Source organism: Variovorax atrisoli (genome assembly GCF_014195185.1).
GTDB lineage: Bacteria > Pseudomonadota > Gammaproteobacteria > Burkholderiales > Burkholderiaceae_C > Variovorax > Variovorax atrisoli.
In genome coordinates, this window is sequence record NZ_JACIBG010000001.1 from 1 (window position 1) to 111,562 (window position 111,562).

105 protein-coding genes and 1 riboswitch (1 of these 106 cut by a window edge) are annotated in these 111,562 nt (G+C 69.1%); of the genes, 51 read left to right on the plus strand and 54 right to left on the minus strand.

Going from position 1 to position 111,562, the window contains the following annotated elements:
• Window positions 1–282: 282 nt before the first annotated feature.
• The 6 genes from FHY06_RS00005 to FHY06_RS00030 form a co-directional block, all read right to left on the minus strand.
• Window positions 283–858 (minus strand): thioredoxin family protein, encoded by a 576-nt coding sequence (locus FHY06_RS00005; protein WP_184602694.1) that lies wholly within the window; start codon window positions 856–858, stop codon window positions 283–285.
• Window positions 859–1,008: 150 nt separating this feature from the next.
• On the minus strand, window positions 1,009–1,974 hold the full coding sequence (locus FHY06_RS00010) for a Bug family tripartite tricarboxylate transporter substrate binding protein (protein ID WP_026346252.1): 966 nt from the start codon (window positions 1,972–1,974) through the stop codon (window positions 1,009–1,011).
• A gap of 23 nt (window positions 1,975–1,997) precedes the next feature.
• Window positions 1,998–2,873 carry an amidohydrolase family protein gene (locus FHY06_RS00015; RefSeq protein ID WP_184602701.1) on the minus strand — a complete coding sequence of 292 codons (876 nt, stop codon included), beginning with the start codon at window positions 2,871–2,873 and terminating at the stop codon, window positions 1,998–2,000.
• A 3-nt stretch (window positions 2,874–2,876) separates the two neighbouring features.
• Window positions 2,877–4,058 (minus strand): CoA transferase, encoded by a 1,182-nt coding sequence (locus FHY06_RS00020; protein ID WP_126184431.1) that lies wholly within the window; start codon window positions 4,056–4,058, stop codon window positions 2,877–2,879.
• Window positions 4,059–4,096: 38 nt separating this feature from the next.
• Window positions 4,097–5,077: a tripartite tricarboxylate transporter substrate binding protein gene (locus tag FHY06_RS00025; RefSeq protein ID WP_019653296.1), complete on the minus strand. Its 981-nt coding sequence runs from the start codon at window positions 5,075–5,077 to the stop codon at window positions 4,097–4,099.
• Between the two features lie 84 nt (window positions 5,078–5,161).
• Complete coding sequence (locus FHY06_RS00030) at window positions 5,162–6,031, minus strand: HpcH/HpaI aldolase/citrate lyase family protein (RefSeq protein ID WP_184602703.1); 870 nt, start codon at window positions 6,029–6,031, stop codon at window positions 5,162–5,164.
• 75 nt (window positions 6,032–6,106) lie between these two features.
• Between FHY06_RS00030 and FHY06_RS00035 the strand changes: the two genes are divergently transcribed.
• The gene (locus FHY06_RS00035) at window positions 6,107–7,009 is read left to right on the plus strand and encodes a LysR family transcriptional regulator (RefSeq protein WP_184602705.1); all 903 of its coding nucleotides are present in this window, start codon (window positions 6,107–6,109) and stop codon (window positions 7,007–7,009) included.
• Here FHY06_RS00035 and FHY06_RS00040 read toward each other — a convergent pair.
• From FHY06_RS00040 to FHY06_RS00055, 4 genes are read right to left on the minus strand one after another with little or no spacing between them, the layout of a single operon-like run.
• The gene (locus tag FHY06_RS00040; RefSeq protein WP_184602707.1) at window positions 6,966–7,592 is read right to left on the minus strand and encodes a hypothetical protein; all 627 of its coding nucleotides are present in this window, start codon (window positions 7,590–7,592) and stop codon (window positions 6,966–6,968) included. The two genes, FHY06_RS00035 and FHY06_RS00040, sit on opposite strands and share 44 nt — an antisense overlap.
• Window positions 7,593–7,634: 42 nt before the next feature.
• Window positions 7,635–8,420, minus strand: coding sequence for a DUF899 domain-containing protein (locus tag FHY06_RS00045; protein WP_184602709.1), 786 nt, complete (start codon window positions 8,418–8,420; stop codon window positions 7,635–7,637).
• A 21-nt stretch (window positions 8,421–8,441) separates the two neighbouring features.
• The gene (locus FHY06_RS00050; RefSeq protein ID WP_019653291.1) at window positions 8,442–9,116 is read right to left on the minus strand and encodes a Vgb family protein; all 675 of its coding nucleotides are present in this window, start codon (window positions 9,114–9,116) and stop codon (window positions 8,442–8,444) included.
• 49 nt (window positions 9,117–9,165) lie between these two features.
• Window positions 9,166–10,386 carry a helix-turn-helix domain-containing protein gene (locus FHY06_RS00055; protein WP_184602711.1) on the minus strand — a complete coding sequence of 407 codons (1,221 nt, stop codon included), beginning with the start codon at window positions 10,384–10,386 and terminating at the stop codon, window positions 9,166–9,168.
• A gap of 205 nt (window positions 10,387–10,591) precedes the next feature.
• On the opposite strand from FHY06_RS00055, the gene FHY06_RS00060 reads away from it, so the two are divergent.
• The gene (locus FHY06_RS00060; RefSeq protein WP_184604051.1) at window positions 10,592–11,275 is read left to right on the plus strand and encodes an isochorismatase family protein; all 684 of its coding nucleotides are present in this window, start codon (window positions 10,592–10,594) and stop codon (window positions 11,273–11,275) included.
• Between the two features lie 42 nt (window positions 11,276–11,317).
• Window positions 11,318–12,205 (plus strand): LysR family transcriptional regulator, encoded by an 888-nt coding sequence (locus tag FHY06_RS00065; RefSeq protein WP_184602714.1) that lies wholly within the window; start codon window positions 11,318–11,320, stop codon window positions 12,203–12,205.
• 15 nt (window positions 12,206–12,220) lie between these two features.
• Here the strand turns inward: FHY06_RS00065 and FHY06_RS00070 are convergent, their stop codons facing one another.
• From FHY06_RS00070 to FHY06_RS00085, 4 genes are all read right to left on the minus strand, one after another.
• On the minus strand, window positions 12,221–13,054 hold the full coding sequence (locus FHY06_RS00070; protein ID WP_019653287.1) for an alpha/beta hydrolase: 834 nt from the start codon (window positions 13,052–13,054) through the stop codon (window positions 12,221–12,223).
• Between the two features lie 94 nt (window positions 13,055–13,148).
• Window positions 13,149–14,771, minus strand: coding sequence for a methyl-accepting chemotaxis protein (locus tag FHY06_RS00075; protein WP_184602716.1), 1,623 nt, complete (start codon window positions 14,769–14,771; stop codon window positions 13,149–13,151).
• Window positions 14,772–14,898: 127 nt separating this feature from the next.
• Window positions 14,899–15,744 carry a 3-deoxy-8-phosphooctulonate synthase gene (gene kdsA / locus FHY06_RS00080; RefSeq protein ID WP_184602718.1) on the minus strand — a complete coding sequence of 282 codons (846 nt, stop codon included), beginning with the start codon at window positions 15,742–15,744 and terminating at the stop codon, window positions 14,899–14,901.
• A gap of 65 nt (window positions 15,745–15,809) precedes the next feature.
• Window positions 15,810–16,769 carry a S1C family serine protease gene (locus FHY06_RS00085; protein WP_019653284.1) on the minus strand — a complete coding sequence of 320 codons (960 nt, stop codon included), beginning with the start codon at window positions 16,767–16,769 and terminating at the stop codon, window positions 15,810–15,812.
• Window positions 16,770–16,942: 173 nt separating this feature from the next.
• Between FHY06_RS00085 and FHY06_RS00090 the strand changes: the two genes are divergently transcribed.
• On the plus strand, window positions 16,943–17,131 hold the full coding sequence (locus tag FHY06_RS00090; protein ID WP_132750662.1) for a hypothetical protein: 189 nt from the start codon (window positions 16,943–16,945) through the stop codon (window positions 17,129–17,131).
• 13 nt (window positions 17,132–17,144) lie between these two features.
• On the opposite strand, the gene FHY06_RS00095 is transcribed toward FHY06_RS00090, so the two are convergent.
• Window positions 17,145–18,701, minus strand: a complete 1,557-nt coding sequence (locus FHY06_RS00095; protein WP_311733656.1) for an alpha/beta fold hydrolase — start codon at window positions 18,699–18,701, stop codon at window positions 17,145–17,147.
• A gap of 398 nt (window positions 18,702–19,099) precedes the next feature.
• Here FHY06_RS00095 and FHY06_RS00100 point away from each other — a divergent pair, with 398 nt between their 5' ends.
• The gene (locus FHY06_RS00100) at window positions 19,100–19,369 is read left to right on the plus strand and encodes a hypothetical protein (RefSeq protein WP_019653281.1); all 270 of its coding nucleotides are present in this window, start codon (window positions 19,100–19,102) and stop codon (window positions 19,367–19,369) included.
• A gap of 202 nt (window positions 19,370–19,571) precedes the next feature.
• On the opposite strand, the gene FHY06_RS00105 is transcribed toward FHY06_RS00100, so the two are convergent.
• Complete coding sequence (locus tag FHY06_RS00105) at window positions 19,572–19,790, minus strand: hypothetical protein (protein WP_019653280.1); 219 nt, start codon at window positions 19,788–19,790, stop codon at window positions 19,572–19,574.
• Window positions 19,791–19,878: 88 nt separating this feature from the next.
• On the opposite strand from FHY06_RS00105, the gene FHY06_RS00110 reads away from it, so the two are divergent.
• On the plus strand, window positions 19,879–20,154 hold the full coding sequence (locus tag FHY06_RS00110; RefSeq protein ID WP_019653279.1) for a hypothetical protein: 276 nt from the start codon (window positions 19,879–19,881) through the stop codon (window positions 20,152–20,154).
• 36 nt (window positions 20,155–20,190) lie between these two features.
• Here the strand turns inward: FHY06_RS00110 and alkB are convergent, their stop codons facing one another.
• Window positions 20,191–20,871 (minus strand): DNA oxidative demethylase AlkB, encoded by a 681-nt coding sequence (alkB, locus tag FHY06_RS00115; protein WP_184602721.1) that lies wholly within the window; start codon window positions 20,869–20,871, stop codon window positions 20,191–20,193.
• 225 nt (window positions 20,872–21,096) lie between these two features.
• Here alkB and FHY06_RS00120 point away from each other — a divergent pair, with 225 nt between their 5' ends.
• From FHY06_RS00120 to FHY06_RS00130, 3 genes are all read left to right on the plus strand, one after another.
• The gene (locus tag FHY06_RS00120; RefSeq protein WP_126184419.1) at window positions 21,097–21,327 is read left to right on the plus strand and encodes a hypothetical protein; all 231 of its coding nucleotides are present in this window, start codon (window positions 21,097–21,099) and stop codon (window positions 21,325–21,327) included.
• A gap of 131 nt (window positions 21,328–21,458) precedes the next feature.
• Complete coding sequence (locus FHY06_RS00125; protein ID WP_019653276.1) at window positions 21,459–23,087, plus strand: phospholipase D family protein; 1,629 nt, start codon at window positions 21,459–21,461, stop codon at window positions 23,085–23,087.
• Between the two features lie 119 nt (window positions 23,088–23,206).
• The gene (locus FHY06_RS00130; protein ID WP_184602723.1) at window positions 23,207–25,144 is read left to right on the plus strand and encodes a hypothetical protein; all 1,938 of its coding nucleotides are present in this window, start codon (window positions 23,207–23,209) and stop codon (window positions 25,142–25,144) included.
• 100 nt (window positions 25,145–25,244) lie between these two features.
• On the opposite strand, the gene FHY06_RS00135 is transcribed toward FHY06_RS00130, so the two are convergent.
• The 4 genes from FHY06_RS00135 to FHY06_RS00150 all read right to left on the minus strand — a co-directional run bounded on the left by FHY06_RS00135 (window position 25,245) and on the right by FHY06_RS00150 (window position 27,731).
• Window positions 25,245–25,760: a murein hydrolase activator EnvC family protein gene (locus FHY06_RS00135; RefSeq protein WP_019653274.1), complete on the minus strand. Its 516-nt coding sequence runs from the start codon at window positions 25,758–25,760 to the stop codon at window positions 25,245–25,247.
• A 204-nt stretch (window positions 25,761–25,964) separates the two neighbouring features.
• Window positions 25,965–26,453: a CreA family protein gene (locus tag FHY06_RS00140; protein WP_019653273.1), complete on the minus strand. Its 489-nt coding sequence runs from the start codon at window positions 26,451–26,453 to the stop codon at window positions 25,965–25,967.
• An 8-nt stretch (window positions 26,454–26,461) separates the two neighbouring features.
• Window positions 26,462–27,013, minus strand: coding sequence for an NUDIX hydrolase (locus FHY06_RS00145; protein ID WP_019653272.1), 552 nt, complete (start codon window positions 27,011–27,013; stop codon window positions 26,462–26,464).
• 16 nt (window positions 27,014–27,029) lie between these two features.
• Window positions 27,030–27,731: a fumarylacetoacetate hydrolase family protein gene (locus FHY06_RS00150; RefSeq protein ID WP_184602726.1), complete on the minus strand. Its 702-nt coding sequence runs from the start codon at window positions 27,729–27,731 to the stop codon at window positions 27,030–27,032.
• A 129-nt stretch (window positions 27,732–27,860) separates the two neighbouring features.
• Between FHY06_RS00150 and FHY06_RS00155 the strand changes: the two genes are divergently transcribed.
• The 3 genes from FHY06_RS00155 to pgeF are packed head-to-tail and all read left to right on the plus strand — an operon-like array spanning window position 27,861 to window position 30,221.
• Complete coding sequence (locus FHY06_RS00155; protein WP_184602728.1) at window positions 27,861–28,787, plus strand: tetratricopeptide repeat protein; 927 nt, start codon at window positions 27,861–27,863, stop codon at window positions 28,785–28,787.
• 37 nt (window positions 28,788–28,824) lie between these two features.
• Window positions 28,825–29,463: a maleylacetoacetate isomerase gene (gene maiA, locus FHY06_RS00160; RefSeq protein WP_126184415.1), complete on the plus strand. Its 639-nt coding sequence runs from the start codon at window positions 28,825–28,827 to the stop codon at window positions 29,461–29,463.
• Between the two features lie 5 nt (window positions 29,464–29,468).
• Window positions 29,469–30,221, plus strand: coding sequence for a peptidoglycan editing factor PgeF (gene pgeF / locus FHY06_RS00165; protein ID WP_184602730.1), 753 nt, complete (start codon window positions 29,469–29,471; stop codon window positions 30,219–30,221).
• Here the strand turns inward: pgeF and FHY06_RS00170 are convergent.
• Window positions 30,153–30,542, minus strand: a complete 390-nt coding sequence (locus FHY06_RS00170) for a hypothetical protein (RefSeq protein ID WP_019653267.1) — start codon at window positions 30,540–30,542, stop codon at window positions 30,153–30,155. The two genes, pgeF and FHY06_RS00170, sit on opposite strands and share 69 nt — an antisense overlap.
• Window positions 30,543–30,595: 53 nt before the next feature.
• Here FHY06_RS00170 and phaC point away from each other — a divergent pair, with 53 nt between their 5' ends.
• Both phaC and FHY06_RS00180 read left to right on the plus strand, forming a co-directional pair.
• Window positions 30,596–32,347 (plus strand): class I poly(R)-hydroxyalkanoic acid synthase, encoded by a 1,752-nt coding sequence (phaC, locus tag FHY06_RS00175; protein ID WP_184602733.1) that lies wholly within the window; start codon window positions 30,596–30,598, stop codon window positions 32,345–32,347.
• 178 nt (window positions 32,348–32,525) lie between these two features.
• The gene (locus FHY06_RS00180) at window positions 32,526–33,704 is read left to right on the plus strand and encodes an acetyl-CoA C-acetyltransferase (RefSeq protein ID WP_019653265.1); all 1,179 of its coding nucleotides are present in this window, start codon (window positions 32,526–32,528) and stop codon (window positions 33,702–33,704) included.
• 150 nt (window positions 33,705–33,854) lie between these two features.
• Here the strand turns inward: FHY06_RS00180 and FHY06_RS00185 are convergent, their stop codons facing one another.
• Window positions 33,855–34,499, minus strand: coding sequence for a glutathione S-transferase family protein (locus FHY06_RS00185; RefSeq protein ID WP_126184411.1), 645 nt, complete (start codon window positions 34,497–34,499; stop codon window positions 33,855–33,857).
• Between the two features lie 28 nt (window positions 34,500–34,527).
• Here FHY06_RS00185 and yghU point away from each other — a divergent pair, with 28 nt between their 5' ends.
• Both yghU and FHY06_RS00195 read left to right on the plus strand, forming a co-directional pair.
• A complete protein-coding gene (yghU, locus tag FHY06_RS00190) occupies window positions 34,528–35,406 on the plus strand; it encodes a glutathione-dependent disulfide-bond oxidoreductase (protein WP_184602735.1) in 879 nt (292 codons plus the stop codon).
• A 44-nt stretch (window positions 35,407–35,450) separates the two neighbouring features.
• On the plus strand, window positions 35,451–36,041 hold the full coding sequence (locus FHY06_RS00195) for an NADPH-dependent FMN reductase (protein ID WP_184602737.1): 591 nt from the start codon (window positions 35,451–35,453) through the stop codon (window positions 36,039–36,041).
• Window positions 36,042–36,498: 457 nt separating this feature from the next.
• On the opposite strand, the gene FHY06_RS00200 is transcribed toward FHY06_RS00195, so the two are convergent.
• Entirely contained in the window at window positions 36,499–37,413 is a 915-nt protein-coding gene (locus tag FHY06_RS00200; protein ID WP_126184409.1) for a LysR family transcriptional regulator, read from the minus strand.
• 184 nt (window positions 37,414–37,597) lie between these two features.
• On the opposite strand from FHY06_RS00200, the gene FHY06_RS00205 reads away from it, so the two are divergent.
• Genes FHY06_RS00205 through FHY06_RS00225 form a run of 5 tightly spaced genes read left to right on the plus strand, consistent with a single transcriptional unit; the run spans window position 37,598 to window position 42,586 of the window.
• Window positions 37,598–38,572 carry a tripartite tricarboxylate transporter substrate binding protein gene (locus tag FHY06_RS00205; protein ID WP_184602739.1) on the plus strand — a complete coding sequence of 325 codons (975 nt, stop codon included), beginning with the start codon at window positions 37,598–37,600 and terminating at the stop codon, window positions 38,570–38,572.
• A 15-nt stretch (window positions 38,573–38,587) separates the two neighbouring features.
• Entirely contained in the window at window positions 38,588–39,484 is an 897-nt protein-coding gene (locus FHY06_RS00210; protein ID WP_184602741.1) for an HTD2 family dehydratase, read from the plus strand.
• Between the two features lie 18 nt (window positions 39,485–39,502).
• Window positions 39,503–40,684 carry a CaiB/BaiF CoA transferase family protein gene (locus FHY06_RS00215; RefSeq protein WP_132750672.1) on the plus strand — a complete coding sequence of 394 codons (1,182 nt, stop codon included), beginning with the start codon at window positions 39,503–39,505 and terminating at the stop codon, window positions 40,682–40,684.
• Complete coding sequence (locus FHY06_RS00220) at window positions 40,681–41,532, plus strand: HpcH/HpaI aldolase/citrate lyase family protein (protein ID WP_184602743.1); 852 nt, start codon at window positions 40,681–40,683, stop codon at window positions 41,530–41,532. The genes FHY06_RS00215 and FHY06_RS00220 overlap by 4 nt, the downstream gene beginning before the upstream one ends.
• A 49-nt stretch (window positions 41,533–41,581) precedes the next feature.
• Complete coding sequence (locus tag FHY06_RS00225; protein ID WP_184602745.1) at window positions 41,582–42,586, plus strand: tripartite tricarboxylate transporter substrate binding protein BugD; 1,005 nt, start codon at window positions 41,582–41,584, stop codon at window positions 42,584–42,586.
• Between the two features lie 6 nt (window positions 42,587–42,592).
• Here FHY06_RS00225 and FHY06_RS00230 read toward each other — a convergent pair whose 3' ends face one another.
• Both FHY06_RS00230 and FHY06_RS00235 read right to left on the minus strand, forming a co-directional pair.
• Entirely contained in the window at window positions 42,593–43,105 is a 513-nt protein-coding gene (locus FHY06_RS00230) for a CinA family protein (RefSeq protein WP_184602747.1), read from the minus strand.
• On the minus strand, window positions 43,102–43,749 hold the full coding sequence (locus FHY06_RS00235) for a DJ-1/PfpI family protein (protein ID WP_145759036.1): 648 nt from the start codon (window positions 43,747–43,749) through the stop codon (window positions 43,102–43,104). Before FHY06_RS00235 ends, FHY06_RS00230 begins: the two co-directional genes overlap by 4 nt.
• A 204-nt stretch (window positions 43,750–43,953) precedes the next feature.
• Between FHY06_RS00235 and phbB the strand changes: the two genes are divergently transcribed.
• The 3 genes from phbB (at window position 43,954) to ybaL (ending at window position 47,926) form a co-directional block, all read left to right on the plus strand.
• Complete coding sequence (gene phbB / locus FHY06_RS00240; protein WP_019653253.1) at window positions 43,954–44,691, plus strand: acetoacetyl-CoA reductase; 738 nt, start codon at window positions 43,954–43,956, stop codon at window positions 44,689–44,691.
• Between the two features lie 125 nt (window positions 44,692–44,816).
• Window positions 44,817–46,160 (plus strand): dicarboxylate/amino acid:cation symporter, encoded by a 1,344-nt coding sequence (locus FHY06_RS00245; protein WP_019653252.1) that lies wholly within the window; start codon window positions 44,817–44,819, stop codon window positions 46,158–46,160.
• A gap of 62 nt (window positions 46,161–46,222) precedes the next feature.
• Window positions 46,223–47,926 (plus strand): cation:proton antiporter domain-containing protein, encoded by a 1,704-nt coding sequence (ybaL, locus tag FHY06_RS00250; RefSeq protein ID WP_184602749.1) that lies wholly within the window; start codon window positions 46,223–46,225, stop codon window positions 47,924–47,926.
• Window positions 47,927–47,967: 41 nt separating this feature from the next.
• Here the strand turns inward: ybaL and FHY06_RS00255 are convergent, their stop codons facing one another.
• On the minus strand, window positions 47,968–48,372 hold the full coding sequence (locus FHY06_RS00255) for a hypothetical protein (protein WP_184602751.1): 405 nt from the start codon (window positions 48,370–48,372) through the stop codon (window positions 47,968–47,970).
• Between the two features lie 118 nt (window positions 48,373–48,490).
• Here FHY06_RS00255 and FHY06_RS00260 point away from each other — a divergent pair, with 118 nt between their 5' ends.
• From FHY06_RS00260 to FHY06_RS00295, 8 genes are all read left to right on the plus strand, one after another.
• Window positions 48,491–48,751: a hypothetical protein gene (locus FHY06_RS00260; RefSeq protein ID WP_019653249.1), complete on the plus strand. Its 261-nt coding sequence runs from the start codon at window positions 48,491–48,493 to the stop codon at window positions 48,749–48,751.
• A 77-nt stretch (window positions 48,752–48,828) separates the two neighbouring features.
• Window positions 48,829–49,127, plus strand: a riboswitch (cobalamin riboswitch).
• A gap of 132 nt (window positions 49,128–49,259) precedes the next feature.
• Window positions 49,260–51,461, plus strand: a complete 2,202-nt coding sequence (locus FHY06_RS00265) for a TonB-dependent receptor (protein ID WP_184602753.1) — start codon at window positions 49,260–49,262, stop codon at window positions 51,459–51,461.
• Window positions 51,462–51,486: 25 nt separating this feature from the next.
• A complete protein-coding gene (locus tag FHY06_RS00270; RefSeq protein WP_184602755.1) occupies window positions 51,487–53,025 on the plus strand; it encodes a PepSY domain-containing protein in 1,539 nt (512 codons plus the stop codon).
• Between the two features lie 73 nt (window positions 53,026–53,098).
• A complete protein-coding gene (locus tag FHY06_RS00275) occupies window positions 53,099–53,776 on the plus strand; it encodes an energy-coupling factor ABC transporter permease (protein ID WP_145759040.1) in 678 nt (225 codons plus the stop codon).
• 134 nt (window positions 53,777–53,910) lie between these two features.
• The gene (gene cobW, locus FHY06_RS00280) at window positions 53,911–54,978 is read left to right on the plus strand and encodes a cobalamin biosynthesis protein CobW (RefSeq protein ID WP_019653245.1); all 1,068 of its coding nucleotides are present in this window, start codon (window positions 53,911–53,913) and stop codon (window positions 54,976–54,978) included.
• 12 nt (window positions 54,979–54,990) lie between these two features.
• Window positions 54,991–58,815, plus strand: a complete 3,825-nt coding sequence (gene cobN, locus FHY06_RS00285) for a cobaltochelatase subunit CobN (RefSeq protein ID WP_184602757.1) — start codon at window positions 54,991–54,993, stop codon at window positions 58,813–58,815.
• A complete protein-coding gene (locus FHY06_RS00290; RefSeq protein WP_184602759.1) occupies window positions 58,812–59,903 on the plus strand; it encodes a magnesium chelatase ATPase subunit I in 1,092 nt (363 codons plus the stop codon). The genes cobN and FHY06_RS00290 overlap by 4 nt, the downstream gene beginning before the upstream one ends.
• A 194-nt stretch (window positions 59,904–60,097) precedes the next feature.
• A complete protein-coding gene (locus tag FHY06_RS00295; protein ID WP_311733658.1) occupies window positions 60,098–60,559 on the plus strand; it encodes a VWA domain-containing protein in 462 nt (153 codons plus the stop codon).
• On the opposite strand, the gene FHY06_RS00300 is transcribed toward FHY06_RS00295, so the two are convergent.
• The 8 genes from FHY06_RS00300 to pdxR form a co-directional block, all read right to left on the minus strand.
• A complete protein-coding gene (locus FHY06_RS00300; RefSeq protein WP_184602762.1) occupies window positions 60,535–61,053 on the minus strand; it encodes an SET domain-containing protein in 519 nt (172 codons plus the stop codon). The two genes, FHY06_RS00295 and FHY06_RS00300, sit on opposite strands and share 25 nt — an antisense overlap.
• Window positions 61,054–61,188: 135 nt before the next feature.
• Window positions 61,189–62,130 (minus strand): ABC transporter substrate-binding protein, encoded by a 942-nt coding sequence (locus FHY06_RS00305; RefSeq protein WP_132799567.1) that lies wholly within the window; start codon window positions 62,128–62,130, stop codon window positions 61,189–61,191.
• 38 nt (window positions 62,131–62,168) lie between these two features.
• Entirely contained in the window at window positions 62,169–63,020 is an 852-nt protein-coding gene (locus FHY06_RS00310) for a PA4780 family RIO1-like protein kinase (RefSeq protein ID WP_019653239.1), read from the minus strand.
• Window positions 63,017–64,117 carry a GNAT family protein gene (locus tag FHY06_RS00315; protein ID WP_184602764.1) on the minus strand — a complete coding sequence of 367 codons (1,101 nt, stop codon included), beginning with the start codon at window positions 64,115–64,117 and terminating at the stop codon, window positions 63,017–63,019. The genes FHY06_RS00310 and FHY06_RS00315 overlap by 4 nt, the downstream gene beginning before the upstream one ends.
• Before the next feature lie 381 nt (window positions 64,118–64,498).
• Window positions 64,499–66,445 carry a reverse transcriptase domain-containing protein gene (locus tag FHY06_RS00320; RefSeq protein ID WP_132750687.1) on the minus strand — a complete coding sequence of 649 codons (1,947 nt, stop codon included), beginning with the start codon at window positions 66,443–66,445 and terminating at the stop codon, window positions 64,499–64,501.
• Between the two features lie 283 nt (window positions 66,446–66,728).
• Window positions 66,729–68,435, minus strand: coding sequence for an SWIM zinc finger family protein (locus FHY06_RS00325; RefSeq protein WP_184602766.1), 1,707 nt, complete (start codon window positions 68,433–68,435; stop codon window positions 66,729–66,731).
• Window positions 68,432–71,626 (minus strand): hypothetical protein, encoded by a 3,195-nt coding sequence (locus tag FHY06_RS00330; protein ID WP_184602768.1) that lies wholly within the window; start codon window positions 71,624–71,626, stop codon window positions 68,432–68,434. Before FHY06_RS00330 ends, FHY06_RS00325 begins: the two co-directional genes overlap by 4 nt.
• 112 nt (window positions 71,627–71,738) lie before the next feature.
• On the minus strand, window positions 71,739–73,175 hold the full coding sequence (gene pdxR / locus FHY06_RS00335) for a MocR-like pyridoxine biosynthesis transcription factor PdxR (RefSeq protein WP_184602771.1): 1,437 nt from the start codon (window positions 73,173–73,175) through the stop codon (window positions 71,739–71,741).
• Between the two features lie 97 nt (window positions 73,176–73,272).
• Here pdxR and FHY06_RS00340 point away from each other — a divergent pair, with 97 nt between their 5' ends.
• Together FHY06_RS00340 and FHY06_RS00345 are read left to right on the plus strand one after the other, a co-directional pair.
• Complete coding sequence (locus tag FHY06_RS00340) at window positions 73,273–74,010, plus strand: NAD-dependent epimerase/dehydratase family protein (RefSeq protein WP_184602773.1); 738 nt, start codon at window positions 73,273–73,275, stop codon at window positions 74,008–74,010.
• Window positions 74,011–74,027: 17 nt separating this feature from the next.
• On the plus strand, window positions 74,028–74,537 hold the full coding sequence (locus tag FHY06_RS00345; protein ID WP_019653232.1) for a cupin domain-containing protein: 510 nt from the start codon (window positions 74,028–74,030) through the stop codon (window positions 74,535–74,537).
• 30 nt (window positions 74,538–74,567) lie between these two features.
• Here the strand turns inward: FHY06_RS00345 and FHY06_RS00350 are convergent, their stop codons facing one another.
• Both FHY06_RS00350 and FHY06_RS00355 read right to left on the minus strand, forming a co-directional pair.
• Window positions 74,568–74,924 carry a DUF2845 domain-containing protein gene (locus FHY06_RS00350; protein ID WP_184602775.1) on the minus strand — a complete coding sequence of 119 codons (357 nt, stop codon included), beginning with the start codon at window positions 74,922–74,924 and terminating at the stop codon, window positions 74,568–74,570.
• 64 nt (window positions 74,925–74,988) lie between these two features.
• Window positions 74,989–75,843 carry a hypothetical protein gene (locus FHY06_RS00355; RefSeq protein WP_184602777.1) on the minus strand — a complete coding sequence of 285 codons (855 nt, stop codon included), beginning with the start codon at window positions 75,841–75,843 and terminating at the stop codon, window positions 74,989–74,991.
• 180 nt (window positions 75,844–76,023) lie between these two features.
• Between FHY06_RS00355 and FHY06_RS00360 the strand changes: the two genes are divergently transcribed.
• Window positions 76,024–76,497: a cupredoxin domain-containing protein gene (locus tag FHY06_RS00360; RefSeq protein ID WP_184602779.1), complete on the plus strand. Its 474-nt coding sequence runs from the start codon at window positions 76,024–76,026 to the stop codon at window positions 76,495–76,497.
• Window positions 76,498–76,716: 219 nt separating this feature from the next.
• Window positions 76,717–77,097 carry a hypothetical protein gene (locus tag FHY06_RS00365; protein WP_019653228.1) on the plus strand — a complete coding sequence of 127 codons (381 nt, stop codon included), beginning with the start codon at window positions 76,717–76,719 and terminating at the stop codon, window positions 77,095–77,097.
• 115 nt (window positions 77,098–77,212) lie between these two features.
• On the opposite strand, the gene FHY06_RS00370 is transcribed toward FHY06_RS00365, so the two are convergent.
• The 3 genes from FHY06_RS00370 to FHY06_RS00380 are packed head-to-tail and all read right to left on the minus strand — an operon-like array spanning window position 77,213 to window position 78,166.
• On the minus strand, window positions 77,213–77,602 hold the full coding sequence (locus FHY06_RS00370; RefSeq protein ID WP_019653227.1) for a DUF427 domain-containing protein: 390 nt from the start codon (window positions 77,600–77,602) through the stop codon (window positions 77,213–77,215).
• A 22-nt stretch (window positions 77,603–77,624) separates the two neighbouring features.
• A complete protein-coding gene (locus FHY06_RS00375) occupies window positions 77,625–77,828 on the minus strand; it encodes a hypothetical protein (protein WP_157773643.1) in 204 nt (67 codons plus the stop codon).
• 20 nt (window positions 77,829–77,848) lie between these two features.
• Entirely contained in the window at window positions 77,849–78,166 is a 318-nt protein-coding gene (locus FHY06_RS00380) for a DMT family transporter (protein ID WP_019653226.1), read from the minus strand.
• Window positions 78,167–78,275: 109 nt separating this feature from the next.
• Here FHY06_RS00380 and FHY06_RS00385 point away from each other — a divergent pair, with 109 nt between their 5' ends.
• From FHY06_RS00385 to FHY06_RS00395, 3 genes are all read left to right on the plus strand, one after another.
• Window positions 78,276–78,674, plus strand: coding sequence for a winged helix-turn-helix transcriptional regulator (locus tag FHY06_RS00385; protein WP_019653225.1), 399 nt, complete (start codon window positions 78,276–78,278; stop codon window positions 78,672–78,674).
• Window positions 78,671–79,663, plus strand: coding sequence for a Bug family tripartite tricarboxylate transporter substrate binding protein (locus FHY06_RS00390; protein ID WP_184602782.1), 993 nt, complete (start codon window positions 78,671–78,673; stop codon window positions 79,661–79,663). The genes FHY06_RS00385 and FHY06_RS00390 overlap by 4 nt, the downstream gene beginning before the upstream one ends.
• Before the next feature lie 82 nt (window positions 79,664–79,745).
• Entirely contained in the window at window positions 79,746–80,522 is a 777-nt protein-coding gene (locus FHY06_RS00395) for an FABP family protein (protein WP_126184385.1), read from the plus strand.
• Window positions 80,523–80,603: 81 nt separating this feature from the next.
• Here the strand turns inward: FHY06_RS00395 and FHY06_RS00400 are convergent, their stop codons facing one another.
• Window positions 80,604–81,521 (minus strand): LysR family transcriptional regulator, encoded by a 918-nt coding sequence (locus tag FHY06_RS00400; RefSeq protein ID WP_184602784.1) that lies wholly within the window; start codon window positions 81,519–81,521, stop codon window positions 80,604–80,606.
• Between the two features lie 106 nt (window positions 81,522–81,627).
• Between FHY06_RS00400 and FHY06_RS00405 the strand changes: the two genes are divergently transcribed.
• The 4 genes from FHY06_RS00405 (at window position 81,628) to FHY06_RS00420 (ending at window position 86,573) form a co-directional block, all read left to right on the plus strand.
• Complete coding sequence (locus FHY06_RS00405; protein WP_184602786.1) at window positions 81,628–83,019, plus strand: acyclic terpene utilization AtuA family protein; 1,392 nt, start codon at window positions 81,628–81,630, stop codon at window positions 83,017–83,019.
• A complete protein-coding gene (locus FHY06_RS00410) occupies window positions 83,016–83,381 on the plus strand; it encodes an AtuA-related protein (RefSeq protein ID WP_019653220.1) in 366 nt (121 codons plus the stop codon). The genes FHY06_RS00405 and FHY06_RS00410 overlap by 4 nt, the downstream gene beginning before the upstream one ends.
• 49 nt (window positions 83,382–83,430) lie before the next feature.
• Window positions 83,431–84,396 (plus strand): Bug family tripartite tricarboxylate transporter substrate binding protein, encoded by a 966-nt coding sequence (locus tag FHY06_RS00415; protein WP_126184382.1) that lies wholly within the window; start codon window positions 83,431–83,433, stop codon window positions 84,394–84,396.
• A gap of 74 nt (window positions 84,397–84,470) precedes the next feature.
• On the plus strand, window positions 84,471–86,573 hold the full coding sequence (locus tag FHY06_RS00420; protein ID WP_184602788.1) for an alpha/beta hydrolase domain-containing protein: 2,103 nt from the start codon (window positions 84,471–84,473) through the stop codon (window positions 86,571–86,573).
• Window positions 86,574–86,580: 7 nt separating this feature from the next.
• Here the strand turns inward: FHY06_RS00420 and FHY06_RS00425 are convergent, their stop codons facing one another.
• Window positions 86,581–87,360 (minus strand): NAD(P)H-dependent oxidoreductase, encoded by a 780-nt coding sequence (locus tag FHY06_RS00425; protein ID WP_184602791.1) that lies wholly within the window; start codon window positions 87,358–87,360, stop codon window positions 86,581–86,583.
• A gap of 89 nt (window positions 87,361–87,449) precedes the next feature.
• Here FHY06_RS00425 and FHY06_RS00430 point away from each other — a divergent pair, with 89 nt between their 5' ends.
• Entirely contained in the window at window positions 87,450–88,343 is an 894-nt protein-coding gene (locus tag FHY06_RS00430; RefSeq protein WP_184602793.1) for a LysR family transcriptional regulator, read from the plus strand.
• Between the two features lie 25 nt (window positions 88,344–88,368).
• Here the strand turns inward: FHY06_RS00430 and FHY06_RS00435 are convergent, their stop codons facing one another.
• Complete coding sequence (locus FHY06_RS00435) at window positions 88,369–90,294, minus strand: sensor histidine kinase (RefSeq protein ID WP_260309290.1); 1,926 nt, start codon at window positions 90,292–90,294, stop codon at window positions 88,369–88,371.
• 386 nt (window positions 90,295–90,680) lie between these two features.
• On the opposite strand from FHY06_RS00435, the gene FHY06_RS00440 reads away from it, so the two are divergent.
• Window positions 90,681–91,676 carry an OmpA family protein gene (locus FHY06_RS00440; RefSeq protein ID WP_020722974.1) on the plus strand — a complete coding sequence of 332 codons (996 nt, stop codon included), beginning with the start codon at window positions 90,681–90,683 and terminating at the stop codon, window positions 91,674–91,676.
• A 21-nt stretch (window positions 91,677–91,697) separates the two neighbouring features.
• On the opposite strand, the gene FHY06_RS00445 is transcribed toward FHY06_RS00440, so the two are convergent.
• Window positions 91,698–92,192, minus strand: coding sequence for an Lrp/AsnC family transcriptional regulator (locus tag FHY06_RS00445; RefSeq protein ID WP_019653213.1), 495 nt, complete (start codon window positions 92,190–92,192; stop codon window positions 91,698–91,700).
• Window positions 92,193–92,257: 65 nt separating this feature from the next.
• On the opposite strand from FHY06_RS00445, the gene ilvB reads away from it, so the two are divergent.
• A complete protein-coding gene (gene ilvB, locus FHY06_RS00450) occupies window positions 92,258–94,042 on the plus strand; it encodes a biosynthetic-type acetolactate synthase large subunit (RefSeq protein ID WP_184602797.1) in 1,785 nt (594 codons plus the stop codon).
• A 102-nt stretch (window positions 94,043–94,144) separates the two neighbouring features.
• Here the strand turns inward: ilvB and FHY06_RS00455 are convergent, their stop codons facing one another.
• The 8 genes from FHY06_RS00455 to FHY06_RS00490 form a co-directional block, all read right to left on the minus strand.
• Complete coding sequence (locus FHY06_RS00455; protein ID WP_184602799.1) at window positions 94,145–95,704, minus strand: cation:proton antiporter; 1,560 nt, start codon at window positions 95,702–95,704, stop codon at window positions 94,145–94,147.
• A 138-nt stretch (window positions 95,705–95,842) separates the two neighbouring features.
• Window positions 95,843–97,510, minus strand: a complete 1,668-nt coding sequence (locus FHY06_RS00460) for a hypothetical protein (RefSeq protein ID WP_260309291.1) — start codon at window positions 97,508–97,510, stop codon at window positions 95,843–95,845.
• 105 nt (window positions 97,511–97,615) lie between these two features.
• The gene (locus FHY06_RS00465) at window positions 97,616–99,286 is read right to left on the minus strand and encodes an ABC transporter ATP-binding protein (protein ID WP_184602803.1); all 1,671 of its coding nucleotides are present in this window, start codon (window positions 99,284–99,286) and stop codon (window positions 97,616–97,618) included.
• Window positions 99,283–100,101: an ABC transporter permease gene (locus FHY06_RS00470; RefSeq protein WP_019653208.1), complete on the minus strand. Its 819-nt coding sequence runs from the start codon at window positions 100,099–100,101 to the stop codon at window positions 99,283–99,285. Before FHY06_RS00470 ends, FHY06_RS00465 begins: the two co-directional genes overlap by 4 nt.
• A complete protein-coding gene (locus FHY06_RS00475; protein WP_019653207.1) occupies window positions 100,098–101,042 on the minus strand; it encodes an ABC transporter permease in 945 nt (314 codons plus the stop codon). The genes FHY06_RS00470 and FHY06_RS00475 overlap by 4 nt, the downstream gene beginning before the upstream one ends.
• A 17-nt stretch (window positions 101,043–101,059) precedes the next feature.
• Window positions 101,060–102,673, minus strand: a complete 1,614-nt coding sequence (locus tag FHY06_RS00480; protein ID WP_184602805.1) for an ABC transporter substrate-binding protein — start codon at window positions 102,671–102,673, stop codon at window positions 101,060–101,062.
• A 49-nt stretch (window positions 102,674–102,722) separates the two neighbouring features.
• Window positions 102,723–103,820 carry a C45 family autoproteolytic acyltransferase/hydrolase gene (locus FHY06_RS00485; RefSeq protein ID WP_019653205.1) on the minus strand — a complete coding sequence of 366 codons (1,098 nt, stop codon included), beginning with the start codon at window positions 103,818–103,820 and terminating at the stop codon, window positions 102,723–102,725.
• A 19-nt stretch (window positions 103,821–103,839) separates the two neighbouring features.
• Window positions 103,840–105,195 (minus strand): omega-aminotransferase AptA, encoded by a 1,356-nt coding sequence (locus FHY06_RS00490; RefSeq protein WP_311733659.1) that lies wholly within the window; start codon window positions 105,193–105,195, stop codon window positions 103,840–103,842.
• Between the two features lie 172 nt (window positions 105,196–105,367).
• On the opposite strand from FHY06_RS00490, the gene FHY06_RS00495 reads away from it, so the two are divergent.
• Entirely contained in the window at window positions 105,368–106,303 is a 936-nt protein-coding gene (locus tag FHY06_RS00495) for a GntR family transcriptional regulator (protein WP_184602807.1), read from the plus strand.
• A 38-nt stretch (window positions 106,304–106,341) separates the two neighbouring features.
• On the opposite strand, the gene FHY06_RS00500 is transcribed toward FHY06_RS00495, so the two are convergent.
• Window positions 106,342–106,725, minus strand: coding sequence for a response regulator (locus tag FHY06_RS00500; RefSeq protein WP_020722972.1), 384 nt, complete (start codon window positions 106,723–106,725; stop codon window positions 106,342–106,344).
• A gap of 227 nt (window positions 106,726–106,952) precedes the next feature.
• On the opposite strand from FHY06_RS00500, the gene FHY06_RS00505 reads away from it, so the two are divergent.
• From FHY06_RS00505 to FHY06_RS00520, 4 genes are all read left to right on the plus strand, one after another.
• Entirely contained in the window at window positions 106,953–107,738 is a 786-nt protein-coding gene (locus FHY06_RS00505) for an acetoacetate decarboxylase family protein (RefSeq protein ID WP_184602809.1), read from the plus strand.
• 38 nt (window positions 107,739–107,776) lie between these two features.
• Window positions 107,777–108,604, plus strand: coding sequence for a helix-turn-helix transcriptional regulator (locus tag FHY06_RS00510; protein ID WP_184602811.1), 828 nt, complete (start codon window positions 107,777–107,779; stop codon window positions 108,602–108,604).
• A 102-nt stretch (window positions 108,605–108,706) separates the two neighbouring features.
• Window positions 108,707–109,654: a tRNA dihydrouridine(20/20a) synthase DusA gene (dusA, locus tag FHY06_RS00515; protein ID WP_409327437.1), complete on the plus strand. Its 948-nt coding sequence runs from the start codon at window positions 108,707–108,709 to the stop codon at window positions 109,652–109,654.
• A 166-nt stretch (window positions 109,655–109,820) separates the two neighbouring features.
• Entirely contained in the window at window positions 109,821–110,606 is a 786-nt protein-coding gene (locus FHY06_RS00520) for an IclR family transcriptional regulator (protein ID WP_019653181.1), read from the plus strand.
• Between the two features lie 450 nt (window positions 110,607–111,056).
• Here FHY06_RS00520 and FHY06_RS00525 read toward each other — a convergent pair whose 3' ends face one another.
• Window positions 111,057–111,562: the 3' portion of a GntR family transcriptional regulator gene (locus FHY06_RS00525; RefSeq protein WP_184602815.1), read on the minus strand. Its footprint extends 136 nt past the window's final position; only the last 506 of its 642 coding nucleotides appear in the window; the start codon falls outside the window, past its right edge — the gene reads right to left on this strand; the stop codon is at window positions 111,057–111,059.

A 111,562-nucleotide genomic window follows, 5' to 3' on the forward strand; every position in this document is an offset into this window, starting at 1 on the left:
ATACGGGGTGTTGAGGTCGGGCAAGCCCTTCGATGTGAACCATCATCCCAAGGCAGTCTGTAGTTGACAGGCAGAACGGTGTCTTTATTTCGCTGCGGGGAGCACCCGACGCCCTGTGCACATGGGCGCTCTGCGGATGCCGGCCGCACGGGCGCTGCGCTCATCGATCACGACGATGGGGTGCCTTGCGCAGCGAAATAAAGGAGGAGGCCGAAGGCCGGGGGACATTCGCGGAGCAAGGTACCCCGTCGGCGTGATCGCGCCCCGAACGACAGTGCCGATTCAGGTCCCCGCGGGCGCAGGTGCGGGCTCGGCCAGCAGCGCCTGGATCTTCTTCTCGGTCGTGCCGTAGCTGCCCTCGCCGAAGTGCGAGTAGACGATCTTCCCCTGCTTGTCGATCAGGTACACGGCGGGCCAGTACTGGTTCCGGAATGCCTTCCAGGTACCGTAGCCGTTGTCCTGCGCCACGGCGTGCTTGATCTGCAGGCGCTCGATGGCGTCCTTCACGTTCTTCGTCGACTTCTCGAACGCGAACTCCGGCGTGTGCACGCCGACCACCACCAGGCCCTTGTCCTTGTACTTCTGGTTCCAGTCCTTCACGTAGGGAAGGTGGTTCAGGCAGTTGATGCAGGTGTAGGTCCAGAAGTCGACCAGCACCACCTTGCCGCGCAGTTCGCTCAGCTTGAGCGGCTGCGAGTTGAGCCAGGTGTCGATGTTCTGGAATTCGGGCGCCGCGACGGCTTCCGAAGCAGGGATGTCACCGCCGAACGGCGAGGGCGCCGCGAAGGTCAGCGTGAGCGCGGCCGCCGAGGCGGCGATGGCGACTGCGAAGTAGAGGGCGGAAGAGCGAAAGCGCATGGCGGTTCCTTCGGAAGAGTGACGGACGTTCGTCTATGAACGAAGCCGATTCTTCGCCGGGCCGCCCGTGCGTGGAGCGGATTGCGTATGCCTCTGTATCTGCGGGGCGCAGGCCGCACACTACGTTTCACACCTCGCCAGATGCGAGGGTCAATCGACCCGGATGTTGCGCGAGCGGACCAGCGCGCTCACCCTTCCGGTTTCGTCCTTCACGAATTTTGCGAAAGCCTCCGGCGTGGTTCCGGCCGGCTCCAGGCCCAGTTGCAGCAGCTTCTGCCGCACGGCAGGATCGTTGACCGCGGCCTGCACCGCCTTGCCCAGCTTCTGCACGATATCGGCCGGCGTGCCCTTGGGCAGGAACACGCCGTTCCACTCGACCACGTTGTAGCCCGGCAGGCCCGACTCGGCGAGCGTCGGCACATCGGGCAGCCCCGGCACGCGCTTGCCGGAGCTCACGCCCAGCGCGCGCAGCTTGCCGCTCTTCACATAGCTCAGCGTCGAGGCCACGTTGCCGAAGTAGGCCGACACCTGCTCGCCCATCACGTCGGTCAGCGCCGGTGCGCCGCCCTTGTAGGGCACGTGCATGAGGTTGATCTTCGCCTGCTCGTTCAGCGCCTCGCCCGCCAGGTGCGAGCCGGTTCCGCCGCCCGCCGACGCGAAGCTCAGCCTGCCCGGGTTCTTGCGTGCGTAGTCGATGAACTCCGGCACGGTCTTGTAAGGGGCGGTCGCGGGCACCACGAGGATCTGGGGCGCCGTGGCCACCAGCGAAACCGGGATGAAGTCTTTCGCCGCATCGAACGGCAGCTTGCGCAGCGATGGATTCACCGAGAACGCCGAGGCGTCGTAGAGCACGGTGTAGCCGTCGGCCGCTGCCTTGGCGACGTTGTCGGCACCGATCACGCCGCCGGCGCCCGGCTTGTTGTCGATCACGATCTGCTGGCCCAGCGCGGCACTCATCTGCTGCGCGACGATGCGCGCCGTGTTGTCGGCGCCGCCGCCTGCCGCGTAGGGCACCACCATGCGGATCGGCTTGTCGGGCCAGGCGGCCCAGCCCAGCAGGGGAACGGCGCAGGCGGTGAGCGTGGCGATGGATTTCAGGAGGAGTCGCTTCTTCATCTCGATGTCTCGGGTCTTGTGGGTCATTGAAAGTCGTAGAGCTGCGCGGGGTTGTCGACCAGTACGCGGCGGCGCGCGGCCTCGTCGGGCACCCATCGGCCCAGCAGGTCGAAGAGCTGCGCGTCGTCGGGCTTGGCCGTGCGTTCGGTGGGGTGCGGCCAGTCGCTGCCCCACACGACCCGCTCGGGCGCCTGCGTCGCCCAGGCCCGGGCGACGTCGACGGTGTCTGCGTAGCCGCCTTCGGCGCCGGCCGCGGAGTCGAGATACGCGCCCGAAAGCTTGATCCAGGTGCGGCCGTTGTCGAGCAGCCGGCTCACCACGCGGTACGCGCGGTGCGATGGCCCGTCGGGCTGCGGCAGCCGCGCCAGATGGTCGAACACCACCGTGCAGGGCAGGTGATCGAGCAGCGCCGAGTGCGCGGCGATCTGGTCGGCGCTCCAGTGCAATTGCACATGCCAGCCGAGTTCGTGAACGCGACGGGCCAGCGGCTCGACCATGGAGAAGTCCGTCGCTGCGTTCGCCGATGTGTACAGCGTGAAGCGGATGCCCCGGATGCCGCCCTCGTGCAGCTGCCTCAGCTCGGCATCGCTCACCTCGGGACGTACCACCGCCACGCCGCGCGTGCGATCTGCACCCAGCGCCTGGATGGCATCGAGCGTCACGCTGTTGTCGGTGCCGTGCACACGAGGCTGCACGATTACCGTGCGCTGCGTGCCGGTGCGCTGCTGCAGCAGGCGGTAGTCGCCGGCGGTGGCGTCGTCGAGCATCGCATCGGGCGAGCCGTGCATCGGAAAACGGCGGTCGTACACGTGGATGTGCGCGTCGCAGGCGCCTTCGGGCGCCGCGATGAGTGGCTTGCGCGTGCCGGCGCTGTGAGGCACTGCGATCTCGTCGGCCATGGCTCAGTCGCCTGCGCGTCGCTTGGCCAGCACGGCGGCCGTGTGCTGCCCCAGCGTCGGCGCCGCGAAGGGCTCGGGCCCGGGCGTGCGGCCGAAGCGCACCGGGCGGGTGAAGCCGCGATACGAGCCCAGCGTGGGGTGCGGGATGTTCGCGACCATGTCCTCGGCCAGCACCTGCTCGTTGTCGAACATGTCTTCCACGGTGCGCGCGGCGGAGCAGGGCACTTCCTCGCCGAAGATCTCTTCCCACTCGAGCGCGGTGCGCCCGGCCAGCGCGGCGCGCAGCTTCGGCACGATCTCGGCCGCGTGCTGCGCGCGCTTGCGCACCGAGTCGTAGCGCTCGTCGGCTGCAAGCTCGGCCAGGCCGACCTTGGCGCACAGCGCCTGCCAGAAGTGCGGCGTGTTGGCCGAGATGTAGATGTGCCCCTCGCGCGTGGGGTGGATGCCGGTGATGCCGCCGGAGCGCATGTCGCGCCCCACGTCCTTCGGCTCGCCCTCGGCCCACACCATGCGCGCCGACTGCATCGTGAGCGCCGAGCGCAGCAGCGACACGCCCACGAACTGGCCCTCGCCGCTCTTCTCGCGCTCGTACAGCGCCGAGGCGACGCCCGCGGCCACCAGCGCCGCGGCGTAGTAGTCGACCACCGAGCCGTAGATGATCTCGGGCGGCTCGCCGCGCTTGCCCTGCAGCGCGCACATGCCGGTCATGGTCTGCAGCACCTGGTCGTAGCCGGCCTTCTCGCGCAGCGGACCGGTCTCGCCGTAGCCGGTGACCGCGCAGTAGATGAGCCGCGGGTTCACCGCCTTCAGCTGCTCGTAGGCGATGCCCAGCCGCGGCGGCACGCTGGGCCTGAAGTTGTGCACCAGCACGTCGGCGCCGCGCACCAGCTCCATCAGCGCAGCCAGGTCCTCGGGGTTCTTGAGGTCGAGCACAGCGCCCAGCTTGCTGCGGTTCACGCCGATGAAGGCGCGGCTCTCGGCTTCCAGCGTCGAGGGGTACTTGCGCAGGTTGTCGCCGGCGGGCGGCTCGATCTTGATGACCTCCGCACCCTGGTCGGCCAGCAGCGAGCAGCCGTACGGGCCCGCGATGTAGGCGCTCAGGTCGAGCACGCGCAGGCCGCTGAGCGGGCCGGCGGGGCCCCGGCGTTCGGGCAGGCGCGTGTCGTCGGGGGCGGTGATGCTCATGGGCTCTTTCTCTTTCTTGCCGTTATCGGCGATGACGTTCAGTCGGCGGTGATGTTCTGTTGCTTGGCCAGCTTCTTCCAGCGCTCGACGTCATCGGCAATGACGGCGCCGAACTGCGCGGGCGTGAGCGGCGTGGCGATGGCGCCTTCGCGCAGGAAGCTGGCGCTGATCTCGGGCTTGGCCAGGATCTGGTTGACGGCGCCGTTCAGCTTGGCGACCACGTCCGGCGGCGTGCCCGCAGGCGCCAGCAGGCCCCACCAGAGCTCGAACTCGTAGCCGGGCACGGCGGTGGAGATCGGAGTGAGGTCGGGTGCGATGGGGCTCGGCTTCAGGCTGGTGATGCCGACCGCGCGCAGCTTGCCGGCGCGCACCATCGGCAGCAGCGAGGGGCCGCTGGAGATCAGCAGCTGCGTCTGGTTGCCGACAAGGTCGGTCACCGCCGGGCCCATGCCCTTGTACGGTATGTGCGCAATCTGCAGGTCGCCCACCTTGGCTTTGAGCAGCTCGGTGCCGAACTGGTTGACGCTGCCCGAGCCGGAAGAGGCGTAGTTGTACTGGCCCGGCTTCGCCTTGATGGCGGCGATCAGCTCGGCCGGCGTCCTGGCCGGGAACTCGTTGTTGACCGCGACGATGAACGGCCCCTTGGCGAACATCGCCACCGGCGCGAGGCCCTTGACCGGGTCGAAGGGCAGCTTCGACTGCACCGCCGCGTTGGTCGTCATGCTCGAGGACACCGCCACCAGCGTGTAGCCGTCGGGCGCGGCCTTGGCCACCTGGCCCGTGCCCGTGTTGCCGCTCGCACCGGGGCGGTTGTCGATGATGACCGGCTGCTTGAGCTGGTCGCCCAGCTCCTTCGCCACCTGCCGCGCGAAGGTGTCGTTCGAGCCGCCGGCCGGGTAGGGCACGACGATGGTGATGGTCTTGTTGGGATAGCCGCCCTGGGCGAACGCGGCGCCGGCGAATGCGGCAATCGCGACGACGGCGAGCGCTCGCGGGCGAAGGAAGGATGGGAAATGCATTTTCTTGTCTCCGGTTTCTTTTATTGATGGAAGGCAGGTCGGCCTGGAAGCAGGCCCAGGCTCAGCCTGGAAGCAGCCCCAGGCTCAACTCGGAAGCAGCCCCAGGCTGCGTGCGCTCTCGACGATGGCGCGCGCGCGGATCACGAAGGGGATGTCGATCATCTTTCCGTCGACCACATAGGCGCCGACGCCCCTGGCATCGGCCTCGCGCGCCGCCTCGACCACCTTGCGGGCATGGGCGATCTCCTCGTCGGTCGGGCGGAACACCTCGTTGGCGATGGCGATCTGGCTCGGGTGGATGCAGGTCTTGCCGAGGAAGCCGAGGTCGCGTGCCAGCTTGGCCTCGGCTCTGAAGCCCTCGGCGTCGCGGATGTCGGCGAAGGCGCTGTCGTAGGCATACAGGCCCGCCTCGCCGGCCGCGATGCGCACCGCGAACATCGCATGGCGGATCGCCGAAGGCTCGCGCCGGGCGATGCCCAGCGGCTCGAACAGGTCGCCCAGCCCCAGCTGCAGGCCCGCCACGCGCGGATGCGCCACCGCGAGCTCGGCGGCCATGCGCAGGGCGGCGGGCGTCTCGATGTTCAGCAGCAGGCCGATGGGCGCCTGCACGCCGTTGGCCCGCTCCGCGCGCTCGATGGCGTCGGCCGCGGTGCGCACGTGCGCGGGGCTCTGCGGCTTGGGCAGGTTGATCAGGTACACACCGGTGCGCGCGACCGCCGCGATGTCTTTTTCGAAGTGCGGCGTGTCCATGGCGTTGACGCGCACGATCAGCGTCTTGCGCGACGAGGCGGCCTCGCCGCCTTCGAGGAACCTGCGCACGGTCTCGCGCGCCTCGTCCTTGCGCGGCTCGGACACGGCGTCTTCGAGGTCGAGACTGATGGCGTCCGCCTCGCCGGCGAGCGCCTTGGCGAACAGCTCGGGGCGGGTGCCGGGAACGAAGAGTTTGCTTCTCATGAGGGCAGTGTCGGCAGTTCATGAGAAGAGAAAAACAGCTGTTTGCTGCGATCACATCGTAGAAAATCTATCTTCATGGAAACGGCCTACCTGCAAAGCTTTCTTCTGGTGGTGGAGTCGGGCTCGATGTCCGAGGCTGCGCGCCGGCTCGACCTGACGCCCGGCGCGGTGGCGCAGCAGATCCGCGCGCTGGAGCGCGAGCTCAACGCGCCGCTGCTCGCGCGCGCCGGGCGCACGGTGCAGCCCACCGAGGCCGGGCACCGGATGGTGCAGCGGGCGCGCACGCTGCTGCGCGAGGTGAGCGACATCAAGGCGCTGGTGGGCAGCGAGGCGGCGGGCGGCGAGCTGGTCGTCGGCACCATCAACACGGCCATGCACAGCCTGCTGCCGGACATCCTCGCGCGCTTCGTGAAGACGCATCCGGGCGCCAAGGTGTTCCTGCAGTCGGGCACCACCGCCGCGCTCTACAAGGCGATGCAGCAGGGCGAACTCGACGCGGCCGTGTGCCTGTATCCGCCGTTCGCCCTCGCCAAGACCTTCGACTGGGCGCTGCTGCGCGAGGAGCCGCTGGTGCTGCTCGCACCCGGCCGCCTCGCGCGGCGCGATCCGCACGAGCTGCTGCGCACTTCGCCGCTGATCCGCTACGACCGCAACCTCGGCGGCGGCAAGCAGGCCGACCGCTATCTGCGGGCCGCCGGCATCGTGCCGCAGGAGCGCTTCGAGCTCAGCTCGCTGCTGGCGATCGCGATGATGGTCGACCGGGGCCTGGGCGTGTCGGTCGTGCCCGATATCGCCTCGCCGCTGCTCGACGGGCAGCGCATCGTGAAGATCCCATTGCCGCTGCCTTCGGAGACGCGGCGCTTCGGGATCCTGTGGATGCGGTCATCGCCGCGGCTGAGGCTGATCCACGGCTTCGTGGAGAGCGCGGCGCTGGTCACTGCTGCAAAGGGCGAGGGCGGCGGTTCCCGCAAGCGCTAGCGTCGGCGCTCGCCGTGTCTCCTGACATCCGCGTACGCGGCCGTCGCCTGAGCAGCCCGGCCGCGACGTCGAAGCCGCGGCTCGCTCCGACTGCTGCCGCACCGGTGACCGCCAGCATCGCCACCATGTGCACCGCCACAGCCGCGAAGGCCAGCGCCAGCGAGCCTGACGCGGTGATCTCCCGGGTCGCCGGCGCTTCGCTCATGCACAGCGGGATCAGCGCCGGCACCAGCATCAGTCCGGCGCCGTGGGCGGTGGACATCATGAAGGACCAGAGTGCGAGCCCGGCATGGCCGGCCTTCCGGCCGCGACACAGGTGATGCGCGACAACGGCGACGAGCATCGCCCCCGCTGCCCACTGCAGGACGATGCGATCCATCGATGGAGCGAACAGGACCGCGGCAGCCACCAGCGCGACGGACGCAGCATGTCCGACGGCGATCGGCACCAGCGCCCGCAGCACCCGCGACCGACCGCGCGAACCGACTCCCAGAGCGGCCGCGAAGGCCCATCCGGTGGCCGGGTTCAGGCCATGCAGCGCGCCGACCCCCGCGACCGCGAGCCATGGCCAGAGGCTTGCCATGATGCGTCGCCTTCACGCCTCGAAGCTGTCGCCGGTCGCGTCTCAGGCGCGCTTGTCGCAGCAGCACGCGCCGATGGCGGGGGCGTCAGCCTGCTGCTCGTAGCGGTCGTGGTGGCGCACCCATTCCATCTTGTAGGGCACCTCGCGCTCGTCGCGGCCCTTGGGCATGAGGTCCATCAGGTTGTAGGCACCCATCATCACTTCCACGCCGCGGCCGTAGGTCGAGTAGGTATGGAACACCTCGCCGGCTTCGTTCCTGTAGAACGCGCTGATGCCGGGCGCCTCGTCGTGCGGGAAGGGCAGCTTGCCGTAGTTGTAGTAGACCTCGCCGGTGGCCAGTTCCTCGGGCGTGAAGCTGACGTGGAAGTCGAGGTTGAAGTCGCTGCCGTTCGACGACACCCAGTCGAAGCGCCAGCCCATGCGCTCGCGGAACTGCATGATGCGTGCGAGCGGCGCTCGCGAGACGGCCACCAGCGTGATGTCGCGGTGCGCGAGGTGCACATTCATGCCGTCGGTGTGGTCGGCCATGAAGGAGCAGCTCTGGCAGCCTTGCTCCCAGTCGGGCCCGAGCATGAAGTGCTGCACCAGCAGCTGGCTGCGTCCCTTGAAGAGTTCGGCCAGCGTGCGCCTGCCCTCGGGCGTGTCGAAGACGTAGTTCTTCTGCACGCGCTCCCATGGAAGCGAGCGGCGCTCGCGCGCGATCTGGTCGCGCAGGTGCGTGAGCTCCTTCTCGCGCGCAAGGAATGCCTTGCGCTCGGCGAGCCACTGCTCGCTGGAGACGACGCGGTGGTTCGTCGTTTCGGCTCTGTCGATGGTCGTGGTGTTCATGCTGGCCTCCTGGATCACTGCTTACTGCCGTTGGCTGGAATGGGGCCGGCGCACCGCGCGGACCTTGCCGCTCGCGCCGCCGCCTGCGTAGAAGAGATCGGCGCCGTCGGACTCGAGCCCGCTCACGCCCGCGCCGCGCGGCATTTCGAGCCGCTCCAGCACGGCGCCGGTCTGCGGGTCGATGCGGCGGATGTCGCTTTCTTCCGCTTCCCAGGTGCCGTGCCAGAGCTCGCCTTCGACCCAGGTCACGCCGGTGACGAAGCGGTTCGACTCGATGGTGCGCACCACGGCGCCGGTCTCGGGGTCGACCTGGTGGATCTTGCGGTCGCGGTACTGGCCCACCCACAGGCTGCCTTCGGCCCACGTCAGGCCCGAGTCGTAGCCGTTGCCCGGCGCGGGAATCGACGCCAGCACCTTGCCGGTGGCCGGGTCGATCTTGTCGATGCGCGATTCGGCGATCTGGTAGAGGTACTTGCCGTCGAAGGCGGTGCCGGCATCGCAGGCGACGTCGAGCGTCTGGCTGGTTTCGCCGCTGGAAGGGTCGAAGGCCACCAGCTTCGCGCCGGTGGCGGCCCAGACGCGGCGGCCGTCGTGCGTCACGCCGTGGACCTGGCCGGCACCGCCGAACGGGCCGTATTCGCGCACGATCTCGGCGGCGCGTACCGTGGGATTGCTTTTGCCTGTCTTGCTGCTCATCGTCGGCTCCTTGTATGAAGCGCCCCGAAACAGGCGCCTGGAGGCAACTCTATTCAATGGGCAGCGCGGCGGGGAGTAACAAGATCGTCGTGAATCCGGCCAGCGGCGGCGCGAGCCACTTCTGCGACCGCGCCTTGCCGATGGAACGCACGCGGCCCTGCGCCTCCAGTTCGACCAGCGCGCGCTGCACCGTGCGCTGGCTGGCCCCCAGTGCGAGCGCGAGCGCCGAGGTGGACCATGCGGCGCCATCGGACAGCAGCGCCACCAGCGAGGCCTGCTCGCCATCGATGGGCGGTGCCAGCACGGCCACGCCGCGTCCGCCGTGCGGCCTGAGCACGAACCCGCGCGGCGTGGCCTCGATGCCCGCCATCGCGGAGACGAGCGCGCGCAGCCGGCCGATCTCCACGCGCAGCCGCGCGCGGTGCGTCTCGTCGGGGTGACGGGTGCGGAAGGCGCTCTCGATCAGCGCTTCGCGATCGACGTCGCCCGGCCATGCCTCGGCCAGCGAGCGCGCCAGCGAGAACAGCACCGGCCGCCGCGCCAGCGGCCGCCAGGCATCGCCGGCGCCGAGGCCACGGCGGCAGGCATCGACCACCAGCGTGTCGGAGGCGAGGAGGGCGGCGACCTCGTCCAGGCGCAGCGGCTGTTCGCCGTCCGAGCCGATCCGCCGGGCGGCGGGGCGGTCGAAGGCGGCTTTCGCCTCCGTCACTTCGGCGAGCAGGGCGGGCACGCGCGCGCGAACCGCGGCTTCGTGCGCACGGCCCAGTGCTGACTTCGCCGGCACAACGCGCAGGGAGCGAAGCGACAACTCGGCAGCAGCCAGTTCGGCAACGGCCGCCAGCGTCGGCGGCAGGCCGCGCGTGTCGAGATGCGCGAGGGCCTCTTCCGCGTCTTCGAGCCGGCCCAGTAGCAGCAGCCGGCGCGCCGCGATCAGCCGGGCCTGCACCGCGTTGGCGTGGTCGTCGTGGGCCTCCAGCGCGGCGGCGGCATGCGTCAACGAGCGCGTCGATCCGCCGAGATCGCGCATCGCCAGCGCGACTTCGGCCTCGGCGACGATGCAGCGCGCGCGAGAGAGCTCCTCATGCGCGCCGAAGCCCCGAGCGGCACGCCGCAGCAGCTCGCGCGCCCGCGGATGCTCGCCGAGCTGCGCCATCGCGATGCCGCGCAGCGCCAGCGCCGGCGGGTCGTCGCGCAGGGCGACCCGCTTGAGGGCGCCGAGTGCATCGCCGGCGGCAAGGGCGCGGGCGGAGGCGGCGATGAGGGAGTCCATGAAGGCGGATTATCTTGATGGCGGCCTGCAGGGCCAGCGCCGCCCTGAAAGTCGAGGGGCGCCGTGCGCAGCCCGCACAACACTTGTCGCCGCGCGAGCCTAGGCGCGAAGGAGGGCCGTTCCTAGACTTTCCTCCATCACTTTCGATGGACCTACAGGAACAGCAAGCATGTCTTTCTCATCAGGACTCTCCCGCCGCGGGCTCATGGGCGCGCTCGTCGCACCGTACGCGGCCGGCATTGTCGGCACCTCCTCGGCCGCAGCAGCAGCGACGGGATTGCCCACACCCACCATCCGCGCCATGTCGGGCGCAAAGCCGGTGCAACAGCTGCGCCGCGGCGCTACGGCATTGCTGGTGATCGACTTCCAGAACGAATACTTCACCGGCCGGATGCCGATTGCCGACGGCGCGAGTGCGGCGGCCCAGACGAGGCGGCTGCTGGCATGGGCCGATCGGCATGCGATGCCGGTCTTCCAGATCCAGCACATTGCGCCCGAAGGATCCGCCACCTTCGCCAGGGACGGCAGTACCGTCAGGTTCCATCCCGACATGCAGCCCCGCCCGCGCGACAAGGTCGTGCAGAAGACGACCGTCAGCGTCTTCGCGAGCACCGACATCGCGCAGCAGCTGCGTTCTTCCGGTGTGCAGACGCTCGTGATTGCCGGCCTCATGACCCATGCCTGCGTGGCCGGGGCGGCGCGCGACGCCGGGCCGCAGGGCTTCGACGTGGTGGTGTCTTCCGATGCCACGGCCACCCGCGCGGTCCGCCGCGAGAACGGCGACGTCGTGTCGCACGACAGCCTGCACCGCGCGGCGCTGGCGGAGATCGAGGACGCCTTCGGCGACGTGCTGACCACCGCGCAGATCCTGGCCCTGCCGGTCGCCTGACGGAAAATGCGCAGCCTCTGAAGCACCCGCGGGAGGCGGCGCATGGACCAGGTGAAAGCGATGCGGGCCTTTCAACGCATCGCGCAGGCAAAGAGCCTGTCGGCGGCCGCGCAGTCACTGGACACGACGCACTCCAGCCTCTCGCGCCAGCTGCAGGCGCTCGAGAAATCGCTGGGCGCACAGCTGGTGCGGCGCGATACGCGCGGCATCACGCTGACGGAGGCGGGCAGCCGCTACTACGCCGCCTGCACCGACATCCTTTCAAGGCTCGACGCCGCCCAGGCGGAGGTCGCGGCCGACGGCAAGGCGCCCTCGGGCACGCTGAAGGTGAGCATGCCGCTGGCGATCGCGACGCTCGACCTGCCCGGGTGGCTGCCGGCCTTCCAGGCTCGCCATGCCGGTATCAGGCTGGAGGTGGTCTGCACCGATCGATTCACGAAGCTGGTTGCCGAAGGCATCGACGTCGCCCTGCGCATCAGCGCAGAGCTCGAGGATGCCTCGATGATGGCCAGGACGCTGGCGGTTTCGGACATGGTCCTCGTCGCGGCGCCACGCTACCTGGCGGACCACGGCCTGCCCATGACGCCTCAGGCGCTGTCGGAGCACGAATGCCTGCTCCACAACGGTCCGGAGAGCCCCGCGCACTGGACGCTGCACATGCCCGATGGTCGGCAGCAGACGTTCAGGCCGGAAGCGCGCCTTGCCTGCGACACGATCACCGCGCTGTATTCGGCCGCGAAATGCGGGCTCGGCATTGCCGCGCTGACATGGCACACGGTGCGCTCCGACCTGCAGTCGGGTGCCCTGGTCCGCGTGCTGCCCGAGGTCACGCTCGGGCGGCGCACCTACGCGGCGCTGTATCCGCGCACGCGGCATGTGCAGCCGGCGGTACGCGCCTTCATCGACTTCATGGCGGGCTACTACCGGTAGCAGCGCCGGAGCCGGCTACGCCTCCTTCAGCTCCGGAAGCACCGAGGTCAGCGCGAAGTCGACGAGGTGCAGCCAGGTCTCCTCGAGGCCCATGATGTTGTGGTGGTCCGATTTCGCAACGGTCGTCACGCTGACCGGCGTGGGCCACGCCGCGATGAGCTTCTGCGAGCGCTCGGGCAGCACCACGTCGTCGCTCTCGGCCAGCAGCACGTGGGTCTTGGCCGCGACCTCCTTGCAGTGCTCGAGCGAGTTGAACTGGTGCCGCAGCAGCAGCGACAGCGGCACGAGCGGAAAGCGCTTCTTCGCCACTTCCAGCATCGAGTCGTAGGGCGTCACCAGCTGCAGGCTCGTGAACTCCTGCCGTGCGACGAGCTGGATGGCCACGCCGGTGCCCAGGCTGCGGCCGACCACGTGCAGGCGGGCCTGCGGGAAAGCCTTGCGCAGGTGCCTGGCGAACTGGCAGGCGTCCTGCACCGAGGCGATCTCCGAAGGGTGCCCCTGCGAGTCGGCCACGCCGCGGTAGTTGACGGCCGCGAAGCCGAAGCCTTCGGGCAGCCAGTGCAGCGTCTGCGCGGTGGCGCGTACGTCTTCGCCGCGGCCCGCGAAGTAGATGAAGAGATCCTGCAGCGCTTCCTCGCCCTGCGGGTGGTAGACATAGCCGCGCACCATGCCGCCGGGTACGGTGTGGGAGTAGGTCGAGAAGTCGTCGGAGAGCGGAACGACCGGCAGCTTGCGGGCGTTGAAGAGGATGTCGCCCTGGCGCGCGGCAAGCAGCGCCCAGTACGCGGCGATGCTGCCGATGGCTGCGGCCGAAGCGGAAAGGGCGATGCGGGCGGCTTTGGATGACAAATGGTGCTCCGGGAGAAAGGCAGCGCCTAGTTTCGCCTCTTTCTCCGCCGCGCCGCGCTTGCCGGTCTTTGCGCCTGTTTCGCTTTCTTTCCTTTCAGTGGGCCGCGATCAGCTGCTGGCGGCCGGCGCCGATGCGCATCGGCTCGGCAGCATGGGCGTCACCATGCCGCTGTTCCAGCCTGAACTTGCCGACGATCAGCGACAGGCTGCCCGCCTGTTCCTGCAGCGACTGGGCTGCCGCCGAGGCCTGCTCGACCAGCGCCGCGTTCTGCTGCGTGGTCTGGTCCATCTGCGTGACGGCCTGGTTGATCTGCTCGATGCCCGAGGTCTGCTCCTGGCTCGCGGCGCTGATCTCGCCCATGATGTCCGTCACGCGCTTCACGCTGCCCACGATCTCTTCCATGGTGCGGCCCGCGTCGGCCACCTGGCGGCTGCCTTCCTCGACCTTCTCGACCGAGTCGCCGATCAGCGCCTTGATCTCCTTGGCTGCGGCGGCCGAGCGCTGCGCGAGGCTGCGCACCTCCGAAGCCACCACGGCGAAGCCGCGCCCCTGGTCGCCCGCGCGGGCCGCCTCGACGGCCGCGTTGAGCGCGAGGATGTTGGTCTGGAAAGCGATGCCGTCGATCACGCCGATGATGTCCACCACCTTGCGCGAAGAGGCATTGATCGAGCCCATCGTCTCCACCACCTGGAACACCACGCTGCCGCCGCGCGCCGCCACTTCCGATGCGGAGGTGGCCAGCTGGTTGGCCTGGCGCGCGTTGTCGGCGTTCTGCTTCACGGTCGAGGTCAGCTCCTCCAGCGAAGCGGCCGTCTGTTCCAGCGAGCTGGCCTGCTCTTCGGTGCGGGAGGACAGGTCCTGGTTGCCCACGGCGATCTGCGAACTGGCGGTCGACACGCTGGCCACCACGCCGTGCACCTGCGCGAGCGAGCCTTGCAGGGCGCCGCGCATCTGGTCGAGGGCGCGAAGCAGGTGGCCGGTCTCGTCGCCCGCGTAGCTGGACTGGGGCTTGCCCGTCAGGTCCATCTCGGCGATGGCCTGCGCGATGCTTTCTGCACGGCGCAGCGGCTGCGTGATGCTGCGCGCCAGCATCCAGGCCAGCAGGGTGCCGAGCACCAGGCTCACGGCGGAGCACACGATCAGCAGGGTGTCGGTCTGCGCGCGCAGGTCGTTGGCGCGCACGGCGGCGGCGTCGAGGTGTTCGCGCTGCATGTCCACCACCTGCTGCACGCCGGCGATGTAGCTGACGGAGGTGGGCTGGAACTGCGCATCGAAGACGCGGGTGGCGCCTTCGAGGTCGCCCGCGAGCTTGAGCTTGCTCACTTCCTCGCGCGCGGCCAGGTAGGCCTTGCGCAGGCCGGCGATCTTCTCCAGCAGGGCGCGCTCGTCGGGCTTGACCAGCTTCTCCTCGACGAACTTCTGCAGCTCGTTGGTGTTCTTGATCGACGCTGCAGAGGCCGGCGCGAAGTAGTCGACGAGGCTGGGGTCGCTGCTCTTGGCGATGGCCGCGGCCCGCTGCACGCCGGCGGTGGTGTAGCGCAGCCAGTCGGAACCGGCGCGCTCGATCTTCAGGTTGTCCTCGATCATGGCGTCTATCTCGCGGCTGAGCTGGTGCAGCTTCCACACCGCCGCGGCGCTGGTGGCGACGAAGAGCGCCAGGATGATGCCCAGCACGATGGCCAGGCGCTTGCCGATTGAGACGTTGCTCAGGAACATGGTCGAACTCCGGAAACCAGGAATGAGAGGACGAAGGGCGACCGTCGGGTCGCCCTTCATCGCTGGTTATCGGCCGTTCAATTGAAAACTTTAGAAAACTCCTGGGAGTTCCCCGCCGGCTCCCGGCTCAGATCTTCAGCGGCGGGAACGACTTGACCAGGTCGTCCAGGGCCTTGATCTGCGTGAGGAAGGGTTCCAGCTTGTCCAGCGGCAGGGCGCTCGGGCCGTCGCACTTGGCCTGGGCCGGGTCGGGGTGGGCTTCGAGGAAGAGGCCGGCCAGGCCGACCGCCATGCCGGCGCGCGCCAGGTCGGCCACCTGCTCGCGGCGGCCGCCCGATGCGGCGGCGCCGGCCTCGCGCTGCTGCAGCGCGTGGGTCACGTCGAAGATGATGGGCAGGTTCTGCGACACCTTCTTCATCACGCCGAAGCCCAGCATGTCGACCACGAGGTTGTCGTAGCCGAAGCAGGTGCCGCGGTCGCACAGGATCAGCTTGTCGTTGCCGGCCTCCTTGAACTTCTCGACGATGTTGAGCATCTGCGAGGGGCTCAGGAACTGGGGCTTCTTGATGTTGATGACCCGGCCGGTCTTCGCCAGCGCCACCACCAGGTCGGTCTGCCGCGCCAGGAAGGCGGGCAGCTGGAGCACGTCGACCACCTCGGCCACGGGCGCCGCCTGGGCGATCTCGTGCACGTCGGTCAGCACCGGCACGCCGAAGCTGTCCTTCACGGCCTGCAGGATCGTCAGGCCCTCGTCGAGGCCCGGGCCGCGGTACGAGTGGATGGAGGAGCGGTTGGCCTTGTCGAAGCTGCCCTTGAACACGTAGGGAATGCCCAGCTTCTGCGTGACGCGCACGTATTCCTCGGCACTGCGCAGGGCGAGGTCCTTCGACTCGAGGACGTTGACGCCGCCGAAGAGGACGAAGGGGGCCTCGTTGCTGGTGGCGACTTGGGGGGTGATGGTGACGGTGGACAAGGTTTTTCTCCTGACGGGGGTGCTTCGGTGCAGGGGCCTATTGTCGTTCCGCCGGCCCGGGGGGCTCAGCCTCCGGGCGTCACCGTCAGGTAGAAGGGCGTGAGCGTGCCCGCCACCGGCCGAAGCAGCTTCAGCAGCAGCGGCTTGCCGTAGCCTTCGCCCGCCAGCCGCTTGAGCAGGTCGGACAGCTGTGCCAGCGGCACGCCGTCGCAGCCGACGAGGATGTCGCCGCTGCGCAGCCCGTCGCGCGCGGCGGCCGAGCCGGCCACCACTTCGACCACCCGCACGCCGGTGGCCACCGGCCATTCGTTCTCGCGCACCCAGCGCCGCGGCAGGGCCACCGCCGCGCACTGCACGCCGAGCTTGCCGCGCCGCACGGCGCCGTGGCGCATCAGCTCGCCGGCCACCCAGCGGGCGGTGTCGATGGCCACCGCGAAGCTCAGGCCCTGGGCCGAAGGGATCACCGCCGTGTTCACGCCGATGACCTGCGCGGCGCTGTCCAGCAGCGGGCCGCCCGAATTGCCGGGGTTGAGCGCCACGTCGGTCTGGATCACGTCCTCGATCATCCGGCCGCCGCGCGAGGGCAGGCTGCGGCCCAGCGCACTCACGATGCCCGCGGTCACGGTGAAGTCGAAGCCCAGCGGATTGCCGACCGCCACCGCCAGCTGGCCCGGCTGCAGCGCGGCCGAGCTGCCCAGCGGCAGGAAGGCGCTGGGGTGCGACTCGATGCGCAGCACGGCGATGTCGGTGGAGGCGTCGGTCCCGACCAGGCGCGCCACGCTCTCGGTGCCGTCGGCGAAGGCGGCGCGCAGCTCGCCGGCGCCCTCGACCACGTGGGCGTTGGTGATCGTGAAGCCGTCGGGGGTGAACAGGAAGCCCGAGCCGCTGCCCTGGGCTGCAGGACCGTTGCCGCGCTGCGCGGCCTTGCGGACCTTGATGTGGGCGACCGCGGGGCTCGCGGTGTGGGCCACCTGGGTGACGGCGGCCGAGTAGGAGTCGAGGATGAATTCGTCGCGCGCGCCCATGGAGTACCTCTTCTTTCAGTCGGCGGAACCTGAAGGAAATGGCGGTGCGCGCCTGGTTTTCAACCCGGCGCCGGGCGTTCACGAAGCCTTCAGCGAAGGCTCAGCGATTCTTCAGCGGGCCTGCCCACACTGGGCTTCCCGACAACAACACCCATGCCCACGGGGACACCAGCTTGAAGCACCTCATTCTTCTGGTCGCCGTCGCCGCGCTCGCGGCCGGCTGCGGCCACGATCGCCACCGCCACGACAGGGACCGCGACCACAACGGCATTCCCGACCGCTACGAGCGCAACCGCGACAGCGACCGCGACGGCATCCCCGACCGCTACGACCGCCGGCCGTACGACCCGCGCCGCTATTGATCGCGCAGGGCGATCACGGCGCCTTCGGCTGCGACGACGGCTCCCACGAGTCGGGCGTGGTCGCCACCAGCGACTTGAAGTCTTTCCACGGCCGCGCGCCCGGGATGGTGCGCCCGCCGACGATCAGCCCCTTGGCGAACACCACCATGCGCTCGCGCAGGTAGGCTCGGTCCGATTCGGGCCATGTCTCGATGGAATGCGGGCCGCGCGCGAGCACGATCTCCTTCAGGCCGCGGATGCGGTTGTAGGCCGCCACCGTGCCTTCCAGCGTTTCCGCGCGGTCCCACAGGCCCTTGCCGAAGAAGGCTGCGGGCCAGCGGTCCATGCCCGCGAGCGTGGACGAGTTGGGATAGAACACGATGTGGTGCTCCGCCGCCATGCCGCCCAGGAACAAGTTGCGGTCGGCCAGGTCGGGCGAATCGCCCACGTAGCCCGCGCCGCTCGCAAACGACGACAGCAGCAGCGCGCCGCGGATGTTGCGCAGCCCCTTTGGCGGGGTGCAGCTGGGCTGGGGCATGTCGAAGCTGCACTGGGCGACGTAGTTCTTCGTCATCGCCCAGGCGGTGGACATCGAACCGCGCGAATAGCCGCCGAGCACCAGCGGGATCTCGCTGGCAGGCATGCCCGCCAGCAGCCGGCCCCGCGTGGCCTCGCCCTGCAGCAGTTCGCCCTTGGGCGTGAGGATGCGCAGGCCGCGCCCGGTCTCCAGCGCCGTGAGGGCGCGGAACACGTCCTCGCCTTGCTCCAGCGTGTTGGTGTCGCTGAAGCCGCCCGACAGCCCCTCGCCGCGCCGGTCGTAGGCCAGCACGTCGAAGCCGGCCTGGTTCAGGGCATACAGGTTCTCGCGCCACCAGCGCTGGCCCATGGTCTCGGTGGTCGCGTTGGGGAAGCTCACCGGCATGGTCTTGCCGGTCTTCTGGTCGATACGGTACGCCACCTCGTCGGGATGCTGGATCGCCGTGAGCTGCCCGCCGCCGCCCGGCGCCATGACGACCAGCGCGCGCGTCTTCTTTCCCTTGCCGTCGTCGACGCCCGCGCCCTCGATGTACCAGCCGCGCAGCTTGATGTCGCCCGTCATCTTCAGGTCGATGCGCTCGAAGGTGTCGCGCGGCGCGGTGAACTCCACCACGTAGGTGCGCGCGTCGGCCTCGGCGATGCCCTCGCGGTAGGGCGCCCTGGCGAAGAAGGCGGGGCGGCGGATCTGCCTGAGGTCGACGTTGCCGTCGGGGTCGATGCGCCCGGACGGATCGACAACCCCGGTCGAGCGCGTGGCGCGCTCCTTGTTGGGTGGCAGCCAGCGCTGCATCTGGGCGTCGACGCGCTTGAAGCAGGCCGGATCTTGCTTGCAGGCGCGCCAGCGTGCCTTGAGCTTGTCGTCGGTGAACTCGCTGATGTAGTAGTTGCCGCCCGCATAGCCGGCCGGCGGATGGTTGGCCGTCATCAGCACCGGCACGCAGACCTTCGGGCCTCTGGCGTCCTTCGGATTCTTCGGCAGCAGGTAGCCGCCCATCATCGCGTTGCGGTCGGTGCCGACCCAGGCGGTGCAGTCGGTGGGCGGCGCAGAGGTCACCTCGGCCTGCCGCTGAGCCTGGCTGGGCCCGCCGCACGCGCCGAGCTGGAGGGCGAGGACGCCGACGGCCAGCGCGGCCGCGACGCCATGCAGGCGAGACCGGGCAGGGCGCGCAGGGCCGGTGGGGATTGCGGTCGTTGGATCTGGCCTTGCGGCCGGGAGAGAAAAAGGCATGCAGCGAAGCGCAAGTCGAGAGAGCCCGATCTTCGCCGCATCGGCGCGCGGAAAACGAAGCCATGGTCGATTCAGGGTGAAAGCGCTCGCCTCGATCTCTGTAGGACGTTTCCTGCGCGCTCATGCGCTGCTTTCTCCGCTTTCACGCGGGATGGCACGCGCTCAATCGCCGTCGACACAAATGAAACCGCTGGAAACCGCCGCAGGCACAGGAGACGACTGAGATGAAGAATTTCGAAGGCATCTATTGCTTCGACACGGCGAGCGTGCGCTTTGCCTTCTATCCCGAGGGGCCCGAGGGCCCGCGCGTACTCGCACAGATTTCCGAGGAAACCCTGCACGACGAATTCGGCGTCCGCGAAATCGGCGAACACCTGCTCGGCGCGTGCCGGGACCACTTCCACGCCATCGAACCGGCAGCCGTGGCGCGCTACCGGGCCACCCCGGACCAGGCCATCACGCTCACCATCACGGACTTCGGGCTCCACGCCTGACCGAGCCGAGATAGCCGTCCACGGGATCACCCGGTACCGGACGGCTCGCGCGGGCTGCCGCGCCGGGCATGGGCAACTCTCCGACAAGGCGAGGCGGCCCGAGCCGTAGCCGGGGCGCTGGCCACCCCGTCACATTGGCATCAGGCCTGATCACAGGCAAAACGAAAGAGGGCGCACCCCGCACAGGCCGGAGTGCCCGTCATCACGACGCGCCCGTTCCGTGCGCGTGCGGTGTCCGGTGCCGGATCTCGCTTTGCAGGGCCCGCTGGCCTGAGGAAAGCGCCAGCTCGTAGCTCTCGGCAGGCTCGTAGGCCCTGCGCAGGACGCGCGGATGCGTGCCCTGGTCGTCGGTTTCGAGCAGCTGCCAGACGTAGGCGCCCGGCAGCGGCTCCTCGATGGTGAGTTCGATGGGATGTGTCATGGCGCCACCATGGTGCTGCACGCCGGCTCTGTCTGTAGGCCTGGAACGCCGTTGACCAGCATCTCAAGAGAAAGAAAGGACCCATTCCATGCAACAAGCAACCCCCTCGGCCTTCGAGGACCGCCTCGTCACCTTCAGCTACCGCGGCCGGCTGTTCCTGTGCCGCGCCGAGCGGCTCGACGACCAGACCTACAGGCCCGTCGTGGTCTGCCGCGCCGCGTCCCCCGGAGAGGACGACATCGAACTGCCTGCCGATACCGACAACGCCTCCTACGGCACCGAGGCCGAGGCCCTGCGCCACGCCGAGCAGCAGGCCATGCGATGGGTGCACGACAGGACGCAGGGGGCGCAGGGGCAGGCCTGAGCGGTCCTTCGCGCCAGCCCGCATCAGCGCCGCCGCTCAGCCCGCCTTGCGGAAGGTGAAGTTGATGCGCACTGCACCCAGCAGCGGGTGAGGCTCGTCCTTCAGCGGCAGCACGCCGTGGAAGCGCAGCCGGTCCTCGCCGCCCCAGACCACCACGTCACCGTGCACGAGCGGCACGCGCACCGCCTTGTCGGTGCGCACATGGCCGCCGAACAGGAACACCGCCGGCATGCCCAGCGACACCGAGACGATGGGCGCGCCGTAGTCGCGCTCGTCCTTGTCCTGGTGCAGCGAAAGCCGCGCGCCAGGGGCGTAGCGGTTGACGAGGCAGGCGTCGGGCGAGAAGCCGTCGAAGCCGGCGGCCGATGCGGCCTCGCGTGCCAGCCGCGCCAGGGGTTCGGGCATGGCGGGCCAGGGCTTGCCGCTGTCGGGATCGGTCGCGCTGTAGCGATAGCCGCGCCGGTCGCTGGTCCAGCCCAGTGCGCCGCAATTGGTGAGCGCGACCGACATGGTGAAGCCGCCCGGCGTGACGAGGTGCCGGAAGGGCGCCGCCTCCGCCACCGAACGGATCGCTGGCAGCAGTTCGTCCACGAAGGGCAGGGCGAAGCCGGGCAGCACGAACGCGCCGGCGCCCAGCGCCTCGCGCGCCGGCCGGGGCGGATCCTCGAAAAGGGCCAGGGTGGCGCCGGAGTTGGCGCTTGTCTTCTTCGCTTTCATGCTTCCCGATCTTTGCCCAAAAGCCGGGCTGCAGCCTCGGCTTGTTCGCCCCTGTGTCGGTGGGGCGGCCGGTTTGTGGGCCGACCGGTGCGCCGACGCCTCCCATGTTCGCGTGATGCGCCCGGCGCGCGCAGCCATTAGCCTCCTCACCCCTCCGTCCCAAGGTAGTACCTAGGGTTTAAATTCATGGAAGTGCGTAAATAAATGGGCTATGGTGATCCCATCATGGACGGCGCTCGACTGGCTCTCAGCGTTCCGGACGGCTGGACCGGCTGGCTCGAGCTCATGCGCACCCCCAGCGGCACCTACGCCGGCATCGCCGAACTGAGCTTCAGCGGCATCCCGCGCTGTGCGCTGGTCATCACCCAGCAGCTGTCGTGGGACGCTGCGGTCGAGAGGGCCACGCTGCGGGCCGATCATTTCGTCAGGCAGTGGGGGCCTGCGCGCGGCTCCTGAGCGGGCCTTCCCCGGATATTGAATCTGCCGCTGCGGTGCAGCACATGGAGCGGGCTCGTGGTAGAAACCGCGAGCTTTTCCGGGCACTGGCCCGAACCAAGATTCCCGCTCCAACCCACGCGCCGCCATCCATGCCGAAATCCCACCGCCGGACTGCCGACCAACCGCATGTCCGATGGCTGGCCTGGCTGCTGCTGGGCATCGCGGCGCTTTTCATGGCGGGCTGTGCCGGCCTGCCGTCGCAGGTGCAGCGCAAGCCCTCCACGGCCATCGCCGATGGCGCTGACACGCCGCTCGGCCGCCTCGTGAAGGCCGCGGCGCCGCCGGGCGAGCCGCTCAGCGGGTTCCGCCTGCTGCCGATGCCGCAGTTCTCGCTGCATGCGCGCATCGAGCTCGCACGCCGGGCGCAGCGCTCCATCGACGTGCAGTACTACCTCGTGCAGAACGACGAGACCGGCCGCTACCTGCTGCGCGCCCTGCGCGACGCGGCCGACCGGGGCGTGCGCGTGCGCCTGCTGGTGGACGACCTCTACACGGCCGGCGCCGATCCGCTGTTCACCAGCTTCGCCTCTCATCCCAACGTGGAGGTCCGGCTCTTCAATCCCTTTCCCGCCGGGCGCGACCGCTTCGGCACGCGCTGGGCATGGTCGATCCTGGACTTCGACCGCGTGCACCGCCGCATGCACAACAAGCTCTACGTGGTGGACAACACCATCGGCGTGATGGGCGGGCGCAACATGGCCAACGAGTACTTCCTGCGCGACGGGGGCTCGAACTTCATCGACATCGACACGCTGGTGGCCGGAGCGGTGGTGCCGAAGCTGTCCTCGCTGTTCGACATGTACTGGAACAGCCCGTACGTCTATCCCATCGAGTCGCTGGTGCCGCCGGGCGGCGAGACGCCCCGGCAGCTGCGCGAACGCTTCGACCGCCTCACCACCGGGCCTGAAGAGCTGCACCCCGAGGAACCCGGCTCCACCGACCTGCTGGGCAACAACTCGCTGGCCAAGGACCTTGCTGCCGGCGAGCTGAAGCTGGTCTGGGCGCGCGCCGAGGCGTATGCCGATCCGCCCGCCAAGGCGCTGGGCCAGACCGACGAGGCGCGGGGCCTGCCGGCCGACGAGTCGAAGGACAGCGTGCTCTACAACGTGCGGCGCTACCTGCGCGGCGCCGAGAACGAGATCATGCAGACCACGCCCTACCTGATCCCGGGGCGCGGCGGCATGGAGACCATCCGCCTGGTGCGCGGCAACGGCGTGAGCTACACCATCGTCACCAATTCGCTGGCCGCCACCGACGAGTCGCTGGTGCACATCGGCTACCGCCGCTATCGCGCCGAGATGCTGCGCCTGGGCGTGGAGCTGTACGAGCTGAGCCCCAAGCGGGTGGAGCAGACCAAGCGTTTCGGCATGTACGGCTCGGCCAGCGGCCGGCTGCACGGCAAGTCGGCGGTGGTCGACCGCAAGATCGTATTCATCGGCTCGATGAACTTCGATCCGCGCTCGATGCTGCACAACACCGAGGTCGGCATCTTCATCTTCAGCCCGCAGATCGCCCAGCAGCTCACCAGCCTGATCGGCTTCATGCGGCTGGATGGCGCCTACCAGCTGCAGCTGGGGCCGAAGGGCGCCATCGAGTGGGTGAGCCCGGCCTCGGGCGACGCGGCCGACACCATCCTGCACCAGGAGCCCGAGACGGACTTCTGGTCGCGCTGGAAGCTGGAGCTGCTGGCTCCGCTGGTGCCCGAGAGCCTGCTCTAGGGCCGGCCGGTCCGCATCCTCAAAACAGAGGATGGTCGGAGGCGGGGGCCTCCAGAAGAATCGCAACGCTCGTGTTACGAGTTGATTCTTTTGTTTGCTCCTTTACCGCCAAGACCATCATGAACACAAACTTCGCGACCCCCGCGGCCCCCGGCCGGTCCTTCTTCCAGATAACGCGCTGCGCATTCGCGGTGGCGTTCCTGGTCTCGCTCGGCGCCTGCGGCGGGGGTGGGGGCGGCGGTGGCGGAGGTTTTGCCGGCTTTCCCGCCTCGAGCAACCCGCCCAGCAGCCCGCCCGCGAGCAATCCGCCGGCCAGCAACCCGCCGGCTGCGTCTGTTACGTTTTCGGGCACGGCGGCTGCCGGCCTGCCGCTGGTGGGTACCGTCACCGTCAAGGACGCCAAGGGCGCCAGCAAGACCGTGCCGCTGGTCGACGGCAAGTACACCGTCGACGTGAGCGGCATGACCGCGCCCTTCGTCTTCCGCGCCGAGGGCACGGTGGCCGGCGAGCGCACGGTGATCCATTCGGCCGCCACCGCGGCCGACGTCAACGGCAACATCAACATCACGCCGCTGACCGACTTGGTGGTGTCCAACATTGCCGGCCGGCTGGCGTCGCAGTACTTCGACGGCGGCGAGTTCGCCTCGCTCTCCGCGGACGAGCTCAAGGCCGAGAGCGACGCGCTGAAGGCCAAGCTGCTGCCGGTTCTGCAGGCGATGGGCGTGGACGCCAGCATCGACCTGCTGCGCACGGCCTTCACCCCGCTGTCCAGCGCGCTGGACAAGGCGCTCGACGTGCTGCGGGTGAGCGTCGATCCGGCCACCAACGTGGCGACCATCACCAACATCGTCACCCAGCAGCAGATCGCCGACGACCTGGCGGTGAAGGCTGCGGCCGAACCCGCCACCACGCCGATGAGCGGCTCCGGCATGGGCACCGCGGCCGACGACATCGCGGCGATCCGCAAGGTGTTCTCCGACTTCGTGGGCAAGTTCGCCACCGGTCTTCCCTCGCCGTCGCAGCTGCTGCCGCTGATGACCGACGGCACCAACCCCGTCACCGGTACCTACGGCTTCAGGTTCTCCGACCTCACCGCCTCGCAGTTCGCGAACGAGACGGCGACCGACGTCAACCTCATCGGCGCGAGCTTCACCGACGTGGTGATCCAGCGCATCAACTACACCATCGACGCGAACAACACGAGCCCGCGCGCCTTCGTCGAGTTCACGCACAAGGACAAGAACGGCATCGCATTCAGCAACACGCAGGGCATGCAGGTGGTCAAGGGCACCGACGGCGTGTGGCGCCTGCGCGGCGACGGCCGCGTGCTGGACATCAACCCGCACGTCCATGCCACCAAGGAGAAGGCGACCGGTTGCGTGAGCAGCTCGCTGCAGTTCGAGATCCAGGACATCAGCACCGGCAACAGCGGCAACGTCGCGTCGGTGGTGGTCACCGGCCCGGGGCTGCCCCCGGGCGGCCTGCGCCACTCGCGTCCTTCGGGCGGCGGCGCATGGCCGATCGATGGCAGCCCGGACTTCAACTACTACTACCTGACGACGAACTGCAACGGCCGGCAGAACGCAGGCCTGACCGACAGCGCGATCGCCGCGCTCCCCGCCACGCCCGAGTACACATTCACCGCGTACGAGAGCGACGGCACGACGGTGGCCAAGTTCAACGGCTTCGACATCGTCTACAAGCACCGCTTCCATGGCCGACCGCTGACGCTGGCGGAAGCCGCCGCAGTCGGCTATCCGGACTTCACGACCACGCCGGCCCTGGCCTCCTATTCGGGCGGCGCCGACTTCTCGATCAGCGCCACGGGCCTGAACCCCGCCTTCGCGACCCAGTTCTTCCTGAAACTGATCGCCGGCCCATCGGCCGGCGCGGAAGACCGGGCCGACGTGGCGCCTTCGGCCACGGGCACGGCATCGAAGAGCTTCAATCTGCCGGCGCAGGGCTCGGTGTCCGTCCGCGACACGTTCGTCAGCACCTACGACAGCAGCTGGCGCGAGATCGTGCTGCGCGACACCAAGGCCACCGTGTTGGAGTGACGCAGGCGCGGGGCGCAGTTTTCAGTGCGCCCCAGAAAGCCGAAAGCCCCCGAAAGGGGGCTTTTTCGTTGGCGGCGGCCGGGCCTGCGGCCGTCAGCCGTTACTGCAACAGCCGGCCGCTGAGATACGGCTCGGGATCGACCGGGCTGCCGTTCTTGCGGATCTCGAAGCGCAGCTTCACGCGGTCGGCGTTGCTGCGGCCCATCTCGGCGATCTTGTCGCCCTGGCGGACCACGGCGTTCTCTTTGACGTAGATGGTCTGCAGGTGTGCGTAGGCCGTCAGGAAGGTCTCGTTGTGCTTGACGATGACCATGTTGCCGTAGGCGGGCAGTTCGCTGCCCACGTACACCACGCGCCCGTCGGCGGCGGCGACGATCGGGTCGCCGAGGTTGCCGCCGATGTCGATGCCCTTGACGCGGTCGCCGTCGAAGCGCGCGATGGTCGGGCCGTTGGCCGGTCGGATGAACAGCGCGGCCGGGCGCTGCGGCACCGGCGGCTTGGCGGCCGGAGGCGTCGTCGGCCAGGGGGTGTTGAGATCGACGGTGGTACAGGCCGCGAGGCCCGTGGCCAGCAGCGCCGCGGCGCCGAAACGTAAAACGAAAGTCTGAAGGTGCATGGGCTCTGTTCGAACGGGTTCGTTGCGGAGGGTTCCTGCAAACCGGCGCTCCCGAGGGTGCGCCACGCGGGCGATGCTAGCAAACCACCGAGGCGGCGCCCTGCGAAAGAGCAACCGGCTGTGAGGTGGGCATTGCGCGGGAGTCGCGCCGGCGGCCCGCACCCGCCCCCGATGCTTGCTGCCAGTGCTTGCTGCCTGTGCCTGCTACTTGAGCGGGATCGGCGTCGCCCGGTCGATGGGCACCGCGGTCACGCTGTTCTTCGGCGAGCCGTCGATCAGCAGGTCGGAGTAGGTCAGGTAGACCAGGGTGTTGCGCTTGGGGTCGACCATGCGCACCACGCGCAGCCGCTTGAAGAGCACCGACAGCCGCTCGCTGTAGACCTCCTCGCGCTTGGGCAGCGGCTGGGTGATGCTCACCGGGCCGACCTGGCGGCAGGCGATGGAGGCCTCGGCCTTGTCCTCGGCCACGCCGAAGGCGCCTGCCAGGCCGCCGGTCTTGGCGCGCGAGACGTAGCAGGTCACGCCGTTGACCTTGGGGTCGTCGTAGGCCTCGATCACGATCTTGTGGTCGGGCCCGATGAGCTTGAAGGCGGTGTCCACCTCGCCCACGGCATCCGCCCTGGCTGCCGTTGCCGCCAGCGCGAAGCCGAGGCTGGCGCTGCAGAGGAGGGTGGCGCGCAGAGTCTTGTTCATGGATTTGGTCAAACGATGCTGAGTTCGTGCACGCGGTCGAAGCTGCCGCGTCGGCGGTCCGCGAAATAGTGTTCGAGCGTCTCGCGCACCGTGCGGAAGGCGATCTCGTCCCAGGGAATCTCTTCCTCGGTGAAGAGCCGCGCCTCGATGGTCTCGTGGCCCGGGTCGAACTTGTCGTCGAGCAGGCGCGCGCGGTAGAACAGGTGCACCTGCCCCACGCGCACCACGCTGATCACCGAGAACAGGCCCTCGAGTTCGAAGTTCGCGCCGGCCTCCTCGTCGGTCTCGCGGGCCGCGCCCTGGGCGGTGGTCTCTTCGAGCTCCATGAAGCCGGCCGGCAGCGTCCACTTGCCCCAGCGCGGCTCGATGTTGCGCTTGCACAGCAGCACCTTGTCGCCCAGCACGGGGATGGTGCCGACCACGTTCAGCGGGTTCTCGTAGTGGATGGTGTGGCAGGCCGGGCAGACGGCGCGCTGCTTGGTGTCGCCGTCGTCCGGCACGCGGTAGACCACCGCGGTGCCGCAGTTCTTGCAATGCTTGATGGGGACGCGCAGGAGCATGAACCGACCGCCGTCTTCAGACGACCTTGACGGTCAGCTTGGGCAGGCCCGCGACCTCGCCCACGAGCGTGTCGCCGGCCACCACGGCCGCCACGCCTTCGGGCGTGCCGGTGTAGATCAGGTCGCCGGGCTGCAGCTCCCAGGCTGCCGAGAGGTGCTCGATGGTCTCGGCCACGTTCCAGATCAGCTTGCTCACGTTGCTGCGCTGGCGGTCGGCGCCGTTGACCTGCAGCGAGATATCGGCCTTCTCGGCGTCGCCGGCCTGCGCCACGGGCACGATCGGGCCGATGGGTGCGCTCTGCTCGAAGCCCTTGCCGATGTCCCAGGGGCGGCCCTGCTTCTTCATGTCGTTCTGCAGGTCGCGACGGGTCATGTCGAGGCCGACCGCGTAGCCGTAGATGTGCTTGTGCGCGTCGGCAGCGGCGATGTTCTTGCCGCCGATGCCGATGGCGACCACGAGTTCGATCTCGTGGTGCAGGTTCTTGGTGAGCGACGGGTAGGCCATGGTGCCGGTCTGGCCGGCGTCGACCACCACCAGCGCGTCGGCGGGCTTCATGAAGAAGAAGGGCGGTTCGCGGCCGGTGAAACCCATTTCCTTGGCGTGATCTTCGTAGTTGCGGCCCACGCAGTAGATGCGGTGCACCGGGAAGCGGGCGGACTGGCCGGCCACCGGAACCGAAACGGCGGCGGGCGGGGCGAAGACGAACTCGGAGGCCATGGAGACGTGTCCTTTTCTCAGTTTCTCAGGGGGAAGCCAGGCGGGAAACCGGCAGTGTGCCAGAGGCGCGGGGCTCACAATAGACGGCCCGCGCGGCGGATTCCTTCTCCATTCCCCTCATTTCCCACCATGCCCATCCGAATCGGCAAGGCCGGCAAGGCCAACGCGCTCAACGAACTAGGCCGCCGGCTCGACGAGGAGGGCGACCAGGACGCAGCGCTGCAGGCCTATGAGCAGGCCGGCGCCGTGCTCCCGAACTGGTCGGCGCCCTGGTACAACATCGGCCTCATCCACAAGTACCGCGGCGACTGGGCCGCCTCGCTGCAGGCCAACGCCCGTGCCGTGCAGTGCGACCCGCGCAACGAGGGCGCGGTCTGGAATCTCGGCATCGCGGCCACGGCCCTGGGCGACTGGGCCACCGCGCGCAGCGCCTGGCGGCAGTACGGCATCGAGGTGCCCGAGGGCGACGGGCCGGTCGATCTCTTCATCGGGCTCACGCCCATCCGCGTGCATGGCCTCGAGGCCAGCGAGGTGGTGTGGGCCGACCGCATCGATCCGGCGCGCGCCATCCTGCGCAACGTGCCCACGCCCGACTGCGGCCACCGCTACGGCGACCTCGTGCTGCACGACGGCGCGGCCAACGGCTACCGCCTGCGGGGCGAGCGCGAGGTGCCGGTGTTCGACGCCCTGGAGCTGATCGCGCCGTCGGACTATTCGACGTACGAAGTCACCATCGAGGAGGCGACGAGGGAAGACATCGACGCGCTGGTCAAGCGCTTCGAGGCCGCCGACGCCAGCGCCGAGAACTGGACCACCAGCATGCAGATGCTCTGCCGCGCCTGCTCCGAGGGCCGGCCCTACGGCGAAGGCCTGCACAACCATGGCGAGGGCGAGGAGCCCGGCACCCTGGGGCCATGGCGCATCGGCATCGCCGCCCGCGAGGAAGAGGCCGCGCGCCGCATCCTCGGCGAGTGGCGCGAGGCCGTCGCCGCCACCTCGCCGAAGGCCGCGCTGCTGGACTTCCGCTGCGTGCTGGTGGCTATAGCCCGCTCCTGACGCTGTGCTTCGGAGGGAGCGCTATGCTTGCCGGATCATGAAGCTGCACAACTATTTCCGCTCCTCCGCCTCGTTCCGCGTCCGCATCGCCCTCAACCTGAAGGGCCTCGATTTCGAATACATCCCCGTGCACATCGCGCGCGGCGACCACCGCACCGGCCCCTACGCCGCCATCTCCGCCGACAGGCTGGTGCCGCTGCTCGAAGACGGCGGCGAGCGCTTCTCGCAGTCCATGGCCATCATCGAGTACCTGGACGAAACGCATCCCGAGCCCGCGCTGCTGCCGCGCGACCCGGTGGCCCGCGCCCACGTGCGCGCGCTGGCGCAGTCGATCGCCTGCGAGATCCATCCGCTGAACAACCTGCGCGTGCTCAAGTACCTCGTGAAGGACCTCAAGCTCGACGAGGAAGCCAAGAACGCCTGGTACCGCCACTGGGTGCGCGACGGCCTGCTGGCCTTCGAGCGCCAGCTCGCGCAGTACCCCGCCGGCACCTACTGCTGGGGCGACACGCCGACGCTGGCCGATTGCTGCCTCGTGCCGCAGATCTTCAACGGCCGCCGCTTCGACTGCGACTTCAGCGGCCTGCCGCGCACCATGGCCGCCTTCGACGCCTGCATGGAGCACGAGGCCTTCCAGCGCGCGCAGCCCTCGCAGGCCCCCGACGCGGAAGCCTGAAGCCGATGGATGCAAGCTGGCTGGTGCCCGAATGGCCCGCGCCGCCGAACGTGCGGGCCGTGTGCACCACGCGCGAGGGCGGTGTCTCGCCGGGGCGCTACGCGAGCCTGAACCTCGGCGACCACGTGGGCGACGAGCCCTCGCACGTGGCGGACAACCGCAACCGTTTGCGCGCGGCCATCGGGGCTCGTCCGGTCTTTCTCCAGCAGGTGCACGGGACGGGCGTCGTCGAACTCGATGCCGGCCCTGGCATCGTGAACGACGGCACGGCTGCAGACGGTTGTACCGCCACGGCGGCAGGCCTGGCCTGCACGATCATGGTGGCCGATTGCCTGCCGGTGCTCTTCACCGACGAAGCCGGGCATCGCGTGGCGGCGGCGCATGCGGGCTGGCGCGGGCTGGCCGGCGGCGTGCTGGAGCAGACGGTGAGGGCTTTCGATGGCGCTCCAGGAGTCATTGCCTGGCTGGGGCCGTGCATCGGCCCCAAGGCCTTCGAGGTGGGCGCCGAGGTCAAGGCTGCCTTCGAGGCGCATGCGCCCGAGGCCGCGACCTGCTTCCGGCCTGGGCCTGCTCCCGGCAAATGGCTGGCCGACCTGCCCGCGCTGGCGCGCCAGCGGCTGCGCGCTGTGGGCGTGGAATCGATCCATGGCAACGACGGCAGCGACACGTGGTGCACCGTCGGCAACCCGTCACGGTTCTTTTCGCACCGGCGCGACGGCATCAGCGGGCGCTTCGCTGCCCTGGTCTGGAAGGTCTGACCCCGCAGTTCCGGTGGGCCGGCTTGCTTCCTCGGCGGCTGCGCGGCGCGCGGCTTCCTGTGCCTCGAGTTCGCGCTGCCTGATGGCGCGCCGCCGTGCGGGCGTGCCCATCAGGTAAACCACCAGTGCCACGGGCGCCAAACCGTACAAAAGAAATGTGAAGATGGCGCCCAGCACGGTGCCGGTGGTGTTGGTGGCTTCGGCCACCGCCATCATCAAGGCGACATACAGCCAGCCGATGACGATCAGATGGACAAACACGGAAAGTTTCAGTTGGTAAGTGGTGGAGGTAGCGTTGTGAGCGCCCTTGGGATGCAGCATACTCAAATCACGCAAGCCATCCGTACCGTTTCAGGCGAGGACCAGGAGAGAAGATGAAGCAACAAGCAACGGGTGCCGATGCGTTCGCGCCCTTCCAGCAGGCTCTTTCGCAAGGATGGACCCAGGCGCTGGAATCGTTCCGGCAGTCCACCGCGCAGGCCGGCTCCGCCTTCGACATCGGAGGCACGCCGCTATGGCAGCTGCCGAAATTGCCGGAGCTGCCGCAGATGCCCCGGTTTTCCATCGACCCCGAGAAGCTCCAGTCGATCCAGCAGCAATACCTCGCCGAGGCCACCGAACTCTGGCGCCAGGGCTTCGACGCCAGGCCCGAAGGCGACAGGCGCTTTGCGGGCGATGCCTGGAACAAGAATCCGCTGGCCGCCTTCTCGGCGGCCGTCTACCTGCTCAACGGCCGCACCATGCTGAGCATGGCCGAGGCTATCGACGCCGACCAGAAGACCAAGGCGCGGCTGCGGTTCGCCGTCGAGCAATGGATGGCCGCTTCGGCGCCAAGCAATTCGCTGGCCTTCAACGCCGAGGCGCAGAAGAAGGCCATCGACACGCAGGGCGAGAGCATCGCCAAGGGCATCCAGAACCTGCTGAACGACGTCAAGCAGGGCCATCTCAGCATGACCGACGAGAGCGCCTTCGAAGTGGGGCGCAACGTGGCCACCACCGAGGGCGCCGTGGTGTTCGAGAACGAGTTCTTCCAGCTTCTCGAATACAAGCCCCTCACGCCCAAGGTTTATGAGCGGCCCTTCCTGCTGGTGCCGCCTTGCATCAACAAGTTCTACATCCTCGACCTTCAGCCCGAGAACTCGCTGATCCGCTATGCGAACGAGCAGGGCCACCGCGTGTTCGTGGTGAGCTGGCGCAACCCCGACGAGTCGATGGGCAAGGCCACCTGGGACGACTACATCGAGAACGCCGCCATCAAGGCCATCCACACGGTGCAGGAGATCAGCGCAAGCAAGCAGATCAACGCGCTGGGCTTCTGCGTGGGCGGCACCATCCTGAGCACCGCGCTGGCCGTGCTCGCGGCGCGCGGCGAGAAGCCGGCCGCCTCGGTCACGCTGCTGACCACCTTCCTCGACTTCAGCGACACCGGCATCCTCGACATCTTCGTGGATGAGCAGCTCGTGCAGTACCGCGAGATGCAGCTGGGCAACGGCGGCCTGCTGCCGGGCGGCGACCTGGCCTCGACCTTCAGCTTCCTGCGGCCCAACGACCTGGTGTGGAACTACGTGGTCGGCAACTACCTCAAGGGCGAGACCCCGCCGCCCTTCGACCTGCTGTACTGGAACAGCGACGCCACCAACCTGCCGGGCCCCTTCTACGCCTGGTATCTGCGCAACACGTACCACGAGAACAAGCTGGCCAAGCCGAATGCGCTCACCGTGTGCGGCGAGAAGATCGACCTCGGCCGCATCGACATCCCGGCCTACATCTACGGCTCGCGCGAGGACCACATCGTGCCCATCGGCGGCGCCTATGCCTCCACGCAGCTGCTGCCGGGCAAGAAGCGCTTCGTGATGGGCGCATCGGGCCACATCGCCGGCGTGATCAACCCGCCCGCCAAGAAGAAGCGCAGCCACTGGATCCGCGAGGACGGCAAGTTTCCCAGGACGCAGGCCGAATGGCTGGCCGGCGCGCAGGAGCACCCGGGCAGCTGGTGGACCGACTGGGCACAATGGCTCAAGGGGCACGCGGGCAAACAGATCCCCGCGCCCAAGGCGTACGGCAACGGCAAGGCCTACAAGGCCATCGAGCCGGCGCCCGGACGCTACGTCAAGGCCAAGGCCTAAACATGGCACACCCCCAGGCTTGCCCACTGCGTGGGGCCGCCAACCCCCCTGCAGGGGGCAACACCGGCGGCCCGGCAAAGCCGGTTCCTCGGTGTTCCTGGGTTGGGCTGTGGCTTGGCGCAAGTTGCGCCTGCAGTTTTGATACGCAGATTCCTTAATCACTTCAACGGAGAACCTCATGGAAGACATCGTCATCGTTTCGGCCGCCCGCACGGCAGTCGGCAAGTTCGGCGGCTCGCTCGCCGGCATCCCGGCCACCGAGCTCGGTGCAACCGTCATCAAGGAAGTGATTGCGCGCGCCAACCTCACGGCCGACCAGATCGGCGAGGCCATCATGGGCCAGGTGCTGGCGGCCGGCGCGGGCCAGAACCCCGCGCGCCAGGCGTGGCTGAAGAGCGGCGGCGCCAAGGAAACGCCGGCGCTCACCATCAATGCCGTGTGCGGCTCGGGCCTGAAGGCCGTGATGCTCGCAGCGCAGGCCGTGGCCACGGGCGACAGCGAGATCGTCATTGCCGGCGGCCAGGAGAACATGAGCGCCGCGCCGCACGTGCTGCCCAACTCGCGCAACGGCCAGCGCATGGGCGACTGGAAGATGGTCGACACCATGATCGTCGACGGCCTGTGGGACGTCTACAACCAGTACCACATGGGCATCACCGCCGAGAACGTGGCCAAGAAGTACGGCATCGACCGCGCCGCGCAGGACGAGCTGGCGCTGGGCAGCCAGACCAAGGCCGCCGCCGCGCAGGACGCCGGCAAGTTCAAGGACGAGATCGTCGGCGTGAGCATTCCGCAGAAGAAGGGCGACCCCGTCGTCTTCGACACCGACGAATTCATCAACCGCAAGACCAGCGCCGAAGGCCTGGCCGGCCTGCGTCCCGCTTTTGACAAGGCCGGCGGCGTGACGGCAGGCAACGCGTCGGGCCTGAATGATGGCGCGGCAGCCGTGATGGTCATGACGGCCAAGAAGGCCGCGGCCCTGGGCCTCAAGCCGCTGGGCCGCATCGCCAGCTACGCCACTGCCGGCCTCGACCCCGCCATCATGGGCATGGGCCCCGTGCCCGCATCGACCAAGGCGCTGCAGCGCGCCGGCTGGAAGGCCGCCGACCTCGACCTGCTCGAGATCAACGAAGCATTCGCGGCCCAGGCCTGTGCGGTGAACAAGGAAATGGGCTGGGATATCAACAAGGTGAACGTCAACGGCGGCGCCATCGCCATCGGCCACCCCATCGGCGCATCGGGCTGCCGCATCCTGGTGACGCTGCTGCACGAGATGCAGCGCCGCAACGCCAAGAAGGGCATCGCTTCGCTGTGCATCGGCGGGGGCATGGGCGTGGCGCTCACCATCGAGCGCTGAGAAGGCGCGAACAAAGCTGCTGCGCAGCCCGATCTCGCACCTGCGGGCCTTACCGTAGCTGGCTACGGTTCAGGTCCTCGGTGCGACCTTCGGGCCGTTCGCGGCGGTTTTCTCACACCCTTCCGGTCCACGGGCGCCAAGGCCCGTCGCTCAGCGCGCCATCGCCATCGACGGCCGCTGAGCCATCGCCGCGCGCCAGCGCAGCAGCTCGGGGTGCTGCTCCCCGGGCTTGACGCGCACCACGCGGGCGAAGTCCACCGCCACCACGGCGGTGATGTCGGCAATGCTGAAGCGGTCGGTGGCGATGAAGTCGCGGCCGGCCAGGCGTTCGTTCAGCGTGTCGAAGAAATGCTGGATCCGGGCGAGCCCGCGCTGCGCGAGCTCGGGAATCTGCGCGTAGTTGACCGGGCCGGGCAGCGCGCGGTCCGCCATCGCGGGCGAGCTGTTGCGCAGCGTCTCGGCGATGGCGAGCAGGCCTTCGAACTCGATGCGCCAGTTCCAGCTCGCGATCTCGGCCTTTTCCCGCGGGGTGATGCCCATCAACGGTGGCTGCGGGTATCGGGCTTCCACCCATGCCGCGATGGCGGCGTTGTCGGTCAGCAGCAGGCCGTCTTCGTCGTCGGTGCGCAGGGCAGGCACGGTGCACTGCGGATTGATCGCGCGGTAGGCCTCGCCCAGCTGCTCACCACGGACCAGGTCGACCTGCACGGTCTCGTGTGCAATGCCCTTCTCGGCAAGCAGGATGCGCGCGCGCCGCGGGCTGGGGGCGGTGGCACAGTCGTAGAGAATGATCATCGTCGGTTCAACTCCAGGAACTCATCGCATGAATGGCACGACAGCCTACACGCCGCCCACCGTCTGGTCATGGAACAAGGAGAGCGGCGGCCGCTTCGCGAACATCAACCGGCCCATCGCAGGCGCCACGCATGAAAAGGACCTGCCGGTCGGCAGGCATCCCCTGCAACTCTATTCGCTCGCCACGCCCAACGGCGTGAAGGTGACGGTGATGCTCGAGGAACTGCTGGCGCTGGGCCATGCCGGCGCAGAGTACGACGCCTGGCTGATCCGCATCAACGATGGCGACCAGTTCGGCAGCGGCTTCGTCGCGGTGAACCCGAACTCCAAGATTCCTGCGCTGATGGACCGCAGCGGCGACAAGCCGATCCGCGTGTTCGAGTCGGGCGCGATCCTGCAGTACCTGGCCGAGAAGTTCGGCAGCGCCTTCCTGCCGACGGAACGGGCAGCGCGGGCCGAGTGTCTGTCGTGGCTGTTCTGGCAGATGGGCAGCGCGCCCTACCTGGGCGGCGGATTCGGGCATTTCTATGCCTACGCGCCCACGAAGATCGAATACGCCATCGACCGCTTCGCGATGGAAACCAAGCGCCAGCTCGACGTGCTCGACCGCCGCCTGGCCGAAAGCCGCTATCTCGCGGGCGACGAATACACCATTGCCGACATCGCGGTCTGGCCCTGGTACGGCGCGCTGGCCAAGGGGCAGCTCTACGAAGCGGGCGAGTTCCTGCAGGTGAGCGAATACAGGAATGTGGTGCGCTGGGCCGACGAGATCGCGAAACGGCCGGCCGTGCAGCGCGGCCGCATGGTCAACCGCACCTGGGGCCAGCCCATGAGCCAGCTTCACGAGCGCCACGACGCGTCCGACTTCGACACCCGCACGCAGGACAAGCTGCAGGCGCCGACCTGAGCACGACGCGGCACCCCACCATCCACACAGCCGGAGCAACGACGATGAGCGACAAGATCCTGGTGTTCTACGGCTCCTACCGCTCCGACCGCATGGGCGTGCGCCTGGCCGACTTCATCGTCGCCGGCCTGCGCGAACGCGGAGATGACGCCGAGTTGGTGGACGCGAAGGCGGTCGACCTGCCCATGCTCGACCGCATGTACAAGGAATATCCGAAGGGCAGCGCTCCCGCCGCGATGGAGGCGCTGGCCGGGAAGATCCGCTCGGCCGACGCCTTCGTCTTCGTCACCGGCGAATACAACTGGGGCCCGCAGCCCGGCCTGAAGAACCTCACCGACCACTTCCTGGAGGAGTGGTTCTGGCGCCCCGCAGCCATCGCGAGCTATTCGGCGGGGCGCTTCTCCGGCGTGCGCTCGGGCACTGTGTGGCATTCGATCCTGTCGGAGATGGGCATGGTCGTGGTGTCGAGCACCCTGGCCGTCGGGCCGATCTCGCAGACGCTGGATGCTGCGGGCAAGCCCACGGGCCCGGCGGGCGAATCGCTGCAGCGCTCCTTCGGCCGCTTCGCCGACGACCTGGCCTGGTGGACCGAGGCGGCGCGCGCACAGCGGGCGCGCAAGGCGCCGCCTTACTGATCGGGCAGGGCCCGCGGAAGGGTCCCGCGGAGCGGCTTGTTCACCGCCCAAAATTTGAGCAGATTAACTATTCCCTTTGTAAAACAACGACTTACGTTGCTTTTACAACGCTCCTCATCAGTTATCCCCAAAGTTGTGCACTGAAAATGGGGAAGAAGCCGGTTTTTCCACATTCCCGCCGCAAGTGGCTGATCCGATGGCGTTTTTCGCTCACCGGAAACCGTGAAAAATGGAGTCGAAAGGCTGTTTCAGGTCTGGACGAGGCGGTTTTGGCGGCCAGAGTTGTACACCGCCCAAAAATTGAGCAAACTAAGGAATACCCTTGTAAAACAACGACTTGCATTCGTTTTACAAGGCTCCTCATGAGTTACCCCCAAAGTTGCCCACAGAAAATGGGGACGGGGGCGAGTTGTTCAGCAATCGCGTGCAAGTTGCTGTTTTTGCGTGCTGGCGGCAGTCAGGTTGGCGAAGAGGCCTGCTGTTCGGCGTAGTGGCGGCATAGCGTGTCGACCAGCGCCTGTGCGTAGATCGGCAGCGCTGCGCGGTCGCGCACGAGCAGGTAGCGCTCCCGCACGCACCAGGCGTCGTCGAGGTCGATCAGCGCGAGCTGCATGCTTTCCTGGTTGCGCCGGGCAGCCGACTCGGGCACGACGCCGATGCCCACGCCGTTGCCGATCATCCGGCACATGGCGTCGAAGCTTCCGAGCTGGATGCGCAGCTTCTGCCGCTTGCCCAGGTTGTCGGTGATCTGCGAGAGAAAGGTCTGCAGCGTGCTGCCTTGCTGCATGCCGATCGCGTCTTCGTCCAGCGTCTCGGCGAAGGAGATCTTCTTGCGCTTCGCGAAGCGGTGCTTGCGCGAGGTGGCGAGCACCAGCCGGTCGGTGCTGAAGTGGATGGCCTCCAGCCCCAGCGTGTCGACGCGGCCGGCGACGATGCCGATGTCGGCGCGGCCGTCGAGCACGCCGCGCGGAATCTGAGCATTCGGTTTTTCCTGAAGGTCGACGTTGATGCGCGGGTTGTGCGCCAGGAAGCCCGGCAGTATCTCGGGCAGGAAGTCGGTCACTGCGGTGGTGTTGGCGAACACGCGCAGGTGGCCGCGCAGGCCGCCGCCGTACTCCAGCAGGTCGGCGCGCAGCTGCTCCGTCTGGTGCAGCACGAGGCGCGCGTGGTGCAGGAAGGCTTCGCCCGGCGGCAGCAGCCGCACGCCTCGGGCCTCGCGCTGCAGCAGCTGCAGCCCGGCCTGAGTTTCGAGCGCCTTGATGCGCGCGCTTGCCGCCGCGAGCGACAGGTGCTGGCGCTCGGCCGCCCGCGTGAGGTTGCCGAGTTCGGCCGTGGCGACGAAGAGGCGCAGGTCGGTAAGGTCGAAGAGCATCCAGCGATGGTAGGCGCCAGCATGCGGCCAGCCTTCGGCATTGCAGAAGGCTGGGTTCCGAAATCGCAGATTGCGCGCGAGGGTGGGGCGCCCGACCATGCGGGCCATGGAGACAACACGACACCAACGAAACCAGCCGGTGGCCAGCGGATTGAAAGTCCGTCGCCCTGCTGCCGGCACGAGATTGCGCGCATTGGCCCTGGTCGCACTGACCGCCGCGGCCGCTCTGGTCCAGTCCGGCCCGGCGAATGCGGAGGCATACCCCTCCCGCCCCGTCACGCTCGTCGTGCCCCAGGCCGCGGGCGGCACCAACGACATCGTCGGCCGGCTCGTCGGCCAGAAGCTCGGCGAGGTGATGAACAACGCCAGCGTGGTGGTCGACAACCGCCCCGGCGCGGGCGGCAACATCGGCACGCAGCTCGTGGCCAAGGGCCCGAAGGACGGCTACACGCTGCTCATGACCATCAGCAGCAGCCAGGCGATCAACCCGGCGCTCTACAGGAACCCGGGCTTCGACCCCGAGCGCGACTTCAAGCCCGTGGGGCTCATCGGCTCGGTGCCCAACGTGCTGCTGGTCAACCCCTCGTTCCCGGCGAAGAACCTCGCCGAGTTCCTGAAGCTCGCGCGGGCGAAGGGCGCGAACTACCAGTACGCCTCGGCCGGCAACGGCACGCTCAACCACCTGCTCGGCGAAATGCTCAACAGCATGGCCGGCATCTCGATGCAGCACGTGCCCTACAAGGGCGTGGCGCCCGCTCTCAACGACGTGCTGGGCGGGCAGCTGCCGATCGTGTTCGCGAGCCTGCCTTCGGCGCTGCCGCACATCAAGGCCGGCAAGCTGCGCGCGCTGGCCGTCAGCGGCGAGAAGCGCTCGCCCGTGCTGCCCGACGTGCCCGCCATCGCCGAGGCCGTGCCCGGCTACAACGGCACGCTGTGGATCGGCCTGTTCGCCCCCGCGGGCGTCCCGCCCGACGTGCTCGCCACGCTGCAGGACGCCACGCGCAAGGCGCTGGCCTCGAAGGACCTGCGCGACAAGCTCGACCAGCAGGGCGTGGAGATCGCCGCGCCGACCACCCCCGAACAGTTCGCGGCGCTGCTGCACGACGATCTCGCCAAGTGGGCGCGGATCGTCAAGGCCTCCGGCGCCGCGGTCGACTGAACGACGAAGAGACCCATGAGCAACGACACACAGACTCCATCTCCCACCATCGACAGCGAGGCGCTGGCCAGGCTGCAGGCCTGGCAGGGCCGCAGCGAAACGCTGGCCGACGACGTCACCGCCGCGCAGGTGCGCGCGCTCGCCGCCACGCTCGACCGCGACGACCCGCCGCCGCAGGCCGGCACCCGCCTGCCCGAGCTGTGGCACTGGCTCTACTTCCTGCCGCACCACCGCCAGTCGGAGATCGGCGAGGACGGCCACGCCAGGCGCGGCGGCTTCCTGCCGCCGGTGCCGCTGCCGCGCCGCATGTGGGCGGGCGGCCGGCTCGCATGGGAGCCGGGCAATCCGCTGCATGTGGGCGACAAGGCGGAGCGCACCTCGCGCATCGTCTCGGTCACGCACAAGTCGGGCCGCACCGGCGAACTCGTGTTCGTGCTGGTGCGCCACGAGGTGCGCAACGAACGCGGCCTCGCGCTCACCGAGGAGCACGACATCGTCTACCGCGCCGCCGCCCAGCCGGGCGAGGCCGGCCCGCCACCCACGCCCGCCCCGAAGGACGCCGCCTTCAGCCGCGACATCGCGCCCGACGACGTGCTGCTCTTCCGCTACTCGGCACTCACCTTCAACGGCCACCGCATCCACTACGACCGCCGCTACGTCACGCAGGTCGAGGGCTATCCGGGCCTGATCGTGCACGGCCCGCTGATCGCGACGCTGCTGGTCGACCTGCTGCGCCGCAACGTGCCGGGCGCGCAGCTCGCGCGCTTCGAGTTCCGCGCGGTGCGCCCGACCTTCGACATCGCGCCGTTCCGCGTGCACGGCAAGCCGGGCGCCGATGGAAAGACGTTCGATCTGTGGGGCGAGGACGCCGACGGCTGGCTCACCATGCAGGCCACGGCCGTGCTGGCCTGAGCGGGGAGGGAAGAACACATGACAAGACCCCTGGACGGCATCACCGTCATCTCGCTCGAGCACGCCATCGCCGCGCCGTTCTGCACGCGGCAGCTCGCCGACCTCGGTGCGCGCGTCATCAAGGTGGAGCGCCCCGGAGCGGGCGACTTCGCGCGCGCCTACGACGCCCGCGTGGCCGGCGAGGCCTCGCACTTCGTGTGGGTGAACCGCTCGAAGGAAAGCCTCACGCTCGACCTCAAGCAGCCCGCCGCGCTGGCGGTGCTGCAGGAACTGCTGTCCGATGCCGACGTGCTGGTGCAGAACCTCGCACCCGGCGCCGCCGCGCGCATGGGGCTGGGCGCGCAGGCCCTGCACGAAAAGCACCCGAGGCTCATCGTCTGCGACATCTCGGGCTACGGCGAGGACGGCCCGTACCGCGACAAGAAGGCCTACGACCTGCTGATCCAGAGCGAGGCCGGCTTTCTCTCGGTGACGGGCACGCCCGAGGAGCCCTGCAAGTCGGGCAACTCCATCGCCGACATCGCGGCCGGCATGTATGCGTACACCGGCATCCTTGCGGCGCTGCTCCAGCGCGGAAAGACGGGCAGGGGCTCGCACATCGACGTGTCGATGCTCGAGGCGCTGGCCGAGTGGATGGGCTACCCGATGTACTACGCCTACGACGGCGCTCCACCGCCGCCGCGCAGCGCCGCCTCGCACGCGACCATCTATCCCTACGGTCCTTTCCCCGCGGGTGACGGCGGCACCGTGATGCTGGGCCTGCAGAACGAGCGCGAATGGCGCACCTTCTGCGAGAAGGTGCTGCTGCAGACAGCGCTGGCCACCGACCCGCGCTTCGACAGCAACGCGCGGCGCAACGAGAACCGCGAGATGCTGCGCGCCATCATCCTCGAGACCTTCGGCGCGCTGACGACGGCGCAGGTGCTGGAGCGGCTCGACGCCGCGCAGATCGCCAACGCCCGCATGAACGACATGGCCGGCCTGTGGGCCCATCCCCAATTGCAGGCGCGCGAGCGCTGGCGTCAGGTGGGCTCGCCGGCGGGCGACATACCGGCCCTGCTGCCGGCGGGTCGCCAGAGCGCCTTCGACTACCGCATGGACCCGATCCCGGCGGTAGGCGAGCACACCGACGCCATCCTGCGCAGCCTCGGGCGCAGCGAGGCGGACATCGCGGCGCTGCGCGAGGCGGGCGCGGTGTGAGCGCGCCGCCGCTTTCGCTGGCGCGCGCCTTTCTCTTCGTGCCCGCCGACCGGCCCGAGCGCCATGCGCGCGCGCTGGCCACCGGGGCGGGCGGCGTGATCGTCGACCTCGAAGACGCCGTCGCGCCCGAGCGCAAGGTTCAAGCACGCGAGCAACTGGGTGCCGCGTTCGCCGCGCTGCCCGCCGAAGAACGGCGACGGCTGCTGGTGCGCATCAACGCCGCCGGCACGCCGTGGCATGACGACGACTGCGCGCAGGTCGGAGCGCTCGCCGCCCAGGGGCTGATCGCCGGCATCGTGCTGCCGAAGGCGGAACGGGCGGTCGACCTGTCGCGGCTGGCGACGGCGGCAGGCCCCTCGGCCGTGCTGGTGCCGCTGATCGAATCGGCCGCCGGCCTCGCCGCGGTCGACGAACTCGCCGCCCGCCCGCAGGTGCTGCGCCTGGCCTTCGGCAACCTCGATTTCCAGGCCGACCTGGGCCTGGCCTGCGATGCCGACGAGGCCGAACTGGTGCCCGTGCGCCTCGCACTGCTGCTGGCCTCGCGCCGCGCCGGCCTTGCCGCGCCCATCGACGGCGTGACCCCCGACTGGCGCGACGCCCCCCGGCTGGCAGCGGACACCGCGCGCGCCCGGCGCGGCGGCTTCGGCGCCAAGCTGTGCATCCACCCCGACCAGGTCGCGCCAGTGCATGCGGCGCTCGGCCCCTCGGCGCAGGAACTGGCATGGGCCCGCCGCGTGGTCGCGGCCATCCGCGAGGCCGGCGGCGGCGTCGTCAGCCTCGACGGGCGCATGGTCGATGCCCCGGTGGTGCGGCTGGCCGAGCGCCTGCTCGCACTCGAACACACCTGACGAACACACCTGACGAACGGACCAGAGAACAACCAAAGGAGACAAGAAAGTGAAAGCAACCGGAAACTGGAAACTGAAGACCCTGATCGCCGCCTCCGCTGGCGCCTGCCTGCTCGCCTTCCAGGCGCCGGCTTCGGCACAGGCGGCATGGCCCGACAAGCCGGTGACGATGGTCGTGCCGTACTCGGCCGGCGGCCCGACCGACGTGGTGGCGCGCATGCTGGCCATTCCCATGGGCAAGTCGCTGGGTCAGCCTGTGATCGTGGAGAACACCGTGGGCGCGGGCGGCACCATCGCACCCGCGCGTGTGGCGAAGGCGGCGCCCAACGGCTACACCATCCTGATCCACCACATGGGCATGGCCACCGCGCCCGCGCTCTACAAGAAGCTCAACTACGACCCGCTCAAGGACTTCGAGTACGTCGGCCAGGTGCTCGACGTGCCGATGACGCTGCTGTCGCGCAAGGACTTCCCGGCCAACAACTACCAGGAGCTGCTGGCCTACGTGAAGGCCAACAAGGACAAGGTGACGCTGGCCAACGCGGGCGTGGGCGCGGTGTCGCAGCTGTGCGGGCTGCTGTTCATGAACCAGATCGGTGTGCAGCTGACCACCGTGCCCTACAAGGGGGCGGGGCCGGCGCTCAACGACCTGATGGGCGGGCAGGTCGACCTGCTGTGCGACCAGACCACGCAGACCGCGCCCGTCATCAAGGACGGCAACCGGGTGAAGGTGTTCGGCGTGACCACGCCGCAGCGGCTGTCGAGCCTGCCCAACATCCCGACGCTGGACGAGCAGGGCCTCAAAGGCTTCGACGTGCGCGTGTGGCACGGCATCTATGCGCCCAAGGGCACGCCGCCCGCGGTGATCGAGAAGCTCAACGCCGCCCTGCGCGCCGGGCTGCAGGACGACATGGTGAAGAACCGCCTGGCCGAACTCAGCTCGGAGATCGTGCCGGTAGAGAAGCAGACACCCGAGAGCCTTCGCTCGCACCTCGCGGCGGAGGTGGCCAAGTGGGGCAAGGTGATCCGCGCGGCGGGCGTGCAGGCGGACTGAGGTTCTTCAATCGACCGACCGGGCGCGCAGTGTTTCGTCGAACAGCGCGAGCAGGTGCCGCGCGAACAGGTCCATGTTCGCGGGGCGGTCGGCATTGCCGGTCTCGACGGTGCGGCTCACGGTGACGGGGCCGACGATCGCCAGGCATACCCGCCCGGGCACGTCGCCGTAAGGGCTGGGCGAGGGGCCGGCCGCTCCGCTTTCGGCGATGCCCCAGGCCGAGTGGTGGGTGTCGCGCACCCGGCCCGCGACGAGCCGGGCGTAGGGCTCGGTCTCGCCGCGCAGGCCGGCCATGTCTTCGGCGGTCAGGTTCAGCAGCGCGCGGCCCGCGCGCCTCGAATAGACGACCGCACCGCCCTTGAAGTAGGCCGAGGCGCCCGCGATGGCGAGCAGGGCGGCAGACACCAGTCCGCCTGCCGAGGACTCGACCACCGCCACGGTCTGCCCCCGCGCGCGCAGCGCTTCGCCCACCCGTGCAGCGAGTACCGGGAGCGGCTCGGGCAAGGAGGGCGCGTTCATCGGGCCTGGAAGCGGGGACCGGGCCGCTTCACATAGGCCGGCGCGCGCTCGTGGCTGGCGGTGCTTCCGTAGATGGTGTCCGCGGGGTAGTACTCGGACTGCAGCTGTACCTTGGCGGCGGCTTCCTCGCCCGCGGTGTGGGCGATGTAGGCCAGCATCAGGTCGGTACCGGCCGATACCCCGGCCGAGGTCCAGACGTTGCCGTCCTGCACGAAGCGCTGCTCCACCACCTTCACGTCGCCCAGCGCGCGCAGGCGGTCGAGCGATCCCCAGTGGGTGGTGGCGGTCTTGCCCGAGAGCAGGCCGGCCGCGTGCAGCACGAAGGCGCCGGTGCATACGGACATCAGCGTGGTGCATCCGGGCGCCTGGTCGGCGAGGAAGCGGGTCATGACGACGTTGTCGACCTCGCGGCGCGTGCCCATGCCGCCGGGGACGAGCAGGCAGTCGAGCTGGGGGCAGTCGGCGAAGGAGACGTGGGGGTTGATCGACAGGCCCTTGGCGCAGACCACCGGCTCGCGCTTCTCGGCCACGATCAGGCAATGCTCGGGACCGCCGGCCAGCTTGCTCCACATGGTGAGCATCTCCCAGGGGCCGACGAAGTCGAGTTCCTCGACGTCGGGGAAGACGATGATCCCGAAATTCATACTTTGGAACTCCTTGGGTGATTGGCTCGTGCGGACACGCACGGATGAGAGGATAGAGGCTGAGCACGGAGGCCGCTTCGTGACAATCTTCGTGACAGCTGGTTGCAAGCCTGGCTCAGTGTTTTCCTGAGAGGGGCCATGGCTTGAAACTCGCTAGAGTGAAGGCGGCCGTTCAGGCTTTTGCCATTACACAAAGGAAATCTCATGAGCAAGAAAGTTGCATATGTCACTGGAGGCATGGGTGGCATCGGAACAGCCATCTGCCAGCGTCTGTACAAGGACGGGTTCACCGTGGTCGCAGGTTGCGGCCCCACGCGCGACTACGCCAAATGGCTGGCCGAACAGAAAGCCGCAGGCTTCGAGTTCCATGCGTCGGTCGGCAATGTCGGCGACTGGCAATCCACCGTCGAAGCCTTCTCCGCCGCCAAGGCCGCGCACGGCCCCATCGACGTGCTGGTCAACAACGCCGGCATCACCCGGGACCGCATGTTCCTCAAGATGACCCCCGAGGACTGGAGCGCAGTGATCGAGACCAACCTCAACAGCATGTTCAACGTCACCAAGCAGGTGGTGGGCGACATGGTTGAAAAGGGCTGGGGCCGAATCATCAACATCAGTTCGGTCAACGGCGCCAAGGGCCAGGCCGGCCAGACCAACTACTCGGCGGCCAAGGCCGGCATGCACGGCTTCACCATGGCGCTGGCCCAGGAGCTGGCCAGCAAGGGCGTGACGGTCAACACCGTGAGCCCGGGCTACATCGGCACCGACATGGTCAAGGCCATCCGCCAGGAAGTGCTCGACAAGATCGTGGCGACCATCCCGGTCAAGCGCCTGGGCGAACCCAGCGAGATCGCCTCGATCATCTCGTGGCTGGCCACCGACGAAGGCGGCTACAGCACGGGGGCCGACTTCTCCGTCAACGGCGGCCTGCACATGCATTAAGCATGCTGACTTACACCTGATCGACAAGACCCGCTTCGGCGGGTCTTTTCATTTCGACGATGCGGGTTCCACGGATAGAAAACCGCGGATGCGCGTCCTACAGTTTTCAACCCCCGGAGGCAAACATGGAAAGCACAACAAGCACATCCGCCAGAAAGCTCCCGCTGTACCGCTCGCTCTACGTGCAGGTGATCACCGCCGTGATCATCGGCGTGCTGCTCGGCCACTTCTATCCGGCCGCGGGCGAGGCGATGAAGCCGCTGGGCGACGGCTTCATCAAGCTGATCAAGATGATCATCGCGCCGATCATCTTCTGCACGGTGGTGGTGGGCATCGCCGGCATGGAGGACATGAAGAAGGTCGGCAAGACCGGCGGCCTCGCGCTGCTGTATTTCGAGATCGTCAGCAGCATCGCGCTCGTCGTGGGCCTGGTGCTCGTGAACGTGCTCAAGCCCGGCGCTGGCATGAACGTCGACCCGGCCACGCTCGACACCAAGGGCATCGCGGCCTATACCGGCCCGGGCAAGATGACCGGCACGGTCGACTTCATCATGAACATCATCCCGAACACCATCGTGGATGCCTTCGCCAAGGGCGAGATCCTGCAGGTGCTGCTCATCGCGGTGCTGTTCGGCTTCGCGCTGCACCGTTTCGGGGGGCGCGGCACGCTGGTGTTCGACGTGATCGAGAAGGGCTCGCACGTGCTCTTCGGCATCGTCAACTACATCATGAAGCTGGCGCCCATCGGCGCCTTCGGCGCCATGGCCTTCACCATCGGCAAGTACGGGCTGGGCAGCCTGTTCTCGCTGGGCAAGCTGATGGGCACCTTCTACCTGACCTGCCTGCTGTTCATCTTCGTGGTGCTCGGGCTCATCGCGCGCTTCCATGGGTTCAGCATCTGGAAGTTCATCAAGTACATCAAGGAAGAGCTGCTGATCGTGCTGGGCACCTCGTCGAGCGAGTCGGTGCTGCCGCGCATGATGGAGAAGATGGAGAACCTGGGCGCCAACAAGACCTGCGTGGGCCTCGTCATTCCGACCGGCTATTCCTTCAACCTCGACGGCACTTCCATCTACCTGACGATGGCGGCGGTGTTCATCGCGCAGGCCACCAACACGCCGATGACGCTCACGCAGGAGATCACGCTGCTTGCGGTGCTGCTGCTGACCTCGAAGGGCGCGGCGGGCGTCACGGGCAGCGGCTTCATCGTGCTGGCGGCCACGCTGTCGGCGGTGGGCCATGTGCCGGTGGCGGGGCTGGCGCTCATCCTGGGCATCGACCGCTTCATGTCCGAGGCCCGTGCGCTGACCAACCTGATCGGCAACGGCGTCGCCACCATCGTGGTCGCCAAGTGGACCAACGAGCTCGACGAGGCCCGGCTGCAGGCCGGACTCAACAACGAGACCTGGGTGGAGGCACAGGAGCCCGAGGCGCTCGATGCCGAGCGCAGCGGCAAGATGGCCGGCTGAGGCGGCACCGCGGATGGCCTGACGAACCAAAAGGCCGGGCATCGTTCCTGCAAAATGCAACGATGCCCCACAGCGTCTCCCTCATCAACACGATCGCCGCCGGCCTGGGGCTGGCGCTCATGCTTGGATTCCTGGCGGCGCGGCTGCGATTGCCGGCCTTGGTCGGCTACCTGCTGGCGGGCGTGATCATCGGCCCCTTCACCCCGGGCTTCGTGGCCGACGCGGGCATCGCGGCCCAGCTCGCCGAGATCGGCGTGATGCTGCTGATGTTCGGCGTGGGCCTTCATTTCTCCCTCGACGACCTGCTGGCGGTGCGCAAGATCGCGCTGCCCGGCGCGCTCGCGCAGATCGCGGTGGCGACGCTGCTGGGCGGGGGGCTGGCGATGTGGTGGGGCTGGAGCCCCGGTGCCGCGCTGGTGTTCGGGCTGGCGCTGTCGGTGGCGAGCACGGTCGTGCTGCTGCGCGCGCTCGAAAGCCTGGGCATCCTCGATTCGTTCACCGGGCGCATCGCGGTCGGCTGGCTCGTGGTGGAAGACCTCGCGATGGTGCTGGTGCTGGTGCTCCTGCCGCCGCTGGCGGGCACGCTAGGCGTGCAGGGCGCTGCAGGCGGAACCGACCCGCTGTGGCAGACGCTGGGCCTCACGATGCTGCAGGTCGGCGGCTTCGTGGCGTTGATGCTGGTGGTGGGGCGCCGGGTGTTCCCGTGGATCCTCTGGCAGGTCACGCGCACCGGCTCGCGCGAGCTGTTCACGCTGTGCGTGGTGGCGGCGGCCGTGAGCATCGCCTATGCGTCGGCGGCGCTCTTCGGGGTGTCGTTCGCGTTGGGTGCCTTCTTCGCGGGCATGGTCATGCGCGAATCTCAGTTCGCCCATCGTGCGGCGCAGGAGTCATTGCCGCTGCGCGACGCCTTCGCGGTGCTGTTCTTCGTGTCGGTCGGCATGCTGTTCGACCCCTCGGTGCTGCTCGACCGGCCGCTGCAGGTGCTCGCTGTGGTGCTGGTGATCGTGCTGGGCAAGTCGCTGGCGGCCTGCGCACTGGTGCTGGTGTTCCGCTACCCGCTGGGCACGGCGCTCACGGTGAGCGCCAGCCTGGCGCAGATCGGCGAGTTCTCTTTCATCCTGGCCGGCCTGGGCGTGTCGCTCGGCCTGCTGCCGGCGGAAGGGCAGAGCCTGGTGCTGGCCGGGGCGCTGATTTCCATCGCCACCAATCCACTGTGGTTCAGCCTGATCGCGCCGATGCAGAAATGGCTACATGCGCATTCCTCGTTCGCGCGCGGTCTGGAGATGCGAGAAGACCCGCTGGCCGAGCTGCCGATGACCACCGAGGCCAAGTACCTCTCGCGGCAGGTGGTGCTGGTGGGCTACGGCCGGGTCGGGCGCCGCATCGCGGCCGAGCTCGACGCCAACGACATTCCCTACGTGGTGGCGGAGCAGAACCGCGAGCTGGTCGAGAAGCTGCGCGAGGCCGGTACGCCCGCCGTGTGGGGCGATGCGGCCGACCCGGCGGTGCTGATCCAGGCGCATATTGCCCGTGCGCGCGTGCTGGTCGTCGCCACGCCGGACGCGATGAACGTGCGCCAGATGATGGAAACGGCGCACACGCTCAACCCGGCGATCCAGACCGTCATCCGCAGCCACAACGAGCAGGAGGCTCGCCTGCTCACGCAGGAAACCTCGGCCACCGTGTTCCTCGGCGAGCATGAACTCGCCCAGGCGATGGCGAGGGACGTGGTCCAGCGCGCAGTGTCGATGGCCGTGCCGGCATGACCGGCGAAAGCCCGAACGCCCGGGCTTGCGGCCCGGGCGCTTCAGAGGTCTTCGATCACCAGCGGGCGATAGCGCTGGGCGATGGAGTAGGGGACGGTGCGCACCAGCTCCATCATCTGCTCGGCCGCGGCGCCGTCCTCGGTCCTGACGAGCAGGGCGGCGTGGCCTTCCTTCGCGAGCTTGGCATAGGCACGCACGGTGGCCGCATCGGTGCCGGCGGAGGGCAGTGGGTCGTCGGCGGTCGTCACCGTGGGCACGATCTCGCGCAGCACGGTCTCGGCCGGCATCAGGTAGATGTCGTCGCCGCTCATGCCTTTTTCGATCAGGCCGCGACCGATGCGCTCGGCGTCCTTGGCGTCGGGGAACATCACCATCGAATAGCCGGTGGGATAGAAGGCGCCGCCGATGCTCGAGAGCATGCCCGGTTCAAGAGTGAAGTGCTTCATGCTGCCTCCTGAATCTTGTGTGGATCATCGGTCCGACGCTAGGCCGCCCTCTCAGGGCGCTCTGTAGGAGAACCCCGAAAGCACTGTCAACCGCGCGCCTGCCTTGCCTGTTCAATTCATGGCGCAGTCAGCAAGCAACGTCATCCTCATTTCCATGCCTTCGTCCAGGAACATCGCACTCACCGTCCACGAGCTGGAGACGGGCGAGTTCTATTGGGTGCTGATGGAGGCGGTGGACGGCGCCCCGGGCGATACCACCCACGTCTACGTGCCGCTGGAAGCCGCGCACGAACCCTATGCCACCTATTCGAATGCACTGGTCGCGGGCGTGGCGATGATGCGGCGGCTCTTCGGGCCCGACGGCAGGCCCGCACCCTGAGCCCGCGGGGCTCACCGGAGGCCCCTACCTATAATCCCGCCGTTCCGGTGGCGGCAGCCTCATCGACTGCCCGGCCGGACCACCACGGTTCGAAGGTGCCCCGCACGACATGCCATCCATGGCGGCGGGGTTAAACGGGAAGCAGGTGAACCCGCATCGTCGTTCTCCACGGAGATCGGCCGGCGCGGCGATTCCTGCGCTGCCCCCGCAACGGTCAGCGGATCTGGAACCCCTCGGGCTCGTGCCTCATCGATCGGCACGGGCAGCCACTGCGCTTCGGCGTGGGAAGGCGAGGGTTTCCGCCGCGGCGTGACTCTCGCAGATCACGCCGCGGCGCTCCGCAAGCCCGGATACCGGCCTTCGCAACCGCCTTCGGACGCTGCGGGAGTGCGTGTCCGGGCCAGCCGCCTACCGCGCCCGCCGCGGGCCGCCGCAGCCCCTTCGCCTCTTCCGCCGCGCCCTTCATAGGTCAGGAGCCTGCGGGGACGCAGGCCGGAGGAGAGATTTCATGAGTCATGCATCGCCGAAGCGCGATCGCAGGGGCGCGTCGCCGAAGCGGCTGCGACACCGGCCGCGCTTTTCGGGTCTTTCGAGCCTTTCCGGCATTTCGCTGGGCTGGGGCCTCGCCCTGGGACCGTGCGCGGCAGTCTTCGCGCAGGCCTCCGACGGCCAGACGCTGAGGGCGATTCAGGTGGATGCCCAGCGCCATACGCCCATGGCCATCGACGAGCCCACGCAGACCGGCAGCCGTCTCGGCCTCACGCCGCTCGAAACACCGGCCAGCGTCGAGGTGCTGACGGGCGACACCATCCGTGCGCGCGGCGACGTCTCGGTGGTCGACGCCGTCACCCGCGCCACCGGCATCACCGGCTCGCCCGGTCCCGGCAACGGCGGCACCGCGCTGGTGGCGCGCGGCTTCCTCGGTCACGGTTCGGTGATGCAGCTCTTCGACGGCACGCGCCTCTACGCGGGCGCGGGCACCGTCACCTTTCCCTTCGACACCTGGTCGGCCGACCGCATCGAGGTGCTGCGCGGCGCGGCCTCGGTGATGTACGGCGAAGGCGCCATCGGCGGCGCGATCAACGTGGTGCCCAAGAAGCCCACGCGCGGCCCGATCCGCAATGAGGCGCTGGTCACGCTGGGCTCCGACGCCACGCGGCAGGTGGCCTTCGGCAGCGGCGGGGCGATCGACGACAGGCTTTCGTACCGCTTCGACATCAGCCAGCGCAACACCGACGGCTTCATGCAGCGCGGCGAGGCCGAAAGCCTCGCCGTGAGCGCCGCGGTGCGGCTGGACGTGTCGCCGCAGCTGCAGTTTACGCTCTCGCACGACGAGGGCCGCCAGTCGCCGCAGCGCTACTACGGCGTGCCGCTGATCGACGGCCGCCTCAGCAGCCAGACGCTGCGCCAGAACTACGACGTGGACGACGCCGAGATCAAGTACCGCGACAAGTGGACCCGCCTCGACACCCTGTGGACGCCCAGCGACGCCGTGACGGTGCGCAACCAGCTCTACCGGCTGGAGAGCAAACGCCACTGGCGCAACAGCGAGACCTATACCTACAGCCCCGCCACCCGGCGCGTGACGCGCGGCGACTACCTGGAGATCGGCCACGACCAGGAGCAGATCGGCAATCGCACCGACGCCACCTTCAGGCACCGGCCGTTCGGCCTCGCCAACCAGGTGCTCGTGGGTTTCGACGTGAACCGCATCGACTTCACGCACACCAACGACTCGCCCTACGGCGGCCGATCGGTGGTCGATCCCTTCGTCTTCAGCCCCGGCTACTACGCGTCGCCCGTGGCCTACACGCCGCGCTACAGGACGAAGACCAGCACCTACGCCTTCTTCGCGGAGGACAGGCTGGCCTTCGACGAGCAGTGGTCGGTGGTGGGCAGCCTGCGCTGGGACCACGCGAAGGTCGCACGCACCGACCTGCAGAACGCCGCCAACAGCTTCGGCAAGACCTTCGAGTACGCCACCGGCCGGCTCGGCGTGGTCTACGCACCGGACGCCTCGCAGTCGTTCTACGCGCAGGTGGCGCGCGCGGCCGATCCCCTGGGCTCGCTGGTGACCACTTCGGCTTCGCAGGCGGCCTTCGACCTCAGCACGGGCAGGCAGTTCGAGGTCGGCTACAAGCGCCAGCTCGCTGACAACCGAGGCGCCTGGACCGTGGCCGCCTACCGCATCGACAAGAACAAGCTGCTGTCGCGCGACGCCATCGATCCGACCGTCACCCAGCAGGTCGGCAAGCAGTCTTCCGAAGGCATCGAGGCCACGCTCGACCTGGCGCTGAGCTTCACGCTGCGGCTGGAGGCGAATGCCACCAAGCTGCGCGCGCGCTACGACGACTTCAACGAACTGGTCGGCGGCAAGCTGGTCTCGCGCGCGGGCAACACGCCCACCGGCGTACCCGAGGAGGCCGCCAACCTCTGGCTCACCTGGCGCTTCCTGCCGCAGTGGGAGGCCGACGTCGGCCTGCGCTACGTGGGCCCGCGCCAGGTCGATGCGGCCAACTCGCGAAAGATCGGCTCGTACACGGTCGCCGATGCGGGCGTGAGCTGGCAGGCGAACCCCTCGCTCAGGCTCGCGCTGCGCGCCTACAACCTGGCTGATCGGCGCTATCCGGTGTCGTTCTCGAATGGCGGCAACCAGTGGCTGCTGGGGCGCCCGCGCTCCTTCGAGCTGTCGGCGCTGGTCAGCTTCTGAGAGGCCCGGGAGTCTGGTGGAACGCATGACCTCCGCATGGCGCCGCGCCTGGCCGCGCATCCGGCACTGGCTCTACTGGACGCACCGGTGGCTGGGCATCGGCGGCTGCCTGCTGTTCGTCATGTGGTTCGTCTCGGGCGTGGTGATGATGTACGTGGGGTACCCGAACCTCACGGACGAGGAACGGCTCGCGGGGCTCTCGCCGCTGCGTTTCGACCGGGGGATGGTGTCGCCCTCGGCCGCGCTCGAAGCACTGCCCAAGGAGGCGAACGCGCAGCCGCCGAGGCGCATGGTGCTGGAGATGCAGGGCGGCACCGTCGCCGGCCCCGTCTGGCGCATCGTCGATGCGCGCGGCGGCCGGCATACGGTCTCGGCCCGCGACGGCCGCGTACCGGGTCCCGTCGATGCCGCGCAGGCCGAGGCCATCGCGCGCGATTTTTCCGGCCATGCCGGCGCCCGCTGGGCCGAGACCCTGGAGCGTGACCAGTGGACCGTGCCGCAGGGCCTGAACCCGCTGCGTCCGCTGCACCGCATCGAAGTCGGCGACGCCGCGGGCACCGAGCTCTACGTGTCGCAGGTCAACGGCGAAGTGGTGCGCGACACCACGCGCTCCGAACGCTTCTGGAACTGGCTGGGCTCGGTGCCCCACTGGATCTACTTCACGCCGCTGCGCGCGGACCCGCCCCTGTGGCACGACGTGGTGATGTGGCTGTCGGCGGCCTGCATCGTCTCGGCGGTGACGGGCATCGTCATCGGCATCCTCCGGGTGCGCCTGCGGCGGCGCTTCCGCAACGGGGCGGTCACGCCCTACAGCGGCTGGATGGCCTGGCACCACATCGCAGGGCTGGTCGGCGGCTTCTTCGTGCTGACCTGGATCGTCAGCGGCTGGCTGTCGATGAATCCCAATGGCTGGTTCCAGCGTGGAACGGGCGATGCGGCGGCGATGGCGAGCTACACGGGTGCCGGCAGGTCGCCGTTCCCGTGGCCGCCGGCATCGCTGCCGGCAGGCGAGGGTGCCGATGCGCCGCGCGAGGCCGCGCTGCTGTGGTTCGACGGCAGGCCGCTGCTGCAGCTGCGCGACGCGAAGGCGCGGGTGCGCGTGATCGATGCAGTCACCGGCGAACCGGCCACCGTCGCGAAGGACGACGTCCTGCGCGCCGCCGCCCGACTGCGCCCCGGCTCGAACATCACCGAAGCGGTGCTCCAGACCCGCGAGGACTTCCACTGGTACGGCCACCACCGCGAGCGCGTCGTGCCCGTGTGGCGCCTGCAGTTCGACGACCCGGCGCGCAGCTGGATCTACATCGATCCTTCCAGCGGCCAGGTGGCCGGCGGCAGCGACGCCAGCTCGCGCCTGCGCCGCTGGCTCTTCAACGCGGCGCACAGCCTCGACTTCCCCTGGCTCATCCAGTACCGGCCGGCCTGGGATCTCGTGATGTGGCTGCTTTCCATCGTCGGCGCTGTGGCTTCGGCCAGCGGCGTCGTCATCGGCTGGCGGAGGCTGCGGCGAAAACCGAAGCCGGCGGCCGTGCCGGGCGCGCAGCCTGCGCTGCGGCGTTCATGATCGGGGCTTGCGCGAGCCTGCCCATCCACCAACAATCAACTTTCGCACCGCGGTGCATTTCAGGAGGTGCTCGATGCACATCGAACCAGGTCTAGTCGACGGATCCAAGATATTCCTCAGCTACGCGACGGCAGCCGCCGCGCTTGCCTACACCGGCAAGGTCGCGTTCCAGACGCTCATGAAGGACGGGCCCGCCGCACTGGTGCTGCGCTCCGCCATCGCCGTGGCGCTGGTGTTCTGCTTCTTCGAGGTGTTTCCGCACCACCCTGTGGGCGTGTCGGAGGTGCACCTGATCCTGGGCACCACGCTGCTGCTGGTGTTCGGCCTCGCGCCCGCCGCCATTGGCCTGGCGGGCGGCCTGCTGATCCAGGGCCTGTTCTTCGAGCCGCAGGACATCCCGCAATACGGCATGAACGTCACCACGCTGCTGGTGCCGCTGTTCGCCACTTCCGCGCTGGCGCGCCGCATCATCCCCGAGAAGCTGGCCTACGTGGACATCGGCTACCGCGAGGCTTTCAAGCTCTCGGTGGCCTACCAGGGCGGCATCGTGGTGTGGGTCGGCTTCTGGGCGCTGTACGGACGCGGCACCGGCATCGAGAACATGGGCCAGATCGCCAGCTTCGGCGCTGCCTACATGACGGTCGTGCTGGTCGAGCCGCTGGTCGACCTGGGCGTGCTGGCTGCCGCCAAGGCGTGGCGCCGGCTGCAGGGTTCCGTCTTCGTCGAGCGCCGCCTGTACGGCGGCGTCTGAGCGCTTCCCTTCGTCGCTTCCCCGGGGCCGGCCTCGGGGAGGCTGTCCGTTTCCATCGGTGGCGCCGGAATCATCCGGCGCCACTTTCGCCTTGCTGGTGCGCCCCGCTCGCGAGCGCCTGAAAGAATCCACCCATGACCCCAAGCAACGCCAAGATCCCCGTCACCATCGTCACGGGCTTCCTCGGCAGCGGCAAGACCACGCTGCTGCGCCACATCCTCGGCAACGCCGAAGGCCGCCGCATCGCGGTGATCGTCAACGAGTTCGGCGAGCTCGGCATCGACGGCGAGATCCTGCGCGGCTGCGGCATCGGCTGCGACGACGAAGGCAACGAGCGTGAAGGCGCGCTCTACGAGCTGGCCAACGGCTGCGTCTGCTGCACGGTGCAGGAGGAGTTCCTGCCGGTGATGCTGCAGCTGGCCGAGCGGCGCGGCGAACTCGACGCGGTGCTCATCGAGACCTCGGGCCTCGCGCTGCCCAAGCCGCTGGTGCAGGCCTTCCAGTGGCCGGACATCGCCAACATCTTCACCGTCGATTCGGTCGTCACCGTGGTCGACGGGCCGGCCGCCGCCTCGGGCCAGTTCGCCGAGAACCCGCAGGCGGTCGATGAAGCCCGCCGCGCCGACCCCAACCTCGACCACGAATCGCCGCTGCACGAGCTGTTCGAAGACCAGCTTTCGGCCGCCGACCTCGTGGTGCTCAACAAGACCGACCTGATGGACGACGCGGCGCGCGCCAAGGTCGAGGCGCTGGTGCGCGAGGAACTGCCGCCCGAGGTGAAGATCGTCGCCGCCAGCGAAGGCCGGCTGCCGCTCGCGCTGCTGCTGGGCCAGGGCCGCGCGGCCGAGGACACCATCCACCTGCGCGAGAGCCACCACGACCACGAGGAAGACCACGACCACGACGAGTTCGATTCGCTCGTGATCGAGCTGCCGCCCGTCGAGCGCGATGGCCTGCTGGCCGCGCTCGGCAGGCTGGTCGAGCAGCACACCATCTACCGCGTGAAGGGCTTCGTCGCCGTGCCGGGCAAGCCGATGCGCCTGCTGGTGCAGGGCGTGGGCCGCCGCTTCGACCACCACTTCGACCGCCGCTGGCGCGATGGCGAGGCGCAGCGCACGCGGCTCGTGTTCATCGGCGAGGACCTGGACGAAGGCGCGCTGCGCAAGGTGCTCGAAGAGGCGAGCGCCACCGCCACGGCCTGACGCCCCGAGCGCATGCACCTGCTGAGCACCCAGCCCGGACGCTTCGTCGAGGACGACAGCGTCGTCACGCGCCTCGACCAGACGCCGGGCGACATCGTGGTGCTCAGCTCGGCCGACACCACGCTCGCGCTGCTCGCCGCCGCGCGCACCGCGCTGGCGGCCACCGACCCCGGCTATCCGTCGCTCAGGCTGGCCAATCTCATGTACCTGCGCCAGCCGGCCTCGCTCGACCTCTACGTCGACGAGGTGCTGCAGCATGCGCGCGTGGTGGTGGTCGACCACCTGGGTGCCGAATCGGCCTGGGCCTACGGGTTGCAGCAGCTCGAGAAGCTGGCGAAGCGCAAGGGCCAGCGGCTCGCGATGTTCTCGGGCGACCTGCAGGAAGACGAAGACCTGCTCGCGCGCGGCACGCTGTCGCGCGCGGTGAGCCGCCAGCTCTGGCAGTACATGCGCAGCGGCGGGGCGGGCAATGCGATGCAGTTCCTGCGCGCGGTGGCCTTCCACGGCCTGGACCATGGCGAGGCCCCGTTGCCGCCGCGCAGCCTGCCGCAGGTGGCGCTGCACGTGCCGGGCGGCGCGGCCGCTTCGCATACCGTGGCCGGCATCGATGACCTGCGAGCCGGCTGGCACGCGGGCGCGCCGGTGGTGGCGCTGGTGTTCTATCGCTCGCACCTGCTGTCGGGCAACACGGCGGCCTTCGATGCGCTTGCCGCGGCCTTGACAGCGCAGGGACTGAATCCGCTGCCCGTCGCGCTCGATTCGCTGAAGGATCCGCTGTGCCTTTCCACGCTGCGCGCGCTGTGCGCGGAGCACGACGTGCAGCTGGTGCTCAACACCACGGCTTTCGCGGCCCTGGGACAGGGCGGGCCGGGCGGGCAAAGCGACGAGGTCGAGCTGGCCGGCGACGCCCCCGTGCTGCAGGTGATCGTGAGCGGGGGCAACAGGGAAGACTGGCTGGCCGACAGCCAGGGCCTGCGCCCGCGCGACATCGCGATGCAGATCGCGCTGCCCGAGATGGACGGCCGCATCGTCACGCGCGCCGTGAGCTTCAAGGGCCTGTCGCACCGCTGCGAGCTCACGCAGACCGAGGTGGTCAACTACCAGCCCGAGCCCGACCGCGTCGCCTTCGTGGCCGAGCTGGCTCGGCGCTGGTGCCGGCTGCGCAGCCTGCGCGCGGAAGGCAAGCGCATCGCACTGATCCTCGCCAACTATCCGGGCAGCGAAGGCCGCATCGGCAGCGGCGTGGGGCTGGACACGCCGGCCTCGGTGATGGCGATCCTGCACGCCATGGCAGCCGACGGCTATGCGCTGGGCGATCCCGGCGCGATGCCCGCCGATGGCGACGCGCTGATGCGCAGGCTGCAGGAAGGCATCGCCAACGACCCGTCGCAGTGGGCTTCGCGGCCCGCCTGGCAGAGCTTCGCGCTGGCCGACTACCGGGCATGCCTGTCACGCCTGCCCGACGGCATGGCCGCGGCCATCGACGCGCGATGGGGACCGCCCGAACAAGACCCGATGCTGCGCAACGGCCGCTTCATGATCGCCGGCCTGCGGCTTGGCCGCGTGTTCGTCGGCATCCAGCCCGCGCGTGCGCTCGGCAGCCTGGGCGCCGCCGACTACGCGAGCTACCACGACGCCGAGCTGGTGCCGCCGCACAGCTACCTGGCCTTCTACTTCTGGCTGCGCGAGGCCTTCGCCATCGACGCGGTGGTGCACGTGGGCAAGCACGGCAACCTCGAATGGCTGCCCGGCAAGAGCATCGCGCTGTCGCAGGCCTGCTGGCCCGACGCGATCCTCGGGCCGATGCCCAACGTGTATCCCTTCATCGTCAACGACCCGGGCGAGGGCGCACAGGCCAAGCGGCGCACGCAGGCGGTCATCGTCGACCACCTCATGCCGCCGCTCACGCGCGCGGAGAACCACGGCCCGATGCAGGACCTGGAGCGTCAGGTCGACGAGTACTACGACGCGCTGCTGGTCGACGCGCGCCGCGCGAAGGTGCTGCGCGCGCAGATCCTCGCAGCCGTGCGCGCGCAGCATCTGGTCGAGGAACTGGGCTTGCCCGGCGCGCAGGAGGAAGACGACGCCGTGCTCGCGCGCGTCGACGCCTACCTCTGCGAGCTGAAGGAAACGCAGATACGCGACGGGCTGCATGTGTTCGGCGCTTCGCCGAGCGGGAGGCTGCGGCGCGACACGCTGCTGGCGCTGGCGCGCTATCCGGCGGCCGACGGCGGGGGTGGCAACGCCGGGCTGCTCGGTGCGCTCTCGCAAGACCTGCTGCCCGACGACGCCTTCGATCCGCTCGACATCGACGCGGCCCGGCCTTGGCAGGGCGCGCGGCCCGCGCTGCTGCTGTCGGTGAGCAGCGAAGCATGGCGCCACCAGGGCGACACGCGCGAGCGGCTGGAGCTGCTCGCGCAGCGGCTGATGGAAGAGGGCGCATGTCCGCCGGAACTGCCGCGCACCGCCGCCGTGATGAGCCGCATCGACCGCAGCCTCGCGCCCGCGCTCGACGCCTGCGGTGCGCAGGAGCTGCGCCAGCTCTTGCGCGCCCTGCAGGGCCGCTTCGTGCCGCCGGGCCCGAGCGGCTCTCCCTCGCGCGGCCGGCCCGACGTGCTGCCCACCGGCCGCAACTTCTACGCGGTCGACACCCGCGCCATTCCCACGCCCACGGCCTGGATGCTGGGCCTGAAGTCGGCCGCGCAGCTGGTCGAGCGGCACATGCAGGAACACGGCGACTACCCGGCGGCCCTGGGCCTGTCGGTCTGGGGCACGGCCACCATGCGCACCGGCGGAGACGACCTGGCGCAGGCCTTCGCGCTGATCGGCGTGCGGCCGAAGTGGGCGCCGGGCAGCCAGCGGGTGGTCGATTTCGAGGTGCTGCCCACGGTCGGGCTCGGGCGTCCGCGCATCGACGTCACGCTGCGCATCTCGGGCTTCTTCCGCGACGCCTTCCCGAATGCCGTTCAGATGTTCGATGCGGCAGTGCAGGCCGTGGCGGCACAGGAAGACGAGGACGAGGAGCGCAACCCGATCCGCGCGCGCATCCTTCGCGAGACCGCCGCGCTGCAGGCCCGGGGCATGGCGCCCGAGCTCGCACGCACGCAGGCCGGCTGGCGCGTGTTCGGCTCGGCGCCCGGCAGCTACGGCAGCGGCCTGCAGCCGCTCTTCGACCGCGGCGACTGGCAAAGCGACGACGACCTGTCGAAGGCCTACGTCGGCGGCAGCGCCCATGCCTACGGCCAGGGCAGCGACGGCGTGCCGGCGGCCGACGCGCTGAAGCGCCGGCTGCGCGCGATGACCGTCGTCATGCAGAACCAGGACAGCCGCGAGCACGACCTGCTCGACTCCAACGACTACTACCAGTTCCAGGGCGGCATGGCCGCCGCCGTGCGCCACCTGAGCGGCCGCCAGCCCGCCATTTACCACGGCGACCACGGCAACCCCCAGGCGCCGCGCGTTCGCACGCTGAAGGAAGAGATCGGCCGCGTCGTGCGCTCCCGCGTGGTCAACCCGAAGTGGATCGACGGCGTGAAGCGCCACGGCTACAAGGGCGCCTTCGAGATGGCCGCGACGGTCGACTACCTCTTCGGCTTTGACGCAACAGCGCGCGTGGTCGGCGACCACCAGTACGCGATGGTGGCTGACGCCTACGTGCTCGACGAGGCCACCCGCGACTTCGTGAACCAGCACAACCCGCGCGCGCTGCAGGACATGCTCGGCCGCCTGCTCGAAGCCATGCAGCGCGGCCTCTGGCAATCGCCCGGCGACTACCGCGCCCGGCTCGAGAACCTGCTGCTCGACCACGAGCAGCGGATGGAAGGAAGCCTCCGATGACGACCACTGCCGCCGCCGCCATGCCGGCGCCCTTTCCCTTTGCCGCCATAGCCGGGCAGCCGCACCTTCGGCAGGCCCTGCTGCTGGCTGCCGTCGATCCGGGCCTGGGCGGCGTGCTGATCGAAGGGCCGCGCGGCACCGCCAAGACCACCGCGGCACGCGCGCTCGCCGAGCTGCTGCCCGACGCGCCCTTCGTCACCCTGCCGCTGGGCGCGAGCCTGGAGAGCCTCGTCGGCACGCTCGACCTCGGCCGCGCGATGGCGGGCCATGAGCTTCGCTTCGCACCCGGCCTGCTGGCGCGCGCACACGGCGGCGTGCTCTACGTGGACGAGATCAACCTGCTGCCCGACGCGCTGATCGATTCGCTGCTCGACGCCGCCGCCAGCGGCGTCAACGTGGTCGAGCGCGACGGCATCTCGCATCGCCATGCAGCTCGCTTCGTGCTCGTGGGCACGATGAATCCGGAGGAGGGCACGCTGCGCCCTCAACTGCTCGACCGCTTCGGCCTTTGCGTTCAGCTGCACAACATCGACGACCCGTCCGAGCGGCAGGCCATCGTGCGCGCGCGGCTGGCCTTCGATGCCGATCCGCAGGGCTTTCGCGACCGGCATGCGCAGGCGCAGGCCGAGCTGTCTTCGTCGCTGGTCCGCGCACGTGCGCTCGTGGCCGACGCGTCGGCGCTGCCATACACCGACGCGGTGCACGAGGCGGTGAGCGCCATGTGCATCGCCGCCGCCGTCGACGGGCTGCGCGCCGACCTGGTCATGCTGCGTTCGGCCCGCGCCCTTGCGGCATGGGAAGGTGCTGCGGCCATCACCGCCCAGCACGTGCAGCGCGTGGCCGAGGCCGTGCTGCTGCATCGGAGCAAGCCCGAGGCCGAAGCTGCCGCTCCCCGGACTGCGCCGCCCGATGTCGGCAGCAAGGCCGCCGGCGACGCGGACGGGGAAAGCAGCGCAGGCAGCGCGGACGACGGCGACTGGGGCGCCATGCCGCCCGAACCCGTCGGCATCGACCGCGTGAAGCCGCTGCGCCCGTTGATCCCTTCGTTGCGGCAGCAACAACAACAGGCCGCACCAAAAAAAGCCTGAGCCTCCGGTACGCCGCACCGCCCGCTGGCGCATCGCGCCAGGGCGACCGGAGGCAGGGCCCGCAAAGGGATGCATGGCACGGTGCCGCCAGGCAGGGCGCGGCCTTCGACTGGCCGCGCACCTTCGCCGCGCGCGGCGCCGACCGGCTGCGCGCGGATCATCTGCGCCATCGCCCGCGGGAAGCGCGCAGTGGCGTGCTGCATTGCTTCCTGCTCGACTGCTCGGCCTCGATGCGCGACGACGGCAACCTGGCCCGCGCCAAGGGACTGCTGCTGGCGCTGATGCAGGAGGCCTACCAGCGCCGGGACCACGTCGCGCTGCTTTGCTTCGCGGGCGAGATCGTCGAGCTGCGCCTGCCGCCGCGGCGCGCCAGCGCCTGGAACGACGACTGGATCGCGCCGATCGCGGCCGGCGGCGGCACGCCCCTCGCGCTGGGCGTGCGGCGCGCCGACCAGCTGCTCGCGAAGAGCGGCGGCACGCGCCGGCGCTGGCTGTGGCTGCTCACGGATGGCCGCAGCAGCGAAAGCCCGCAGCGGCCGGAGTCGGCCGACGAGGTGTGCGTGGTCGATTTCGAGGCGGCGCGCCTGCCGCTGCACCGCGCGAGGCGGCTGGCCGACAGCTGGGATGCGCGCTACGTCCCGGCGGACAGCGCCTGAGCGGGTTGCGCGGCCTGCTCGTCGGCTTCGTCTTCAGGCGGGGCCAGCATGGTGCCCCGGCAGCTCGGCGCCCCGCAATGGCAGGGGTACTTCGACGCCGGCGAGCCGTCGTCGGCGGTCAGTGAATAGTCGATGAACAGCTCGTCGCCCGCATCCACCGCCACCAGCGTCTGGAACTTCAGCACCAGCTCGCCGCCTTCGTCGTACTCCTCGACCGCCTCGCAGTTGGGTTCGCACGAATGGTTGAGGTGGCGGGTGGCATTGCCGCCCTTGGCACCGTCGATCGTCATGTCGTTCGACAGCGTGAAGAGGTAGGTGAGCTGGTCATCCCAGACCTTGGTGGCGATCTCGGCCTTCGTGTAGCGGCGGCCCTCGTAGAGGCCGAGAAATGATTCGACCGGCAGGTCGCGCGTGGCGAAGGCGCCGAGGCCGTGCACGCCGCTGGGGCCTACGCGGACGAAGGGCGTGGACGAGGTTCGCTTGTGGTGCTTCATGAGGGAGAAGAGTGGCTGCCGTGGGGCGTGTTGCTGTTGGCGTTGTCGGGCTGGCGGAGTGTCAACGCCATTCCGATCCGGCGGATGACAGACGGGTACCGCGTCATCGATCTGCTTGTCTGTGTCTGTGTCTGTTCAGGGCTTCGCGTCGCCGAGGGACGCCAGGCAGCTCACGATCGCGTCGGCTGCTTCGTCGAGGCGGGGGCCGGGCCGCATCATGAGGTCGAAGCGCGCAGAGGCGAAGCTGCACACCCGCCCGCGCTGGATCGCCGACATGGCGGACCAGCCCGGCCGCGCGGCCATGGCCGAGACCTCGCCGAGGGCCGACACCATCAGCACGTCGGGATTGGCGCGCACCACGAACTCGGGGCTCATCTTGGGGAAGGGGCCGAGCGTGCCGGGCACCGCGTTGCCGAGCCCGAGGCGGGCCAGCGTCTCGCCGATGAAGGAGCTCTCGCTGGCCGCGGCCATGCCCCCATGCACCTCGAAGTACACGCGCCGGCCCTGCCAGCCGGCCGGCACGCGGGCACGGGCCGCGTCCAGCCCGGCGTCGAGCTTGCGCCAGTAGGCCTCGCCCGCGCCGGGGCGGCCGGTGGCACGGGCCACGGTCTCCATCACGCGGCGCATGTCGGCATGGGTCTTGGCGTCGAGCGCGAGCACCTTCAGGCCCAGGCGCTCCAGCGGCTCGGCGGCGCGGCTGCGCGGACGCAGCAGCACCAGGTCGGGCTTGAGCGCGACGATGCGCTCCACGTTCGCGTCGTCGATGCCGCCCACCTGCGGCAGCCCCTTCACCGAGGCCGGCCAGTTGGCGTGGCGGTCGATGCCCACCAGCCGGTCGCAGGCGTCGAGGGCGCAGACGGTCTCGGTCAGCGAAGGCATCAGCGACACGATGCGCCTGGCCGGCGCCTGCAGATCGACCGTGGTGCCCCGGTCGTCCTCCAGCCGGATGGCCGTGCCGGCGGCATGCGCGGCCGGGCCGAAGCCCAGCGCGACGAAGGCCGCGGCCTTGGCGACCCGGCGGACGGCGGAAGACAGGAGCTGGCGCGGGGCGGGGTTCGGCAGGACGGAGGAGGTCATCGATCTGGCAGGCGGCGGGCGGGCGGGCGTTGGCCCGCCTATTGTCGCGGCGTGCGCAGGCGCAGCCGCCGCGCGGCCTCTTCCTCGCGCGCGTCGTCCACCTCGCGCATCACGTGGCGCAGGTCGACCGGGCCGGTTTCCTGAACGAAGCCGCCGGTGAGTTCGGTCTCGGGGCGCAGCTGGCCGCGCTCGTAGAGGTGCCAGATCTCCTCGCCGTAATGCGTGTCCAGCAGCACGGGCGCGAACTGGCCGAAGAAATTGCGCAGGTTCTCGACGTCGCGCAACAGCATGCGCCGGGCGTGGTTGTTGCCCGCGGCATCGACCGCCTGCGGCAGGTCGATGACGACCGGGCCGTCCTCGGCCAGCAGCACGTTGAACTCCGAGAGGTCGCCGTGCACGATGCCCGCGCACAGCATGCGCATCACCTCGCGCAGCAGGCTGGCGTGGTGGCGCATGGCGTCCGCCGGCGAGAACATCACGTCGTTCAGGCGGGGCGCGGCGTCGCCGTTGGCGTCGGTCACCAGGTCCATCAGCAGCACGCCCTCCAGGAAGTTGTGCGGCGTCGGCACGCGCACGCCGGCGGCGGCAAGCCGGTAGAGCGCATCGACCTCGGCGCTTTGCCAGATGGCCTCGGTCACCTTGCGGCCGAAGCGCGTGCCCTTGGCCATGGCGCGCGCCTCGCGGCTGTTCTTGACGCGGCGGTTCTCGGTGTAGTCGACGGCCTGCCGGAAGCTGCGCTTGTCGGCCTCCTTGTAGACCTTGGCGCAGCGCGTCTCGTCGCCGCAGCGCACGACGTAGACCATGGCTTCCTTGCCGCTCATGAGCTGGCGCACCACGGTGTCGATCAGGCCTTCGTCGATCAGGGCCTGCAGTCTTTGCGGTGCCTTCATGCGCGGGACTCCCGGGAGATCATGGAACGGGTGGCGAGGTAGGCCCGCAGGCTGTCGGTCCCGAACTGGTAGAGGCCTTCCTGCCGGTGCACGACAAAGCCCAGCTGGCGGTTGATGGCGAGCATCGGCGCATTGACCTCCGCGTTGCTGGTGGAGATCAGCGCCAGCTCCGGGTGGCGCGAGTGCACCAGCCGCAGCATCGCGGCCTTGACGCCCTTGGCCAGGCCCTTGCCGCGCCAGTGGCGGGCCACGGCCGTGAGCCGCTGGAACATGCGGTCGGGGAACAACTGGTTCCAGCTGGCGTCGCACACCGCGACGACCTCGTCGCCATCGAGCAGCAGCACGAGGTAGTGTTCGCCGCCGCGGCGGTCGATCTCGGCGTACCACGCGAGGTACTCTGCCATTTCATAGCGCATGGGCGCTCGCTCCAGTGCGCTGGTGGGCGCGTCGTTCAGCAACGTCGACAGCGCGGGCAGCAGTTCCGCGAGCCGCTCGACGGGCACGCGCCCGACATGGAACTCGGCGCGCAGACCGTGGGCGGGCGCGAAGCCCTCGGCCTCCCAGCGGGAGAGAGCCTGCCAGTCGAGGCCGGCGAAGGTTGCGCGGTTCTCGATGCTGCGGTGCCTCTCCTGCGCTCCGATGGCGCGCAGGAAAGCGTGGCCCTCGGGGAGGTGCGCCTTGACCGTCGCCGTGGTCTTGCCCTGTGCATCCATGAACGCGAGCAGCGCGCCGAGCAGCGTGCTGGCCACGCCGCGGCGCTGATGCGAGCGCAGCACGCCGCCCCAGACATCGACGAAGGGCGCGAAGGATTCATAGTCGGGCGTTCCCGCGCGGCGGATGCCCATGTTGAGGCTTCCGACGGGCCTGCCGTGCTCGTAGAGGGCCAGCACCCGGTGGATGACGTACAGCGGCGCGCCTTGCAGCACGCCGTGCCGGGTCTCGGCGTCGCTCGTCAACGGTTCGTCGGGAAAGTCCTCGGCGCTGCGCTGGCGCCAGTAGGCGAGGGCATCACGCCACTCAGCCTCGGAAGCGCGTTGGGGATCGAAGAATGCGGTTGTTGCAACGGGCCGCGAATACGCGGCGTTGGCTTCGGACATGGTGTGCCTTGATTCGAAAGGGAACGGGGCGCCGACGGCACATGCGTGCCGGCGGCGGCGTTTGAATCGGGGCTGTTTGTCGCGGCGGCGAGAAGGCCGCGGGTGCCGAACCGGGCGTGCCCGTCAGGGGCACGTGCTGCGCGGGAGGTGCGTCAGCAATCGATCAGCGGGTGGGGTGCACGACAAACCGCACGATGGTGGGGGCGTGAATTACGGCGTCTTCCATCTCGTGCCTCCTTTTCGCGGTGGTTGTCGAAGCGGCCACTGTAGCGGCCCGGTCGCCTGCTGTGAAGTGCCGCGTGATTCTGCGTGGTGCAACGTGGTGCGGGCGGCACACGAGAGCCGGCGGGCCCGGTCGGCCCGCCGGCCCTGAGCATGCCCTCAGTTCTTCATGCTGTGGACCAGGGAGGCCAGCGCCGACGAGATGAAGACCGCCACGATGAAGCGCAACCAGCCCGACTTGCGCTGCACGATGTTGCTGATGGTGACGGCGCCCGTCATCAGCCAGATCAGCGGACTGGCGCTTGTGGTGAAGACGCTGAAGACGTAGACGGCCTGCATCAGCACGCTGATGCCCCAGCGGACCCGGAAGGCGGAGGCGGGCGCCGGCGCTGGCGTTGGCGACTGCGCAGCGGCCTGCCCCGACGGCCGCGGTGCCGCTGTGGCAGGGCGCACCGCTGCAGGCGCGGACACGGCTGGCTGGGGCCGCGCCGCCTCGCGTTGCGCCTTCTTTTCCTCCGCCAGTTGCTCGGCGGTCTTCTCCAGCACCGGCGCGGGTGCCTCGGCCGGCTGCCACCAGGCTGGCCATGGCGCCTTGCCCGCTGCGGACTGCTTGCGGAACTCGCCCGCGCCGAGCTTGCGCTGCGATGCCTCAGTCGCTGGCTTGGCGCCGCCTTCGTGCTTCGCCGCCAGCGCGCGCACGCGCTGCAGGTAGGGCTCGGCGCGCGCCGCGTCGGCCATCGCGATGAAGTTGGCATAGCCGCGCAGCGCGCCGATCACGTCGCTGTTGCCGTTCCACTGCAGGCCCTGCGGGCCGTGGCGCTCGGCCTGGTGCAGCACCGCGCGGAAGCGCCGCAGCGTGTCGCGGTCGACCGAGAGCTTGTCGTTGACCACGATGCCCGTCACGTGCTGCTGGCGGTGCCTGCGCATCACCTGCTGCTTGTCGGGGTGCAGCGTGAGGCCCTCGCTCGCCACGATCTGCTTCACGCGCCACAGCAGCTTGGCCGTGTCGCGGCTGTGCTCGGGGCCGGCGGAGAAGGTCAGGTCGTCGGCATAGCGCGTGTAGCGGAAGCCCAGCTTCGCCGCGCTCGCGGCCAGCCGTGCATCGAGCCGTCGGCACAGCAGGTTGGTGATCATCGGGCTGGTGGGCGCTCCCTGGGGCAGCACGCGCTCGCCGCGGGCGACGAAGTAGCGGCTGCCGTCGAGCTGCACCTCGTCGGTGGGCGCCTCGGTGCACAGCAGTGCCAGCAGGCTCGCGACCTGCGACGAATAGCCCAGCTGGCGGAACACGCCGCGCACGCGCCGCATGCCGATGGAGGGAAAGAAGTCCTTCAGGTCGAGGTTGACGACCACGTCGCGGCCCACGTGCGGCGCCGCGTTGGTGAGGATCGAGCGGCCCGGCATGAAGCCGTGCGCCGCCTCGTGCACCGGCATCTTCCCGAGGATGTTGTCCAGCACCCAGTACTGCGCGCGCTTCAGTCGCGGCATGGGCGCGGAGATGTGGCGCTCGCCGCCGCTCTTCTTGGGCATGGTGAAGCGCTGGTAGTGGCTCACGCTCGACACCTCTCGGTGCCATGCCAGGAAGCGCAGCTCACCCAGGCCGACGCCCATGGCCTGCGCCAGGTCGCCCGCATGGTCCAGCGCGGGCAGGGCGTTGCGCGCCAGCGCCTGGCTGTCGCTGTGCGCGTCGTTCAGGCCGCCGGAGACGCCGTCGCCCACGTACAGCAGCTCGCGCTTGCGCCGCTCGTGCCAGGCCAGGGCGCGCGCATGGCGGCCCTGCGCGAGGCGCTGGCGGGTTTCCTCGCGGCGCTCGCGGGCGCGGGCCATGCGCTCCTTGCGCATGATCTTCAGGGCCCGGTCGCGGTCCTCGATGCCGCGCAGTTCGCTGCCGAGCTTCGAGAGCGCGGTCTGCAGCTCGCCCTCGCGGCGGATCAGCTGCTCCTCGACCGTCGGCTGCGCCGCGTCGCGCGGCCAGAAGCCCAGGCGCTGCATTTCCTCGAGGACGACTTCCTGCTTGGAACTCTTGCGGATGCGCTCGTACAGCTGCTCGCGGGTGAGCGCCGAGTCGGGCACGGAAGATGAAGAAGAGGCGGGAGACTGCATGGTCATGGCGCTGCGCCACCGGCCGATGCACTGCTTGGAGAAGGGAAAGATTGCGAACGAAGCGGGAATCTCGTCGAAGAGCCTCGGGACTGGAGGGCTCCACTCGACGCCGTATGGCCATGGTGACGCCGATGAGCTTCGAGGAAGCCGCACTGTTGTCGCGTCACCATGGCCATACGGCACAGTGAAGAGACGTCCAGTGACGCTTGGGAAGTGCTGTGTGCGAGGGCGGCGATACGCCGACCGGATTGCAAGAGCCTTCCCGCTCCGTTCGCAAAAAAGCAGTGTATCAGCCGATGTGGGCGGTGCTCCTTTCCGGGTCTGTCGTTGTTGTTGTCGTCGTGTTCGCCGCGATGGACGGCGTGGCCGAGAGGCGCAGCGCGAGCATGTGCTCGCACGGACCCCTGGTCATGCGATGGCGCACGAAGTGGCTGCATTGGCATTCGCCCGAGGCCACGCGCTGGTCGCCGTCGAGCTGCAGGCTCGTGAAGTACTCGCGCTGGCCGTTCGAACCCTTGGCCTTGCCGCTGATCGAGACGCCGCCGTCGGCGCGCGCCTGCGTCTTCACATTGACGATGCGACGCGCGCGCACCAGTTCGGCTGCGGCTTCTTCCTCGGGGCTGGCATAGCGCAGCTTGTCCATGGGCAGCGGCTCGCGGCTGAGCTCGCGCAGCCGCCACACGCCGTGCGCGATGTCGTAAACCACGCGGCCTGCCTGTACGTAGCCGCCGAGCGCCGCATCGACGGTGAGCGTCGACAGCCCCGTGGCCGCCGCCAGCTCGGCGGTGGTGGCGCGCCAGCGCTCGCCGAGCGCCGAGAACACGCGCAGCAGGCTGTCCTGGTCGACCGTCTGGCGCGGCTGCAGCAGCTCGAAGTGGCCGTTGCGCGACCAGTCGTTGGCGGTCCAGCCCGAAAGACCGAGAGTGAATTCCATGTCGGGCATCTGCGCGACCCAGAAGCTCGGCATGCCGGTACCCAGCAGGTGCACGGTGAAGCCCTGCGCCACCGGCACCAGCCGTTCGAGCTGCAGCAGACGGCGCCGGCCCCACACGCGGATGTCGATGTCGGCGGCGGCGGTGTGGGTCGAGCGCGGGCACACCAGCTCGTGGCCCCAGGGCTCGAACACGATGCGCACCGGCTGCCCCGGCCGCAGCACGAAGCGCAGCGAGCGCGGCCCCACGCGCTCCTTGCGCCGGCGCAGCACCAGGCAGATGTTGTGGATGTCCATCGGATGCAGCTGCAGCCGGTGCGCGGGCAGCAGCATCGCGCTGCTGACCTGCAGGAAGCCGCGCACCCAGCTGTCGGGCACGTCGATCTTGGGCTCGTGGAAGGCCGGGTCGTTGTCGCTCCGGACCTGGAAGCCGCCGGGGTCGATGGCCAGCCGCGTCTTCTTGTAGTCACGGATCTTCTGGAACTCGTCGTACAGCGACTCGGAGTAGTCGACATTGGTGGTGCCGCAGGCATGGTCGCTCACCCGGTCGAAGACGTCGTGGCTGCACGAGAACATGCCGTAGCTCGACTCGTCCTGGCTGAAGCACTCGAAGAACACGCGGTCGGGGTGCACCGTGATGACGGGGTCGAGCACGAACCACGCCTCGCGGTTGACCTTGTAGATGTGGTCGAAGTAGCGCTTCTGCGCACTCATGAAGGGCTGCAGCACCGCCTGCTTGCGCTTGCGCAGCTCGGCCAGTTCCTTGGAGAGGGGCTCCATCTGCGCCTTCAGCTCGTCGCTGCGCGCCATGAACTGCGCGAGCAGCTCGCTTTCCTGCCCGGCCAGCCATTCGAGGTACGCGCTCTTGTCGCGCGGCTTGAAGCGCAGGTCGCCCACCACCACGTCGTGCAGCGCCGACATGCCTTCGCGGAACGGCAGGTGGCGGTTGATGTCGGCGACGAAGTGCACCGGCGCGCGCAGCGTGTCGGGCGCGAATTGCAGCGCGGTGCTGTCGGCCGTGTGCTGCACGCCGGAATGGCCGAAATATCGGTACTGGAATCTCATGCGGCGGGCCCTCCGGTCCGGGCTGCGGAAGAAGGCGGCAGCGGCGCGCGGCGCGGCGCGATGCTGCGCACCGTCGCGGTCTGCAGGGGGGTGTCCAGCAGGGGGAAGGCTTCCTGGATGCTGCGCAGCCCCGCCACGTATTGCGCGCGCTCGGTGATCGCGCCGGTGACGGCCTGCCGCGCGAACACGCGCGCAACGATGCGTGCGATGTCTTCCGAGTGCACCGCCTGTGCGGCCAGGAACTCCATCACGCGCGACTTGGCCAGCCGCCCCCGGTTGGCCTGCGAGAGCACGCTGAGGAAGTAGGGCTCAAGCCGGGCGAGCACGTCGGCGTTGCGGCTCGCGGCCGAGGCCAGCCAGTTGGTCACGAAGAGCTGCATGCCCGGCGAGGGATGCTGGCTCAGCTGCAGCATGTAGGTGGTGACGTCGGTCACGTCGAAATGCGTGGTGAGCAGCTCGCGGCCCAGGCGCTGGGCGCCCGCGTCCTTGTGGTCGCACAGGCGCACGAGCAGCGCGGGCGTCCAGAGGCTGGATTCGCCCTGGGAGCCGAACCACCGGCGCGCCCAGTCACGCGCGTCGTCCCAGCGGCTGTCGAAGATGCGAAGCGCGTCGCCGAGCTCGGCGAGCGTGCGCTCCGGTCTGGCGGCCAGCTGCTCGGTAGCCCACTGGCGAGCGGCGGCGGTGTCGACCAGGCCGAGGCTTGCGGTCTGCAGCACGCTGAAGTCGAGCGGTTCCTGCTGCGGCAGCAGCCAGGCGCCAAGACGCTGCGCGCCCTTGCTGCGCGCTTCGAGCAGGCGAAGGGTGAGGGCGGGCTCGCCGCGGCGCGTGTGCTCGGCCAGCGGGCCGCACAGCCACTGCAGCAGCGAATCGAATATGCCCTCCGCGGATTCGGCGCGGAACAGTTCGTCGCGCAGCAGCGGCATCAGCGCGGCGGCGAAGGCCGGGTGCGCGGGCAGCAGCTGCGCCAGGCGCGGCGCGACCGCGGCGCGCACCGCTGGCATCGGGCTGCTGCAGAAGGCGGCAAACAGTTCGGGCTGGGTGACCAGCGACTCGTCGGGCAGCGAAGTGAAGAGCCTCACGCCGGCGCCGCGCAGCCGCTCGTCGTCGGACTGCAGCAGCCGCGTGAGCACGCTAACCGGCAGGCCCTGCACCGAGGCCGGATGCAGCAGCAGCCACTCTGCGGCGGTGCGCACGACGTCGGGGCTCGCATGCTCGAAGAGCGCCAGCAGCCTGTCGAGCGGCGCCTTGGCCGCCGCCGTGCGCAGCAGGCCCTGCAGCGCCCACTGCAGGTTCTCGCAGATCGCGTCGAGCTGGGGCTGCGCGGCGTCGCAGGCCGACAGCCACGAAAGCAGTTCGGAGGCCAGCGCGTCGAGCGTCGAGAGGTTCGGCGCGGCGGCCTGCAGCAGCAGGCGCGAGGCGCGGCGCACTTCGGCATGGGGGGAGGTCAGCAGCGCCAGCAGCAGGTCGACCTGCTGGCTGTAGAGGCCCGGGTCCTGCCCGATGTATTCGAGCGCGAGCGTGCGTGCCTCGGCCAGCGGCGAGCCCAGCAGCGCCGGCAGCCAGGGCAGGGGAGCTTCGCCCGCTGCGATGCGCTGGCGCGCGATGCCCAGCGCGAAGCGGGCCGTGTCTTCCCAGGTGCTGCCCAGCAGCCCGCGGACGGTCTGCGCATCGAGCGCTTCGCAGAAGGGTTTGTTGTCCTGCAGCGCGCGTGCGGCGAAGGCATGCACCGCTGCGCACCGGCCCTGCTGCATCAGCTGCAGCAGCGCCTGCGGATGGCGGTCCCAGCGTTCGGGCCAGGCTTCGGTGCGGTTCAGGCGCTGCGCGGGCGGCGGCGTGCTGCGGCGCCATTGCAGGCCGCCGCGCTGCGCCTCCCATTCGGGGTCGTGGCGATGCAGAAGCTGCATCAGCACCAGCCAGCGGCTGTAGGGGCCGGTGTGCCAACTGCGGGGTTCGGGCGTCCAGCGCGATTCGCGCTGCTGGCCGGCGGTGCCGGCCTCGGCGTCGTCGGCCGCCAGCAGCACGCCCATGGCGAGCCGCAGCCAGTCGGCTTCGTCGGCGGCCCCGGCGAGCGCGAGCCTGCGAAGGTTGCGCCAGGTGCGGCGGCGCAGGTAGTCGCGCGTGCGCTGGCTGTAGGCGAGGCGGCTGTCGGGCCGCGCGACTTCCTTGGCGATCTCCACGTAGCGGCCGTTGACCTGCGCCCAGCGCCCCCCGGTGCGGTAGGCCGCGCGCTGCGTTTCCAGGCGCTGGTGCAGCACGCCGAGCAGGGCATAGTCGCCCGCGAACTCCGCGCCCTTGTACAGGCGCCGCCATGCGCGGAAGCTGCCGGCCGCGAGCTGCAGCGTCGGCGCGATCTCCAGTAGTGCGGCGTGCGCAAGCCCGTCGTCGCGGCGGCCTTCGAGCAGCGACAGGTCGAAGAGCTGCCCGACCCAGGCCGCGTACTTCAATCCGTTCCAGAGCGCAGGGTCGGCCAGATGCTGCCGCAGCATCGGCATGGCTTCGGCGGCCGGCGCTTCGCCCATCGCGGCCCAGGCACGGCGCAGCGGCGCGGGCCAGTCGTCGACGATGCGCGCCGCCTCGGCCGCGCGCTGCTCCTCGGGCCAGAGCGCGAGTGCGGCCCAGCGGGCGGCGCGCGTGACCACCGGCGTGCGCCCGCGCTGCGACAGCTCGCGCATCGCCTCGAAGGCGCCCGCGTCGCCGCAGCGGCCGATGGCCCAGGCGATGCAGTAGTCGAGCATCGGCTCGCCGGTCTCGATGTGGTCGATGAGTTGCGGCACCGCGGCCGCGAGCCGGCGCTCGCCGATGCGCCACACCACGCGGCTGCGGCGCACCGGTGGCAGCAGGCGCCATGCGTCGGGGCGGATGGCCGCCAGCAGCACGGCGTCCCCGGGGTGGGCAATGGCGGAGGTGGGTGGGATTGCGGTGGCAACCGGAGCGGCGGAGCCTTCGATGACGTAGCCCTGGGCGATCTGCGACGCGACGGCATGCTCGAAGGCAATGCTGGCTGCCTCGAAGGGCAGCGGCGAGGGGGTGAAGACCGTTTCCCTCCACTGCAGTCCGTCGCGGCTGGTGCTCACGTGCACCACATGGCCGGCGTCTTCCGGCAGGACGAACAGTTCCACGGTGCTGAAGCCGGCGGCGCCTGCCACGCCGGGCTTCATGCGGATCAATTTCTCTGAGCGAATGCGCTTCACGCGGAGGCCTCCCTGCCTTCGGTTGGTGCTTGTGCTTCTTTCTGTGTCGCCGCGCATCTTAGCGGGGGTTTGCGGGCAGCGGCCGCCGCGGAATGCGCGGCGAGCCGACCACTCAGTCCAGCGCCGAGCGCAGTCTTGCCGCGAGCCGTCCGGCCTCGGCGGCGGTGGCGATGTTGGTGAAGCCCATCAGCAGCCCCTGCGAGCCCGGCCGCGAGATGCCCCGTGCTGACAGCGGCTGGCAGTTGAGACCCGCCAGTTGCGCGCGCTGGGCCAGCGTCGCATCGTCTTCGGCGCGCCCGTCGAAACGCGCGATCAGGTGCATGCCGCCGTTGCGCAGGTCGATGCGCACCGCGTCGCCGAAGGTCTTCTGCAACGCGGCCACGAGCATCGCGCGGCGGCGCGCGTAGAGCAGGCGCATCTTCTTCAGGTGACGCGGGAAGTGGCCCTCGCGCATGAAGTCGGCCACCACCGCCTGCGTGCTCTGCGGGCTGCCGTTCGACCAGGCGCATGCCGCTTCCGCGAAGCGCTCGCACAGCGATTCGGGAACCACGAGATAGCCCAGCGCCAGCCCCGGGAAGAGCACCTTCGAGAAGCTGCCGGCGTACAGCACGCGGTCGTGGCTGTCCAGGCTCTTGAGCGCGGGCAGCGGCGCGCCGGCATAGCGGTATTCGCCGTCGTAGTCGTCCTCGACGATCCAGGCGCCGGCTTTCGAGGCCCAGTCGAGCAGCTGAAGCCGCCGCGCGAGCGTCATCGACACGCCCAGCGGCGCCTGGTGCGAGGGCGTGACCACGGCCATGCGAGCCTGGGGCGCCTTGCGCAGGCCGCGCTCGACGACGAGGCCTTCTTCGTCCACCGGCACCGGCACCGCGCGATGGCCGGCGGCACGCAGCACCTCCTGCGTCGGCGGAAAACCGGGATCCTCCACCCAGACGCGATCGCCGCTCTTCAGCAGCGTGCGTGCTGCGAGCGCGAGCGATGCGCGGTAGCCGCCCGTCACCAGCACCTGCGAGGCATGGCACGGGACGCCGCGCGACACCCGCAGGTAGGCCGCGATCGCCTCGCGCAGCGGCGGGTAGCCGCAAGGGTCGCCATAGAACATGTCGGCACCGCTCATGGCCCGCGCGCGGCGGGCGGCCAGCCGCGACCACAGCTTGCGCGGAAACGCATCGAGCGCCGGGATGCCCAGTTGCATGAGGGGCGGCTCGCCCGGCTGCTTGAGCGTGTCGGGCACCGGCCTGTCGTTGCGGCGCTGCGGTTCCCGCCTTGCCGGCCGATGCGGCGGCAACGAGGGCGACACCACCGTGCCCGCCTGTCCGCGAGAGGAGAAATAGCCTTCGCCGATCAGCTGCCCGTAGGCGGCCTCGATGGTGCCGCGTGCCACGCCGAGCTCGGCCGCCAGGCTGCGCGCGGAGGCGACCCGGTCGCCGGGGCGCAGCGCACCTTGCTCGATGGCGCTGCGATAGCGTTCGTAGACTTGGCGGAAGAGCGGCGTCTTCTTCGCCCGGTCGAGTCCGGGTGCGTCCTTCGGTGCTTGGGGCTGCGGCGTCATGGCCTGGTCATTCCTGCGATTCTTGGCTCTTTTGGATGGGGCATCGTAGACCTAAGCTCATTCCCGTGAACATGAACAGCCTGGAAGGACGAATGCAATGAGCGAGAAGGTGTTTCTGGCAGGCGCTACCGGCGCGGTGGGCGTGGCGCTGGTTCCGATGCTGGTCGAGGCCGGCTTTGAGGTGCACGGCACCACGCGCCGTGCGGACCGTGCCGCCGCGCTGGAGGCGATGGGCGTGCACCCGGTCGTCGTCGACGTGTTCGATGCGGCGGCCCTGCACGACGCGCTGGTGCGCATCGCACCCTGGGGCGTGATCCACCAGCTCACCGACCTGCCCAGGGACCTCGATCCGGCGCGCATGGCGCAAGCCGCCGTGCTCAATGCGCGGGTGCGCACCGAGGGCACTCGCAACCTCGTGGCTGCGGCGCAGGCGGCGGGCGCGAAGCGGCTGGTGGCGCAGAGCATCGCCTGGGCCTATGCGCCGGGGCCGAAGCCCTTCACCGAAGACCGGCCGCTCGACCTGCAGGCCGAAGGCGCGCGCCGCGTCAGCGTGGATGGCGTGGCTGCGCTGGAGCAGAGCGTGATGGACGCGCGGGGCATGACGGCCACCGTGCTGCGCTACGGGCAGCTCTACGGGCCGAACACGTCGACGCCGACGCCCAAGGGCTCGAGCCCGTTGCATGTGAAGGACGCCGCGCACGCCGCCTTGCTTGCACTGCAGCGCTCGCCGGGCGGCATCTTCAATATCGCCGAGGACGGCGTCGAAGTCAGCAGCGAGAAGGCGAAGCGGATGCTGGGCTGGCAGGCAGATGCGCAACGGGGAGCAACGCCTTGAACGCGGTGCCGCTTCCAATGCACCGCGCCATGGGCATCGGCTTTGCCGTGCTGGCGTTCGCGTCGATGGGTTGGGCCTTGCTGCCGCATGCGAGCAAGCAATCGACGGCGCAGCTCATCGACGACGTCTGCAGCACGTTGAGCCGCCCGATGTTCTCGTCGGCGCCTGCACCGGAAGGCTCCGCAGCCGCGGCGCGACCCCGCACCTCGGTGAAAGTGATCTCATGCGAAGCGCTGCCCCACGTGCCGGGCAAATCGGTGACAACCGCCATCGTCGACTTTCCGCCGATGGCCTATTCGCCGGCACACCGGCACCCGGGCTCGGTGACGGCGATCATCCTCGAAGGCACGGTGCGCTCGCAGCTGGCAGGCGGACCGCCGGGCGACTACAGGACGGGCGAGACCTTCTTCGAGCCGCCCGGCACGCTGCATCTGTTCGCGGAGAACCCCGATCCGGTGAAGCACGCCAGGCTGGTGTCGGTGTTCGTCACCGAGGAGAACTGCGGGCCGCTGGTGCTGCCGCCCTGATCGGCAGGCTGCCGCGATAGCGCCCGGCCGCTAGCGCATCTTCTCGCCATCGCGCACCGACTCGATCGCGCCGTTGTAGAACCTCACGATGCCGAGGAAGTTGCCCTGGCCGCGGTAGTAGACCCAGTCTTCCATCGGCACGCACTGCTGCGTCACCACCTGCTGCGCCGGGCCGCCGGGATAGGGAGAAAGCACCCAGGCGACCTGCGGACGCGGCACGCAGACGAATTCCTTGGAAATCGGCTCGCCGCATTTCTGGATCACCGAGACCTTGGAGTCGCCCACGCCGGAGAGCGTGCCGCCGCAGCTCAGCGACTGGGCCGATGCGGCCGGGGAATGCAGCAGGGAGACGAGGCAGAAGAAGGCGCTCGCGGCGAGTGTGCGCATGGTTGGACGGATTCCTTGTGCTGCCTGGGACCATGGCCGGCCCCGATAGTTTCCCTTGCCTTCGTCATGACCTCGGCCCGCGCAGCCTGGCCACGCCGAAGCCCAGCGCCACGGCCACGCAGAGAAACACGATCAGGGTCGGCCAGATCGAGCGGGTGAACGCAAAGGTGCCCAGCGCCGCGCCCGCGGACAGCGCGACGGCCAGCCATTCGAGCGCCGGGTCGATCCAGCTCGTGGGCCTTTTCTTGCGTTCTTCGGCTCGCGGGGCGCTCGCTTGCTTGCGCGCCTGTCGCTGCCTCGGATTGGGAAACAGAGCTCGCAGCTCCGGCGTGGGCCACGGACCGTGCGGCGAAGCGCCGATGCCCGCCAGCTGCCAGACCGGATCGGTGTCATGGCGCGAGAGGTCCGACATGAGGCCGGCGAGCGCCTTGGCGTCGTCCAGCCGCTCGATGAAGGCCAGCTCGGAGCGCAGCCACGGCTCTGCATCTGCGGCATCGGGCAGCCCTTCGGTGCGCATCAGGATGTGGTCGTCGAAGCCTTGAGCGGCCCATGCCTCGAAGCCCTCGTAGAGCGGCCGGTAGCGCTCGCCGATGGCGGCGACGATGGCTTCACGCCGTGCCGCGAGCCGTGAAAGCGCCGTGGCCCTGTCGGTGACGAGGTAGGGGTAGGCGGCTTCGGCACCGAGGTCTTCCAGGCACTCCTCGCGCTCGACGGCGCTGTCTTCGTCGTCGACGTCGTAGGCCTCGACGAAGCGGGCGCGGCGGATGTCGCCTTCGCCGAAGAGCGCGCGCCAGAACAGCGGAAAGAAGGCATTGGCCTCCAGCTCCGCGCCATGGCCGAAGAAGCCGCGCCATTCGTTGCGGCTGCCTTCGGGCATGCGCGGCAGTTTCGAGCTGGAAAGGTAGACGGGATGGGACATCTTGTTCTTCTTCTCTCCATGAAGACCCGAGGGCAGGGCTGCGCCATCTTACGGGCCGGTGCCGCCATTACGCCCTTGTAATCCGCGCGAAAGGCCATGGCCGGATGGGCTTTCCAGAATGAGAGGCATCGGCCTGGCCTCTTTTGACTTCTTTCTTATTCATTCACGGAGCATCGACTCATGAAACACGCATTCCTCGCTACTTCCGCGTTCGCGGCGCTGCTCTCTACGTACGCCGCAGGCACCTCTGCCTCGGGCTCGCACGACGATGCCATCGGCAAGCCCGGCGTGGCCGCCAAGGCGACCCGCACGGTGGAGGTCGACATGACGGACAGCATGCGCTTCACGCCTTCGGACATCAGCGTGAAGAAGGGCGAGACCGTTCGCTTCGTCGTGAGGAACTCGGGCAGGCTCAAGCACGAACTGGTGCTCGGCACCGCGCAGGAACTGAAGTCGCACTACGCCGCGATGATGAAGAACCCCGAGATGGAGCATGCCGAGCCGAACATGGTGACGCTGGCGCCGGGCATGACCGGTGAAGTGGTCTGGCAGTTCACCAAGGCAGGAAAGGTCGATTTCGGCTGCCTGCAGCCCGGGCACTACGACGCGGGCATGAAGGGCGTGGTGAACGTGGCGCAGGCCACCCCCCGGTGATTGTTTCCGCCGCATGAACACCGCGGTTCTTTTTGCTCCGGGTTTTTACCTATCCGCAGGCTCACAATTCATCCCACAGACCAGCCGACATCAATCAAGCAAGCCAGTCTGGATGAACAGGCCCCGAGCGAGGTGGCCGCCCCCGAAAGGGACGGTGCCCCACCCAAGACCGGTTCGAAACCATCCCGTATGCAAAGAACTGAACTGAAGGAAATCCAAATGACCGCCTCGAAGCTCCTCTCCGCCATCTCCATCGCCCTGCTGGCTGCTGCCGGCGCCGCCCATGCCGAAAGCTATGACGGCGTGCATCAGCTGACCTCGGCCGCAAGCCGCGCCGACGTCGCCAGCCAGGCCGTCGTTGCAGCACGCAGCGGCAACCCGTATGCAGACGGTGCCAACCAGGGTCCGGTGCAGCTGATCGCTTCCACCACCAGCCGCGCTGCCGTCCGTGCCGAAGCAGTGGCTGCTGCCCACAGCGAGAACCCGTATGCCGAAGGCGTGACCTCGCGCGTGGCACCGGTCCTGGCCAGCGGCCTCGATCGCTCCGCCGTGCGTGCCGCTGCCCGCGCGGCGGCTCGCGGTGACGCACTGCCGCTGTAATAGAAGACGCTGGCGCTGAAGGCGCCGAAGAAATAAGAAGCCGGGCCCTGCGAAAGCGGGGCCCGGCTTTTGTTCGATTCGGCCGGGGCTTCGTGCCCTTCTGCCGCCGTCGCTGTCAGTAGACGCGTTCTTCGATGGGGCCGACGCGATCGGGATAGAAGGCCACGTAGTCCTTGAGCTGCGAGAACGACTCGTACGGTGTCTCGTAGGTCCACACCGCATTCACCGAGCGTTCGCCGCCGGCCGGAATGCTGTAGTAGTTGCATTCGCCCTTGTAGGGGCAGTAGGTCGCATGCGAGGTGCGCTCCAGCAGAGACATCTTCACGTCCTTGCGAGGGAAGTAGTGCACGGTGCCGAAATGGGCTTCGCGCACCGTCAGTGCCTCGCGGGTATCGGCGATGACGCAGCCATCGACCGACACCACCACGCGCAGCGGGTTCGGTGTGATGGTGATGGGATGGTCGGGGCCGGGGATCTTGATGGCGCGCTCTGCTGTAGCGAACATGGAAAGCTCCTTCGTCCTCAGGTCAGATCGGATGGCACGGAATCGGGGGATGCGGATATTGCCGCGAGCGCATGTCGATTTGAAGTCCCCGGCGAATCAGCCCATTGTCGACGTGGTTAAACAGTCGATGCCCATCGGAACGGCTCTGGAAGCCTTTCTTATTCATTTCGTTACCCGGGCGGAACTGTCGAAACGACTTCCGTGGATGCACGATGCGTGTGGTCACGATTCTGTTTCGTTTACGCATCAGCCATGGACCATGCGCAGGCCTACGGTGCCGCCGATCACCATCGCGATGCATGCAATTCGCGCGGCCGAGAGCGCTTCGCCGAAGAAGAACACGCCCATCAGCACCACGCCCACGGAGCCGATGCCGGTCCAGATCGCGTAGGCTGGCCCCAGCGGCAGATAGCGCAGGGCCCTTGCCAGCAGGTAGATGCTCAACAGCGCGGTCAGAACGCCGATCACCGACGGCACGAGCCGCGACCAGTCCTCCGATTGCTTGAGCGCGGCGGCCATCGCGATCTCGACCAGACCCGCTGCCAGCAGAAATAGCCAACCCATGAAAAAACTCCTTCGTTGTCGTTCGTTGCGGAAAAGAGGAACCGGATAATTCCGGTCCGGGCACCGATCAACAAGTACGCACCTTCTGGTAACCATGGGAAATTCAAAGATGCCGACGAAGAGGAAGCCGGATGTGGCAGAGCCAGGTGCCGATGCGACGAGCGCCGACGTGTGGAGTGTTGACTGCCCCTCGCGCCGCGTGCTGGAGCTCATCGCCAACAAGTGGGCGCTGCTGCTGATTCCGCTGCTGCGCGGCAAGCCGCAGCGCAACAACGAGCTGCTGCGCAAGGTGGGCGGCATATCTCAGAAGATGCTCACGCAGACGCTTCGCGAGCTGGAGCTCAATGGCCTGGTGCTGCGCGAAGACCGCCAGACCGTGCCCCCGCATGTCGAGTACAGGCTGAGTCCGCTGGGCTTGTCGCTGAGCAGGACGCTGATCGCGGTCGACCGCTGGGCAGAGGCCAACCATGCGCAGATCGATGCCGCGCGAGAGGAGGCCACAAGGTGAAGAAGAACCCGCTCGCAACCCTGGCCGTCTTTCTTGCAGCCGGTTTGCTCGCCGCAGGCGCCTGGGCGCAACAGCAATCGCAACAGGCGTGGCCCTCCAAGCCGGTGCGCGTGATCGTGCCCGCGCCGGCCGGCAGCTCGCTCGACCTGATCGCCCGCACGCTCGCAGACCGCCTGCGCGTGATGTGGAAGCAGCCCGTGGTGATCGAGACCAAGGCCGGCGCCGGCGGCCTGATCGGCATGGACACGGTCGCCAAGGCGCCGCACGACGGCTACACGCTGGGCATCGGCTTCAACGGCCCGATCGCCTTCGGCCCCTACATGTACGCCCGCATGCCGTACGCACCGGCGCGTGACCTCGCACCGATCGTGCTCACCACCTCGCAGCCCAACGTGCTCGCGGTGCAGGCCGACAACCCCGCGAACACGCTGCCCGAGTTCGTCGAATGGGCGAGGTCGCGCGGCAACCGGTTCAGCTATGCCTCGGTGGGCGCGGGCAGTTCGTCGCACCTCACGATGGAGCTCTTTCGCAGCGCAACGCACATCGAGGCGGTGCACGTGCCGTTCTCGGGCTCGCCGCCTGCCGGGCTTTCGCTGGCGGCCGGCGACACGCAGGCGCTGTTCGCGGTGGCGCCCGCGCTGCTGCCGCTCATCCAGGGCCATCGGGTGAAGCTCATCGCCATCACCAGCGCGAAGCGATCGGAGCTCATGAAGGACCTGCCCACGGTGGCCGAGTCGGGCTATCCCGGCTTCGAGTCGCTGGCATGGAACGGCCTGTTCACCGCGGCCGGCACCCCGCCCGAGGTGGTCCAGCGCATCAACGCCGACGTCAACGCGGTGCTGCAGGAGCCGGTGGTGCGCGAATTGCTTGCCAATCAGGGGCTGGTGGCAGGCGGCGGTTCGTCCGAGGAGTTCAGGGCCTTCATCGATGCCGAAGGTCGCAAGTGGGGCGCGATCATCGCGAAGGTCGGCATCCGGCTCGACCAGTGAGCTTCGGGCGAGTCAGGAAAGCCGAAAATCGTTGAGCGACACTCCTGCCCCATACAGCAAGCCCCATCGAGGAGAGAAGAACATGGAACAGCAACAACCCGCGACGCAATTTCCGCGCGACATCTACACCGAGCCGGAACCCGATCCGAACACCCTTGCCAACCTGGGCCCGCTCGCGGCGCTGGCCGGCGTCTGGACCGGCTCCGCCGGCCACGACGTGAGCCCGAAGGAAGACGGCCCGGAGGCGGAGGCCTATATCGAGAACGCGGAGTTCCAGCCCATCGACGCGCAGACCAACGGCCCGCAGATCTTCTACGGCCTGCGCTACCACCTGCGCATCGTCAAGCCCGACGACGTCGAGACCTTCCACGACCAGGTCGGCTACTGGCTCTGGGAGCCCGCAACCGGCGCGCTGATCCAGACGCTCAGCATTCCGCGCGGCCTCACCGCCATGGCCACCGGCCGCGCGAAGGCCGACGACCGCAGCTTCAGGCTCGAAGCCGTGCGCGGCAGCGAGAACAACGGCATCGTGGACAACCCCTTCCTGGACCACGCGTTCAAGACACTGCGCTACGGCATCGACGTGACGGTGCACGACGACGGCAGCTGGTCCTACGAGATCGAGACGGTGCTCCAGGTCTTCGGCAAGGCCGAGCCCTTCAGCCACACCGACCGCAACACCATGCACAAGATCGGCGAACCCACGCCGAACCCGACCGCGCTCGCCGCGATGAAGGCGCAGGCGGAGGCCGCTGTGGAGTCGGTGGTGGAAGCCGCAGTGGAGGCGGTGGCGGCGACCGGGAAGGCAACGGACAAGGCTGCAGGGACGGGGGCCGAAGCGGGCGCGGAACCGGCCTGAACAGTTTCCCGATTCGTCCCGAGGCGGCGAGCGCCGCTTGCATGTCCGCTCGGGAGCGAGTCGAGCGACGCCGACCGGCCTTCAGTCCAGACGCAGCGACCCGAGCCGTTCGACGATCAGGTCGTGCAGCGTCTGCGCCGCCACCGACAGGCTGCCCTCGCGCCGCTGCACCATATAGAGCGTGCGCGTGAGAGTGGGAAGCGGCAGCGGCCGCGTCACCAGCGTCTCGCGCTGGAAATGGAAGAGCGTGAGCGCGGGCACCACGCTGATGCCCAGCCCGGCCTCGACGAGCCCCATCACCGTGGCGAGGTGCTCCACCTCGAACACCGAGTTCAGCCGCTGCGGATGCAGCGCCGCGTCGAGCGCCTGGCGCACGCTGCTGTTGCGCGTCATCTGGATGAACGGGTAGGGCGCGATCTTCTTCAGCGTCAGGCGCGGTTCCTGCGCGAGCGGATGGTCGGCGCGGCAGACGAGATGGAAGCGGTCGGTGCACAGCCTGCTCGCGCGCAGGTCGCTGTCGGCCGTGCCGCCCGCGCCCGAGGCGGCGAGCGCGAAGTCGGCCTGGCCGCTGCGCACGAGTGCGATGCAGGCGTCCGACAGCGCGTCGTCCAGGTCGACGCGGATGCCGGGCCATGCCCGCATGAACTCGGCGAACACCGAAGGCAGCCAGCCGGCCGCGAGCGAGGGCAGCGCGGCCACGCGCACACGGCCCTTGCGGCGCTCCACGTGATCGGCGAGGTCGTCCATGGCGCTGCCCATGTCGTCGAGCAGCCGGCGCGCCGAACTCTCGAACAACCGGCCTTCGGGCGTGAGTTGCACGCTGCGCGTGTCGCGGTCGAACAGGCGCGTGCCGACGGCGTCTTCGAGCGTGCGGATCAGCGCGCTGAATGCGGGCTGCGAGAGATGGCTGCCCTGCGCCGCGCGCGTGAAGTTGCGGTGCTCGGCCAGCGCGAGAAAGGCGCGCAGCTGCCGCGTGGAAAGGTCGGGCGTCTTTCGCATTTAGGTCTCGTCTCCGTGCCGTAGTGGCTTCTTATTTGAAAAGCAGATCAATCGATCCGTATTTTCGATTTTACGGATGAGCGGGCGCTGCCTACAGTGCACCGCGATGAATCTCACTGACACGCCAACGCTGCTGATCGGCTGCGCCGCGGGCTTCTCGGGCGACCGCACCGACGCCGCCGGCCCGGTGGTCGACACGCTGATCGCGCGGCTGGCCCACGGTCCGAAGGGGCGGCGCGCCTTCCTGATCTTCGAGACGCTGGCCGAACGTACGCTCGCGCTGGCCCAGCTGCGTCGCCGCGACAACCCCGAGGCAGGCTACGAGCCGCTGCTCGACCCCATGCTGCGGCCCGTGCTCGCGCGCTGCCTGGCGCACGGCATCCGCATCGTGAGCAACTTCGGTGCTGCCAATCCGCGCGCCGCTGCCCGGCACATCGCACGCATGGCGCGCGAGCTGGGCGAGAGCGCGCCGCGCATCGCGGTGGTGGAGGGCGACGACCTGTCGGGGCCCGAGCACCGCGCGATGCTGCAGGAGGCACTGGGCGCGCAAATGGAAGGCCTGCGCGTGGTGAGCGCCAATGCCTACATCGGTGCCGAGCCCATCGCCGCTGCGCTCGACGCGGGCGCGCAGATCGTGGTGTGCGGCCGCGTGGCCGACCCGTCGCTCACGGTAGGCCCGGCCATGTCGCACTTCGGCTGGCGCGCCGACGACTGGAACAGGCTGGCCCGCGCGACCATGGCGGGCCACCTGCTCGAATGCGGCGCGCAGGTGTGCGGCGGCTACTTCGCCGACCCGGGCTACAAGGACGTGCCCGGCCTGGAGTCCGTCGGCTTTCCCATCACCGAGATCGACGCCGAAGGCCGCTGCACCATCGGCAAGGCCGACGGCACCGGCGGCCTCGTGAGCGAGGCCACGGTGAAGGAACAGCTGCTCTACGAGGTGCACGACCCGGCCGCCTACCTGACGCCCGACGTGGTCGCCGACATCTCCGACGCCGAGGTGCAGGCGCTGGACTGCGCCGACCGCGTGGCGCTTTCCGGCGTGCGCGGCCATGCGCGGCCGGACCGCTACAAGGTCAACGTGTGCCATGAAGGCGGCTGGCTGGCCGAGGGCGAGATCTCCTATGCCGGCCCGCGCGCCGAGGCCCGTGCGCGGCTCGCGGCGGAGGTGCTCGGCAAACGGCTCGACGGCCTCTCGCTGCGCGTGGACCTGATCGGCGCGCTGAGCATCTTCGGCGACGACGCCGGCCGCGCGCTGGCGGACACACCCGATGCCGGCCTGCGTGACGTGCGCCTGCGCGTCGCGGCCTCGCACACGGAGCGCGCGCAGGCCGAGCGGCTGGCGCGCGAGGTGATGGCGCTCTACACCTGCGGCCCGGCGGGCGGGGGCGGCGTGCGCACCGCGCTCACGCCGCGGCTCAACACGCTGTCGTGCCTGTTGCCGCGAGAGGCGATCCCGGTGCGCTTCGCGCTGCTTTCGCAGGAGGAACTGGCATGAAGAACGCGGCAGACACCATCGAAGTGCCGCTGTACCGCGCCGCCCACGGCCGCACCGGCGACAAGGGCGACCGCTCCAACATCAGCGTCATCGCCTGGCATGCGCAGCTCTATCCCGTGCTGGTGGAGCAGCTCACGCCCGAGCGGGTGGCGGCGCAGTTCCATCACCGCGCGCCATCGCAGGTGCAGCGTTTCCTGCTGCCGAAGCTCAATGCGATGAACTTCGTGCTCGATGCGGTGCTCGACGGCGGCGTCAACGACGCGCTGAACCTCGACGCGCACGGCAAGGCGCTTTCCTTCCTGCTGCTCGACATGCCGGTGCGCGTGCCGCGCGAGCTGGTGCCGCTACTGGCCGGGCCGTAGCCGCAAATCTTTTTTTCCTTCCCAAGCCATTCCATACGGAGACAAGACAATGAAGCGATTTCCCCTCACCATCCTGACCGCCGCGCTGGCCGTGGTGCCGCTGCTGGCCCAGGCGCAGGCCTTTCCCGAGAAGCCGATCACCTTCGTCGTGCCCTTCGCGGCCGGCACGGCCACCGACCAGATCGCGCGTGCGCTCGGCACCCAGATCACCGCGGAGACCAAGCAGGCCGTGGTCATCGACAACAAGGCGGGCGCCAGCGGCTTCATCGCCTCGCAGAGCGTGGCCAAGGCGCCGGCCGACGGCTACACGGTGCTCATCACCACCAACACCACGCACGCGGCCAACGAGCACCTGTTCAAGAAGCTGCCCTACGACCCGGTCAAGGACTTCTCGCCCGTCGCAGCACTTGGCAAGGGCGGGCAGATCATGGTGGTGAACCCCACCTTCCCCGCGAAGAGCGTGGCCGAATTCATCGCGCTCGCGAAGAAGGAACCCGGCAAGTACAGCTTCGGCAGCGGCAGTTCGTCGAGCCGCATGGCGGGCGAGCTGCTGCAGCAGATGGCCGACATCAAGCTCTTGCACGTGCCCTACAAGAGCAACACGCTCGCCGTGACCGACCTGCTGGGCGGGCAGATCAACATGATGATCACCGACACCGCCACCGGCCTTCCCCAGGTCAAGGCCGGCAAGCTGCGCGCGCTGGGCTTCTCCAGTTCCACGCGCTCGACGCTCGCGCCCGACGTGCCCACCATCGCCGAGGCCGGCGTGAAGGGCTACGAGATGGGCTACTGGTTCGCGGCCTACGCGCCCGCGAAGACCCCGCCGGCCGTGGTCAAGCGGCTCAACGAGCTGCTGGTCAAGGCCGCGAAGAGCGAGGCTGCGAAGACCGCCTTCTACGAACCGACCGGCACCGAGGTGTTCACCAGCTCGCCGGAAGAACTGGCGAAGTTCCAGGCCGGCGAATCGCAGAAATGGGGCCGCATCGTGAAGGCTGCCGGCATCGAGGCCGAGTGAGCTGACGGCCTGCACGCCGTAGCGGGGATCGGCGCCGCATACATACAAAAGATCCACAACGAAGGAGACAAACCATGAAACGCTGGAGCCTCAGGGCTGCCACGGTGGCTTCGGCCGCCCTTTTTCTTCTGAGCGCCTGCGGCGGGAGCGGCGGAGGAGGAGGGGGCGGGCTGATCCTGCCGCCGCCTTCCACCGGAACCCCGTCGACGCCCGCGCCCCCGCCCGCGGCGGCCGCCGCCCCGAAGTACAAGCTCGCCATCACCGCCACGGAAGACGTCGCCGGCACCTTCGGCAGCGTCGGTACCTACGAGAAGATCACCGGCACCTTCACCGGCGAGGTCGATCCGAAGGACGCGCGCAACGCGATCATCCAGGACCTGCAGCTCGCGCCGCTCAACGCCAACGGCAAGGTCGAGTACACCTCCGACTTCGTGCTCTTCAAGCCCAAGGACATGAGCAAGGCCAGCGGCGTGCTGCGCTACGACGCGCCCAACCGCGGCAACATCGTCAACCTCGATCCGTACTTCGCCTCGCGCGGCTACGTGTTCCTCACGGCTGCGTGGCAGGGCGACGTGCCGGCCGCAGCCGGCAAGCTCACGCTGAAGGTGCCGGTCGCGAAGAACGCCGACGGCAGCAGCATCACCGGCACCTATCGCGCCGAGCTGCTGCCCACCGCGGCCACCAACGATTCGCTGCCGCTGCCCGGCGGTCCGTTCAATGCCGCGATGCAGGCCTACCCGACCGCGAGCCTCGACAACACCAAACCCGGCTATGTGCTCACGCGCCGCATCAACGAGGGCGATGCGCGGCAGCTCATTCCCGCGAGCGAGTGGAAGTTCGCGAAGTGCAGCGCCGCTACGCCGTTTCCGGGTACGCCCGACGAGACGAGCGTGTGCCTGAAGGACAAATGGGACCCGGCCTATCTGTACGAGCTGGTCTACGTCGCGAAGGACCCGAAGGTCATGGGCCTGGGCCTCGCGGCGCTGCGCGACATGATCACCTTCTTCCATCGCGATGCCAGCGACTCGGCCGGCACGGCCAATCCGGTGGCCGCCGCGATCAGGAACACGATCGCCTCCGGCGTCTCGCAGTGCGGCAACTTCATGAAGACCTTCGTGCACCTCGGCTTCAACGAGGACCGGGCAGGGCAGCAGGTGTTCGACGGCGTGTTCGCGCAGATCGCGGCGCGGCAGACCAACATCAACATGCGCTTCGCCATTCCCGGCGGCGGCGGCGGCGTGCGCGCCGACCACACGGCCTTCGGACAGGCGGGCACGCGCGGGCTCTCGAAGGACTACGTGGACGACGTGGCGCAGCGCCGCGGCGGCATCCTGTCGCGCTGCGAGGCCAGCGGCACCTGCCCCAAGCTCTTCATCGGCTTCAGCGGTACCGAGTTCTACGTGCTGCAGGGCTCGCCGCTGCTGACCGATGCGTGGGGTACGACCGACCTCGTGCAGCCTGCGAACGCCCGCGTCTACTACTACGCCAGCACGCACCATCTGCTGGGCCTGGCTTCGCTGCCGGGCTCGAGCGCCGGCGCGCTCTATGCGACCAACGGCAATGCCGGCGTGATCCCGGTGGTGCGCGCGCTGTACCAGAACCTGGAAGACTGGGTCGTCAAGGGCACCACGCCGCCCGACAGCCAGGTGCCGAAGATCGCCGATGCCACGCTGGTGCGGCCGCAGCAGGTCAAGTTCCCTTCCATTCCCGGCGTGAACTACACGGGGCTGGTCAACAACTACTCGCTGCTCGACTGGGGCCCGAACTACCGTCCGCAGGACGAGAGCGGCATCGCCACCCAGGTACCGCCGGCCTACCTGGGCCGCGACTACGCGATCCTGGTGCCGCAGGTGGACGCCGACGGCAACGACGTCGCCGGCATCCGCAGCCTCGACGTGGCCGTGCCGCTGGGTACCAACACCGGCTGGAACTACACGAGCGTGCCGGGCCGCATCGACCAGGCGGGCCTCTTCGGCTCGTACTTCCCTTTCGCGAAGACGGCCGCGCTGCGCGGTGCCGATCCGCGGCCCTCGCTGCAGGAGCGCTACACCGACCAGGCTGGCTACGTGGCGGCGGTGACCGCGGCCGCCGACGACCTGGTGGCGAAGCGCTTCATGCTGCGCGTGGACGCCGATGCGGCCATCGCCAACGCGGCGGCGAACCCGGTGCTTCCCTGAGACTGCGTCAACTTGCGGTGTGCACCGCGAAGCCCGTCCTGCCCGGCGCGATGTGCTCGCGCAGGGTGAGGGCGGGAATCTCGTAGTCGCCTCCGTTCTGGCGGCGGAACGGAATCGGCTCGACGCTGAAGAGCGTGTCGAGCCGCTCGCCCAGCTCCTGCGTGATGCGCGCGTATGCGGGCTCGTCGACCTTGTCGGTGCGATACACGACGTAGGGCGGCAGCACGTCGAAGCCGGGGTAGTAGAGGATGCCGTGCTGGATCGGGAAGAGCAGTTCTTCGATCGGACCGTTGACGCCGCGCGGCGCGTAGTGCGAGGCCCAGCCGCCGGCGGTCACCACCAGCATGGCGCGCTTGCCCACCATGACGCCTTCGCCGAAGCGGTCGCCCCAGTGCCGGTCCGAATGCTCGCCCACGCCATAGGCGAAGCCGTAGGCGTAGATGCGCTCGACCCAGCCCTTGAGGATGGCGGGCATCGAGTACCACCAGAGCGGAAACTGCAGGATCACCGCGTCGGCCCAGAGCAGCTTCTCCTGCTCGGCGGCGATGTCGGCTGTCTGCGTGCCGGCCTCGAAGGCCCGTTGCGAATCCAGGATCGGGTCGAATTGCGCGGCGGCGTCGCGTGCCGGGAAGTCGCCGGCGTCCAGCGCGGGCTTCCAGCGCATGGCGTAGAGGTCGGACACGCGCACGGAATGGCCGTTGGCCGTGAGGCGATCGACCATGAAGCGGTGCAGCGAGCCATTGAGCGAGGCGGGTTCGGGATGGGCCAGGACCAGGAGGACGTTCATGATTTCTTGAGGGTTCGAGTGGAGATGCCCTCAGGTTAGGTACGCTGGCGATATATTGGAAATGAATAGTCTGAATTCCAGGAATTGCCATGAACAATTTCAGCCGCCTCGACCTGAACCTGCTGGTCACGCTCGACACCCTGCTGGCCGAGCGCAACGTCACCCGCGCCGCCGAGCGGCTGAACCTGTCGCAGCCTTCGGTAAGCGTGCAGCTGGCAAAGCTGCGCGAAGTGTTCGGCGATCCGCTGCTGCTGCCTGCGCAGCGCGGCATGCGGCCCACTGCGCGGGCCGACGAATTGCGCGAGCCGTTGCGCGAGGCCCTGGAGGCGCTGGGCCGGGCGGTCGCGCCGACGCGGCCCTTCGAGCCGGCCGAGGCGGGCACCACCTGGCGCGTCGCGGCGGCCGACTACGCCGAGTCGGCCATCCTGCTGCCGGCGCTGGCCGGGCTGCGCGCCGGCGCACCGAACACCCGGCTGGCGGTGGTGGAGGCCGTGCCTTCGCGCATGGCGCGGCAGCTCGAAAGCGGCGAGATCGACCTGTTCTTCCACACCAGCGTGGGCGCGCCGCCGGGCCTGCATGCGCGGGTGCTCTTCCAGGAGCGCTATGTGCTCGTGGGCCGCGCGGGCCATCCGCGCCTTAAGCGCCGGCCGACGCTGGCGCAGTTCTGCGCGCTGGAGCATGTGGTCGTGTCGCCGGCCGGCGGCGGCTTCGCAGGGCCCACCGACGAGGCACTGGCGCAGCAGGGGTTGACGCGCAAGGTGGTGCTGTCGGTGCCGCACTTCCTTTTCATGATGTCGGCGGTGGCGGGCACCGACATGGTCGCGATGCTGCCCGAGCGGCTGGCGCGCACCGCGCCCGGATTGCGCCAGGTGGAGGCGCCGCTGGAGGTGCCGGGCTACGAGATGGCGATGCTCTGGCACGAGCGCCGGCATCGCGATCCGGCGCACAAGTGGCTGCGCGAGCAGATCGCGGCCAGCCTCTGAGCCTTTCTCTGAACCTGCGCCGCGTTCAGGCCACGCCCAGGGCCTTGCCGACCCCGGCCTGCCGTTCCAGCGGAAGCCACAGTACGAAGCGCGTGCCGGCGGTGCCTGCCTCCCAGCTCACCGTGCCGCCGATCTCCTGCGCCCGCCGCTGCTGGTTGCGCAGCCCGCGGCCGCCGCGCCTCATGGCCGCGCTCACGTCGAAGCCGCCGCCGTTGTCCTCGACGACCACGCAAACGCCCTCGTCGGCCACGGAGGTACTCACGCAGATGGTGGTGGCGCGCGTGTGGCGCAGCACGTTGGCCACGCACTCCTGCACGATGCGCAGGATGTGCAGCGCGCCGTCGGGGTCGAGCCAGTTGAGCGCGGGAACCGGCTGCACCTCCCACTGCAGCGCGATGCCGGCGCTCTCGATGCGCGGCGCCAGGCGGAAGCGCATGGTCGCCAGCAGCAGGAGCAGGTCGGCATCGACACTTTCCATGGAGTCGATCACCAGCCGCAGGTCTTCCATGCAGCCCTTGAGCACCTCGGAGATCTCGGCCTCCGTCATGGCGCCGCGTTCCACCGAGCGGATCGCGCTGATCAGCGATGAGCCCAGGCCGTCGTGCATGTCCTGCATCAGGCGGCGGCGCTCGGCGCTGAGCATGTGCTGGTTCTCGCTCGCGCGAAGGCGCTGGTAGCTCTGCTCGAGTTCGGCCTCGCGCTCCCTCAGGCGCTGCGCCAGCCCTCTGTTGAGCCGGCCCACCTCGGCGAAGGCGCCGGTGTAGCGCTGGAACATGATGTACGAGAAGACGAAGAACAGGCTGATGATCGCGTAGGGCGACATGTACACGCTCTCCGGGCTCACCAGGTTGTTCTGCAGCAGCCCGTCGTACGACGTGAGCGCGAGCGCGAACACGGTCCAGACCGCCACCAGCCGGCCTTCGCTCTGCTGGTTGTGCAGCGACTTGCGCAAGTTGACGGTGAAGATCAGCACCGCCACCGGCAGCACCGCGAGGTTGAGCAGCGGCGTGAACAGATAGAGGCTGACGATCTTCTCCGACACGTGCGGCAGCGTCGAGATGCTGCAGGCCACGGCCAGCGTCACCGCGATGCGGGTCAGCCACACGGAGGGCTGCTGGTGCAGGCGCTGCAGGAACAGGTGGATGAGGATGACCAGCCACAGCAGGCTCGATACGGTCATCCATTCGAACCACTCGTCGGAAATGGGGATGTAGCTGCCGCCCGCGTAGTAGTGCAGCGTCCGGAAGAAGGCGAGCGCGGAGATCGCGAAGAACAGCAGGTAGAGCAGTTCGCGCCGCCGCCCCATCCAGACGGCGAAGGCGAAGGCGCCCACCGCCAGGAAGGCTGCGCTGCCCATGAAGGGAAGCTGCACCTGCAGCAGCTGGCGGATCTGGTAGCGCCAGCTCAGCGAGGCCTCGCTGCCGACCCAGACCGTGGAGAAGCCGCTGCCGCTGTTGCGCAGGCGGTTCACGCGGATCAGCACCGTGCTGGGCGGGGGCGTGCCGGCCGCGGCGTTCAGCGGGATCAGCAGAGGGTGGTTGTAGCCGTTGTGGATCGGGCTGCCGTGCGACTGGTAGAGCAGGGCGCCGTCGCCGTACACCGCGATGTGGCCCAGCGTCTTCCAGCGCGGGAGATAGAGCAGCTGAGGCTCGCGCACCGAAGCCCTGGCGGACAGGTCGATGCGGTACCAGTCGGTCACGGTGCGTGCGCCGCTGCCTTCGTCGGGCACCAGCTCGCGTCCCACCGTGTGCGGGAGGTTGACCTTTCTCCAGCCTTTTTCGGGCAGCGCGGCGTCCTGCACGTCGCGGGGAGGCGCGGTATAGCCGTTGCCCGGGACGGAAAGCAGCTCGACCCGCGTGATGTGAACGGCCTCGGCTTCGTGCGGCGATTGCCCCGCCGCGGGCTCGGCGGCGTTTGCGAAAGACAGGAGTGCCGGCGCGGCGGCCAGCAAAAGCTTTGCGATCCACCTGCCGATTCGCCAACAGCTCTTGCTGCCAAGCCTCATAGATCGCTCTGCCTTGGAAGTCGCTTCTTTGTGATTTGCAACGGCCCGAAACCGTTGCTTTACGGCTTCGGGCCGTGGAGCCCGGATCCCGCCCTCGCGAGACGGGCGCGATTATGTTCCCCGTCGAATATTGGTGCGATTACGCCTGTTAACACGGCCGCGACCCCGGGGCGGGCCGTGTCTGCGGGGGCCTCCGGCGGGGGGCGCGGCATAGGCCGTCCGTCGAATGCACAGCGGTGGCGGCATTCCCTAGCATGGACGGAACTCCGCGTTCCGCGCCCGCGCCCGCTCCCTTCCTATTGCAGGCCCTGCCGATGAAACAGTCCGCGTTCATGGTTCTCGTTGCCCGCCTGGCGGCAGGCGCACTGCTCTCGACCGCCGCCGGCTCGTTCGCCGCCGAGCCGGCCAAGGACAACCCGCTGATCGGCCGCTACGAGGGCTCGGTGCTCGACGGTTACAAGGCGGCTGCCTATGACGAAGTCGGCCTCATCAAGGAGCCGTTCCAGAACTGGGGCGGCGGCAAGCCCGACCTGCTCAAGGTCGAGGGCAAGGTCACGCTCTATCTATACAGGCTGCCCAAGGAGCGCTCGCTGCTGGAGGTGCAGCGCAACTACGAGTCCAGCCTCAAGGCCAAGGGCTTCGAGGTGCTGTTCAGCTGCGGCACCGCCAATGGCTCCTGCTACAAGCCGCGCGACGGCCGCGTGGATACCACCACGCCCTACGACTTCGCGCTGGCCTTCGACGAGCCCGAGTGGCCGCGCCTGGGCAGCCGGGGCGACTACGCGCGCAACTACTTCTCGGTGAGCGGACGCTACCTGCTCGCCAGAAAGACCGGCCCCTCGGGCACCGTCTACGCCAGCATCGCGCTGGCCGAGCACAACGCCGAGGTCGGCAACCACGCCTTCGTGCGGGTGGTGGAGAGCAAGGCGATGGAGGAGAACAAGATCGTGTTCCTCGACGCCACGGCCATGCAGAAGAGCCTGGCGGAGACGGGGCGCGTCAATCTCTACGGCATCCTGTTCGACCTCGACAAGGACGTGATCCGCCCCGAGTCGCAGCCCACGCTCGACGAGATGACCAAGCTCATGCGCAACAACCCGCCGCTGAAGCTGTCGGTGGTGGGCCACACAGACGCGCAGGGCGACGCCAGGCACAACGACGACCTGTCGAAGCGCCGGGCGCTGGCGGTGATCGCCGTGCTGGTGAAGGCGGGCGTGGACCCGCGGCGCTTCACCACCCGCGGTGCCGGAGCCTCGGAGCCGGTGGCGCCGAACGACAGCGAGGCGGGGCGGGCGAAAAACCGCCGGGTGGAGCTGATCCGCCTCTGAGCCCGGCCACGGCGGCGTGCCTCAGATGATGGGCACGCTCGCTTCCTTCAGAACCCGCAGCACGAAGTGCGACTTGCTGTGGCGGATGCCCGGGATCTTGTAGAGCTTCTCGCGCAGCAGCCGCTCGTAGTCGCGCGTGTCGCGCACGGCGATGCGGATGTAGTAGTCGTAGTCGCCCGAGACCAGGTAGGCCTCCTGGATCTCGGGGATGGTGGCGAGCGTGCGACCGAAGTCGTAGAGCGTCTCGTCGGTGTGGCTCTCCAGCGTGACCTGCACGATCACCGAGTCGTGGTAGCCGAGCCTGGCCGGGTCGACATCGACCGTATAGCGCTTGATGACGCCCGTGGCTTCCAGTTTCTTGATACGCGTCCAGCAGCTGGTGGGCGAGAGGCCGACCTCGTTGCCGATCTCCTGCAGGGTCTTGCGCGAGTCCAGCAGGAGCACCCGCAGGATCGCCAGGTCGGTCTTGTCGAAAGATCCTTCGCTGTCGCTCGGTGTTTGCCGATTGGTTTTCATGAATCGAGCTTAAAGAGCCAAAAGAAAGATGCATATTCTGCGCCCGAAACGGAAGAATTGACGGCATGCGACTGCTCGACCTACCCCCCACGTCCTCCCCGTCCCTCCACCCTGACACGAAGCCGGTTCGCATCCGCAACGGCGCCGAGGCCCTGCTCGACACGCTGGTCGAATGCGGCGTGGACACCATCTTCGGCTACCCCGGCGGGGCGGCGCTGCCGCTGTACGACGCACTGCACGGCGAACCCCGGCTGCGCCACGTGCTGGTGCGCCACGAGCAGGCGGCCGTGCACGCGGCCGAGGGTTATGCGCGCAGCACCGGCCGGGTGGGCGTGGTGCTGGTCACCTCGGGGCCGGGCGTGGGCAACACCATCACCGGGCTGCTGGACGCGATGAGCGATTCGGTGCCGGTGCTGTGCATCAGCGGGCAGGTCGCCACGGCCGTCATCGGTACGCAGGCGTTCCAGGAAAGCGACGCGCTGGGCATGTCGCGCCCCGTGACGAAGTGGAACCGCCAGGTTCGTGCCGCCGACGACGTGCCCGCCCTGGTGCGCCGCGCGCTGGAGATCGCATCGACCGGCCGACCCGGCCCGGTGCTGCTCGACGTGCCGAAGGACATCCAGCTGCAGCGCCTGGGCCGCGCCCCCGAGGCAGCGCCGCTGCGCCCCCTGCGCACCAGCCGCACCGCACTGCCGCCGAAGGCCATGGTGCAGCGCGCGGCCGATCTGCTTTCCACCGCGCGCCGGCCCGTCATCTATGGCGGCGGCGGACTCGTCAATTCGGGCCCGGCTGCCTGCGAAGCCTTCACCAGGCTGGTCGACCTGATGCATGCGCCGTGCACGCTCACGCTGATGGGGCTGGGCGCCTTCCCGGCGTCCGACCCGAAGTTCATCGGCATGCTGGGCATGCACGGCACGCTCGAGGCCAACCTGGCGATGCACGAGGCCGACCTGGTCGTCTGCATCGGCGCGCGCTTCGACGACCGCGTGACCGGCAAGCTCGACGAGTTCTGCCCGCACGCCCGCAAGATCCACATCGACATCGACCCCGGCAGCATCAACAAGGTGGTGCGCGTTGACGTGCCGATGGTGGGCGACTGCGCCGCGATCCTCGAGAGCCTGCTCGCGCTGCTGCCCACCGAGGGCTTCGCGCCCGAGCGGGTGGCTGCGTGGTGGGAGCGCATCGAACGCTGGCGCGCCGTCGACTGCCTGGCCTTCGAGCCGAAGGCCGGTTCGATCCTGCCGCAGCAGCTGATGTCGTCGCTGCAGCGCGCCGTTGCCGGGCGCAACGCCATCGTGTCGACCGACGTGGGCCAGCACCAGATGTGGGCCGCGCAGTACCTGCGCTTCGACAGCCCGCGCCGCTGGCTCACCTCCGGCGGTGCCGGCACCATGGGCTATGGGCTGCCCGCTGCCATCGGCGCGCAGATCGGCCACCCCGGCGCGCTCACGGTGTGCGTGAGCGGCGATGCCTCGGTGCTGATGAACATCCAGGAGCTCTCCACGGCAGTGCAGCACCGCGTGCCGGTGAAGCTGGTGCTGAGCAACAACGGCTACATGGGCATGGTGCGCCAGTGGCAGGAACTGAACCACGGCAACCGCCTGAGCCACAGCTGGAACGAGGCGCTGCCCGACTTCGTCGCGCTGGCCAAGGCCTTCGGCTGGGGCGCGAGGCGGGTGAGCGACCCGGCGGAGTTGGAGGACGCGCTGGCCGAGTGCCTTGCCAGCGAGGGGCCGTTCTTCCTCGACGTGCAGGTCGAAGCGCAGGAGAACTGCTTCCCGATGATGCCCTCGGGCCATGGGCACCATCGGGTGATGCTGGCGAAGGACCGGTGGTACGAGGAGGTCTGAAAGTCTTGTCCCCTCTCCCTCTGGGAGAGGGCTGGGGAGAGGGCTGGGGTAAGGGCGCTGCGCCGTCTATGACGCGCGGCCTCGACGTGCAGGCCGATGGCCTCAGACGCTCTGCAGCCGCACGTCGTTCGCCGGCATGGCGTTGAGCTCGGCCCAGTCCATCTCCTCCTCCAGCTGGTGATAGGTGTCGTCCTCGATCCTGCCCGCCTGGCGCAGCGAGTCGAGCGCCTCCCGCTGCGCGCGGATGGCCACGGTGCGCAGTCTGTCTTGCGCCGTCTTGGCCTGCGTATGGTGCCTGTCCTGGGCAAGCGCGCGCGCAGCGCGGTATTCGTCGCGCACCGCATCGGCCTCGCGCCCGTGCTCGGCTTCGATGGCTGCGAGGGCCGCGTCCATCATCGCGGTGCGGGCGAGCGAGATTTCTTCGTCCTGGGAATCGTCGGGCTCGATCTTCAGCATCCTGATCAGCGGCCCGATGGTGAAGCCCTGGATCACCAGCGTGCCCAGCACCACCGCGAACGCGCTGAGCACGATGAGGTCGCGCCCCGGAAACTCCGCCGGCAGCGCGAAGGCGGTGGCCAGCGTCACCAGCCCGCGCATGCCCGACCAGCCGACCAGCAGGTTGATGCGCCTGGAGGGCAGCGGCACCTTGCGCCCGCGCGCGATCAGCCGCAGCTTGTACCTGCGCATCGCGGCGCCGTAGATCAGCAACCACGCTACCCGCACCCCGATGACCAGCGCCAGCACGAGGGCGGCGAACTCCAGCGCATGCGTGAGCTGCGGCCCCGACAGCCGCGTGAGGATGCCGCGCGCCTGCAGCCCCATGAGGAAGAAGGCCAGCACGTTGAGCGTGAACACCACGGCGCCCCACACCGCATAGGAGTGCACGCGGTCGCGCGGCGCATGGCGCCTCGGTGCGTACTGGCCCAGCGTCATGCCGAAGGCCACCACCGAGATGATGGGCGACAGGTGCAGCCGCTCGGCCACGATCCAGGCGCCGAAGGTCATCACGAACTGGAAGATGATGGCCGAGCGCGTGCCTGCGAAGAGCGGCGCGCCGAAGTGGATGTTGAGCTTGGCGAACGCGAAGCCCACCAGCGCGCCGCCCGGCACCGCCACCAGCAGCATCGGCAGCGAACTCGTCATCGGCACGTGCGCGGCGCCCGCCGCGGACACCGCCACGCCGAACACCAGCAGCGCCACCGCGTCATTGAGCAGGCTCTCGCCGTTGATGATCGACAGCGTGCGCCGCGGGATGCGGAACTGCTGCATCACCGCCGCCGCGGCCACCGCGTCGGGCGGCGCGACGATGGCGCCGAGCGTGATCGCCGCTGCCAGCGGCAGTCCCGCGAAAGCCCAGCCCGCCCACGCGACCACGGCCGTGGTCAGCAGCACCGCCACCAGCACCAGCGAGACCAGCGACATCCAGTTGCGGCGCAGCTCGCGCGGCGAGGTGTCGAAGGCCGAGTCGAGCAGCGCGGGCGCGATGAACAGCGCGAGCACCAGCTGCGGATCGAGGCTCACGTGCGGCACCCAGGGCATCGCGCCCAGGCACACACCGGCCAGCGCCAGCATCGAGGGGTAGGGCAGTGCGAGACGCCGCGACAGCTGCAGCAGCAGGCAGGCGGCGATCAGCATGACGAGCACGTTCTCGAAGACGTCCATCGGGGCCTCTGTCTTGGTGTTGTTTGTCCCGAATACTAAGAGGTCGCCGGAAGGTGGGCTCCTGCAGCCCGGCAAATGGCAAGGGGCCCGTGGCGGGCCCCTTCGTCGTCAGCGCATCGGCGCGGGAGGGCGGGGCGCTCAGGAGTGCCCGTCCACCCGCATCTGGAACAGGAAGTAGGGCGGTATGCAGGCGCCTTGCCCCTCGGGCCGGCCCTCGGCCTGGGCGCAGATGTAGTCGTCGCGGCAGGACTGCTGCGCGGAGCAGGTGCGCAGGTTGCCGGGGCGCGTGTGCTTCGCCAGGCATTCGCCAAAAGGCTTCTTCGCGGCCAGGCAGCTGTTGAAGTCGCTGAGGATCGCGATGCCGCCGCAGGTGCCGTTCGGGTCCTTGGGGTCGCAGGGGCCGGAGCACATGCCGCCCGGAAAGCCGACCGAGGTCTTCTCGCAGACCGATGCTGGGCCTTCGCAGGAGATTCGCGGCAGCTTCTCGGCGCGGTCGAGCCACGCGTTGGCCGACTGCGTGATGCGCGTGGGCTCGCAGCGCGCCCCCACTGTTGCGTGCTCGGCGGGCGCGTCCGTCGCCAGCGGTTCGGCCAGAGGGCGGAAAGGATCGGGCCGCGGCGTGGTGAGCGCGGCCCGCACGTAGATTTCGCGCCGCGCCAGTTCGTCCTGCACGTGCGGGGAATGCGGCACCGCGAGCGCGTTGCCGGTCGTGAATGTCCGCGATGCGCCGCGCCGGTCGACGCCCAGGAGGTGGAAGCCCGCAACGGCGCGGCTCTGGTGGCAGCCCATGCAGCTCAGGTCGTCGAGGCGGCGAAGCACCGCCTGCGGCGACTGCAGCGTGCGGCTGCCGGGCACGGCCTTCCATTCGCCGGCCGGGAAGATCTGCTCGAAGGGCCGGTTGGCAAGGCGCTCCAGCCCGCGCGGCGCGACCGAGATGGCCTCGGTCGCGAGGAACCTGTCGGGAATCTGCAGCGTGGCCTCGTCCAGCGCGCGCAGGTTGGCGGGCTGCTGCAGCCATTGCTGCAGTTCCTTGCGCAGCGCGGCGCTGGCCTTGAGCTTCGCGACGTCGGGCGTGTTCTCCAGCGGTGCCACGTCGAAGCGCCCGGCGCGCGCATTCCAGCGGAAGGCCCGCAGCATGTATTCGGCATGGCCGCCCAGGTCGGGCCGCACCGCCGAGGGCCAGCGCACGCTCTGCAGGTTGGTCGTGACCTGCGCGATGCGCGCGTGCTCCAGCCGCTTGGGCGCCAGCGGGCCGTCGGCCGATGTGAGCCAGCGGCCCAGCACCTCGTCGCCCATCGCGGACTGCGGTGGCTGCCAGCGCTTCGCGGCCGTGGCGCAGCTGCCGTCGGCGTCGGGCGCATCGCCGCGCAGTTCGACGTTGACCGTCATCGGCAGGCGCGACTGCATCGCGGCCGTGCGGTAGGCCAGCCGGTACACCAGCCGCGTCTCTCCGCAGGCGCCGTCCTGGAAGGGCCGGCGGTCCATGCGATTGGCGACGCCGACCAGCTCGAAGAAGGCGTCGGGACTCGCGAGCCAGCGCGCATCGAACAGCCGATGCGGATAGCGCGAGATGCCCACGCCCGCCTGCTTGTCGCGACGCTGGATGCCGGCGAGGCTCGCGCCCAGCGGCTCGGCGATCGAGCGCCAGGCAGGCGTGCGCGTCAGCGCATCGTTGGTGGCGACGCCATCGGCGGACGGCGCAGACTCACCGTTCATCCAGCGCGCGAAGCCGGCGCCGGATTTCTCGGCCGCCTGCAGCGCTGCAGGCGAAGTGACGAGCAGCACCGGCTCCGCCGCTTGCGCCATGGGCGCGGCGGAGGCGAGAGTCAGTGCGAGGAGGGCGGCGGGAAGGTGATGTCGGATGAGCGGCACGCAGCCCATTGTGCCGTCGTGCCGCTGTGCCGCTCGCGTTCACGCGACTGCCCGTTCCGCCTGGGGCATTGACTGGGCCGCATCGAGCGCCACGTCCATCGTCATCAGCGGCCGCGGCGTGGCCGCGAGCAGCGCCTGCGTGTAGGGATGGCGCGGGTCGTCGAACACCGCGTCGCGTGCGCCTTGCTCGACGATGCGCCCGCGCTCCATCACGATGACTCTGTCGGCGATCTGCTCCACCGCCGCGAGGTCGTGGCTGATGAACAGGCATGCGAAGCCATGGTGCTTCTGCAGGCTCTGGAACAGCCTGAGCACCTGCGCCTGGATCGTCATGTCGAGCGCCGACACCGGCTCGTCGGCCACCACGAAGGCGGGGCGCCGCACCAGCGCGCGGGCGATCGCCACCCGCTGGCGCTGGCCGCCCGAGAGCTCGTGCGGGTAGCGCGCGCCGAGGCCGTCCAGGCCGACCTCGTCCAGCGTCTCCTTCACGCGCCGCGTGCGTGCCGCCGCGTCGAGTTCGGGCAGATGGCGCAGCGGCTCGGCCACGATGTCCCACACGCGCATGCGCGGATCGAGCGAGGAGAACGGGTCCTGGAAGACCAGCTGGCAGGCCAGCCTGAAGCGGTGCAGCGCCGTGCGGCCGGCGCTGCGGACGTCCTCGCCGCGGAACAGGATCTGCCCTGCCTGCGAAGGTGCGAGCCGCAGGATGGCGCGGCCCAGCGTGGTCTTGCCCGAGCCGCTGCCGCCCACCAGCGCGACCATCTCGCCCGGGTGGATGTCGAGGTCGAGCGAGTCGATCACGCGGACCGGCGCATGCCGCCTGAAGAAGCCGGCGCGCGCGCCGGGGTAGCTCACGCACAGGCCGCGCACCTGCACCAGCGGCTGCTGCGCTTGCGCCGGCGCCGGCTTGGCCTCTTGGCGCCGCGGCAGCGCATCGACCAGCTTGCGGGTGTAGGGCTGCTTCGGCGCCAGCAGGATGCCCGGTACCTCGCCGGTCTCCACCAGCCGGCCCTTCTCCAGCACGATGGCGCGCTGCGCATAGCGCCCCACGAGGCCGAGGTTGTGCGTGATGAGCAGCACGGCGGTGCCGTTGTCGCGCGCCAGGCCCACCATCAGGTCGAGCACCTCGCGCTGGCTCAGCGTGTCCAGCGCGGTGGTCGGCTCGTCGGCGATCAGCATGCGCGGCTTCAGCAGCATCACGCTGGCCAGCATGATGCGCTGGCGCATGCCGCCGGAGAACTCGTGCGGGTAGGCGTGCATGCAGCGCTCGGGGTCGGCGATCTGCACGCGGCGCAGCATGTCGACGATGCGTTCGCGGATCTGCGCGGCCGGCAGCTGCGTGTGCATGCGCAGCCCTTCGGCCATCTGCTCGCCGATGCGGTGCACCGGGTTGAGCGAGATCATCGGCTCCTGGAACACCATGCCGATGCCCGGCCCGCGGATGGGGCGCATGGCCTTCGCGGCGTACGCGGCCAGGTCCTGCCCGTCGAACACGATGCGCCCGCCGGTCTGCGAGATGCCCGGCGGCAGCAGCTGCAGGATGGCGCGCGCCGCCATCGTCTTGCCGCTGCCCGATTCGCCCACCACTGCGAGGAACTCGCCCGCCTTCACTTCGAACGACAGGTCGTGCACCAGCGGCTGGGCGCCGTTGCGCAATTCGATCTTCAGGTGCTCCACCGACAGCACGGTGGGGTTCGATGCGGCGTTCATGGCTTCTCCGTCCGTGGATCGAGCCGGTCGCGCAGCGACTCGCCCAGCAGGTTGATGCCCAGCAGCGTGAGCGCGATGCACAGCCCGGGCACCACGCACAGCCACACGGCCGAGGCCATGTAGGGACGCGCGCTCGCGAGCATGTTGCCCCAGGTGGGCGCGGGCGGCGGCACGCCCAGGCCCAGGAAGCTCAGTGCACTTTCCGAAAGCAGCACCCAGCCGAACATGCTGGTGGCGAGCACCGCCACCGGCGCCATGCAGTTGGGCAGCACGTGGCGCCACATGGTGTAGAGCTCGCCGTTGCCGATCATGCGCGAGGCCTCCACGTACTCGCGCTCGCGCAGCGACAGCACCGTGCCGCGCACCACGCGCACCACGGAGGGCGCATAGGCCATGCTCAGCGCCAGCACGATGCCCCACTTGTTGGCGCCCACGATCACCATCACGCCCAGCGCCAGCAGCAGGCCAGGGAAGGCCAGCAGCGTGTCGTTGAAGGCCATCAGCACGCGGTCGGTCCAGCCGCGCACGAAGCCCGCGACCACGCCGACCACCAGGCCCATGGCGGTGGCCAGCGTCACGGTGAGCAGCGCCACCAGGCAGCTGGTGGAGGCGCCCTGCATCGCGCGGCTGGCCACGTCACGGCCGAATTCGTCGGTGCCCAGCCAGTGGGCGGCCGAGGGAGGCTGCAGCTTGGAGCGCAGGTCGATGCCCAGCGGGTTGTAGGGCGTCCACAGCGCCGCGGCCACGGCGATGGCCAGCAGCACCGCGACGAGCGCGCCGCCGATGAGGGTATGGGTCTTGAACTTCGTCTTCACTGCACAGTCACCCGCGGGTCGAAGAGGGGGTAGCACATGTCGACGATCAGGTTGATCACGACGTAGATGCAGGCGGTGAACAGCAGGCAGCCCTGCAGCACCGGGTAGTCGCGCGCGAAGATCGAATCGATCATCAGCCTCCCCAGGCCCGGCAGGGTGAACACCGTCTCCAGCACCGCGATGCCGCTGAGCAGGTGCCCGAGGATCAGCCCGATCATGGTGAGCGTCGGGTTGAAGGCATTGGGCAGCACGTGGCGGCGCAGCACCTGCGATTCGGGCACGCCCTTGGCGCGCGCATGCGTCACGTATTCGAGCCGCAGGATCTCGATGGTGCTGGCGCGCGACATGCGCGTGAGCACGCCGGTCTCCACCAGCAGCAGCGTGGCGATCGGAAGCACGACGTAGAGCACGCCCTGCGAGAAGCTCTCCGACATCGGCACGTAGCCCACCACCGGCAGCCAGCCCAGGTACTGGCCGAAGAACATCAGCAGCAGCAGGCCCAGCCAGAAGCTGGGCACCGAGAGCATCAGCGTCGCGGCGCCGATGATGGCGAGGTCGGTGGGCTTGTCCTTGCGCCAGGCGGCGACGAGGCCGGCGGGCACGGCGATCAGCGAGGCCAGCGCCACCGCGACGAGCACGATGACCGCGCTGACGTGAAAGCGCTCCCAGATCAGCGGCAGCACCGGCAGGCCGTTGGTGGTCGACGCGCCCAGGTCGCCGGCCAGCGCGTGCTTCAGCCACACGAGGTATTGCGCGGGCAGGGGCTGGTCCAGCCCCATCTGGTGGCGCATGAGCGCCAGCTGGGCGGGGTCGGCGCCTTCGCCCAGCATGAGCAGCACCGGGTCGCCCGGAATCAGCCGCATCAGGGTGAACACCGCGATGGAGACCAGCAGCAGCGTCGGGATCGTCATCGCGATCCGGCGCAGGAGATAGGCGGGCATTGCTCGCGCGGCTCCGTTCAGCCGGCAGCGGCCAGCCGCACGTTCCAGAACCTCGGCTTGGCCGGCGCCCAGCCCTTGAAGCCGACCACGTTCTTGCGCATGGCGGTGGCGTCGCTGGCGTTGAAGAGCACGATCATCGGCACGTCCTGCAGCATCTGCCTGTGCATCTCGTCGAACAGCACCTGGCGGCGCGCCTTGTCGCGCGTGACCATCGACTCGGCCAGCCGCGGCTGGGCGTAGGCGCTGTCCCAGACCTTGCGCGGCTGCGCGGCCTTGTCGCCGGACACCATCTCGAAATTGAGCGAGGGGTCGATGCGCGCCGAGTAGATGAAGGCCATGCTCTGGTACTGGCCCTTGGTGTAGCGGTCGAGCTGCGTGGCCCAGTCGAGCACCTCCAGCTCGATGTTGATGCCCGCCTCGGAGGCCATGGCCTGCACCAGCACCGCGGCCGAGTACAGGGCCTCGTAGCGCTTGTTGGCGATCATGCGGATCGGCTGGTTGCGGTAGCCGGCCTCGGCCAGCAGCTTCTTCGCGGCGGCGAGGTCACGCCTGAAGCCGCCGGCCTGCACCCCGTCGTAGTAGGGGCTGGACGAAGGCACCACCGAGTTGTTGACCGGCGAGAGGCCCTCGGTGACGGAGCGTGCGATCTCGGGCGTGTCGAGCGACAGCGCCAGCGCGCGGCGGATGCGCACGTCCTTGAGCACCGGGTCGCCGGTCTGCAGAAGCAGGGCGACCATCGACATCACCGGCGTGGTGTCGACCAGAACGTCGGAGCGCTTGCGCATCTCGACCACGTCGGCCGGACTGGGGTTGACGAATGCGTCGATGCCGCCGCTGTAGAGCGCGGCCTTGGCTGCGGCGGAATCGGGAATGACGACGAAGCGCAGGTTCTCGATCTCGGCCTTCTTGCCGCCGGCCAGACCGTCGCGCGGTTCGGCACGCGAGGTGTAGCCGTCGAAGCGCGTGAGTTCCACGTACTGCCCTCGCTTCCACTCCTTGAGTTTGTAGGGGCCCGTGCCCACGGGCTCCTTCCACTGGCCGTCGGGGCCGACCGAGCTGCGATGCAGGATGGCCGCTCCGCCGCAGTCGGGCCGGGCCATCATCGTGAGGAAGAGGGCGCTCGCGCGCTCCAGCTTGAACACCACCGTCTTCGGATTGGGCGCTTCCACCGAGAGCACCCTGGTCATGCCCTTGCCGTCGAACTCGGGCAGGCAGCGCCAGCCGCTGGCGGGCTTCAGGTAGCGCTGCCAGTTCCAGACCACGTCGTCGGCCGTGAGCGTGGCGCCATTCTGGAACTTCACGCCGTCGCGCAGCGTGAAGGTGTAGGTCAGGCCGTCGGCCGAGGTGTCGACTTTGCTCGCCAGCATCGGGCCCACCGAGGTGTCCTCGCGCAGCGCGACCAGCCCTTCTGCCACGTGCAGCAGCACGTTGTCGGTGTTGTCGTCGCGGTTGCCGCCCGGGTCGGTGCTGCGGATGTCGGAGTTCATCTGGATGCGCAGCGTCTGGCCCGCGCCCACGGCCGGCTGGGCGAGCGCGGGAGCCGCGGCTGCCAGGCCGAACGCCAGGGCGGCGATCAGCGATGCTGGCGATGTGGAGGGTGGGCGAGACGGAGGAACGGGTACTTTCTTCATGGCAACACTCCTGGCGTGGGCGGGCTCGGCAGCGGTAGGGCGTTCGGGGTCAGAGGGAATATTCGGTGAAGCGATGGGCCTTGAAGGGCGCCGGGGCGATGCGCATCTTCCGTGCCGCCGGGTCCATGACGATGGTCGCCACGGTGGCCGACGAGGCGCCGCCAGGCCCCGCGCTCGGGCTGCGGCACACCGCGCGCGGTGCGCCGAAGCGGTCCTGCAGCGCGTCGATCACGTCCTGCTCGCCCAGCGGGCCCGCGGCGCGCCGGTTGTGCAGCGCCTCGGTCACGCGGCGGTCGCGGTAGAGCGAGTCGGGCGTGGTTTCCAGGCTGCGGTCCACCACGCGCGCGAGGGCGGCCGGCGTCTTGAAGTGGTTGGCATGCACCAGGATGCCGCCCTCGGGCTGCTGCCAGAACACCTGCTCGGGGCAGGTCTCCAGGCTCACGGCCTCGCCCTCGGCGTGCGTGACGATCATGTTGTTGGAGATGGAACGTGCGGTGCGGCACACCACGCCCAGCGCGTTGGCATAGAGCTCCGACTGCAGGATGCCGCGGCGGATCAGCGCCAGCGGCACGCCCTGCTGCCTGCCGTCGCTGTCGGCCTTGATGAAGTTGCCGGTGACGGCGATGCCCGCGCTGTTGAGGCCGGCGCGCGCGAGCGTGCCCGCTTCGGCGAAGGTCAGCATCGACGGTCCCTTGGCGGGCTGGATGCGCAGCACGATGCCCAGCTCCAGGCTCTCCACGCGCCAGTCCCAGTTCTGCGCGTGGATGAGCCGGCCCTCGCGCGAGGCCGAAGGCATCACCACCACGCCGGTGCAGCCGTCGGGCGGCTCGGTGGCTTCGAGCTGCTGGAAGGCGTACAGCATCTCGCTGCGCGCGTTCAGCGCCACGATGTCCTCCGGCGGCACGCCTGCGCCTTCGGCCACGCCTTCGATCTCGCGCAGCATGCCCGCGTCGAAGGCCTCGACCACCGGCATGAAGCGGCGCGCCAGCGCGCGGGTGCGCTCCCAGCTGAGACCGACGCGCTCGAAGGCGGCGCGGTAGGTGCGCAGGCTCAGGTCGATGCGGTCGCCGGCCGCGCGGCCGTACTGCTGGCCGCACTGGCGGGCGTCGCCTTCGATGTCGTAGAGGGGGAACGATTCGATGTCCATCTGGTGCTTTCGTGTGTGTTCAGGCAGCGGCGTCGGTGGGCCGGGCGGTTTGCGCGATGGCGGCGCGCAGGCTGTCGACGATCTGGTCGACGTGCTGGCGCTCGAGCGTGAAGGGCGGAGACAGCGCGATGGTGTCGCCCACCGAGCGCACCAGCACTCCGCCCTTGTCCAGGCAGTGCTGGGCGACTGCCTGCGCGTGGGTGCCTGCGCCCTCGGTCCAGGGCTGCAGCTCGATGCCGGCCAGCAGGCCGACGTTGCGCACGTCGATCACGCCCGGCAGGCCGCGCAGGGCGTGCAGGCATTCCTCGAAGTAGGGCGCCGTGGCGGCCGCCTGGGCGATCAGGCCGTCCTGCGTATAGGCGTCGAGCGTGGCCATCGCCGCGGAGCAGGCCAGCGGATGGCCCGAGTAGGTGTAGCCATGCGAAAGCTCGATGCCGCTCACGCTGCCCTGCATGAAGGCGTCGTGCACTTCGTCGCGCAACAGCACCGCACCCATGGGCACCGCGCCGTTGGTCAGGCCCTTGGCGGTGGTGATGAGGTCGGGCGTCACGCCGAACAGGTCGGCCGCGAAGTTGGTACCCAGGCGGCCGAAGCCGGTGATGACCTCATCGAAGATCAGCAGGATGCCGTGCTTGTCGCAGATCTCGCGCAGGCGCTTGAGGTAGCCGCGCGGCGGCGGCAGCACGCCGGTGGAGCCGGCCACCGGTTCGACGATCACGGCCGCGACGGTAGAGGCGTCGTGCAGCGCGAGCAGTGCCTCCAGCGCGTCGGCCTTCTCGATGCCGTGCGCCGGCTCTCCGCGCGAGAAGGCGTTGCGCGCCAGGTCGAGCGTGTGCGGCAGATGGTCCACGCCGTTGAGCAGCGGGCCGAAGGTGCTGCGCTGGCGTCCGATGCCGCCCACCGAGATGCCGCCGAAGCCCACGCCGTGATAGGCGCGCTCGCGGCCGATGAGGCGGTAGCGGGCGGCGTCGCCCCGCGCGCGGTGGTAGGCCAGCGCGATCTTCAGCGCGGTGTCGACCGACTCGGAGCCTGAATTGGTGAAGAACACGTGGTTCATGCCGGCCGGCGCCATCTCGGCCAGGCGCTGCGCGAGCACGAAGGCGCCCGGGTGGCCGATCTGGAAGTTGGAGGCGTAGTCGAGCACGTCGATCTGCGCCTTCATCGCGGCGCTGATGCGCGGGTGGCGGTGCCCGGCGTTCACGCACCACAGGCCGGCGATCGCGTCGAGCACGCGGCGGCCGTCGGCCAGGTCGTAGTGCAGGCCTTCGCCGCCGACGATGAGGCGCGGCGACTGCTTGAACTTGCGGTTGGGGGTGAAGGGCATCCAGAACGCGTCGAGCGACGCGGGGGAGGCGAGGGTGTCGGCAAGGGCCACGAGATGGTTCTCCGTTGGGAAAGCGACCCGGCTCCTGGGTCGTCGTGGGGCCGATCTTGAAACTCGGATTGTATTTTTGGCGCGGGTTGTACATGGTTTTTTCAGGGCAAAAATACAAAAGCCGGGTGATGATCGGCCCCTGAACTTCCACCCGCGATTCCGGAGACCCTGGATGGCATCCCAGACGGACGACCGACCCACCGCATCGCCCACGATCGCTCCGCTGGTCCAGCGGGTGAGCCGCTATGTGCTCGACCAGGCGCTGGCCGGCGGCTACGAGAGCGGGCATCACCTCACCGAATCCGAGCTCGCCAGCCGGCTCGGCATCTCCCGCACCCCGGTGCGCGCGGCGCTGCGCTTCCTGCACGAACGGGCGCTGCTCGCACACACGCCGAACCGCGGCTACACCCTGCTCGGCGATCGACACGCACTGGCACGCGCCCGGCGCGAGATGCCCGAGGACGAGGAGAAGACCCTCTATTACCGCTTGCTGCGCGACCGCCTCAGCGGCAAGCTGCCGACGCGCGTCAACGAACTGGAACTGGCGCAGGCCTATGCCGTGCCGCGTCCGCTGCTGCGCACCGTGCTCACCACGCTGCTGCAAGACGGCGTGCTGCGCGGGCGCCACTACCAGCGCTGGGAGTTCACCGAGACGCTGGATTCGGTCGAGAGCGAGCGCGAGAGCTACCGGTTTCGCCTGACCGTCGAATGCGCCGGGCTGCGCGAGCCGGGTTTCCGGGTCGACATTCAGAGGCTGCGCGCCTGCCGCGAGCGCCAGCAGGGGCTGCTCACGCAGGCGTCGCGTTATTCATGGATGGATTTTTTCGAGGCCAATGCGCAGTTCCACGAACTGCTGGCCAGCGCATCGGGCAACCGCTTCTTTCTCGACGCGGTGCAGCAGCAGAACCGGCTGCGGCGCATGTCCGACCTCTCGGACTATCCGCTCGTGAACATCGACCTGCTGCACAAGTCCTGCCACGAGCACCTGGAAATTCTGGATGCGGTGGAGCGCGGCGACCAAGAGGCCGCGGCTCAACACATGCGCCGGCACCTCAGCCGCGCCAGCGACCTGGTCGAACAGCGGGTGACGGGCGTGCTGGGGGACTGAAGCGGCGCGTTGCGTCGTGTCGTATCGGCTTTGGGCGCTCAGCGCCTTGGCGAGATGTTCAGCTTCTTGCAGAAGTCGTAGAAGGCCTCGAGCTCCAGCGACTTGTCGAACACCGCGTCCACGCCTGCAGAGAGGGCGCCCTCGCGCACCTCGGAGGTGGCGTGGTTCATCAGCACCACGGTGCGCTGCGTCGGCGACTTGTGTTCCTGCAGGTACTGCGCCACGGTGAGGCCGTTGCCCTCGGCCAGGAAGATGTCGATGACCGCCGCATCCCATTCCTGGGGGTTGTTCTTGAGCCAGTCGATCGCGCCACCCGAAGTGGAAGCGGTGCCGATCACGTCGCAATCGGCGAATTCCTGCAGGCCATCGGACAGTGTGGTGGCGATCAGGGGGTTGTCTTCTATCAGATAGATGCGGGTCATTTGTTCGCAGTGAGGGCTTCTCGTTCTGTGCTGGTTTCGCTTGTCGTCGGTTTGTCTCGGACCGATGCGGGCATTGTCCCTGCGGCTGCGGCGCATCGAGTCGGACAACGCCTTCATCTGCCGTAGAACCCTGCGCTGGCGGATCACCAGCGTACAAGACCCGTCGGCATGCGCGGCCATATCGTGGGGAGGTCTTCATCAACAACGACCTCGCCCGCACAGTACATATGGCCACGCCGCAATCTTTTACGCCTCCTTTCACATCCTCCGGCCGCAGCGCGCTGGTGCAGGCGCCGCCCTGGCACTACGCGGGCTGGCTCGTCAACGTGGCCTTCGAATTCGATGCCGAGCGAGGCGCCGCGCTGGTGCCGGCCGAACTCGGCGTGGCCACCGGCAAGGGCTGCGTGCATTTCGCCGATTGGCAGTCCTGCGGCGACGACGGCCGCGAACTGCTCGACCCGGTGTACGCGCAGTACCGCGAGACCATCGTCGTGTTGGAGATCGAGCCGAAGCCAGCCGGCGACACGCGCTTCTATTGCCCGCTGATCTACGTCGACCAGGACATCTCGCTGCTGCGCGGCTGGCTCCAGGGCTGGCCCAAGAAGATCGGGCAGACCTGGCTCACGCGCAGCATGCCGCTGATCCATCCGGCGGCCGCGCCCATCGCGGCTGGAAGCAGGCTCGGCGCCAGTCTCAGCGTGAAGGAGCGCCGGTTGGTGGATGCCTCGGTCACGCTGTCGGGCGAGCAGACCGGGCGGCTGGGTTTTCTTTCCGCTGCGACCGTGGGCGCCATCGGCTGGCCCGACCTGACGCAGCCGGGTATCGCGGCGGTACCGCGTTATCTGCGCGCCGACATCATCGATCGCGTGGAGCCGGGTTGGACCGGCGGCCGAGCGACGTTGCAGTTCCACGACCACCCCGTGGAAGAGCTGGCGCTGCTCGGCCCCGTGCAGGCCACCGACGCCAGCGCGGGTTGGATGGGCATCACGGTGCGGGGCGCGTTCGCTGCGTGATCAGGTTGTCGGTTGTCGATGGCGCTAACCTTCGCGGGATGACCACGCTGCCCGCAAGCCCTCCTGCCGCCTCGCGCGTGACCGGCCTGACTATGGCGGACGGAATCCAGGTCGAGGCGATGTTCACGGCCGACCCCAAGGCACGCTTCGAGCTGCACTGGCATGCAGAGTGGAGCGTGGGCGCCATCCTCGAAGGCCGCTGCGAATTCACCTGCGTCGGCGAGCGGCAGGTGGCGCGGGCGGGCGACATCGTGCTGATGGCGCCATTCATGCTGCACACGGCCGGCGTGAGCGCGCAGGGCTTCCGCATGGTGATGCTGTATGTGCCGCATGCCTGGGCGAGCGCGCGCCTCGGTTGGCCGCCCGGGCAGCGGGGTGGGCTGCACCGGGGGGTGTGGCGCGACGCGGCGATGGCTGGCGCACTGGCCGCTGCGGCGCAGGCGCAGGACGGCGCGCAAGCCGGCCGGCTCCTGGAAGAGATCCTTCGAGCGCAGGCCGGCGGAGAACTGGTCGCGGTCGAACGCCGTGCGGGCGATGCGCGGGTGGAGGCCGTCTGCGAAGCGTTGGCGACCGAAGACGCATGCCGCATCGATCCGGGCGCGCTCGCCAGGCGGGTCGGCGTTTCGCGCGAGCATTTCCATCGCCTGTTCCGCACGGCCGTCGGCATGACGCCGGCCCACTACGCGCGTCTGGCGCGCATCGGCCGGGCCAAGGCGCTGCTGCGCGACGGCCACGCGGCAGCGGATGTGGCGGCGCAGTGCGGCTTCACCGACCAGGCACACTTCTCGCGCTGGTTCCGCCGCTGCTTCGGGGTCACCCCGGGCAACTACATGGCCGGGCGAGAGCGCGTGGAAAGGGGCGCGTGAGAAACTAGCGGGCTTGCCAGCCCGGCCCGATCGAGGTCAGGGCCCCCCCGCCAACCACAGGAATCCCGCGTTTTGGAAGAGAAGGTCGTCTCCGTTGCACCCATGATGGACTGGACCGACAGGCACTGTCGCTACCTCCATCGCCTGCTGTCACGCCACGCGCTGCTCTACACCGAGATGGTCACGACCGGCGCGCTGGTGCACGGCGACGTGCCGCGCCACCTGCGCTTCAACGCCGAGGAGCATCCTGTTGCACTTCAATTGGGCGGCAGCGAGCCGGCCGACCTGGCGCACTGCGCGAAGCTTGGCGAGGAGTGGGGCTACGACGAGATCAACCTCAACTGCGGCTGCCCCAGCGAGCGGGTGCAGCGCGGCGCCTTCGGGGCCTGTCTGATGAACGAGCCGCAGTTGGTGGCCGATTGCGTGAAAGCGATGGTCGACGTGGTCGGCATCCCGGTGACCGTCAAGCACCGCATCGGCATCGACAAGATCGAGAGCTACGAGTTCGTGCGCGACTTCGTCGGCAAGGTCAGCGAAGCCGGCTGCAACACTTTCATCGTGCATGCGCGCAACGCCTGGCTGCAGGGGCTGAGCCCGAAGCAGAACCGCGAGATCCCGCCGCTGCGCTACGAGCTGGTGCACCGGCTGAAGCACGAGTTTCCGGACCTGCACATCGCCATCAACGGCGGCATCACGGTCAACGCGCAGGTGCATGAGCATTTGCGGCTGCTCGATGGCGTGATGGTGGGGCGCGAGGCGTACCACAACCCCTGGTGGCTCGCCGAATGGGACGCCGAGTTCTTCGGCGCCGGCGAGCAGACGCTGACGCGCGAAGAGGTCGAGTCGCTGATGTGCGACTACATGGCCCGCGAGGCGGCCGAGCACGGCACCCACTGGTGGCCGATCGCCCGCCACATGCTGGGTTTGCGCAACGGCCTGCCGGGCGCACGCCGCTGGCGGCAGGTCTGGAGCGACCACCGGCTCAAGACGCTGCCTGCGCACGAAGTGATGGCGCTCGCGCGCGAGCCTGCCGCCGCGTACGCAGCCTGAATCGGGCGCGCCGCGCGCCTCTTGCGATCAGGCGCCAGAGCCGCGATCGGTCGCCAAGCCTTTCCTGAAACGATGTTCCGAAAAACACTACTTCACGATAAGTAGCGCGTCAACCGTTTTTTGCTGAAAAATGAGGACGTCAGGGACATAAAAAAGGTTTGGATACATGAGTGACGCGATTGGCGGCAAAGAAGAAGTAAGTGCGCTCGCCAGAGGACTGGCTCTCCTGAGAGTCATCGGCATGGCCTCGGCACCGATAGGCAATCGCGAACTGGCAGACACCACGGGCATCCCCAAGGCCACGGTGTCGAGACTCACCGCAACCCTGGTGAGTGCGGGGTATTTGCGACAGTCACAGGACAGCGAGCGCTTCAGCCTCGGTCCTGCGCTGCTCGACATGAGCAGCCGCTACCTTCGCCATTTCGACCTGCGTACCGTGGCGCGACCGCATCTGGCGGCGCTTTCGGAGGCGGCGGGCGTGAGCGTGCACCTCGGCGTGCGCGACGAGCTCGACATGCTCGTCATCGATTCGCTGCGGCCGCGCTCCGTGGTCATCAGCTCCCGCATCGAGGTGGGCACGCGCATGACTATCGCCACCTCGGCTGGCGGCCGCGCCTATCTGGCGGCACTGCCCCCGGCCGAGCAGGCCGAACTGCTGGCGCAGATTCGCGTCGAGAGCGGAGAGAACTGGGAGGCCATCGAGTCGAGCCTGATGGCTGGCCTGGACGAGTACGCCCGCCTCGGCTACTGCGGCTCCTTCGGCGAATGGAACCCCCACATCCACGCCATCGGCTTCGCACTGGAGGGCCCGCGCGGCGAACGTTATTCGGTCAGCTGCGGCGGCCCCGCCTACCTGCTGCCCAAGGACACCATGGTGACCCGCATAGCCCCGCTCCTGCTCGAAACCGCCCAGCACCTGGCCAACGAAACCGGCACGCTCAACATAGATTGACCCGATCCGAGCCCAGCGGACTTGTTTCGAATCATGAATAGAGGGGAAGCGAAGCGATCCCCAAATTCGCGGGATACGGCGGAACCGGCTTTGCCGGGCCGCCGGTATCGCCCCCGTGAGGGGGTGGCGAAGCGACACGAAGTGCGCGAAGCCTGGGGGTGGTCGTGATCACCGCGGAACCGGCTTTGCCGGGCCGCCGGTATCGCCCCCGTGAGGGGGCTGGCGAAGCGACACGAAGTGCGCGAAGCCTGGGGGTGGTCGTGATCACCGCGGAACCGGCTTTGCCGGGCCGCCGGTATCGCCCCCGTGAGGGGGCTGGCGAAGCGACACGAAGTGCGCGAAGCCTGGGGGTGGTCGTGATACCGCGGAACCGGCTCTGCCGGGCCGCCGGTATCGCCCCCGTGAGGGGGTGGCGAAGCGACACGAAGTGCGCAAAGCCTGGGGGTGGGCCTAATTCGCCGCTTCCAGCCCGTTCTTGAAGTGTTCGCGCATGCGCGCCATGGCCGCTTGCGCATCGCGCGCCTCGATGGCTGCCATCACGGAGCGGTGCTCGGCCAGCGATTCGCCGATGCGGCCCGCCTTCAGCAGCGAGTTGTGCCGGTTGAGCTTCATCACCTTGCGCAGGTCGGCCACCATCTGGTCGCGCCACTTGTTGTTGGCGATGGCCAGCAGGCGCATGTGGAAGCGCTCGTTCACGGCGAAAAAATGTTCCCTGTCCTCGAGCGAGGCCGCGGCCTCCAGCTCGGCGTGCAGCGCCTTCAGTTCGGCCCGCTGGGCGTCGGTGGCGCGCTCGGCCACCACGCCGGCGGCGTCGCTCTCCAGCAGCGAGAGCAGGTGATAGACGTCGGCCAGGTCCTGTTCCGACACCTCGGTCACGTAGGCGCCGCGGCGTACCTTCATCGTCACCAGGCCTTCGGCGGCCAGCACCTTCAGCGCCTCGCGCAGCGGGGTGCGGC

Bases quoted from the DNA above. Each gene is read 5' to 3' on its own strand.
- FHY06_RS00100 (WP_019653281.1), top strand. From the start codon at position 19,100: ATGAAGAATTTCGAAGGCATCTATTGCTTCGACACGGCGAGCGTGCGC.
- FHY06_RS00410 (WP_019653220.1), top strand. From the start codon at position 83,016: ATGAAGAACGCGGCAGACACCATCGAAGTGCCGCTGTACCGCGCCGCC.
- FHY06_RS00510 (WP_184602811.1), top strand. From the start codon at position 107,777: ATGACCACGCTGCCCGCAAGCCCTCCTGCCGCCTCGCGCGTGACCGGC.
- FHY06_RS00055 (WP_184602711.1), bottom strand. From the start codon at position 10,386: ATGGACTCCCTCATCGCCGCCTCCGCCCGCGCCCTTGCCGCCGGCGAT.
- FHY06_RS00325 (WP_184602766.1), bottom strand. From the start codon at position 68,435: ATGAGATTCCAGTACCGATATTTCGGCCATTCCGGCGTGCAGCACACG.
- cobN (WP_184602757.1), top strand. From the start codon at position 54,991: ATGCACCTGCTGAGCACCCAGCCCGGACGCTTCGTCGAGGACGACAGC.
- FHY06_RS00385 (WP_019653225.1), top strand. From the start codon at position 78,276: ATGCCGACGAAGAGGAAGCCGGATGTGGCAGAGCCAGGTGCCGATGCG.
- FHY06_RS00355 (WP_184602777.1), bottom strand. From the start codon at position 75,843: ATGTCCCATCCCGTCTACCTTTCCAGCTCGAAACTGCCGCGCATGCCC.
- FHY06_RS00210 (WP_184602741.1), top strand. From the start codon at position 38,588: ATGAGCAACGACACACAGACTCCATCTCCCACCATCGACAGCGAGGCG.
- FHY06_RS00495 (WP_184602807.1), top strand. From the start codon at position 105,368: ATGGCATCCCAGACGGACGACCGACCCACCGCATCGCCCACGATCGCT.
- FHY06_RS00395 (WP_126184385.1), top strand. From the start codon at position 79,746: ATGGAACAGCAACAACCCGCGACGCAATTTCCGCGCGACATCTACACC.
- FHY06_RS00475 (WP_019653207.1), bottom strand. From the start codon at position 101,042: ATGCCCGCCTATCTCCTGCGCCGGATCGCGATGACGATCCCGACGCTG.
- FHY06_RS00135 (WP_019653274.1), bottom strand. From the start codon at position 25,760: ATGCACCTTCAGACTTTCGTTTTACGTTTCGGCGCCGCGGCGCTGCTG.
- FHY06_RS00425 (WP_184602791.1), bottom strand. From the start codon at position 87,360: ATGAACGTCCTCCTGGTCCTGGCCCATCCCGAACCCGCCTCGCTCAAT.
- phaC (WP_184602733.1), top strand. From the start codon at position 30,596: ATGAAGCAACAAGCAACGGGTGCCGATGCGTTCGCGCCCTTCCAGCAG.
- FHY06_RS00195 (WP_184602737.1), top strand. From the start codon at position 35,451: ATGAGCGACAAGATCCTGGTGTTCTACGGCTCCTACCGCTCCGACCGC.
- FHY06_RS00520 (WP_019653181.1), top strand. From the start codon at position 109,821: ATGAGTGACGCGATTGGCGGCAAAGAAGAAGTAAGTGCGCTCGCCAGA.
- FHY06_RS00110 (WP_019653279.1), top strand. From the start codon at position 19,879: ATGCAACAAGCAACCCCCTCGGCCTTCGAGGACCGCCTCGTCACCTTC.
- FHY06_RS00345 (WP_019653232.1), top strand. From the start codon at position 74,028: ATGCACCGCGCCATGGGCATCGGCTTTGCCGTGCTGGCGTTCGCGTCG.
- FHY06_RS00005 (WP_184602694.1), bottom strand. From the start codon at position 858: ATGCGCTTTCGCTCTTCCGCCCTCTACTTCGCAGTCGCCATCGCCGCC.
- FHY06_RS00040 (WP_184602707.1), bottom strand. From the start codon at position 7,592: ATGGCAAGCCTCTGGCCATGGCTCGCGGTCGCGGGGGTCGGCGCGCTG.
- FHY06_RS00050 (WP_019653291.1), bottom strand. From the start codon at position 9,116: ATGAGCAGCAAGACAGGCAAAAGCAATCCCACGGTACGCGCCGCCGAG.
- FHY06_RS00085 (WP_019653284.1), bottom strand. From the start codon at position 16,769: ATGGGCGCGCGCGACGAATTCATCCTCGACTCCTACTCGGCCGCCGTC.
- FHY06_RS00370 (WP_019653227.1), bottom strand. From the start codon at position 77,602: ATGTTCGCTACAGCAGAGCGCGCCATCAAGATCCCCGGCCCCGACCAT.
- FHY06_RS00305 (WP_132799567.1), bottom strand. From the start codon at position 62,130: ATGACCTCCTCCGTCCTGCCGAACCCCGCCCCGCGCCAGCTCCTGTCT.
- FHY06_RS00350 (WP_184602775.1), bottom strand. From the start codon at position 74,924: ATGCGCACACTCGCCGCGAGCGCCTTCTTCTGCCTCGTCTCCCTGCTG.
- FHY06_RS00440 (WP_020722974.1), top strand. From the start codon at position 90,681: ATGGTTCTCGTTGCCCGCCTGGCGGCAGGCGCACTGCTCTCGACCGCC.
- FHY06_RS00075 (WP_184602716.1), bottom strand. From the start codon at position 14,771: ATGTTCCTGAGCAACGTCTCAATCGGCAAGCGCCTGGCCATCGTGCTG.
- FHY06_RS00485 (WP_019653205.1), bottom strand. From the start codon at position 103,820: ATGGACATCGAATCGTTCCCCCTCTACGACATCGAAGGCGACGCCCGC.
- FHY06_RS00270 (WP_184602755.1), top strand. From the start codon at position 51,487: ATGACCTCCGCATGGCGCCGCGCCTGGCCGCGCATCCGGCACTGGCTC.
- ilvB (WP_184602797.1), top strand. From the start codon at position 92,258: ATGCGACTGCTCGACCTACCCCCCACGTCCTCCCCGTCCCTCCACCCT.
- FHY06_RS00060 (WP_184604051.1), top strand. From the start codon at position 10,592: ATGGGCGCGCTCGTCGCACCGTACGCGGCCGGCATTGTCGGCACCTCC.
- FHY06_RS00290 (WP_184602759.1), top strand. From the start codon at position 58,812: ATGACGACCACTGCCGCCGCCGCCATGCCGGCGCCCTTTCCCTTTGCC.
- FHY06_RS00140 (WP_019653273.1), bottom strand. From the start codon at position 26,453: ATGAACAAGACTCTGCGCGCCACCCTCCTCTGCAGCGCCAGCCTCGGC.
- FHY06_RS00465 (WP_184602803.1), bottom strand. From the start codon at position 99,286: ATGAACGCCGCATCGAACCCCACCGTGCTGTCGGTGGAGCACCTGAAG.
- FHY06_RS00155 (WP_184602728.1), top strand. From the start codon at position 27,861: ATGCCCATCCGAATCGGCAAGGCCGGCAAGGCCAACGCGCTCAACGAA.
- alkB (WP_184602721.1), bottom strand. From the start codon at position 20,871: ATGAAAGCGAAGAAGACAAGCGCCAACTCCGGCGCCACCCTGGCCCTT.
- FHY06_RS00310 (WP_019653239.1), bottom strand. From the start codon at position 63,020: ATGAAGGCACCGCAAAGACTGCAGGCCCTGATCGACGAAGGCCTGATC.
- yghU (WP_184602735.1), top strand. From the start codon at position 34,528: ATGAATGGCACGACAGCCTACACGCCGCCCACCGTCTGGTCATGGAAC.
- FHY06_RS00340 (WP_184602773.1), top strand. From the start codon at position 73,273: ATGAGCGAGAAGGTGTTTCTGGCAGGCGCTACCGGCGCGGTGGGCGTG.
- FHY06_RS00430 (WP_184602793.1), top strand. From the start codon at position 87,450: ATGAACAATTTCAGCCGCCTCGACCTGAACCTGCTGGTCACGCTCGAC.
- FHY06_RS00025 (WP_019653296.1), bottom strand. From the start codon at position 5,077: ATGCATTTCCCATCCTTCCTTCGCCCGCGAGCGCTCGCCGTCGTCGCG.
- FHY06_RS00045 (WP_184602709.1), bottom strand. From the start codon at position 8,420: ATGAACACCACGACCATCGACAGAGCCGAAACGACGAACCACCGCGTC.
- FHY06_RS00105 (WP_019653280.1), bottom strand. From the start codon at position 19,790: ATGACACATCCCATCGAACTCACCATCGAGGAGCCGCTGCCGGGCGCC.
- FHY06_RS00255 (WP_184602751.1), bottom strand. From the start codon at position 48,372: ATGAAGCACTTCACTCTTGAACCGGGCATGCTCTCGAGCATCGGCGGC.
- FHY06_RS00405 (WP_184602786.1), top strand. From the start codon at position 81,628: ATGAATCTCACTGACACGCCAACGCTGCTGATCGGCTGCGCCGCGGGC.
- FHY06_RS00260 (WP_019653249.1), top strand. From the start codon at position 48,491: ATGGCGCAGTCAGCAAGCAACGTCATCCTCATTTCCATGCCTTCGTCC.
- maiA (WP_126184415.1), top strand. From the start codon at position 28,825: ATGAAGCTGCACAACTATTTCCGCTCCTCCGCCTCGTTCCGCGTCCGC.
- FHY06_RS00245 (WP_019653252.1), top strand. From the start codon at position 44,817: ATGGAAAGCACAACAAGCACATCCGCCAGAAAGCTCCCGCTGTACCGC.
- FHY06_RS00415 (WP_126184382.1), top strand. From the start codon at position 83,431: ATGAAGCGATTTCCCCTCACCATCCTGACCGCCGCGCTGGCCGTGGTG.
- FHY06_RS00030 (WP_184602703.1), bottom strand. From the start codon at position 6,031: ATGAGAAGCAAACTCTTCGTTCCCGGCACCCGCCCCGAGCTGTTCGCC.
- FHY06_RS00380 (WP_019653226.1), bottom strand. From the start codon at position 78,166: ATGGGTTGGCTATTTCTGCTGGCAGCGGGTCTGGTCGAGATCGCGATG.
- FHY06_RS00445 (WP_019653213.1), bottom strand. From the start codon at position 92,192: ATGAAAACCAATCGGCAAACACCGAGCGACAGCGAAGGATCTTTCGAC.
- FHY06_RS00130 (WP_184602723.1), top strand. From the start codon at position 23,207: ATGAACACAAACTTCGCGACCCCCGCGGCCCCCGGCCGGTCCTTCTTC.
- pgeF (WP_184602730.1), top strand. From the start codon at position 29,469: ATGGATGCAAGCTGGCTGGTGCCCGAATGGCCCGCGCCGCCGAACGTG.
- dusA (WP_409327437.1), top strand. From the start codon at position 108,707: ATGATGGACTGGACCGACAGGCACTGTCGCTACCTCCATCGCCTGCTG.
- FHY06_RS00505 (WP_184602809.1), top strand. From the start codon at position 106,953: ATGGCCACGCCGCAATCTTTTACGCCTCCTTTCACATCCTCCGGCCGC.
- FHY06_RS00185 (WP_126184411.1), bottom strand. From the start codon at position 34,499: ATGATCATTCTCTACGACTGTGCCACCGCCCCCAGCCCGCGGCGCGCG.
- FHY06_RS00215 (WP_132750672.1), top strand. From the start codon at position 39,503: ATGACAAGACCCCTGGACGGCATCACCGTCATCTCGCTCGAGCACGCC.
- FHY06_RS00180 (WP_019653265.1), top strand. From the start codon at position 32,526: ATGGAAGACATCGTCATCGTTTCGGCCGCCCGCACGGCAGTCGGCAAG.
- FHY06_RS00460 (WP_260309291.1), bottom strand. From the start codon at position 97,510: ATGGCGCAAGCGGCGGAGCCGGTGCTGCTCGTCACTTCGCCTGCAGCG.
- FHY06_RS00455 (WP_184602799.1), bottom strand. From the start codon at position 95,704: ATGGACGTCTTCGAGAACGTGCTCGTCATGCTGATCGCCGCCTGCCTG.
- FHY06_RS00020 (WP_126184431.1), bottom strand. From the start codon at position 4,058: ATGAGCATCACCGCCCCCGACGACACGCGCCTGCCCGAACGCCGGGGC.
- FHY06_RS00365 (WP_019653228.1), top strand. From the start codon at position 76,717: ATGACCGCCTCGAAGCTCCTCTCCGCCATCTCCATCGCCCTGCTGGCT.
- pdxR (WP_184602771.1), bottom strand. From the start codon at position 73,175: ATGACGCCGCAGCCCCAAGCACCGAAGGACGCACCCGGACTCGACCGG.
- FHY06_RS00120 (WP_126184419.1), top strand. From the start codon at position 21,097: ATGGACGGCGCTCGACTGGCTCTCAGCGTTCCGGACGGCTGGACCGGC.
- FHY06_RS00200 (WP_126184409.1), bottom strand. From the start codon at position 37,413: ATGCTCTTCGACCTTACCGACCTGCGCCTCTTCGTCGCCACGGCCGAA.
- FHY06_RS00035 (WP_184602705.1), top strand. From the start codon at position 6,107: ATGGAAACGGCCTACCTGCAAAGCTTTCTTCTGGTGGTGGAGTCGGGC.
- FHY06_RS00170 (WP_019653267.1), bottom strand. From the start codon at position 30,542: ATGCTGCATCCCAAGGGCGCTCACAACGCTACCTCCACCACTTACCAA.
- FHY06_RS00315 (WP_184602764.1), bottom strand. From the start codon at position 64,117: ATGTCCGAAGCCAACGCCGCGTATTCGCGGCCCGTTGCAACAACCGCA.
- FHY06_RS00300 (WP_184602762.1), bottom strand. From the start codon at position 61,053: ATGAAGCACCACAAGCGAACCTCGTCCACGCCCTTCGTCCGCGTAGGC.
- phbB (WP_019653253.1), top strand. From the start codon at position 43,954: ATGAGCAAGAAAGTTGCATATGTCACTGGAGGCATGGGTGGCATCGGA.
- ybaL (WP_184602749.1), top strand. From the start codon at position 46,223: ATGCCCCACAGCGTCTCCCTCATCAACACGATCGCCGCCGGCCTGGGG.
- FHY06_RS00125 (WP_019653276.1), top strand. From the start codon at position 21,459: ATGCCGAAATCCCACCGCCGGACTGCCGACCAACCGCATGTCCGATGG.
- FHY06_RS00360 (WP_184602779.1), top strand. From the start codon at position 76,024: ATGAAACACGCATTCCTCGCTACTTCCGCGTTCGCGGCGCTGCTCTCT.
- FHY06_RS00230 (WP_184602747.1), bottom strand. From the start codon at position 43,105: ATGAACGCGCCCTCCTTGCCCGAGCCGCTCCCGGTACTCGCTGCACGG.
- FHY06_RS00320 (WP_132750687.1), bottom strand. From the start codon at position 66,445: ATGACCATGCAGTCTCCCGCCTCTTCTTCATCTTCCGTGCCCGACTCG.
- FHY06_RS00145 (WP_019653272.1), bottom strand. From the start codon at position 27,013: ATGCTCCTGCGCGTCCCCATCAAGCATTGCAAGAACTGCGGCACCGCG.
- FHY06_RS00480 (WP_184602805.1), bottom strand. From the start codon at position 102,673: ATGAAGAAAGTACCCGTTCCTCCGTCTCGCCCACCCTCCACATCGCCA.
- FHY06_RS00235 (WP_145759036.1), bottom strand. From the start codon at position 43,749: ATGAATTTCGGGATCATCGTCTTCCCCGACGTCGAGGAACTCGACTTC.
- FHY06_RS00400 (WP_184602784.1), bottom strand. From the start codon at position 81,521: ATGCGAAAGACGCCCGACCTTTCCACGCGGCAGCTGCGCGCCTTTCTC.
- FHY06_RS00065 (WP_184602714.1), top strand. From the start codon at position 11,318: ATGGACCAGGTGAAAGCGATGCGGGCCTTTCAACGCATCGCGCAGGCA.
- FHY06_RS00150 (WP_184602726.1), bottom strand. From the start codon at position 27,731: ATGGCCTCCGAGTTCGTCTTCGCCCCGCCCGCCGCCGTTTCGGTTCCG.
- FHY06_RS00265 (WP_184602753.1), top strand. From the start codon at position 49,260: ATGAGTCATGCATCGCCGAAGCGCGATCGCAGGGGCGCGTCGCCGAAG.
- FHY06_RS00500 (WP_020722972.1), bottom strand. From the start codon at position 106,725: ATGACCCGCATCTATCTGATAGAAGACAACCCCCTGATCGCCACCACA.
- FHY06_RS00420 (WP_184602788.1), top strand. From the start codon at position 84,471: ATGAAACGCTGGAGCCTCAGGGCTGCCACGGTGGCTTCGGCCGCCCTT.
- FHY06_RS00010 (WP_026346252.1), bottom strand. From the start codon at position 1,974: ATGAAGAAGCGACTCCTCCTGAAATCCATCGCCACGCTCACCGCCTGC.
- FHY06_RS00015 (WP_184602701.1), bottom strand. From the start codon at position 2,873: ATGGCCGACGAGATCGCAGTGCCTCACAGCGCCGGCACGCGCAAGCCA.
- cobW (WP_019653245.1), top strand. From the start codon at position 53,911: ATGACCCCAAGCAACGCCAAGATCCCCGTCACCATCGTCACGGGCTTC.
- FHY06_RS00275 (WP_145759040.1), top strand. From the start codon at position 53,099: ATGCACATCGAACCAGGTCTAGTCGACGGATCCAAGATATTCCTCAGC.